At 74.9% G+C, this 113,911-nt stretch carries 103 protein-coding genes, 1 tRNA gene and 5 pseudogenes (2 of these 109 only partly in view); 73 read left to right on the top strand and 36 right to left on the bottom strand.

Annotation, left to right across the window (positions count from 1 at the left end):
• Window positions 1-382, bottom strand: partial view of a cytochrome P450 gene (locus QSK03_RS00845; protein ID WP_285648063.1) — the beginning only. The gene continues 821 nt to the left of window position 1, outside the view; only the first 382 of its 1,203 coding nucleotides appear in the window; it begins with the start codon at window positions 380-382; its stop codon lies beyond the left edge, outside the window.
• Window positions 383-549: 167 nt separating this feature from the next.
• Here QSK03_RS00845 and QSK03_RS00840 point away from each other — a divergent pair, with 167 nt between their 5' ends.
• The 8 genes and pseudogenes from QSK03_RS00840 (at window position 550) to QSK03_RS00805 (ending at window position 8,558) form a co-directional block, all read left to right on the top strand.
• The gene (locus QSK03_RS00840) at window positions 550-2,007 is read left to right on the top strand and encodes an FAD-dependent oxidoreductase (RefSeq protein ID WP_285648062.1); all 1,458 of its coding nucleotides are present in this window, start codon (window positions 550-552) and stop codon (window positions 2,005-2,007) included.
• 28 nt (window positions 2,008-2,035) lie between these two features.
• Window positions 2,036-3,061, top strand: a complete 1,026-nt coding sequence (locus tag QSK03_RS00835) for an LLM class flavin-dependent oxidoreductase (protein ID WP_285648061.1) — start codon at window positions 2,036-2,038, stop codon at window positions 3,059-3,061.
• Entirely contained in the window at window positions 3,058-4,107 is a 1,050-nt protein-coding gene (locus tag QSK03_RS00830; protein ID WP_285648060.1) for a Gfo/Idh/MocA family protein, read from the top strand. Before QSK03_RS00835 ends, QSK03_RS00830 begins: the two co-directional genes overlap by 4 nt.
• A 42-nt stretch (window positions 4,108-4,149) precedes the next feature.
• Window positions 4,150-5,361, top strand: coding sequence for a cytochrome P450 (locus QSK03_RS00825; protein WP_285648059.1), 1,212 nt, complete (start codon window positions 4,150-4,152; stop codon window positions 5,359-5,361).
• A gap of 21 nt (window positions 5,362-5,382) precedes the next feature.
• Window positions 5,383-5,586 (top strand): annotated as a pseudogene (locus tag QSK03_RS00820) (ferredoxin); the annotation flags it as partial.
• A 20-nt stretch (window positions 5,587-5,606) separates the two neighbouring features.
• Window positions 5,607-6,353, top strand: coding sequence for an SDR family oxidoreductase (locus QSK03_RS00815; RefSeq protein WP_285648058.1), 747 nt, complete (start codon window positions 5,607-5,609; stop codon window positions 6,351-6,353).
• Between the two features lie 18 nt (window positions 6,354-6,371).
• Window positions 6,372-7,151 (top strand): metallophosphoesterase family protein, encoded by a 780-nt coding sequence (locus QSK03_RS00810; protein WP_285648057.1) that lies wholly within the window; start codon window positions 6,372-6,374, stop codon window positions 7,149-7,151.
• A 90-nt stretch (window positions 7,152-7,241) separates the two neighbouring features.
• Entirely contained in the window at window positions 7,242-8,558 is a 1,317-nt protein-coding gene (locus QSK03_RS00805) for an MFS transporter (protein WP_285648056.1), read from the top strand.
• Here the strand turns inward: QSK03_RS00805 and QSK03_RS00800 are convergent.
• Together QSK03_RS00800 and QSK03_RS00795 are read right to left on the bottom strand one after the other, a co-directional pair.
• A complete protein-coding gene (locus tag QSK03_RS00800; protein ID WP_285648055.1) occupies window positions 8,527-9,558 on the bottom strand; it encodes an amidohydrolase family protein in 1,032 nt (343 codons plus the stop codon). The two genes, QSK03_RS00805 and QSK03_RS00800, sit on opposite strands and share 32 nt — an antisense overlap.
• Window positions 9,551-10,930, bottom strand: coding sequence for a metal-dependent hydrolase family protein (locus QSK03_RS00795; protein WP_285648054.1), 1,380 nt, complete (start codon window positions 10,928-10,930; stop codon window positions 9,551-9,553). Before QSK03_RS00795 ends, QSK03_RS00800 begins: the two co-directional genes overlap by 8 nt.
• A 121-nt stretch (window positions 10,931-11,051) precedes the next feature.
• Here QSK03_RS00795 and QSK03_RS00790 point away from each other — a divergent pair, with 121 nt between their 5' ends.
• Window positions 11,052-11,840: an SDR family NAD(P)-dependent oxidoreductase gene (locus tag QSK03_RS00790; protein ID WP_285648053.1), complete on the top strand. Its 789-nt coding sequence runs from the start codon at window positions 11,052-11,054 to the stop codon at window positions 11,838-11,840.
• A 17-nt stretch (window positions 11,841-11,857) separates the two neighbouring features.
• Window positions 11,858-12,733 carry a TrmB family transcriptional regulator gene (locus QSK03_RS00785; RefSeq protein ID WP_285648052.1) on the top strand — a complete coding sequence of 292 codons (876 nt, stop codon included), beginning with the start codon at window positions 11,858-11,860 and terminating at the stop codon, window positions 12,731-12,733.
• Between the two features lie 7 nt (window positions 12,734-12,740).
• On the opposite strand, the gene QSK03_RS00780 is transcribed toward QSK03_RS00785, so the two are convergent.
• The 3 genes from QSK03_RS00780 to QSK03_RS00770 are packed head-to-tail and all read right to left on the bottom strand — an operon-like array spanning window position 12,741 to window position 14,990.
• The gene (locus QSK03_RS00780; protein ID WP_285648051.1) at window positions 12,741-13,499 is read right to left on the bottom strand and encodes an SDR family NAD(P)-dependent oxidoreductase; all 759 of its coding nucleotides are present in this window, start codon (window positions 13,497-13,499) and stop codon (window positions 12,741-12,743) included.
• A complete protein-coding gene (locus tag QSK03_RS00775; RefSeq protein ID WP_285648050.1) occupies window positions 13,499-14,299 on the bottom strand; it encodes a sugar phosphate isomerase/epimerase family protein in 801 nt (266 codons plus the stop codon). Before QSK03_RS00775 ends, QSK03_RS00780 begins: the two co-directional genes overlap by 1 nt.
• A complete protein-coding gene (locus QSK03_RS00770; protein ID WP_285648049.1) occupies window positions 14,292-14,990 on the bottom strand; it encodes a ThuA domain-containing protein in 699 nt (232 codons plus the stop codon). Before QSK03_RS00770 ends, QSK03_RS00775 begins: the two co-directional genes overlap by 8 nt.
• 93 nt (window positions 14,991-15,083) lie before the next feature.
• On the opposite strand from QSK03_RS00770, the gene QSK03_RS00765 reads away from it, so the two are divergent.
• Together QSK03_RS00765 and QSK03_RS00760 are read left to right on the top strand one after the other, a co-directional pair.
• Window positions 15,084-16,607 carry an FAD-dependent oxidoreductase gene (locus QSK03_RS00765; protein ID WP_285648048.1) on the top strand — a complete coding sequence of 508 codons (1,524 nt, stop codon included), beginning with the start codon at window positions 15,084-15,086 and terminating at the stop codon, window positions 16,605-16,607.
• 141 nt (window positions 16,608-16,748) lie between these two features.
• Window positions 16,749-17,036 carry a hypothetical protein gene (locus QSK03_RS00760; protein ID WP_285648047.1) on the top strand — a complete coding sequence of 96 codons (288 nt, stop codon included), beginning with the start codon at window positions 16,749-16,751 and terminating at the stop codon, window positions 17,034-17,036.
• 4 nt (window positions 17,037-17,040) lie between these two features.
• On the opposite strand, the gene QSK03_RS00755 is transcribed toward QSK03_RS00760, so the two are convergent.
• Together QSK03_RS00755 and QSK03_RS00750 are read right to left on the bottom strand one after the other, a co-directional pair.
• Window positions 17,041-17,709 (bottom strand): TVP38/TMEM64 family protein, encoded by a 669-nt coding sequence (locus QSK03_RS00755; protein ID WP_285648046.1) that lies wholly within the window; start codon window positions 17,707-17,709, stop codon window positions 17,041-17,043.
• Between the two features lie 13 nt (window positions 17,710-17,722).
• Entirely contained in the window at window positions 17,723-18,313 is a 591-nt protein-coding gene (locus tag QSK03_RS00750; RefSeq protein WP_285648045.1) for a putative glycolipid-binding domain-containing protein, read from the bottom strand.
• Between the two features lie 115 nt (window positions 18,314-18,428).
• Here QSK03_RS00750 and QSK03_RS00745 point away from each other — a divergent pair, with 115 nt between their 5' ends.
• The 5 genes from QSK03_RS00745 to QSK03_RS00725 all read left to right on the top strand — a co-directional run bounded on the left by QSK03_RS00745 (window position 18,429) and on the right by QSK03_RS00725 (window position 24,087).
• Window positions 18,429-19,859 (top strand): DUF7847 domain-containing protein, encoded by a 1,431-nt coding sequence (locus QSK03_RS00745; protein WP_285648044.1) that lies wholly within the window; start codon window positions 18,429-18,431, stop codon window positions 19,857-19,859.
• A gap of 11 nt (window positions 19,860-19,870) precedes the next feature.
• Complete coding sequence (locus tag QSK03_RS00740; RefSeq protein ID WP_285648043.1) at window positions 19,871-20,521, top strand: DUF4129 domain-containing protein; 651 nt, start codon at window positions 19,871-19,873, stop codon at window positions 20,519-20,521.
• Window positions 20,518-21,699 (top strand): DUF4350 domain-containing protein, encoded by a 1,182-nt coding sequence (locus QSK03_RS00735; RefSeq protein ID WP_285648042.1) that lies wholly within the window; start codon window positions 20,518-20,520, stop codon window positions 21,697-21,699. The genes QSK03_RS00740 and QSK03_RS00735 overlap by 4 nt, the downstream gene beginning before the upstream one ends.
• An 80-nt stretch (window positions 21,700-21,779) precedes the next feature.
• Complete coding sequence (locus QSK03_RS00730) at window positions 21,780-22,766, top strand: AAA family ATPase (RefSeq protein ID WP_285648041.1); 987 nt, start codon at window positions 21,780-21,782, stop codon at window positions 22,764-22,766.
• 13 nt (window positions 22,767-22,779) lie between these two features.
• Window positions 22,780-24,087, top strand: a complete 1,308-nt coding sequence (locus QSK03_RS00725; protein WP_285648040.1) for a DUF58 domain-containing protein — start codon at window positions 22,780-22,782, stop codon at window positions 24,085-24,087.
• Here the strand turns inward: QSK03_RS00725 and QSK03_RS00720 are convergent, their stop codons facing one another.
• From QSK03_RS00720 to QSK03_RS00710, 3 genes are read right to left on the bottom strand one after another with little or no spacing between them, the layout of a single operon-like run.
• Window positions 24,088-24,522, bottom strand: a complete 435-nt coding sequence (locus tag QSK03_RS00720) for a VOC family protein (RefSeq protein WP_285648039.1) — start codon at window positions 24,520-24,522, stop codon at window positions 24,088-24,090.
• The gene (locus QSK03_RS00715; RefSeq protein WP_285648038.1) at window positions 24,519-24,974 is read right to left on the bottom strand and encodes a helix-turn-helix domain-containing protein; all 456 of its coding nucleotides are present in this window, start codon (window positions 24,972-24,974) and stop codon (window positions 24,519-24,521) included. Before QSK03_RS00715 ends, QSK03_RS00720 begins: the two co-directional genes overlap by 4 nt.
• Window positions 24,975-24,992: 18 nt before the next feature.
• Window positions 24,993-26,000 carry a stage II sporulation protein M gene (locus tag QSK03_RS00710; RefSeq protein WP_285648037.1) on the bottom strand — a complete coding sequence of 336 codons (1,008 nt, stop codon included), beginning with the start codon at window positions 25,998-26,000 and terminating at the stop codon, window positions 24,993-24,995.
• A 48-nt stretch (window positions 26,001-26,048) separates the two neighbouring features.
• On the opposite strand from QSK03_RS00710, the gene QSK03_RS00705 reads away from it, so the two are divergent.
• The 5 genes from QSK03_RS00705 to QSK03_RS00685 all read left to right on the top strand — a co-directional run bounded on the left by QSK03_RS00705 (window position 26,049) and on the right by QSK03_RS00685 (window position 31,321).
• On the top strand, window positions 26,049-26,981 hold the full coding sequence (locus QSK03_RS00705; protein ID WP_502872105.1) for an RDD family protein: 933 nt from the start codon (window positions 26,049-26,051) through the stop codon (window positions 26,979-26,981).
• 153 nt (window positions 26,982-27,134) lie between these two features.
• On the top strand, window positions 27,135-27,599 hold the full coding sequence (locus QSK03_RS00700; protein WP_285648035.1) for a hypothetical protein: 465 nt from the start codon (window positions 27,135-27,137) through the stop codon (window positions 27,597-27,599).
• On the top strand, window positions 27,596-29,518 hold the full coding sequence (locus tag QSK03_RS00695; RefSeq protein ID WP_285648034.1) for a cytochrome c oxidase assembly protein: 1,923 nt from the start codon (window positions 27,596-27,598) through the stop codon (window positions 29,516-29,518). Before QSK03_RS00700 ends, QSK03_RS00695 begins: the two co-directional genes overlap by 4 nt.
• A gap of 62 nt (window positions 29,519-29,580) precedes the next feature.
• The gene (locus tag QSK03_RS00690; RefSeq protein WP_285648033.1) at window positions 29,581-30,789 is read left to right on the top strand and encodes an MFS transporter; all 1,209 of its coding nucleotides are present in this window, start codon (window positions 29,581-29,583) and stop codon (window positions 30,787-30,789) included.
• A gap of 4 nt (window positions 30,790-30,793) precedes the next feature.
• Window positions 30,794-31,321 (top strand): GNAT family N-acetyltransferase, encoded by a 528-nt coding sequence (locus tag QSK03_RS00685; RefSeq protein ID WP_285648032.1) that lies wholly within the window; start codon window positions 30,794-30,796, stop codon window positions 31,319-31,321.
• Here the strand turns inward: QSK03_RS00685 and ilvA are convergent.
• Window positions 31,318-32,592, bottom strand: a complete 1,275-nt coding sequence (ilvA, locus tag QSK03_RS00680) for a threonine ammonia-lyase IlvA (RefSeq protein ID WP_285648031.1) — start codon at window positions 32,590-32,592, stop codon at window positions 31,318-31,320. The two genes, QSK03_RS00685 and ilvA, sit on opposite strands and share 4 nt — an antisense overlap.
• A 46-nt stretch (window positions 32,593-32,638) precedes the next feature.
• Between ilvA and QSK03_RS00675 the strand changes: the two genes are divergently transcribed.
• The 6 genes from QSK03_RS00675 (at window position 32,639) to QSK03_RS00650 (ending at window position 37,509) form a co-directional block, all read left to right on the top strand.
• Window positions 32,639-32,893, top strand: a complete 255-nt coding sequence (locus tag QSK03_RS00675) for a hypothetical protein (protein WP_285648030.1) — start codon at window positions 32,639-32,641, stop codon at window positions 32,891-32,893.
• Between the two features lie 271 nt (window positions 32,894-33,164).
• Complete coding sequence (locus QSK03_RS00670) at window positions 33,165-33,329, top strand: hypothetical protein (RefSeq protein ID WP_285648029.1); 165 nt, start codon at window positions 33,165-33,167, stop codon at window positions 33,327-33,329.
• A gap of 139 nt (window positions 33,330-33,468) precedes the next feature.
• Window positions 33,469-33,867 (top strand): DUF7715 family protein, encoded by a 399-nt coding sequence (locus QSK03_RS00665; RefSeq protein WP_285648028.1) that lies wholly within the window; start codon window positions 33,469-33,471, stop codon window positions 33,865-33,867.
• 299 nt (window positions 33,868-34,166) lie between these two features.
• Window positions 34,167-36,041 (top strand): molecular chaperone HtpG, encoded by a 1,875-nt coding sequence (htpG, locus tag QSK03_RS00660; protein ID WP_285648027.1) that lies wholly within the window; start codon window positions 34,167-34,169, stop codon window positions 36,039-36,041.
• Window positions 36,038-37,078 carry an Atu2307/SP_0267 family LLM class monooxygenase gene (locus QSK03_RS00655; RefSeq protein WP_285648026.1) on the top strand — a complete coding sequence of 347 codons (1,041 nt, stop codon included), beginning with the start codon at window positions 36,038-36,040 and terminating at the stop codon, window positions 37,076-37,078. The genes htpG and QSK03_RS00655 overlap by 4 nt, the downstream gene beginning before the upstream one ends.
• A complete protein-coding gene (locus QSK03_RS00650; protein ID WP_285648025.1) occupies window positions 37,075-37,509 on the top strand; it encodes an MOSC domain-containing protein in 435 nt (144 codons plus the stop codon). Before QSK03_RS00655 ends, QSK03_RS00650 begins: the two co-directional genes overlap by 4 nt.
• On the opposite strand, the gene QSK03_RS00645 is transcribed toward QSK03_RS00650, so the two are convergent.
• From QSK03_RS00645 to QSK03_RS00635, 3 genes are all read right to left on the bottom strand, one after another.
• On the bottom strand, window positions 37,493-38,461 hold the full coding sequence (locus QSK03_RS00645; RefSeq protein WP_285648024.1) for an endonuclease/exonuclease/phosphatase family protein: 969 nt from the start codon (window positions 38,459-38,461) through the stop codon (window positions 37,493-37,495). The genes QSK03_RS00650 and QSK03_RS00645 overlap by 17 nt on opposite strands.
• Window positions 38,462-38,525: 64 nt before the next feature.
• Window positions 38,526-39,275, bottom strand: coding sequence for a VOC family protein (locus QSK03_RS00640; RefSeq protein WP_285648023.1), 750 nt, complete (start codon window positions 39,273-39,275; stop codon window positions 38,526-38,528).
• A 334-nt stretch (window positions 39,276-39,609) separates the two neighbouring features.
• A tRNA-Leu gene (locus QSK03_RS00635) sits at window positions 39,610-39,693 on the bottom strand.
• 64 nt (window positions 39,694-39,757) lie between these two features.
• Here QSK03_RS00635 and QSK03_RS00630 point away from each other — a divergent pair.
• From QSK03_RS00630 to QSK03_RS00615, 4 genes are all read left to right on the top strand, one after another.
• Window positions 39,758-41,074, top strand: a complete 1,317-nt coding sequence (locus QSK03_RS00630; RefSeq protein ID WP_285648022.1) for a M20/M25/M40 family metallo-hydrolase — start codon at window positions 39,758-39,760, stop codon at window positions 41,072-41,074.
• Window positions 41,071-41,829 carry an SDR family NAD(P)-dependent oxidoreductase gene (locus QSK03_RS00625; protein WP_285648021.1) on the top strand — a complete coding sequence of 253 codons (759 nt, stop codon included), beginning with the start codon at window positions 41,071-41,073 and terminating at the stop codon, window positions 41,827-41,829. Before QSK03_RS00630 ends, QSK03_RS00625 begins: the two co-directional genes overlap by 4 nt.
• Before the next feature lie 2 nt (window positions 41,830-41,831).
• Window positions 41,832-42,779, top strand: a complete 948-nt coding sequence (locus tag QSK03_RS00620) for an NADPH:quinone oxidoreductase family protein (RefSeq protein WP_285648020.1) — start codon at window positions 41,832-41,834, stop codon at window positions 42,777-42,779.
• Window positions 42,780-42,842: 63 nt separating this feature from the next.
• Window positions 42,843-44,876, top strand: coding sequence for an MFS transporter (locus QSK03_RS00615; protein WP_285648019.1), 2,034 nt, complete (start codon window positions 42,843-42,845; stop codon window positions 44,874-44,876).
• An 11-nt stretch (window positions 44,877-44,887) separates the two neighbouring features.
• On the opposite strand, the gene QSK03_RS00610 is transcribed toward QSK03_RS00615, so the two are convergent.
• Together QSK03_RS00610 and QSK03_RS00605 are read right to left on the bottom strand one after the other, a co-directional pair.
• Window positions 44,888-45,136, bottom strand: a complete 249-nt coding sequence (locus tag QSK03_RS00610) for a DUF5703 family protein (RefSeq protein WP_285648018.1) — start codon at window positions 45,134-45,136, stop codon at window positions 44,888-44,890.
• 89 nt (window positions 45,137-45,225) lie between these two features.
• The gene (locus QSK03_RS00605; RefSeq protein WP_285648017.1) at window positions 45,226-46,239 is read right to left on the bottom strand and encodes an aldo/keto reductase; all 1,014 of its coding nucleotides are present in this window, start codon (window positions 46,237-46,239) and stop codon (window positions 45,226-45,228) included.
• Window positions 46,240-46,360: 121 nt separating this feature from the next.
• On the opposite strand from QSK03_RS00605, the gene QSK03_RS00600 reads away from it, so the two are divergent.
• From QSK03_RS00600 to QSK03_RS00575, 6 genes are all read left to right on the top strand, one after another.
• Complete coding sequence (locus tag QSK03_RS00600; RefSeq protein WP_285648569.1) at window positions 46,361-47,209, top strand: undecaprenyl-diphosphate phosphatase; 849 nt, start codon at window positions 46,361-46,363, stop codon at window positions 47,207-47,209.
• 23 nt (window positions 47,210-47,232) lie between these two features.
• A complete protein-coding gene (locus QSK03_RS00595) occupies window positions 47,233-47,964 on the top strand; it encodes a histidine phosphatase family protein (protein ID WP_285648016.1) in 732 nt (243 codons plus the stop codon).
• Window positions 47,965-48,038: 74 nt separating this feature from the next.
• Complete coding sequence (locus tag QSK03_RS00590; protein WP_285648015.1) at window positions 48,039-48,608, top strand: DUF3090 domain-containing protein; 570 nt, start codon at window positions 48,039-48,041, stop codon at window positions 48,606-48,608.
• Window positions 48,609-48,693: 85 nt separating this feature from the next.
• Window positions 48,694-49,452, top strand: a complete 759-nt coding sequence (locus QSK03_RS00585) for an SCO1664 family protein (protein ID WP_285648568.1) — start codon at window positions 48,694-48,696, stop codon at window positions 49,450-49,452.
• Complete coding sequence (locus QSK03_RS00580; protein WP_285648014.1) at window positions 49,437-50,399, top strand: MBL fold metallo-hydrolase; 963 nt, start codon at window positions 49,437-49,439, stop codon at window positions 50,397-50,399. The genes QSK03_RS00585 and QSK03_RS00580 overlap by 16 nt, the downstream gene beginning before the upstream one ends.
• Window positions 50,396-51,700, top strand: coding sequence for an MFS transporter (locus QSK03_RS00575; protein WP_285648013.1), 1,305 nt, complete (start codon window positions 50,396-50,398; stop codon window positions 51,698-51,700). The genes QSK03_RS00580 and QSK03_RS00575 overlap by 4 nt, the downstream gene beginning before the upstream one ends.
• Here the strand turns inward: QSK03_RS00575 and QSK03_RS00570 are convergent.
• The 5 genes from QSK03_RS00570 to QSK03_RS00550 are packed head-to-tail and all read right to left on the bottom strand — an operon-like array spanning window position 51,646 to window position 57,198.
• Entirely contained in the window at window positions 51,646-52,446 is an 801-nt protein-coding gene (locus tag QSK03_RS00570; RefSeq protein ID WP_285648012.1) for an enoyl-CoA hydratase/isomerase family protein, read from the bottom strand. The two genes, QSK03_RS00575 and QSK03_RS00570, sit on opposite strands and share 55 nt — an antisense overlap.
• 11 nt (window positions 52,447-52,457) lie before the next feature.
• A complete protein-coding gene (locus tag QSK03_RS00565) occupies window positions 52,458-54,119 on the bottom strand; it encodes a class I adenylate-forming enzyme family protein (protein ID WP_285648011.1) in 1,662 nt (553 codons plus the stop codon).
• Between the two features lie 17 nt (window positions 54,120-54,136).
• Window positions 54,137-55,288 carry an acyl-CoA dehydrogenase family protein gene (locus QSK03_RS00560; protein WP_285648010.1) on the bottom strand — a complete coding sequence of 384 codons (1,152 nt, stop codon included), beginning with the start codon at window positions 55,286-55,288 and terminating at the stop codon, window positions 54,137-54,139.
• A complete protein-coding gene (locus tag QSK03_RS00555; RefSeq protein WP_502872104.1) occupies window positions 55,288-56,034 on the bottom strand; it encodes an SDR family NAD(P)-dependent oxidoreductase in 747 nt (248 codons plus the stop codon). Before QSK03_RS00555 ends, QSK03_RS00560 begins: the two co-directional genes overlap by 1 nt.
• A gap of 15 nt (window positions 56,035-56,049) precedes the next feature.
• Window positions 56,050-57,198, bottom strand: a complete 1,149-nt coding sequence (locus tag QSK03_RS00550) for an acyl-CoA dehydrogenase family protein (protein ID WP_285648008.1) — start codon at window positions 57,196-57,198, stop codon at window positions 56,050-56,052.
• Window positions 57,199-57,309: 111 nt separating this feature from the next.
• On the opposite strand from QSK03_RS00550, the gene QSK03_RS00545 reads away from it, so the two are divergent.
• Complete coding sequence (locus QSK03_RS00545; protein ID WP_285648007.1) at window positions 57,310-57,930, top strand: TetR/AcrR family transcriptional regulator; 621 nt, start codon at window positions 57,310-57,312, stop codon at window positions 57,928-57,930.
• A gap of 4 nt (window positions 57,931-57,934) precedes the next feature.
• Here QSK03_RS00545 and QSK03_RS00540 read toward each other — a convergent pair whose 3' ends face one another.
• Both QSK03_RS00540 and QSK03_RS00535 read right to left on the bottom strand, forming a co-directional pair.
• A complete protein-coding gene (locus QSK03_RS00540) occupies window positions 57,935-58,603 on the bottom strand; it encodes a sortase domain-containing protein (protein ID WP_285648006.1) in 669 nt (222 codons plus the stop codon).
• On the bottom strand, window positions 58,600-58,821 hold the full coding sequence (locus QSK03_RS00535; RefSeq protein ID WP_285648005.1) for a hypothetical protein: 222 nt from the start codon (window positions 58,819-58,821) through the stop codon (window positions 58,600-58,602). Before QSK03_RS00535 ends, QSK03_RS00540 begins: the two co-directional genes overlap by 4 nt.
• 184 nt (window positions 58,822-59,005) lie before the next feature.
• Between QSK03_RS00535 and QSK03_RS00530 the strand changes: the two genes are divergently transcribed.
• From QSK03_RS00530 to QSK03_RS00505, 6 genes are all read left to right on the top strand, one after another.
• Entirely contained in the window at window positions 59,006-60,433 is a 1,428-nt protein-coding gene (locus QSK03_RS00530; protein ID WP_285648004.1) for an ATP-binding protein, read from the top strand.
• The gene (locus tag QSK03_RS00525; RefSeq protein ID WP_285648003.1) at window positions 60,423-62,405 is read left to right on the top strand and encodes a vWA domain-containing protein; all 1,983 of its coding nucleotides are present in this window, start codon (window positions 60,423-60,425) and stop codon (window positions 62,403-62,405) included. The genes QSK03_RS00530 and QSK03_RS00525 overlap by 11 nt, the downstream gene beginning before the upstream one ends.
• A gap of 285 nt (window positions 62,406-62,690) precedes the next feature.
• On the top strand, window positions 62,691-63,941 hold the full coding sequence (gene mshC, locus QSK03_RS00520) for a cysteine--1-D-myo-inosityl 2-amino-2-deoxy-alpha-D-glucopyranoside ligase (RefSeq protein ID WP_285648002.1): 1,251 nt from the start codon (window positions 62,691-62,693) through the stop codon (window positions 63,939-63,941).
• Between the two features lie 64 nt (window positions 63,942-64,005).
• The gene (locus QSK03_RS00515; RefSeq protein WP_285648001.1) at window positions 64,006-64,362 is read left to right on the top strand and encodes a DUF2237 family protein; all 357 of its coding nucleotides are present in this window, start codon (window positions 64,006-64,008) and stop codon (window positions 64,360-64,362) included.
• A gap of 37 nt (window positions 64,363-64,399) precedes the next feature.
• On the top strand, window positions 64,400-65,809 hold the full coding sequence (gene eccB, locus QSK03_RS00510; RefSeq protein ID WP_285648000.1) for a type VII secretion protein EccB: 1,410 nt from the start codon (window positions 64,400-64,402) through the stop codon (window positions 65,807-65,809).
• 128 nt (window positions 65,810-65,937) lie between these two features.
• Window positions 65,938-67,206: an MFS transporter gene (locus QSK03_RS00505; protein ID WP_285647999.1), complete on the top strand. Its 1,269-nt coding sequence runs from the start codon at window positions 65,938-65,940 to the stop codon at window positions 67,204-67,206.
• A 107-nt stretch (window positions 67,207-67,313) separates the two neighbouring features.
• On the opposite strand, the gene QSK03_RS00500 is transcribed toward QSK03_RS00505, so the two are convergent.
• Window positions 67,314-68,474, bottom strand: coding sequence for an MFS transporter (locus QSK03_RS00500; RefSeq protein WP_285647998.1), 1,161 nt, complete (start codon window positions 68,472-68,474; stop codon window positions 67,314-67,316).
• Window positions 68,471-69,334, bottom strand: a complete 864-nt coding sequence (locus QSK03_RS00495; RefSeq protein ID WP_285648567.1) for a PAC2 family protein — start codon at window positions 69,332-69,334, stop codon at window positions 68,471-68,473. The genes QSK03_RS00500 and QSK03_RS00495 overlap by 4 nt, the downstream gene beginning before the upstream one ends.
• 173 nt (window positions 69,335-69,507) lie before the next feature.
• Here QSK03_RS00495 and metH point away from each other — a divergent pair, with 173 nt between their 5' ends.
• The 4 genes and pseudogenes from metH to hisG all read left to right on the top strand — a co-directional run bounded on the left by metH (window position 69,508) and on the right by hisG (window position 75,065).
• Window positions 69,508-73,053, top strand: coding sequence for a methionine synthase (gene metH / locus QSK03_RS00490; protein ID WP_285647997.1), 3,546 nt, complete (start codon window positions 69,508-69,510; stop codon window positions 73,051-73,053).
• A pseudogene (locus tag QSK03_RS00485) lies at window positions 73,046-73,705 on the top strand (HAD family hydrolase); the annotation flags it as partial. The gene metH and the pseudogene QSK03_RS00485, both read left to right, overlap by 8 nt.
• A 151-nt stretch (window positions 73,706-73,856) precedes the next feature.
• Window positions 73,857-74,120: a phosphoribosyl-ATP diphosphatase gene (locus QSK03_RS00480; RefSeq protein ID WP_285647996.1), complete on the top strand. Its 264-nt coding sequence runs from the start codon at window positions 73,857-73,859 to the stop codon at window positions 74,118-74,120.
• Between the two features lie 33 nt (window positions 74,121-74,153).
• The gene (gene hisG / locus QSK03_RS00475; protein ID WP_285647995.1) at window positions 74,154-75,065 is read left to right on the top strand and encodes an ATP phosphoribosyltransferase; all 912 of its coding nucleotides are present in this window, start codon (window positions 74,154-74,156) and stop codon (window positions 75,063-75,065) included.
• Here hisG and QSK03_RS00470 read toward each other — a convergent pair.
• From QSK03_RS00470 to QSK03_RS00460, 3 genes and pseudogenes are all read right to left on the bottom strand, one after another.
• A pseudogene (locus tag QSK03_RS00470) lies at window positions 75,062-75,421 on the bottom strand (hypothetical protein); the annotation flags it as partial. The gene hisG and the pseudogene QSK03_RS00470 sit on opposite strands and share 4 nt — an antisense overlap.
• A 40-nt stretch (window positions 75,422-75,461) precedes the next feature.
• Window positions 75,462-75,620 (bottom strand): annotated as a pseudogene (locus QSK03_RS33075) (acyl-CoA thioesterase domain-containing protein); the annotation flags it as partial.
• Window positions 75,621-75,754: 134 nt separating this feature from the next.
• A complete protein-coding gene (locus QSK03_RS00460) occupies window positions 75,755-76,615 on the bottom strand; it encodes a RecB family exonuclease (RefSeq protein ID WP_285647994.1) in 861 nt (286 codons plus the stop codon).
• A gap of 210 nt (window positions 76,616-76,825) precedes the next feature.
• On the opposite strand from QSK03_RS00460, the gene QSK03_RS00455 reads away from it, so the two are divergent.
• From QSK03_RS00455 to prcA, 8 genes are all read left to right on the top strand, one after another.
• Window positions 76,826-77,662: a tRNA (adenine-N1)-methyltransferase gene (locus tag QSK03_RS00455; RefSeq protein WP_285648566.1), complete on the top strand. Its 837-nt coding sequence runs from the start codon at window positions 76,826-76,828 to the stop codon at window positions 77,660-77,662.
• A 174-nt stretch (window positions 77,663-77,836) separates the two neighbouring features.
• Complete coding sequence (gene arc, locus QSK03_RS00450; protein ID WP_285647993.1) at window positions 77,837-79,648, top strand: proteasome ATPase; 1,812 nt, start codon at window positions 77,837-77,839, stop codon at window positions 79,646-79,648.
• Window positions 79,649-79,685: 37 nt separating this feature from the next.
• Entirely contained in the window at window positions 79,686-80,927 is a 1,242-nt protein-coding gene (locus QSK03_RS00445; protein WP_285647992.1) for an esterase/lipase family protein, read from the top strand.
• Entirely contained in the window at window positions 80,924-82,195 is a 1,272-nt protein-coding gene (locus QSK03_RS00440) for a multidrug effflux MFS transporter (protein ID WP_285647991.1), read from the top strand. The genes QSK03_RS00445 and QSK03_RS00440 overlap by 4 nt, the downstream gene beginning before the upstream one ends.
• Complete coding sequence (dop, locus tag QSK03_RS00435) at window positions 82,192-83,709, top strand: depupylase/deamidase Dop (RefSeq protein ID WP_285647990.1); 1,518 nt, start codon at window positions 82,192-82,194, stop codon at window positions 83,707-83,709. Before QSK03_RS00440 ends, dop begins: the two co-directional genes overlap by 4 nt.
• A gap of 111 nt (window positions 83,710-83,820) precedes the next feature.
• Window positions 83,821-84,015 (top strand): ubiquitin-like protein Pup, encoded by a 195-nt coding sequence (locus tag QSK03_RS00430; protein WP_274194800.1) that lies wholly within the window; start codon window positions 83,821-83,823, stop codon window positions 84,013-84,015.
• Between the two features lie 153 nt (window positions 84,016-84,168).
• The gene (gene prcB / locus QSK03_RS00425; RefSeq protein WP_285647989.1) at window positions 84,169-85,008 is read left to right on the top strand and encodes a proteasome subunit beta; all 840 of its coding nucleotides are present in this window, start codon (window positions 84,169-84,171) and stop codon (window positions 85,006-85,008) included.
• A gap of 55 nt (window positions 85,009-85,063) precedes the next feature.
• Complete coding sequence (gene prcA / locus QSK03_RS00420; RefSeq protein ID WP_285647988.1) at window positions 85,064-85,897, top strand: proteasome subunit alpha; 834 nt, start codon at window positions 85,064-85,066, stop codon at window positions 85,895-85,897.
• Here prcA and QSK03_RS00415 read toward each other — a convergent pair.
• Window positions 85,894-87,438 carry a diacylglycerol/lipid kinase family protein gene (locus tag QSK03_RS00415; protein WP_285647987.1) on the bottom strand — a complete coding sequence of 515 codons (1,545 nt, stop codon included), beginning with the start codon at window positions 87,436-87,438 and terminating at the stop codon, window positions 85,894-85,896. The two genes, prcA and QSK03_RS00415, sit on opposite strands and share 4 nt — an antisense overlap.
• Window positions 87,411-88,862, bottom strand: a complete 1,452-nt coding sequence (locus QSK03_RS00410) for a bifunctional phosphatase PAP2/diacylglycerol kinase family protein (RefSeq protein WP_502872117.1) — start codon at window positions 88,860-88,862, stop codon at window positions 87,411-87,413. Before QSK03_RS00410 ends, QSK03_RS00415 begins: the two co-directional genes overlap by 28 nt.
• A gap of 254 nt (window positions 88,863-89,116) precedes the next feature.
• On the opposite strand from QSK03_RS00410, the gene pafA reads away from it, so the two are divergent.
• From pafA to QSK03_RS00390, 4 genes are all read left to right on the top strand, one after another.
• The gene (gene pafA / locus QSK03_RS00405; protein ID WP_285647985.1) at window positions 89,117-90,475 is read left to right on the top strand and encodes a Pup--protein ligase; all 1,359 of its coding nucleotides are present in this window, start codon (window positions 89,117-89,119) and stop codon (window positions 90,473-90,475) included.
• 90 nt (window positions 90,476-90,565) lie between these two features.
• Complete coding sequence (locus QSK03_RS00400) at window positions 90,566-92,428, top strand: serine/threonine-protein kinase (RefSeq protein ID WP_285647984.1); 1,863 nt, start codon at window positions 90,566-90,568, stop codon at window positions 92,426-92,428.
• A gap of 54 nt (window positions 92,429-92,482) precedes the next feature.
• A complete protein-coding gene (locus tag QSK03_RS00395; protein WP_285647983.1) occupies window positions 92,483-93,466 on the top strand; it encodes a helix-turn-helix transcriptional regulator in 984 nt (327 codons plus the stop codon).
• The gene (locus QSK03_RS00390; protein ID WP_285647982.1) at window positions 93,463-94,455 is read left to right on the top strand and encodes a helix-turn-helix transcriptional regulator; all 993 of its coding nucleotides are present in this window, start codon (window positions 93,463-93,465) and stop codon (window positions 94,453-94,455) included. The genes QSK03_RS00395 and QSK03_RS00390 overlap by 4 nt, the downstream gene beginning before the upstream one ends.
• Before the next feature lie 138 nt (window positions 94,456-94,593).
• Here the strand turns inward: QSK03_RS00390 and QSK03_RS00385 are convergent.
• Window positions 94,594-96,038: pseudogene (locus QSK03_RS00385) on the bottom strand (IS1380 family transposase).
• A gap of 208 nt (window positions 96,039-96,246) precedes the next feature.
• Here QSK03_RS00385 and QSK03_RS00380 point away from each other — a divergent pair.
• The 7 genes from QSK03_RS00380 to QSK03_RS00350 all read left to right on the top strand — a co-directional run bounded on the left by QSK03_RS00380 (window position 96,247) and on the right by QSK03_RS00350 (window position 104,311).
• On the top strand, window positions 96,247-98,223 hold the full coding sequence (locus tag QSK03_RS00380; protein WP_285647981.1) for an HNH endonuclease signature motif containing protein: 1,977 nt from the start codon (window positions 96,247-96,249) through the stop codon (window positions 98,221-98,223).
• A 96-nt stretch (window positions 98,224-98,319) separates the two neighbouring features.
• Entirely contained in the window at window positions 98,320-98,517 is a 198-nt protein-coding gene (locus QSK03_RS00375) for a hypothetical protein (RefSeq protein ID WP_285647980.1), read from the top strand.
• 31 nt (window positions 98,518-98,548) lie between these two features.
• The gene (tatA, locus tag QSK03_RS00370) at window positions 98,549-98,824 is read left to right on the top strand and encodes a Sec-independent protein translocase subunit TatA (protein ID WP_285647979.1); all 276 of its coding nucleotides are present in this window, start codon (window positions 98,549-98,551) and stop codon (window positions 98,822-98,824) included.
• 46 nt (window positions 98,825-98,870) lie between these two features.
• Window positions 98,871-99,890, top strand: coding sequence for a twin-arginine translocase subunit TatC (gene tatC / locus QSK03_RS00365; protein ID WP_352231925.1), 1,020 nt, complete (start codon window positions 98,871-98,873; stop codon window positions 99,888-99,890).
• Between the two features lie 40 nt (window positions 99,891-99,930).
• A complete protein-coding gene (locus QSK03_RS00360) occupies window positions 99,931-102,810 on the top strand; it encodes a DEAD/DEAH box helicase (protein WP_285647978.1) in 2,880 nt (959 codons plus the stop codon).
• Window positions 102,811-102,869: 59 nt separating this feature from the next.
• Window positions 102,870-103,907 (top strand): DUF4333 domain-containing protein, encoded by a 1,038-nt coding sequence (locus QSK03_RS00355; RefSeq protein ID WP_285647977.1) that lies wholly within the window; start codon window positions 102,870-102,872, stop codon window positions 103,905-103,907.
• Window positions 103,907-104,311 carry an MmcQ/YjbR family DNA-binding protein gene (locus QSK03_RS00350; RefSeq protein ID WP_285647976.1) on the top strand — a complete coding sequence of 135 codons (405 nt, stop codon included), beginning with the start codon at window positions 103,907-103,909 and terminating at the stop codon, window positions 104,309-104,311. Before QSK03_RS00355 ends, QSK03_RS00350 begins: the two co-directional genes overlap by 1 nt.
• A 12-nt stretch (window positions 104,312-104,323) precedes the next feature.
• On the opposite strand, the gene QSK03_RS00345 is transcribed toward QSK03_RS00350, so the two are convergent.
• Window positions 104,324-105,304: a 5'-3' exonuclease gene (locus tag QSK03_RS00345; protein WP_285647975.1), complete on the bottom strand. Its 981-nt coding sequence runs from the start codon at window positions 105,302-105,304 to the stop codon at window positions 104,324-104,326.
• Between the two features lie 176 nt (window positions 105,305-105,480).
• Between QSK03_RS00345 and QSK03_RS00340 the strand changes: the two genes are divergently transcribed.
• The gene (locus tag QSK03_RS00340; protein ID WP_285647974.1) at window positions 105,481-106,857 is read left to right on the top strand and encodes an FAD-dependent oxidoreductase; all 1,377 of its coding nucleotides are present in this window, start codon (window positions 105,481-105,483) and stop codon (window positions 106,855-106,857) included.
• Here QSK03_RS00340 and QSK03_RS00335 read toward each other — a convergent pair.
• Window positions 106,749-108,695, bottom strand: a complete 1,947-nt coding sequence (locus QSK03_RS00335) for a DUF2339 domain-containing protein (RefSeq protein ID WP_285647973.1) — start codon at window positions 108,693-108,695, stop codon at window positions 106,749-106,751. The genes QSK03_RS00340 and QSK03_RS00335 overlap by 109 nt on opposite strands.
• Window positions 108,696-108,776: 81 nt before the next feature.
• Here QSK03_RS00335 and QSK03_RS00330 point away from each other — a divergent pair, with 81 nt between their 5' ends.
• The 3 genes from QSK03_RS00330 to QSK03_RS00320 are packed head-to-tail and all read left to right on the top strand — an operon-like array spanning window position 108,777 to window position 112,221.
• A complete protein-coding gene (locus QSK03_RS00330) occupies window positions 108,777-109,883 on the top strand; it encodes a M24 family metallopeptidase (RefSeq protein WP_285647972.1) in 1,107 nt (368 codons plus the stop codon).
• Complete coding sequence (lnt, locus tag QSK03_RS00325; protein WP_285647971.1) at window positions 109,877-111,457, top strand: apolipoprotein N-acyltransferase; 1,581 nt, start codon at window positions 109,877-109,879, stop codon at window positions 111,455-111,457. Before QSK03_RS00330 ends, lnt begins: the two co-directional genes overlap by 7 nt.
• The gene (locus QSK03_RS00320; protein ID WP_285647970.1) at window positions 111,454-112,221 is read left to right on the top strand and encodes a polyprenol monophosphomannose synthase; all 768 of its coding nucleotides are present in this window, start codon (window positions 111,454-111,456) and stop codon (window positions 112,219-112,221) included. The genes lnt and QSK03_RS00320 overlap by 4 nt, the downstream gene beginning before the upstream one ends.
• 65 nt (window positions 112,222-112,286) lie before the next feature.
• Here the strand turns inward: QSK03_RS00320 and QSK03_RS00315 are convergent, their stop codons facing one another.
• Both QSK03_RS00315 and QSK03_RS00310 read right to left on the bottom strand, forming a co-directional pair.
• Window positions 112,287-112,631, bottom strand: a complete 345-nt coding sequence (locus QSK03_RS00315; protein WP_285647969.1) for an RNA polymerase-binding protein RbpA — start codon at window positions 112,629-112,631, stop codon at window positions 112,287-112,289.
• Between the two features lie 240 nt (window positions 112,632-112,871).
• Window positions 112,872-113,687: a glycerophosphodiester phosphodiesterase family protein gene (locus tag QSK03_RS00310; RefSeq protein ID WP_285647968.1), complete on the bottom strand. Its 816-nt coding sequence runs from the start codon at window positions 113,685-113,687 to the stop codon at window positions 112,872-112,874.
• Between the two features lie 175 nt (window positions 113,688-113,862).
• Between QSK03_RS00310 and QSK03_RS00305 the strand changes: the two genes are divergently transcribed.
• A protein-coding gene (locus QSK03_RS00305) for a hypothetical protein (protein WP_285647967.1) crosses the window boundary here: on the top strand, window positions 113,863-113,911 show its start. It continues 851 nt past the right edge of the window; 49 of the gene's 900 nt are visible here — the first part of the coding sequence; the start codon lies at window positions 113,863-113,865; the stop codon falls past the right edge of the window.

Raw genomic sequence — 113,911 nt, 5'->3', positions numbered from 1 at the left:
CGGAGAACTTCTTGGCGAACCGGTAGAGCGCGTCGGTCTCCGTGACGTCGGTGGTCGAGTGGTCCACCCCGGCCACCATCGCCGTCAGGTTCATGACCGTCCGGTAGCCGAGCTCGAGCAGGTCGGCGTGCCCGGCGGCGACGAAGGGCGCGAGGGTGTCGGTGACGACCTCGCGCAGGAACGTGTGCTCCCAGTGGCGGAACGTCCCGCGCCGGAACAGCCGGTTCTCCACCCGCCGCCGGGTGCGGTGCGCGGACCCGTGCAGCACGAGCAGGCAGTCGGCCATGACGACGCCGCCCGCGTCGTAGAGCGCCTGCTCGAGGTCGTGCTGACGGTAGGCCTCGCGGACGTCGGCGTAGCGGTCCAGGGTGATCGTGGACAAGGAGCGCTCCCTCGCGATCCGGCATCGGCGTGGCGTGACTAACGACGCTAGCAACGCGCCAGGGGCTGGTCGAGTGGCGCGGACGTCGTCAGGTGCTTGACGCCGCCCGGTGATCTGCCCACTCTGTGACCCGCCCCACCGCCGGACCCAACGTAGCGGGAGTCGCCGTGCCCGAGGTCGAGACGCTCGACGCCGACGTCGTCGTGCTCGGTACCGGTCCCGCCGGCATGGCGGCGCTCTCCGCCGCGGCCGACGAGGGCGCGTCGGTCGTCGTGCTCGAGGCCATGGACCACATCGGCGGCAACGCGGTCTGGTCCACCGGCTACCTGGCGTTCGTCGACTCGGCGATGCAGCGCGAGCAGGGCCTCGTCGACGACGAGGAGACCTTCGTCGCGGACGCCCGCGCGATGGTCGACGAGGCCCGCGACCGCTTCGGCGTCGAGTGGGACGAGGACCTGGTCCGGCTGTTCGCCCGCGAGAGCGCCGAGACCTACCGGCTGCTCACCGAGCGCGGCGTGCGCTTCAGCCGCTTCATCCCGCGCCCGCGCCAGCACACCGTCGACCGGATGGCGGCGGTGGAGGACAGCTGGATGCTCGGCCGGGCCTTCGCGCCCGACACGACGCGCCCCGGTGTGACGGTCCGGTACGGCACGGTGGCCGACCGCCTCGTCGTCACCGACGGCCGCGTCACCGGTGTCCGGGCGCACCGCCGCGACGACGACGCGCCCCTGGAGGTCACCGCGCGCCGCGGCGTCGTCCTGGCCACGGGCGGCTACCAGTCGAACCCCGAGCTGCGGCGCCGCTTCCAGCCCGAGGTGGTGGCCCGGGCGCCCTACCTGGGCATCGACACGTGCCGCGGCGACGGCCACCTCCTCGGCCAGGCGGTGGGCGGCGACCTGGTCAACATGACGTTCGTGCCGCCGCTCGTGATCGTCTCGTCGTCGGTCGTCGAGGACGCGATCGCGGTCAACACCGCGGGGGAGCGGTTCCACGACGAGGCCGGGCCGTACGAGGAGCGGGTCGACCGCCTCCACGAGCAGCCCGGGCGCCGGGCCTGGTACGTCGTCGACGACGAGGTCTTCCGGGAGAAGGCCACGCTGATCAGCCAGATGCCCGAGCCGCCGGTCTCCGCCGGGAGCCTGCCCGAGCTGGCCGCGGCCGTCGGCGTCCCGGCGGCGGCGCTCGAGGGCACCGTCGCGCGGTGGAACGACTTCCTCGCGGGCACCACGGACGACCGCGACCCCGACTTCGGCCGCGTGGTGCTCCCGCCCGGTCGCCGGACGTGCACCCGGGCGCCGTTCACCGCCGTGCCGATGGTGGAGGGCATCAACTTCTGCTGCGGCGGCTTCCGCGTCACCACCGACCTGCAGGTCCTCGACGTGTTCGGCGACGCGATCCCGGGGCTGTTCGCCGCGGGCGACTGCGTGGGCGGGCTCAACCCGGTCTCGGACCTCGGCGGGATCCACATCAGCGGCGGCTTCACGCTCGGCCGCGTCGCCGGGCGGGCCGCGGCGCGCGACGTCGCGGGCGGCGGCGGCCACGGATCGGTCCTCCACGCGGGGCTGCCGAGCATGCTCGACACCCGCATCGCGCTCGTGCGGCTCGATCCCGAGCCCACCTCCTGAGCAGTCCCGGACCCCCGAGGAGACGACGATGTCGGTCGGAGTGTTGTTCACGCAGGGCCAGGTCACCGGCGAGCCGCAGACCGTGCTGGCGGAGATCCTCGAGCAGGCCGAGGCCGCGGACCGGCTCGGCTTCTCGGCCGCGCTGACCACGGAGCACAAGGACTCCGACGAGTACTTCGGCGCGCCCCTGCACCTCGCCTTCGCGATCGCCGCCCGGACGCAGCGGGTCCGCGTCGGGACGGCGATCGCCATCGCCCCGCTCTACGCGCCGGTCGTCCTCGCGCAGGACGCCGCGATCCTCGACCAGCTCTCCGGCGGGCGCGCCTGGCTCGGGCTCGGCGCCGGCTACATGCCCGTCGACTACGCCGCCGCCGGCGTGCCCTGGGACGACCGGGCCCAGCGCTTCGACGAGACCGTGCGCATCGTGCGGGCGGCGCACACCCAGGAGCGCTTCTCCTTCGACGACCGGCTGCACCGCTTCGACGACCTCGCCGTGCTGCCGCGCCCGTTGCAGGACGGCGGCGTCCCGCTGCACCTCGCGGCCTGGACGCCCGGTGGCCTGCGCCGCGCCGGGCGCCTCGGCGACGGCTGGATCACCAACGCCCTGATGTCGCTGGACACCATGAAGGCCATGGCCGCCGACTACCGCGCCGCGGCGGAGGCCGCCGGCCGGCGCCCGCACGTGACCTCGATCCGCTTCTGCTGGCCGTACACCTCGCGCGAGGAGGCCCTGGAGCTCTTCGGCGACACCGCGCTCGCGATGGCCCGCACCCTGTTCGACTACGGCGCGATCACCGACCTGCCCGGCGTCACGAGCGCCGACCAGATCACCCTCGAGGAGTTCGTGCGCGACCGGTTCGTCTTCGGCACCCCCGAGGAGTGCGTCGAGACCATCGGGCGCTTCCGCGACGAGGCGGGCGTCGACGACTTCCTCATGATCTTCCGCTACCCGACCGGCCCGGACCACCGGTCGGTCCTGCGGGCCATGGAGCTGTTCGGGACCGAGGTGCTGCCCGCGCTCGACCGGTCGACCGTCCCCTCGGTCCCCGCGTGACGCCGCTGCGCATCGGTGTCGTCGGCCTGAACTACGCGGCCGGCACGCACCTCCCGGTCTACGCCGCGCTGGTCCGCGAGGGCCTGGTCGAGCTCGCCGCCGTCGCGACCGCGCACCGCGACACCGCCGACGAGGCCGCCCGCACGCACGGCGTCCCGCGGGCCCACGTGGGCTTCGAGGCGCTGTGCGCCGACCCGGACGTCGACCTCGTGGACGTGGCGACCCGGCCGAGCCGGCACGCGGCGATGGCAACGGCGGCGTTCGCGGCGGGCAAGCACGTGCTCTGCGAGGCGCCGCTGGCCCGCTCGACGGCGGAGGGGCTCGCGATGGCCGACGCGGCCGCGGTCTCGGGGCGGCTGGCGGTGGTCGACATGCAGTCGCGGTTCTGGCCGGGCCTGGCCGAGCTCCGCCGCCGCGTGTCCGAGGGCTGGATCGGTCGCGTCGACAACGTCGCGGTCCAGGCGTTCTACCCGACGTTCACGATGCCGGCCGCGGTGAGCGGCTCGGGGTGGTGCGCCGACGCCGCGCACGGGGCGAGCTCGCTGCGGGTCCACGGGCTGCACACCGCCGACATCCTGCGGTGGGTGTTCGGCGGGCTCTCCGACGTCCGCGGCGTGGTGGCGCGCCGCGCCCCCTCCTGGCCGGGCCCCGACGGGCCGCTGCCGGCCGACAGCGTCGACTCGGCGGCCTGGGTCGCCCGGCTCGACGGCGAGGGCCTGTGCTCGGTGCACAGCTCGTGGGTCGCGCCCGCCGGCGCGGGGTGGCGGCTCGTCGCGCACGGTTCCGAGGGGGTGCTGCTCGCCGAGGCGGCCGGGCACACGGGGCACTTCCCCGTGCGGCTCTCCGGGGCCCGCGCCGGCGAGGAGGTCACCGAGATCGTCGCCGCCGCCGGCGCCGCCACGGAGCCGTTCACCCGGCTCGTCCGGGCGCTCGTCGCGCGTGTGGCCGGGGACGACGCGGCCGGGGATCTGCCGACCTTCGCCGACGGCGTCGCCGCCCTGCGGGTGGCCGACGCCGTCGACGGCGGGTTGACGTCAGGGGACTGACGACTAGCGTCCGTGAGCCCGTCGGGGTCGAGGGAGGAAGCCGTGACCACAGCCGCCACCGGGGAATCGGTCGTCGTCACCCTGAGCACGTTCGCCGACGCCAAGGACGCCTACCGCAGCCGCGACCTGCGCCAGTCCCTCTACGACGAGGGCGAGGTCGTCATGGCCGACGTGCTGGTGAACCTGCACGGCACCGAGCACCGCGACCGGCGCCGCGTGGAGAACCGGATGTTCCGCCGCGACGTCTTCGAGCGCTACGAGCGCGACCTGTTCCCCGAGGTCACGGCCCAGACGCTCGCCCCGTACGTCGCCGCGGGCCACGTGGACCTCGTGCACCTGGGCCACGAGCTGATGCTCAACCTCGCCGCGCTCACCGCCGGGATCGACCGCCCGGAGGGCACCGCCGCCGAGACCGCCCGGCTGCACGCGCACATGATGCGGTTCATCGAGGGCGCGACGCTGGCGCACGCCACGGGCGACAAGGCCGCGAAGGCCGCGGAGGTGGCCCGGGCGCTCGAGGAGTGGGACGCCGAGTTCCTCGCGCCGTCGATCGCGCGGCGCCGGGAGATCCTGGCGGCCGGGGACGCGGAGGCACCCCGCGACGTCCTGACCACCCTGCTGCGTCACGCCGACGAGCTCGACCTGCCGCACCACGTCGTCCGCCGCGAGGTCGCGTTCTACCTGCTCGCCGGGGCCCACACGAGCGCGACCGCGTTCGTGCGCACCGTCGACCACCTGCTCGGCTGGTTCGCCGACCACCCCGGACGCGCGCACGCGCACACCGACCCGCTGTTCCTGCAGCGCGCCGTGCACGAGACGGTGCGGCTCAACCCGTCGAGCCCGGTCGGCAGGCGCCGGGCGCTCGCCCCGGTCGCGCTGCGCTCGGGTACGACGATCCCCGAGGGCGCCACCGTGGTGATCGACCTGCAGGCGGTGAACCGGGACACCACGCTCTTCGGGCCCGACGCGGCGGCGTTCGACCCGGACCGCACGGTGCCCGCGGGCGTCGCCCCGTTCGGGCTGAGCTTCGCCGCGGGGATGCACGTCTGCATCGGCCAGGACCTCGCGGCCGGCGTCGTGGCCCGCCCCGACACCGATCCCGACACCCACCTGTTCGGTCTCGTCACCGGCGCCGTGGGTCAGTTGTTCGCGGCGGGGGTCCGCCACGACCCCGAGCATTCGCCGGAGCGCGACACCACCACCGCCCGCCCGTACTGGGCGACCTACCCGGTGCTGCTCGGAGGAGGGTCGTGACCTACCGCAGAGGTCGACAAGGACATCTGCCTCAGCTCGGGGCGCTGCGTCGCCGAGCACCCCGACCGGTTCCGGTTCGACGACGACGAGGTCGCCGAGGGGGTGCCCGGCGCTCCGCCGCTGCCCGACGACACGGCGCTGCGCCTCGCCCGCGCCTGTCCGGCGACCGCGCTGCTGGTGTTCGATGCCGGGACTGGCGAGGAGATCGACATCTTCGCCTCGTGAGCACCTGAGCGGGAGGGCACGTGGACCTGGGGATTCGGGGGCGGCGCGCGGCGGTGGCCGCCGGGACGGCCGGGCTGGGGCGGGCGTGCGCGGCGGCGCTCGTCGCCGAGGGCGCCGAGGTCACCCTCTGCGGCTCCGACGCCGGGCGTGCCGAGGCGGCCGCCGCGGAGCTGGGCGCCGACTGGGCCGTCGCCGACCTCACCGACCCGGAGGCGGCCGCGGGGTTCGTCCGCGAGGTCGAGGCGCGCCACGGCGGGCTCGACGTCCTCGTCGTCAACGGCCCGGGGCCGGCCCCGGGACGCGTGGCCGACACCGCGCTGGGCGACTACCAGGCCGCGCTGGACCGCAGCCTGCTCGCGGTGGTCGGCATGTGCCTGGCCGCGGTGCCGGGGATGCGCGAGCGCGGCTGGGGGAGGGTCGTCGCGATCACCTCGCTGGGTGTGCGCCAGCCCTATCCGAACCTCGCGCTGTCGAACACCGCGCGCGCCGGGGCGACGGGCTTCCTGCGCACCCTCGCCCGCGAGGTGGCCGGGGACGGGGTCACCGTGAACTCGGTGCTCCCGGGCCTGCACGACACCGACCGCGTCCGCTCGGTCTACGCCGACCCCGCGGTGCGCGCCGAGGCCCTCGCCGGCGTGCCGGCCGGCCGCCTCGGCGATCCCGCGGAGTGCGCGGCGCTGGTCGCGTTCCTGTGCTCGTCGCCGGCCGCGTTCGTCACCGGGACCGCGATCCCGGTGGACGGCGGGGCGTACCAGGCCCTGCTCTGAGGCACGGGGGACCTGCCCATGATGCTCGCCCAGATCAGCGACACCCATCTCTCGGCGCCCCGCCCCGACGACGATCCGCACGGCCGGCCCGCCCGGGCCCGCACCCAGTGGGTGCTGGTGCGCGACGCGCTCCGGGCCGACCCGCCCGACCTCGTCGTCCACACCGGCGACATGGTGCTGGACGACCCGGACCGCACCGAGGACCACGCGGCCGCCCGCCGGGCGATCGGGGAGCTCCCGGTCCCGGTGCTCCTGGTGCCGGGCAACCACGACCTCGGCGACCACACGTCGATCACCGACGAGCGGCGCGTGGCCTACCTGCGCGTCTGGGGTGGCGACCGGTGGGTCCACCGCCACGCCGGCTGGCGGCTCGTCGGCATCAACTCGCTCCTGCTCGGGAGCGGGCTGTCCGCCGAGCGCGAGCAGGAGGACTGGCTCGACGACCTGCTGGCGAGCGGACCGGCCGAGCCGACCCTGCTGTTCTGCCACCAACCGCTGCTGCTGCCCGTCGTCGGCGAGGCCGAGCGCTGGGCGGTCCCGCCGAGCGGTCCCCGGGAGCGCCTCGTCCGGCGGCTGGCCGACGCCGGCGTCTCCGTCGTCGCCGGCGGGCACGTCCACCGCCACCGCGACGACACGATCGACGGGTTGCGTCAGATCACCGCGCCGAGCGTCGCGTTCGCCGTCCCGGAGCTCCCGTCGCCGCCGGGGGATCCCGACACCGGCTACCTCACCTACCGGCTCGCGGACGGTCCCCGGATCACGGTGGAGCGGCGGGTCGTCCGGCCCTCGTCGGCATGATCCGTCGACGGTGGTCCACCGTTCTTTGACAGGTACGTCGTCAGATACCTAACGTCTAACCTCCCGCCACGACGACGTCCGGGAGCGCGGATGTCCACGGAATCGACCGCCCTCCCGGCACCCGACGACGCGACCACCCGGCGGGCGCTGCGGCGCCTGCTCGCGGGCGGCGTCATCGGGTCGTTCGTGGAGTTCTACGAGTTCTCGGTCTACGCGGTGCTCGCCACCACGCTCGCGGCCGTGTTCTTCCCGTCGGTCGCCCCGACGACGGCGCTGCTCTCGACGCTCGCCGTGTTCGCCGTGGCGTTCTTCGCCCGCCCGCTCGGCGGCTTCGTGTGGGGCGCGGTCGGCGACCGGATCGGGCGCAAGCGCACCCTCGCGCTCACGGTCCTGCTGATGTCCGCGGCCACGGCGCTGATGGGCCTGCTGCCGGGCTACGCGGCGATCGGGCTCGCGGCGCCCGCGCTGCTCGTGCTCCTGCGGTTCGTGCAGGGCGTCTCGGCGGGCGGCGAGATCTCCGGGGCCGTCTCGTTCGTCGCCGAGCACGCGCCCGTCGACCGGCGCGGCTTCTTCGTCGGGATGATCTCCGTCGGCGCGGTCGTCGGGACCCTGCTCGGGAGCCTCCTGCCCGGGGCCCTGCTGCTGATGCTGACGACCGAGCAGATGCAGTCCTGGGGCTGGCGGATCCCGCTGGTGGTCGCCCTGCCGCTGGGTCTCGTCGGTCTCTACATCCGCCGGCGGCTCGACGAGACGCCCTACTTCCTGGCGCTGCGCGAGGAGCGCGCCCGGGCCGCGAACCCGGTGCGCGCCGCCCTGGCGGGCCACCGCCAGCGCCGCCTGCTCGTGATCGCGTTCTTCCTGGTCGCAGCCAACGCCTCGTCGTTCTACATGATCGTCGGCTACCTCCCCAGCTTCGCCACGAAGAGCCTGGCGCTGACCGGCGTGCAGGCCTTCGCGCCCTCGGTGATCGCGCTGGCGGCCTGCCTGGTCGCCGAGGTGGGCGGCGCCCGGCTCTCGGACCGGGTCGGGCGGCGGACCGTGCTGCTGGCGAGCCTCCTGGGCCTGCTCGTGCTCTCGTACCCCAGCTTCCTGCTCATCACCTCGGGGACGTTCGGGCTCATCGCCTGCGGGCTGGTGCTCTTCGGGCTGCTGGCCGGCGCCTACGCCGCCGTGATCAACGCCGCCCTCGTCGAGCTCTTCCCGACCCGGGTCCGGGTCAGCGGCCACGGGATCACGTACAACCTGTCGGTCGCCCTCTTCGGCGGCTCGGCGCCCTACCTGCTGACCTGGCTCGGGGGCGTCACCGGCTCGACGATGGTCGGCGCGTACTACGTCATGGTGCTGGCGGTGGTCTCGCTGCCGGCGGTCCTCGCGCTCAGGGAGACGGCGAGGAAGCCACTGCCGTAGGGATCCGCAGCAGGCGCTCGGCGTTGGCCGTCAGCTCCTGCGCCCACGGTCCGGTCGGGGTGTCGTCGGCGTCCGAGTCCCAGCCGGCGAAGTTGGTGCCGAACACCAGGCGAGCCCGGTCAGCCCGGTCCGCGAGCAGCGCGAGCGAGCCCTCGTCGTGCACGTGGACGTCGAGCCAGAGACGGCGGAAGAAGGGCTCGAAGCCGTGCTCGCGCAGCGCCTCCGAGGCCCAGGGTCGCTTGCGGGCCGCCCGGGCGAAGCGCCCGGCGAGGAACGCCGCGGCGCCGCCGCCGTGGGACAGGCAGACGTCCAGCTCCGGGTGCCGTTCGAGCACGCCGCCGAAGACCAGCGCGGCGACCGCGAGGGTCTCGTCGTAGGCGAAGCCGCACTGCAGGTCGAGGTCGAACCGGCGCAGTCGCGGGTCGGCGGGCGGGCCGTCGGGACCGATCGGCGAGGGGTGCACGAACAGCGGGACGTCGAGGTCCACGACCGCCTCGTACAGCGCGTCGAGCGCCGGGTCGTCGAGGGTCCGCCCGGCCGGGTCGGTGTCGAGGTAGATCGCGCTCATCCCGAGGTCGCGCACCGCGCGGAGGGCCTCGGCGATCGACGCCGCGACGTCCTGGACGGGTAGCTGGGCGGCCGCGAGGAGCCGGTCGGGATGCTTCGTGACGAGGGTGGCGAGCCCGTCGTTGTGGCGGCGCGCGAAGGCGACGGCGTCGTCGACGGGAAGGTCGCCGAAGTAGGTCAGGGGGTTGGGGGAGAGCAGCTGGCGCCCGATCCCCGCCGCGTCCATGGCCGCGAGGCGCACGTCGACGTCCATGAAGGGGCTGCCCTCGTACCGGACGCCGTGCAGGACGTAGTCGCCGACGCGGTAGAACGGCCGGCCGTCGTCGGACGTGCCGAGCTCCGGTCCGGCGGCCCCCGCCGCGCCCTCGGACGAGCGCAGGACGGCGTGGGCGTGCACGTCCAGCACGCCGTCGAGCACGCCCGGCTCAGACATGCGACAGGCGCTCGAGGTCCTCCTCGGTGAGCGCGAGCGAGCGCGTCAGCGGGCAGGCGGCGAGGAAGCGGACCTGGTCGGACGCACGCTGCTTGTGCTCCGGGATCGGCGTGACGAGGTCGGTGCGGCGCCCATCCTTGATCACCTCGACGATCCTCTGCTTGTCCTGGAGGACCTTCACGTCGCGCAACGGGTCGCCGTCGACGACCAGCACGTCGGCGACCTTCCCGGTCTCGAGCGTGCCGACCCCGTCCGGGCCCTCCATCCGCATCGCGAACGCCCCGTTGCGGGTCGCGGCGACGATCGCCTCCATCGGGGTCATCCCCATGTAGTCGACGAACATCTCCAGCTCGCGGGCGTGCCACTCGCCGATCGGCGTCACCGCGAAGCCGGTCTCCGAGCCGGTGAGGAAGCGGACCCCGGCGGCGTGGGCCTTGGTCAGCTGCTTCGCCGTCACCTCGATCTCGGCGCGGAACACGTCCAGCAGCTCCGGCGCGGTGCCGATCTTCTCGCCGTAGTCGGCGAGGTTGCCGAGCAGCGTGAACGTCGGGCACATCGACGCGCCGGCCTCGACGACGGCCTCGATGGCCTCGTCGTCGAGGTAGGAGGCGTGGTAGATCAGGTCGACACCGGCCCGGGCGGCGTCGCGGGTGGAGTCGGAGTTGCGGCAGTGCGCGACGACCTTGGTGTTCAGCTCGTGCGCGGTGTCGCAGACGGTGCGCAGCTCGTCGATGTTCCAGACCTTGACCTCGGGGCCCTTCATCGAGGGGATGAGGCCCGTGACCATGATCTTGATCCAGTCGACGCCGTACTTGATCTGCCGCCGGATCTCGTTGACCATCACGTCCCGGCCGGTGACCACCGTCGCGTAGCCCGTGCGGCCCTCGTCTTTGATCATCCGGCCGGCCGTGCCGCCCAGCATCGTCATCAGCGCCTGGCCGCCCGCGCGCATCCGCGGGCCCTCGACGATCCCGGACTCGATCGCGTCGCGGAGCTCGCAACCGATGTTCCAGAGGCAGTCGGCGTCGAGCACGCTCGTGACGCCGGCACGCAGCACCTTGCGGGCGTTGTAGGCCGAGAGCATCGAGCTGTAGGCCTCGGTGCGGTGGTGGAAGAGCTCGTCGTTGCCGGTGGGCTCGCCGAAGGTGAGGTGGGTGTGGGCGTCGATGATGCCCGGCATGACGGTCTTCCCGGTCGCGTCGACGCGCTCGGTGGCCACGTCGGCGCCGGCGGCGGCTCCGGCGCCGAGGGCGGCGATGCGCCCGTCGCGCAGCAGCACGTCCTCGCCGGGACGCGCCGCGGCGCCGGTGCCGTCGACGACCGTGCCGCCGTGGATCAGGATGCTCGCCATCGCGCCTCCCGGGTCGGGCATGCGCCGTCAGGATGCTGACGACTAGTGGTGCTCCCGCTCGTACCTGGGTCTCAGTGTCCCACACGGACCGCCGATCGCTCGGTGATGGACGCGATCGATCAGCACGATTAGCGTCGTTACCGTGACGACGACGTGGGCAGTGATCACCGGGGCGGGTCGGGGGATCGGCGCCGTCCTGGCCCGGCACGCCGCCAAGGAGGGCTACCGGGTCGCGGCCTGGGACCTCGACGGCGAGGCGGTGCGCGCGGTGTCGGCCGAGATCGGCGAGGCGTGCGTGCCGAACGTCGTCGACGTCGCCGACGAGAGCTCGGTCCGGGCGGCGATGGCCGAGTTGCCCGCCGCGCCGGCGCTGGTGGTGAACAACGCCGGCATCGTCCGCTTCGGCCCCCTGCTCGAGCTCGCCGCCGCCGACTTCCGGGCCGCGCTGGACGTCAACCTCACCGGCTCGTTCCTCGTGGCGCGCACCGCGGCCGCGCGCATGGTCGCCGAGGGCACGGGCGGTGCCGTCGTCAACATCTCCTCGATCAACGGGCTGGCCGCGGCCCCCGGTGCCGGCGCGTACACGTCGTCGAAGGCCGCGGTCGTCAAGCTCACCGAGCACATGGCCCTGGAGTGGGGCGGTCACGGCATCCGCGTGAACGCGGTCGCGCCCGGCCTCATCGACGCCGGGATGTCGGAGCCGATCAACGCCGACCCCGCGGCGCGCCGGGCGCGGTCCGGGCGCGTCCCGCTCGGGCGTCTCGGCACCGCGCAGGACGTCGCCGAGGCCGTGCTCTTCCTCGGCTCCGACAAGGCGGCCTACATCACCGGGCAGACGATCGCCGTCGACGGCGGGATCACCCGCGGCGCCCTCAACGCCATGCCGCGCGGCGCGGCCACCGACCCCGCCACCGCCCCGACCGAGCACTGACCTGGAACGATGGGGCCATGTCGCAGCAGAGCGTCATCGACGAGCTCGGCCGTCTCGGGATGTCGGGCTACGAGGCCAAGGCCTACGTCGCCCTGGTGGCCGCCGGCACGCCGCTGAACGGCTACGAGGTCGCGAAGCGCTCGGGCGTGCCGCGCAGCACGGTCTACGAGACGCTCGGCAAGCTCGTCGGCCGGGGCGCCGCCTACGAGGTGCACGCGGGCGAGGGCAGCGTCGGCTACCTGTCCCTGCCGCCGGCGTCGCTGCTCGAGCGGATGCGCCGCGAGTTCGACGCCTCGATGGACGCGCTGAACACCGAGCTGCCCCGGCTCGCCGCGCCGCCCCAGGTGCGCATCGTCCACAACCTCACCGACCGCGACTCCCTGCTCGCCCGCGCCGGGGACGTCGTGGGCGCGGCCCGCAACGACCTCTTCCTCTCGGGCTGGCCCGCGGAGCTCACGCCGCTCAAGGCGGCGGCCCGCCGCGCGGAGACCGAGGGCGTCGACGTCTCCGTGGTCAGCTTCGGCGAGGACCCCGAGCCGGTCGGGACGACGACCGTGCACCGCTTCTCGTCGCCGGAGGTCGCCCTCGAGAACCTGGGCTGCCGGCTGCTGGTGGTCGCCGCCGACCGCGAGCAGGCCGTCATCGGGGGCGTCGTGGGCGACGACGCGTGGGGCGTGTTCACCGACGATCCCGCCGTCGTCCTCGTCGCGGTCGAGTACGTGCGCCACGACATCGCCATGCACCTCATCGCCGAGAAGCTCGCCCCCGAGGACTTCGAGACGTTCTGGGCGAACGACCCCGCGATCGCGCGCCTGCGCGCCGACCACGGCATCCCCGCGGCGCTGCTCAAGCTCGGCGGGCACGAGGCCCCCGCCCGCCGGCGTCGACGGTAGGTGCGCCTCAGGCGTTCGTCACGCCGAGGCCCAGCCCGCCGTCGACGGTGAGGACGTTCCCGGTCACCCACTCCGCGCCGAGCAGGTACTCGACGGCCTCGGCGACCTCGTCGGTCGTGCCGGGGCGGCCCAGCGCGTGCGCCGGGCCCAGCGCCTCCATGCGCTCGGCGGCGGTGGCGTCGTCGAACAGCCCCGCCCGCTGGTTGATCTCGGTGAGCACGCCGCCGGGACGCACGCAGCTGACGCGGACGCCGCGCGGGCCCAGCTCGGCGGCGAGCACCCCGGTCAGCGTCTCGAGCGCACCCTTCGTCGCGGCGTAGGGGGATGCGCCGGGGAAGGCCCGCTGGGTGTGCACCGACCCGAAGAACACCACGGCCCCGCCCGACGCCTCCAGGTGCGGCAGCGCCAGGCCGGTGAGCAGCATCGGCGCGACGGTGTTGGACGCGAAGACGTCGTGCAGTCCCTGCTCGGTCAGCTCGGCGAGCGCGCCCCGGTACATGTTCGCGGCGCCGTGCACGATCGCGTCCAGCCCGCCCCCGTGCTCGACCGCGGCGTCGACCATCGCGCGCCGGTCGGCGTCGACCGTGACGTCGCCCGCGACGGGCCGCGCGCCCGACCGCTGCGCCACCGCGGCGATCCTCTCGGCCCGCCGCCCCGTCACGGTCACCCGCGCACCCGCCGCGGCCAGGCGCTCCACGACGGTCGCGCCGATGCCCGATCCCCCTCCGGTGACGAGAACGGACATGCCGGCGATCGCTCGGGCCATCAGCGGGCTCCTTCTCGGGCGGTGAGGACGGTCTCGGCGGCCAGCCGCAGCAGGAGGGCGCGCTCGAGGGGCGCGGTGGTCGCCGCCAGCCGGTCGGACTGGACCTCGACCGCGAGCGGGACTCCCGCCGGCAGGCCCGCGACGAAGCCGCCGAGGTCGAGCCCGCCGTGCCCCGGCGGGACGCGGTCGTGACGGGCCTCGCGGACGAGCGCGTCGGGGTCGGACGGGACGGTGGCCGGGTCGGCGAGGTCGGTGAGCTGCGCGTACCCGGTCAGCGCCGGGTCGGCGGGGCGGGTGAGGTCGTCGCCGGCGCGGTGCAGGTGCAGCGGGTCGAGCAGCACGGTGACCCCGTCGCCGACGGCGCGGGCGACGTGCTCGGCCGCGTCCCGGGTCCGGACGCCCGTGAAACGCATCGGCTCCAGCGCGACCCGGGTCCCCGACCCGCGCAGGCGGGCCGCAAGCTCGGCGACCCGGGCGGTCGTCACGTCCTCGTCGGGGGTGTCGGACACGGTCAGCAGGAACCGGGCGCCCAGGTCGGCGGCGACGTCCGCCAGGGCGCGGTCGGCGTCGGCCAGGGGCTCGGTGCCGAGCCGGACGACCTCGACGTCGAGCAGCCCGATCCCGTCGCGCGCGAGCGCCGCGGTGACCGCGGCGCGCTGCCCCCGCGGGTCGGCGAGGCGGACACCGGCGAGGTCGTAGCCGGCCGCGGTCGCGCAGGCGACGACCTCGGCCGGGGCGAGGTCGAGCACGCAGCCGGCGGACAGCGACAGCGCGTGGCCAGGAGGGATGTGATCAGGCACCGAGCGCCCACCGCGCGGCCCGCGTGACGATCTCCGCGTGCTCGGGCACCGTGTACGACGGCGGGTGGTGGCCGAGGGCGTCGTAGACGACGCGGCCGCCGCCGTGCTCGCGGGCCCAGAGCAGGGGCATGACGCGCCCGTCCGGCCCGGGCTGGGGTGCGGTGAGCTGCGGGTCGATGTCGGCGGCGAGCTCCATGTCGCCGTAGACCTCGTCGACGAGGCAGAAGTCGTCCACACCGTGCACGAGGGCGTCGTTACCCGTCACCGACACCGCGATCTCCGGCCCCAGCGGCGGGTGCTGCGAGTGCCCCCACACCCAGCGTGCCCCCAGGGCTGCGTGCCATGCCGGCCAGTCGTCGAAGCACAGCGCCGCGGTGTGCATCGCGAGCACGCCGCCACCGCCGGCGAGGTGGTCCGCGAACGCCGCCCGGGCGGCCGGCGACGGGCTCGCACCCTCGGCGCCGGCCTGCTGCCGGTAGCGGTCGGGCACCCCGGGGCCCGTCATCGTCCAGCGCAGCGCGTTGACCACGAGGAGGTCCGCGCCGGGCAGGGCGAGCAGCGCCGCGTCGACCCCCTCGACGCCCTCGTGGATCTCCGCCGTCACACCGAGCGGGCGCAGCAGCTCGACGAGGCAGGACGTGGTGGCCGGGAAGTCGTGGGTCAACCCGCCGGACAGCACCACCGCGCGCATCGCGACTCCCTCGTCGTCAGCTCTCTCACCACTACGCCGGACCCTACCGCGACATCCGGCCCGCCCCGGCTCCCGCGGCTAGGGTCGGCGTCCGTGTCCGGCCCGTTCCGCCCCCACCACCACGTCGTCGCCCGCCCCGACCTCCCGCAGCGCGTCGGACCCGACGCGACCGCCGTCGTCGTCGGCGGCGGGATCGCGGGCGTGACGGCCGCGCTGGTGCTCGCCGAGCGCGGCGTGCGGGTGGAGCTGCTGGAGGCCGCGCCGCACCTCGGCGGCCGGCTCGGCACGTGGGACCGGCGCCTTCCCGACGGCAGCGAGGTCGTCGTCGAGCACGGCTACCACGGCTTCTTCCGCCAGTACTACACGCTGCGCGACGTCCTGCGCCGGATCGACCCGGCGCTCGGCTTCCTGCGCGACGTCGGCGGCTACCCGATCGCGAGCCGTCCCGCGGTGGGCTGGGAGTCCGAGGACTTCACCGCGCTGCCGCGCACCCCGCTGCTCAACCTCGCGGCGCTCGTCCTGCGCTCACCGAGCTTCAAGCTCCGCGAGCTGCGGCACGTCAACGCGGACGAGGCGCTCGCGATGCTGCGCTACGACCCGGTGCGCACGTACGCCGAGCACGACCACCGCAGCGCGCAGGAGCTCCTCGACTCGCTCGGGTTCTCCGACCGCGGCCGCGCGATGCTCTTCGAGGTGTTCGCGCACTCGTTCTTCAACGTCGAGCAGCGCTACTCCGCGGCCGAGTTCCTCGCGATGTGCCACTTCTACTTCACCGGCAACCCCGAGGGCCTGGGCATGGACGCCCCGACCGAGGACTACCGGACGGCCCTGTGGGAGCCGTTCACGCGGCTGCTCGAGAAGCACGGCGCGACGGTGACGACGCGCGCCCGGGCGGTGTCGCTGCGCCCGGACGGTGCTCGGGGCTGGGCCGTGGAGGTCGACCGCGAGCCCGCCCGCCACGCCCGTCACCTCGTCGTCGCCACCGACGTCCCCGCCACCCGCGACCTCGTCGCCGCCTCGCCCGAGCTCGTCGCCACGGCCCCGGGGCTCGCGCGGCGGATCGCCGGTCTCCCCGGCGGCGAGCCCTACGTCGTGGCCCGCCTGTTCTGTGAGGGCGACGTCGACGCGGGCCGCGCGGTGTTCACGGGGGTCACCCGGGAGCGGGTCCTGGACTCGGTGAGCCTGTTCCACCGCCTCGAGGGCGGCGCGGCGCGGTGGGCGCGGGACCGCGGCGGCTCGGTGGTCGAGCTGCACTCCTACGCCTGCCCCGCGGGGGAGTCCCTCGACGCCCTGGTGGCGGCCATGCGCGAGGAGCTCACGGCGCTGTGGCCCGAGGCGGGGGACCTGCGCGTGCTCGACGTCGACGCCCACCGGTACACCAACGCGCCGGGCTTCGACCCCGGCTACCACCTCGTGCGCCCCGGCGTCCTCACCGACGCCCGCGGCCTGCGGCTGGCAGGCGACTGGGTGGCGAGCGACGTCCCGTCGGCGCTCATGGAGCGCGCCGCGGTCACCGCGGTCACGGCCGCCAACGACGTCCTGCGCGAGGAGGGCGCCGCCCCCGAACCGATGCGCTCGATCCCGCCCCGCGGCGTCCTCGCCCGCCGCCGTACGTGAGCGAACTTCCGGGCTATCACACCAAAGATCGCTCACATGGGGCGAGCAGGGCGGGACGGGCGGGGACGCGATACCGTGCCCGCGCCGGCGACGGGGGTCGCGGCCCCGGGGTGCGCCGGGACGATCTGGAGGGACACCCGAGTGCCGAACCGACGGATGGCCGCCGTGCTGCTCGCCGGAGGCGTGGGCCTCGCCGCCCTGAGCGCCTGCAGCTTCCCCGCCGAGCCCGCTCCGGACTCGCCGGCCAGCCCCTCGGGCTACTCGACCGAGGGCTTCCCGCCGCCCGGCCCGGCACCGCAGCCCGGCGTCATCACGCCGAACCCGGTGGTCGAGCCCGGCCCCTCGCCGAACGAGCCCCAGGCCCCCGCCGGGGCGCCGCAGGGCGCCGAGCCCGCGCCGAGCTCCAGCGCGGCGCCGTCGGGTCCCTGAGCCGTCACTCCGCGGGCTCGGCGCCCGGACGCTCCGGCGCCCGGGCGCAGAGCAGCACGCCCGCCAGCCCGATCGCGCCGCTGACCAGGAACACGATCAGCATCGGCGGGGAGAACGACCCGGTGGCGGCGTCGCCCAGCAGCACGACCGCGGCGGTGCCGGGCACCAGACCGATCGCGGTGCCGAGCAGGTAGGGGCGCCAGCGCACCGTCGTGACCCCGAACGTGTAGTTGAGCGGGGCGAACGGGATCGCCGGCACGAGCCGCGTCGAGGTCACCGCGAGCAGGCCCCGCGAGCTCAGACGCGCCTCGAGCATCCGCACCCGGCCCGGACCGAGGCGCCGCACCGCCCGGCCGCCGAGGCGACGCACGACCGCGACGGCGACCACCGCGGAGATCGTGCTGGCCACGAGGCAGAGGCCGAGCCCCAGCCACGGGCCGAACAGCAGGCCCGCGGCCAGCGAGAACGCCGTCCGCGGCACCGGGGTCACCGTGACCACCGCGTGCAGGGCGAGGAACGCCGCGGGCGCCCACGCCCCGAGCGCGGCCACCCGGTCGCGCAGCTCCAGCGGCGTCGGCAGCGGCACCGTCAGCGCGAGCACGACCAGCGCCAGCAGCACGACCGCGAGCACCACCCAGTGGGCGCGGCCGGGCGGACGCCGCGGGTCGGACACCGATCGAGGGTACTCAGGCGACCCGCGAGAACAGGCCCTGATACGCCACCACGAGGCCCAGGGGGTCGACCGTGAGCGCGAACTCGCCGTAGGTCGGGTCGGCGTAGGTGTAGGTCGCGAGGCCCCGGGCGTCGTCGGGCCCGCGGCGGTAGACCTGGCGCACGCGGTGCACCGCGAGCGACGGCACGTCGAGCCAGGCGACGTCGATCGCCGCCTCCCCGCCCACCGGCAGCCCGAGGCGGCGCACCGGCAGTGCGTTGGTCAGCGGGGTCGCCGAGACGTCGACGTCGGTGCAGCCGCGCAGCTCCGGCCACGGCCGCCCGTCGAGGGTCCACTCACCGAGGGCGTCCACCGACAGGGTGACGCGCTCCAGCCCGTCGTCGCCGAGCACCTCGACGAAGACCGTGCGGGTGAGCCAGGTCCGGTCGGCGACGACGGAGAACCGCAGCGACCACACGCCGGCGCCGTCGCGCATCACGGCCGAGCCGTCGAGCAGGTAGGCGCCGTCGGGGTGCGACGCGTCGGGGACGAAGTCGGAGAGCGCGCCGTGGGCGAGACCGTCGGAGACGTCGAGCCGCCGCCACAGCGCCGCGTTCAGGGCCACGGCGTGATCGTGGCAGACACCCCGGCGGCGACCCGCGCGTGCCACGAGGACACGCGTGGGACGATCGCGACGTCATCTCCTCCGGCGTGGGGGACACCGACGCGGAGAGGGGAGCGTGCCCGAGGTGAGTGGTCCGGCGTCGGGGGACGGGTCCGGGGGAGAGCACGAGGAGAGGACTCCGGACACGGGCTCGGAGAAGGCCGCGGAGACCACCGGGCCGCATGCCCCGGACCAGGCCGTCGAGCGCCCCGCCGGGCAGCAGACCGCGGCCTCGGACGTCCCCGGCGACGAGCCCACGCCACCGCACGGCACCCCCGGCCCCACGACCGTGCCGGCCTGGGACCCGGGCGCGGGCTCCGACGCCGGAACCGGGCAGGCGGCGGGTCAGCAACCCGGAGGCCCGGCCTACGGAGCCCCACCCCACGGAGGTCCCCCGCACGGAGGCCAGCAGCCCGGACCCGCGGGAGCCGGTGGCTTCGGGCACCCCGCGCCCGGCGGTCCGCCCGGTCCCACCTACGGCGGCGCGCCGGGCTACGGGCAGCAGCCGCCGCCCGGGGCCCCGTACGGCGGTGGCGCTCCCGGGGGCTTCCCCGGCGGATTCGGGATGCCGCCGCGCGCCCCGAAGCCCGGCATCGTCCCGCTGCGGCCCCTCGGTCTCGGCGAGATCCTCGACGGCGCACTGGGCTACATCCGCGCGCACCCCCGGGTCGTGCTCGGCACGTCGGCCGTGGTCGCGGTGATCACCCAGGCCCTCGCGACGGTCCTGCAGGTGTTCGTGCTGCGGTCGACGACGCAGGCGGGCACCACGCCGGACCTCGCGCAGCTCACGAGCCTGCTGGCCGGCACCGGCATCACCGGCGTCGTCACCACGATCGTCACGATCATCGCCGTCGCCGTGCTGACGGGCATCCTCATGGTCACGATCAGCCGGTCGGTGCTCGGCTCCCCGGTCGAGGCCGGCGAGGTGTGGCGCGCGGCCCGCCCGCGGATCCCGGGCGTCATCGGCGTGTCCCTGCTCGTCGCCCTCATCGCCGTCGGGCTCGTGGTGATCGGCACCGTGCCGGGCCTGCTCCTTCTCCTCGTCGACGGCACGCTCGGCGGGGTCGTCATCGCCCTCGGCGTCATCGCCGCGATCGTCGTCGCGATCTGGATCTCGGTGTCGCTGTCGCTGGCCACTCCCGCCTACGTCCTCGAGGGGATCGGGGTCACCGAGGCGCTGCGGCGCTCGTGGTTCCTCGTGCGCGGGCGGTTCTGGCCGGTGTTCGGTATCCAGCTGCTCGGCGGCCTCATCGCGTTCGTCATCGCCGGCGTGATCACCGCGCCGTTCCAGCTCGTCGGCACCCTGCTCGCCGGTGGCTCCGCCAACCCGGCCGCCGCGACGACGTCGCTGCCGGTCCTGCTGCTCACGGCCCTCGGGGCAATCATCGGTTACACGCTGACGACGCCGTTCCAGTCCGGGGTCACCGGGCTGCTCTACGTCGACCAGCGCATGCGCCGGGAGGGCTTCGACATCGAGCTGCAGCGCGCCGCCGCGGGCGGGCGCTGACGGTGCAGCCCGTGCCCGCGCCGCCGGACGGGCCCGTCGCCCCGGGCGCGGTCCCGATCGACCTCGGCGCGGACCCGGCCCGCGAGCTCGCCCGCGAAGAGCTCGCGCGGCAGCTCTACCGCGACGCCGCGCCCGATCCCGTGCAGGCGTCGCTGCAGTGGCTGGCCCGCCGGCTCGACGACCTGCTGCGCGCCGCGTCGGGGGTCTCGCCCGGCGGGGCCTGGGGCCTCGTGGTGCTGCTCGTGCTGCTGGTCGTCGTGGTCCTGGTGGTGCGGCGGCGGTTCGGCAGGCTCGAGCGGTCCGCCGCGGTGCCCGGCGCCGTCCTCGGGGACGCCGTGCGCACGGCCGACGAGCACCGCCGCCTCGCCGACGGCCACGCCGCCGCGCGCCGGTGGGACGACGCCGTCCGGGAGCGGATGCGCGCGATCGTGCGGTCGCTGGAGGAGCGCACGATCCTCGAGCCCCGCCGGGGACGGACCGCGGGCGACGCGGCCCGGGAGGGCGGACGGGCCCTGCCGGCCGTCGCCGACACGCTGCGCGACGCCGCCCGGATCTTCGACGAGACCGTCTACGGCGGCCGCCCCGCCGACGAGGACGCCGACGCCCGCCTGCGGGCCGCCGACCGCGAGGTGGCGGCGACGCGGGCCGTGGCCGCCCCGTGACGGCGACCCCGGAGACCCCGGCGACGTCAGCACCGGCGGAGACCCCGGAGACGTCGGCGCCGCGACCGCTCGTCCGCTGGCGGGGCCCGGTGCTGATCGGGGCGCTGGTGCTGCTCGGGGCGCTGCTCGTCGCCGTCCTCGCCACCCCGACCCGCACCGGCGCCATGCGTCCGGACTCCGCCTCGCCCGACGGCGCGATGGCCCTGGCCCGGGTGCTCGAGGGCCAGGGGGTCCGCGTCGAGCCGGTGACCGACCTCGACGCCGCCACCGCGGCCCCCGGCCGCACCGTGCTCGTCGCCGCGCCGGAGCGGATGAGCACCCGGCAGCGCGACGCCCTCGCCGCGTCCGGCGCCGACCTCGTGCTCGTGCGCCCCGACGAGGCCACCCTGGCCGCGCTGGCCCCGGGTGTGCGCGCCGAGCCGATCGAGCTCCCCGAGCCCGTCGACCCGGCCTGCGCGCTGCCCGCCGCCCTGCGCGCCGGGCCCGTCGACCTCGAGGGCGGGGCCTACACGCTGGACCCGACCGTGCCGCCGGGAGCGCAGCGCTGCTACCCGACCGGCAGCCCGACCGGGGCGGCGTCGCTGGTCGAGCTCGGCGTCCACGGCCGGACCGTCACCGTCGTCGGCGACGCCACCCCCTTCACCAACGACGTCCTCGACGAGCGCGGCAACGCGGCGCTCACCCTGGGCCTGCTCGGCGCGCACCCCGACCTGCTCTGGTACCTGCCGGTGCCCCCGCCGGCCGAGCCCGGCCAGGAGCGCGGGGCGTCCGAGCTCCTGCCGCCGGGGTGGGTCTGGGGTCCGGTCCAACTGCTCGTCGCGGGCCTGGCCGTCGCCCTCTGGCGCGGACGCCGGCTCGGCCCCGTGGTCACCGAGGACCTGCCCGTGGTGGTGCCCGCCGGCGAGACCGTGCGGGGGCGGGCCCGGCTCTACCGCCGGGCGGGCGCCCGCGACCGTGCCGCCGAGGCGCTGCGCTCCGACGTCCGGCGCGACCTCGCCACCCGGCTCGGCGTCCCGCGCGGCGCCGGTGTCGGCCCCCTGGTCGACGCCGCCGCGGGCCGGACGGGGTGGCCGCCGGCCGCCGTCGGCGCGCTCCTGGCCGGACCGCCGCCCCCGGACGACCCCTCGCTCGTCGCGCTCGCGGGCGACCTCGACCGCCTGGGCGACGCGGTGCGGTAGGCCCCGGGCGGGTGAGGTCCTCCGGGGAACACCGGGACCGCGCGACGGGCACGACACGGAGCGTGTGATCGGATGGCGCGGTGACCGACAGCGGCGACGTCGACGGCGAGGTCGGGCCCGACGAGGCGCGCGAGGCCCTGCTGGCGCTGCGCCGCGAGGTGGCCAAGGCCGTGGTCGGCCACGACTCCGCGGTGACGGGCCTGGTGATCGCGCTGCTGTGCCGCCGGCACGTGCTGCTCGAGGGCGTGCCGGGCGTGGCGAAGACGCTGCTCGTGCGGTCGGTGGCCGCGGCGCTGTCGCTGGAGGACCGCCGGGTGCAGTTCACCCCGGACCTCATGCCCGGTGACGTCACGGGCTCGCTGGTCTACGACTCGCGCAGCGCCGAGTTCTCGTTCCGCCCCGGGCCGGTGTTCGCCAACCTCCTGCTCGCCGACGAGATCAACCGCACCCCGCCCAAGACCCAGGCCTCGCTGCTGGAGGCCATGGAGGAGTACCAGGTCTCGGTGGACGGGACGCCGCGTCCGCTGCCCGACCCGTTCGTAGTGGCCGCGACCCAGAACCCGGTGGAGTACGAGGGCACCTACCCGCTGCCCGAGGCCCAGCTCGACCGGTTCCTGCTCAAGCTCGTGCTGCCCCTGCCGCCGCGCGACGACGAGATCCGCATGCTCTCCCGCCACGCCGAGGGCTTCGACCCGCGGGACCTCGCGGCGGCCGGTGTGCGTCCGGTCGCCGGGGTGGCGCACCTGCGGGCCGCGCGCGCCGCGGTGGCGCAGGTGACCGCGCGGCCCGACGTCCTCGCCTACGTCGTCGACCTGTGCCGCGCGACCCGGTCGTCGCCGTCCCTGCGCCTCGGGGTCTCCCCGCGCGGGGCGACCGCGCTGCTGCTCGCGGCCCGGAGCTGGGCCTGGCTGTCGGGGCGGACCTACGTGACCCCGGACGACGTGCAGGCCCTCGCCCTGCCCGTCCTGCGGCACCGGGTGGCCGTGCGCGCCGAGGCCGAGCTCGAGGGCGTGACCGCGGACGGGGTCGTGTCCGGCGTGCTCGGCGCGGTCCCGGTCCCGCGCTAGCGGCCCGCCAGCCATGGCCGTCACCGGGCGCTTCGCGCTGCTCGTCGCGCTCGCCGCCCTGTTCGTGGGGCTGCTGTTCCCGTCGGGCCTCGGGGTGCTCGTCGTCTCCGGGGCCCTGGTCGTCCTGGCGCTGGCCGACGCCCTGGCCGCGGTGCCCGTGCGGTCGCTGCGCCTCGACCGCGAGCAGGAGCCCGGCGCCGTCGTGACCGTGCGCCTGGGGGAGTCGCTCGAGGTGCCGCTGCGGGTGGCGAACCCCGGGCGACGGCGGGCGTCGCTCGTGCTGCGCGACGCGTGGGAGCCCTCGGCCGGCGCGGCGCCGCCGCGGCACCGGCTCGTCGTGCCGGCGGGGGAGCGGCGCCGGGTCGTCAGCACGCTGACCCCGACCCGCCGCGGCGACCGGGACGCGGTCCGGGTGACGGTGCGCTCGCTCGGTCCGCTCGGTGTCGCCGCGCGCCAGGGCCGCCACCCGGTGCCCGCCCGCGTCCGGGTGCTGCCGGCCTTCGGCTCCCGGCGCCACCTGCCCTCGCGCCTGGCGCGGATGCGCGAGCTCGACGGGCGGCGCGCCGTCCAGATCCGGGGGCAGGGCACCGAGTTCGACTCGCTGCGCGAGTACGTCGCCGGCGACGACGTCCGCTCGATCGACTGGCGCGCCTCGGCGCGGTCCGCCGAGCTGGTCGTGCGCACCTGGCGTCCCGAGCGCGACCGGCAGGTGCTCGTCGTCATCGACACCGGACGCAGCGCCGCCGGCCGTGTGGGTGACGCCCCCCGCCTCGACGCGGCCCTGGACACGGCGCTGCTGCTCGCCGCGCTCGCGTCCCGCGGCGGCGACCGTGTCGACCTCCTCGCCCTCGACCGCGAGGTCCGGGCGTCGGTGCTCGGGGCCACCGCGGGGGAGCTCCTGCCGTCGCTGGTGACGGCGATGGCCCCGCTCGAGCCGCGGCTCGTGGAGACCGACATGCGCCTGCTCGCCGCCTCGGTGCTCGCCCGGGCCGGGCGGCGCAGCCTCGTGGTGCTGGTGACCGGGCTCGACGAGGCCGCGGTCGTCGAGGGCCTCGAGCCCGTCCTCGGCTCGCTGCTGCGCCGGCACACGGTGATGCTCGCCGCGGTGGCCGACCCGGGGCTCGCCACCATGGCCGCCGGGCGCGGCGACGCCGAGGCGATCTACACCGCGGCCGCCGCCGGCACGGCCCGCGCCGCGCGCCGGGGTGTCGCGGAGCGCCTCGCCGGCCGGGGCGTGGAGGTCGTGGACGCCGCCCCCGAGGACCTGCCGCCGGCCGTCGCCGACCGCTACCTGGCGCTCAAGGCGGCGGGCCGGCTCTAGTCAGGCGTGCGGGAAGTCCTCGCCGGAGTAGGGCTTCGGCTCGACCATGACGAGCCAGTTGCCGGAGTTGTCGCGCAGCACGGCCTCGACACCGTACGGGCGCTCGGCGGGCTCCTGGGTGAACTCGACGCCCCGCTCTACCAGGCGCTCGTGGTCGCCGCGGCAGTCGTCGGTGGTGATCCCGAACCCGCCCATCGACCCGGCCGCGAGCGCACGCCGGACCGCGGCGGCCATCTCCTCGTTCAGCGGCGGGCCCGGCACCATCAGCGTGACCTCGAGCTCGGGGTGGTCGGGGTGGTGCACGGTCACCCAGCGGAAGCCCTCGCCCATCGTGACGTCGGTGCCCTCGACGAAGCCGAGCACGTCGACGTAGAACTTCTTGGCCTCGTCCTGGTCGGTGACGTAGAGGGTGACCAGGGAAACGTTCGTGATCATGCGGAGGATTCTCCCGGGCGGAGGCCCTCCACCGGCTTCTCCGCGATTGCGCGATCGACCAGCCCGTGCATCAGCACGTAGCACCCGGGGATGCGCGGCGGCCCGGTGTGCGCCCAGCGGGCCTGGTACTCCGAGGGACTGCAGCCGACCAGCCGCCGGAACCGTGTGGAGAACGAGCCGAGCGACTCGTACCCCACCAGCCGGCACACCTCGGTGACCGTGAGGTTCGTGGCGCGCAGGAGGTCCTGGGCGCGCTCGACGCGGCGTTCGGCCAGGAACGCGTGCGGGGTCAGCCCGTAGGTCCGGTCGAAGCAGCGCAGGAAGTGGTACTTCGACAGGCCCGCCGTCGCGGCCAGGGCGTCGAGGTCGAGCGGTTCGGCGTAGTGCCGGTCGATCCGGTCGCGGGCCCGACGCAGGCCCACGAGGAGATCCTCGGGCACCGCGGTGCTCATCGGGTGCTCACCAGGTGCTCACCCCGCGCTCGGGAGCACGGCGCCGCGGCGGTCGTCGGCGAGGTCGGCCAGCGCCGGCGCGGTCGGGCCGTGACGGCGGACCAGGTGCACGCCCCACAGGACGTAGGCGGCGAACGCGGCCTCGGCGAGCACGCCGATGCCGACGCGCGCCCAGGTGGGCAGCCCGGACGGCGTCACGAAGGCCTCGATGACCCCGGAGACCATCAGGAGCACCGCGACCCCGAGCGCCATCCCGGCCGTCGTGCGGCCCTGCCGGGCCAGCGACTCGGCGCGGCTCGACGGTCCCGGGTCGATCCACGACCAGCCCAGCCGCAGGCCCGCGCCCGCGGCGACGAACAGGGCGGTGAGCTCCAGCAGACCGTGCGGTGTGATCAGGCCGAAGAACAGCTCGGCGCGCCCGTTGGCGGCGAGGATCCCGCCGGAGAGCCCGACGTTCACGACGTTCTGCAGCAGCACCCACAGCACCGGCAGGATCAGCACCCCGGTGACGAGGCAGACCGCGGCAAGCCACGCGTTGTTGGTCCAGACCTGGGCGGCGAACGACGACGCCGGGTTGGAGCTGTAGTACTGCTCGAAGTCCCGGTCGACGAGCCGGCGCGTCTCCTCCGGCGGCAGCAGGGCGGCCTGGACGTCGGGGGAGCGGGTGACCCACACCCCGACCGCGACCATCACCACCGCCGAGACGGTCAGGGTCGTCAGCCACCACCGCCACGACGCGGCGAGCGCCACGGCGAAGCCGACCGTCGCGAAGCGGGTGAGGTCGCGCCATGACGCCGTCGTCGACCCGGTGATCGCCGTGCGGGCGCGGGCCACCAGCGTCGAGAGCCGCGCGACCAGCGCCGGGTCGGGCGAGGTGGAGCGCACGACGGAGAGGTGGGTCGCCGTGCGCTCGTAGAGCGCGACCGCCTCGTCGACCTCCGCCCCGGTCCACCGGCGACGGTCGAGCAGGTCGGCCAGCCGGTCCCACTCGGGCCGGTGGGCGGCCACGTAGGCGTCGACGTCCACGGTCGCCGATCCTCCCACCGCCCGGTGCACGGCGTCGTCGCTGGCACGATGGCCTGCGTGGACCGCGTGGTGATCGGGGAAGCGGTCGAGCTGGACGTCCGCACGGCCCGCCTGCCCAGCCGCGCGCTGGCGCTGGGCATCGACATCGTGCTGATGGTCGTGCTGCTGGTCGTCCTCCTGCTGCTGATGTCGCTCGTCGGCTCGGAGGTCGACGACGCGCTCGCCGCGGCGGTGGGGCTGGGTCTGCTCGTGGTGACGTTCGTCGGGTATCCGCTGCTGTGGGAGACCCTCACCCGCGGCCGGACCCCCGGCAAGTACGCCATGGGCCTGCGGGTGGTCCGCACCGACGGCGGCCCGATCGTCTTCCGGCACGCCCTGGCCCGGGCGCTCGCCGGGTTCATCGTCGACTTCGGGCTGCTCTCGGCGTTCACGGGGATCATCGCGATCGTCGTGTCCGCCACCTCCGTGCGCGGTCAGCGGGTCGGCGACCTCCTCGCGGGCACCGTCGTGGTCCGCGAGCGTCTCCCGCGCACCGGTCTCGCCGGCCTCCCGCCCGCCGACCCGCGGCTCGCCGCCTGGGCCACCGGGTGCGAGCTCTCGCGTCTGCCCGACGACCTCGCCCTCGCCGCCCGCCAGTTCCTCGTCCGCGCCCCCCAGCTGGCTCCCGCGGTCCGGATGTCGCTCGCCGAGCGCCTCGCCGGCGACGTCGCCGCCCGCGTCGCCCCGCCCCCGCCGTCGGGCGTGCCGGCCGAGCCCTACCTCCTCGCCGTGCTGGGGGAACGCCGCCGCCGCGAGACCGCGCGCCTGGGTGCCGGGTCGCCGTGGGGGAACGGGACGCGCGCCGCCGGACCGCCGTGGGGGAACGGGTCGGGCGCTGCCGGTCCGTCGTGGGGTCCGCCGCCCGCGGCGCCCCCGCCGAGCCTTCCCGGTGACGACGTGGCGCCCGCGCCCTCGACCGGCGGCTTCGCCCCACCCGGCTGACCGCCCGGCCTCTCCCGAGACGCCGACCCTGACCGAGATGCTGCGAAAACCGAAGCATCTCCCCGGGGATCGGCCCTCCTCCCGAGCCCGACCGACCTCCGACCGACCCCCCCCGCGGCGCAGGTCGCCGGACCGACTTGCCACGATCGGTCCGTGCCCTCGGACCCCACGGCGACGCCCGCCTCCGCCGCGGCGGACGGTACGGAGGAGCCCGGCTCCGGGCGTCCGCAGCGCCCCGCGATCGCCGTCGCGGCGCTGGTGCTCGGGGCGATGGCGCTGGTCAGCGCGTGGACGGGCTGGGGCGGGCTCGCGCTCGGGCTGCTCGCGGTGATCCTCGCGCTCGCCGCGCTGGCCCGCCTGCGCGGCCGCACGGACGCCGGCGCGCACCCCCGCCGCGGCCCGCTCGCCGGGCTCGCGCTGGGCGTGGTCGCGATCGGGATCGCCGTGGTCGTGGAGTGGAGCACCCTCGCCGGCGCCGTGACCTACCTCGAGACCGGCGGGGTGCGGACGCTCGACGAGTGCATGCGCCAGGCCCAGAACGAGAAGGAGCAGCACGTCTGCAAGTCCCAGCACCTCGACGAGTACCGCGCCCGGTACCCGAGCGAGATCGACCCGTGAGCCGCGGCGCGGCCCTGGCCGGTGCCGCCGCCGGACTGGGGCTGCTCGTCGCCGCCGTCGCGGTGCTGGTCCGCGGGCCCGTGGGCTACGCCGAGCTGGGCCTCGACGACCCGGGCGCCGCGCTCCGGGTCGCGGTGCCGCTCCTGCGGGCCGTGGTCGACCTCGCGGGAGCGGCGACCGTCGGCGGGCTGCTCGTCGCGCTGGTCGTCGCCACGCCGCCGGCGGACAGCGGGTCCGCGTTCACGCCGACCGGGACGCGGGCCCTGCGCCTCGCGCGGTGGGCGGCGTGGGTCGGCGCGGCCGCGGCGGCCGTCTCGGTGCCCGCGACGCTGGCGGAGTCCGTCGGGGGCCGCCTCCCGCTCGGCCCGGGGCTCGTCACGGTGATCCTCGCCCGCGGGGAGCCGGTCAGCTGGCTGATCGCGGCCGTCCTGGGCGTCGCGACGGCGGTCGCGGCGGGCGAGGTGCGGCGCTGGACCGGCGGCGCCGGCGTGCTCGCCCTCGCGCTGGCCGCCCTCCTCGCCCCGGTGGCGACCGGCCATGCCGCCGACGGTGTGGGCCGCGACCTCGCCCTGCCCGCGACGGCGCTGCACGTCGTCGCCGCGGCCGTCTGGCTCGGGACGCTCGGGGTGCTGGCGCTGACGGGGGACACGGAGCCGCGGTCCTGGTGGCGCGCCGCGCGGATCGGCACCGCCGCGGGGATCGCGACCGTCGCCTCCGGGGCCGTGGCCGCCGGGGTCGCGCTCTCGGCGCCCGGCGGCACCGGGGTCGGGGGTCACCTGGACTACACGGTGCTCGTCCTGCTCGCCGCCGCGCTGGGCGTCGTCGCGGGCGGGGTGGTCTGGCGACGGCGCGCCGGGCGGGTCGTGTGGCCGGTGGAGCTGGGGGTGCTCGCGGTCGTCGTCGGGCTGTCGGCGGTCGCGACCCGTGCGGTGCCCCCGGTCCAGGCGCCGGGGGCGACGAGCGCCCCCACCGCGGTCCTGGGCTACGGCTTCGCGGCGGCGCCGGACCCGTGGGTGCTCGCGACGTCCTGGCGACCCGAGCTGACCTCGCTCACGCTGGCCGCCACGCTCGCCGCCCTCTACGCCGGGGGTCTGCGGCGGCTCGCGCGGGAGGGCGCGCGCTGGCCGGTCGGGCGCTCGGTGGCCTGGTTCGCCGGGTGCGCGCTGCTCGTCGTCGCCACCTCGTCCGGGCTCGGGCGCTACGGCCCGGCGGTGCTGTCGATCCACGTGGCCGGGCACATGCTCGTCGCCACGGCGGTGCCGCTGCTCTGGGCGCTGGGCGCGCCGATCGTGCTGGCGCGCCGGACGTTGCGCGAGGCCCCGCCCGGTGGCCCCGAGGGCCCGGCGGAGTGGCTCGAGCACGTCCTGGCGGCACCCACCCTGCGCGTGGCGTGCCACCCCGTCGTCGCCGTCGTGCTCGTCGTCGGCTCGCCGGCCCTGCTCTACCTGACGCCGGTGTTCTCGCTGACCCAGCCGCTGGGCTGGCTGCAGCCGGTGATGACGCTGTGGTTCCTGCTGGTCGGGGTCCTGTTCCTCGGCCCCCTCGTCGCCGGCCCGCCGAACGGGCCGGGCCTGCCGTACCTGGCCCGGCTGACCTTCCTCCTGGCGACCATGCCCCTGCACGCGCTGGTGGGGCTGGCGCTGCTCGCCGCGGACCACCCGATCTCGCGGACGCCGGTGCTCCCCGCGGACGGGGGGAGCGGCCAGGTCTTCGTCGACGACTTCTTCGTGCGCCTGCGCCTGCCCTGGGCCCCGGATCTCCTGGCCGACCAGCACCTCGCCGGCGTGCTCACGTGGCTGCTGGGCGACCTGCCGCTGCTCGCGGGCGTGGTCGTGGTGCTGGTCGCGTGGTCGCGTCACGCCCGCGTCGAGGACGCCGACCGGCGCGCCGACCTGCTGGTGGGTCTCGGATCACGGTGAACGTCCCACATCGTGGGAGGACTTTCCTGCGGAATGGGCGTCGATAGCGTAGACAAGCACGTGTGCGATCCCGTCGACGCTGGGCCGTCCTCGCCGTGGGCGTCGCGGCGCAGACCGCCGCCTCCGCCGTGGTCTACGGCGTGCCGTTCCTCGTGCCGAGCCTGCGGGACGAGCGCGGGCTCTCCCTCGCGGCGGTGGGGATCGTGGTCGCGGCTCCCACGCTCGGCCTGCTCGTCGCGCTGATCGCCTGGGGCGCGGTCGTCGACCGGGTCGGCGAGCGCCTCCCCATGGCGGCCGGGCTCGGCTTCTGCGGCGTCCTGACCGGCGCGCTCGCCCTCCTCGCGCCGGCGTCGCTCGCCCTCGCCGTCGCGCTGCTGGTGCTGGCCGGGATCGGCGCGGCCTCGGTCAACGCCGCGAGCGGGCGGCTGATCATGGGGTGGTTCGACGTCGAGGAACGCGGCCTCGCCATGGGGATCCGCCAGACAGCGCAGCCGCTCGGCGTCGCCGTCGGCGGGCTCGTGCTGCCGACGCTCGCCCAGCAGGACGGGTCGTTCGAGGCGCTGGTGTGGCCCGCGCTGGCGTGCGTGGTCTGCGCGGTGCTGGTGGTGCTCGTGGCCGCCGATCCGCCGCGCACCCCGCGCGCGCCGGGGGAGGCCCCGCCCGCGTCGCCGTACCGCTCGCCGGTCCTGCCGCGGGTGCACGCGGCGAGCGCCCTGCTGGTGCTCCCGCAGTTCGCGATCTCGGCGTTCTCGCTGGAGTACCTGGTGCGCGAGCAGGGCTGGTCGCCCGGGGTGGCCGGTGTCTTCGTGGCCGCGGCCCAGATCGCCGGCGCCGCCGGACGCATCGGCAGCGGCTGGTGGTCCGACCGCGTCGGCTCGCGCCTGCGCCCGATGCGTCAGCTGGCCGTGGCGAGCGCGGCGGTGCTGCTCGTGTTCTCGGTCGGCGACCTCACCCTCGGGCTGATCGCCGTCGCCGGGATCGCGGCCGGATCGGTCATCACCGTCGCCGACAACGGCCTCGCGTTCGTCGCCACCGCCGAGATCGCCGGGCCCGGCTGGTCCGGGCGCGCGCTCGGGGTGCAGAACACCACCCAGAACATCGTCGCCACCATCGCGCCGCCGGCCCTGGGGGCCCTCATCGGCGTCTCGAGCTACGCGGTCGGGTTCGCCGTGGTCGCCCTCGCGCCGCTCGCGGCGATCGGTGTCACCCCCGTCGCCGACGAGCCGGTCCCCGAACGCGTGGCGGTGCGGACGGCCGCCTCCGGACACTGATCCCGTGGGCTGGAGCATCCGCCGCGCGGTCGAGGCCGACGCCGCGAGGATCGGCGAGATCACCGTCGCCGGCTGGCGGAACGCCTACCGCGGCATCGTCGCCGACGAGCGTCTGGACGCCCTCGACGCCGCGGAGATCGCCGAGGTCCGCCGGTCGGTGATCGCGGCCCCCGAGCCGATGGCGGTGTTCGTCGCCGAGGACGGTGCCGGGGTGCGCGGCTACTGCACCGTCGGCCCGTCGCGGGACCCGGAGCTCGCCGGGGACACCACCGGGACCAGCGCCGTGCTGTACACCCTCTACCTCGACCCCGAGGTCATCGGCACCGGCGCCGGCGGGGCGCTGCACGACGCCGGCGTCGCGCACCTCGCGGCGGCGGGCTTCGCGCGGGCCACGTTGTGGGTGTACACCGCGAACACGAGCGCCCAGGCGTTCTACGCCCACCGCGGCTGGCACGCGGACGGCGAGCCGTACCAGGGGCCCGGGTGGTCGGCACCGGCCACGCGCTGGGCCCTGCAGCTACAGACGAGCTAGACCAGGAAGCGGAACGCGGGCGAGCCCGGCTCCAGCGCCTCGATCTGCAGCGGCGAGCGGGCCATGCGCTCCAGCAGCGGCTCGAGGTCGTCGCGGGACCCGATCTCGACGCCGACCAGCGCCGGGCCGGCCTCGCGGTTGTCGCGCTTGACGTACTCGAAGCGGGTGATGTCGTCGTCCGGGCCGAGGACCTCGTCGAGGAAGCGGCGCAGCGCGCCGGGCTCCTGGGGGAACTCGACGAGGAAGTAGTGCTTGAGGCCCTGGAAGCGCAGCGAGCGCTCGATGACCTCGGCGTACCGGGACACGTCGTTGTTGCCGCCGGAGAGGACGACGACGACCGTCTCGCCCGGCACGAGGTCCAGCCCCGGGCCGTCGGCACGGATCGCGGCGCCGGCCAGCGCACCCGCGGGCTCGGCGATGATGCCGTCGGTCTGGTAGAGCGCGAGCATCTCGGTGCACACCAGGCCCTCGTCCACCGCGACGAGCTCGGCGCCCGAGCGGCGGATCAGCGGGTAGGTCACCGCCCCGGCCTTGCGCACGGCGGCGCCGTCGACGAAGCGGTCGAACCCGTGCTCGTCGAGCACCACCGGGCTGCCGGCGTGCAGCGCGGCGGCGACGTTGCGCGCGCCGGCCGGCTCGACGCCGACCACGCGGGTGCGCGGGTGGGTGGCCTGCAGCCAGGTCGCGGTACCGGCGAGCAGCCCGCCGCCGCCGACCGGGACGACGATCGTGTCCGGGGCCTCGCCGAGCTGCTCGACGATCTCGGCCACCACCGTCGCCTGGCCGGCCACGGTGCGGGTGTCGTCGAACGCCGGGACCAGCGTCGCCCCGGTGTCCTCGGACCAGCGCGTGGCCGCGGCGGACGACTCGTCGTAGGTGTCGCCGTCCACCACGAGGTCGATCATGTCGCCGCCGAGGGCGACGATTCGCTCGCGCTTCTGGCGCGGGGTGGTCGACGGGATGACGACCCGGCCCTTGACGCGGTGCGCGGCGCAGGCGAACGCGAAGCCCTGCGCGTGGTTGCCGGCGCTCGCGCACACGACGCCGGCGGCGCGCGCCTCGTCGTCGAGCTGGCTGATGAGGTTGTAGGCCCCGCGCAGCTTGTAGGAGCGGCCGACCTGCAGGTCCTCGCGCTTGAACCACACCTGGGTGCCCGTGACGGACGACAGGCGCGGGTTGCGCTGCAGCGGGGTGCGCTCGGCAATACCCGCCAGACGCTCCGACGCCTCGAGCACCTGCTTCTCGAAGGTCGTACCGCCGTCGCGCGCCATGGGTGTCCCGCTCCTCGTCTACCAGGGGTTGATCCGTCGATCGTAGGTGCCCCTGGGCACGCGGTCCCGCCGTACCCCGAGAGATGCCCGGGTCGCGTACGTCGGAACGCTGACGACAGGACCCCCGCACTACCCCGACGGCCCGACGTCGCTGATGGTGGTCCTCGCCGTCTACACGGTCGCGAGCCGGCTGACCTGGCACCGCTCGGTCGCGGTCGGCGTCGTGCTGCTCGCGGTGTGGGTCGGGCTGGAGCGGGTGGTCGCGGCCCACGAGGGCGTCGCGACCCCGGGCGCGGCGTAGCGACCCCGAGCGCCCCGAGCGCCCCGAGCGCCCCGAGCGACCGCGAGCGACCGCGAGCGTGTGGCGCTACGGACGCCCGGTGTGCGCGGTGGCCCCCCGCTGACACCTCGGGGTCACCGCCCCCGTCTCGACGCGCCGCCGCGCCTGCTCCTCGGCGCGCCCGGTCGCCGCGGTCTGGAGACGATCACCGCCGACCCGGATCTCGCGGGCACCGCGGTGCTCGTCCTGACGACGTCCCGGGCGTCTGCCGGCGTGGCCGATCGCGGTGTCGGTGGCGCTCGTGGTGGCGGAGACGGCGCAGATCGCTCTCGGCTACACGGGGGTGCTCGCCGTGCACGTCCCGCTCGGTGTCGCGATCGTCGGGACGGCGGTGTGGTTCGCGTGGTGGGCGGTGCGGGCCCGCCCGCCGGCCCGACCGAGGACACCAGCTCCATGATCCGCCCCGGTGCTCCGTCCACCCCATGCCATCGGGTCGGAGGAGCACCCGGAGCGATCATCGGCGCACCGACACCCACCGGCGCTGTCGGTGCTCGGTGCTATCCCCTCGGACGACGGCGCGGACGAGGGAGAGCGACATGAAGGTGCTGGTGGCGACCGCCCGGACCCAGGGCGCACGCGCGAACGACTACCACTGGGCGACGGAGGGCGAGCTCGTCCGCGTCGGCGAGGTCTGTCGCAGGGACCGGGACGACCCGGACGGCGGCTGCGGCTGCGGGCGGGGGTTCGCCGGCTTGAACTCGCACCGGGCGACGACGACCGCGCGGGTCGCCCAGGTGCCGCTGACCCGCCCCGAGTACGTCGAGGCGGTCCGATCCTCGTTGCAGGCGCAGGGCTGGGATCCCTGTGCCTGCTGCTCGACCGACGAAGCCGACGACCTCGCCGAGTACGTGGCCGGCTGGCCGGTGGGCACGATCGTCGAACGTCGGCTCGACCTCCTGCACGTGCGCGCCCTGCCGAACGAGCTCGCGGCGTGAGACTCGCCGGTAAGCTGCCCTCCGTGGCGAGCAGGCGGGTCAGCATCACCCTCGACGAGTTCTCCGTCGAGCTCGTCCGGGGGGCGGCCTCGACCCCGGCGACCTGACCAGCCGCCCGTGCCGGGCGTGGGTGGGGGAGCGGCTGGGTGCCGTGGACACGACCACCCTGTCCCGCATCGACGGCGCGGTCAGCGCCGCTCTCGGCCTCTGAGCCCGGGCGGGCGGTCGGGGCCTCCGGCCCCCACGGACCGGCCGATATCCTGGACCCTGCACGCACGACCCACCGCGGGAGAGGACGCATGAGCGAGACGATCGAGTTCCAGGCCGAAGCCCGTCAGCTGCTCCAGTTGATGATCCACTCGATCTACTCCGACAAGGACGTCTTCCTCCGCGAGCTGATCTCCAACGCGTCGGACGCGCTGGACAAGCTGCGGTTGGAGTCCTACCGCGACAAGGATCTCGAGGCCGACACCTCGGACCTGCGCATCGAGCTGGAGCAGAGCGCCCCCGACGTCGAGCACCGCACGCTGGTGGTGCGCGACAACGGCATCGGGATGAGCCGCGACGAGGTCGTCGAGCTGATCGGCACGATCGCGAAGTCGGGCACCGCGGAGATGCTCGCCCAGATCCGCGAGTCGCAGGACGAGAAGGGCGAGAACGCCGAGGACCTCATCGGCCAGTTCGGCATCGGCTTCTACTCGAGCTTCATGGTCGCCGACCGCGTCGAGATGGTGACGCGCAAGGCCGGGACGAGCGAGGGCGTGCACTGGGAGTCGACCGGTGAGGGCACCTACACCCTGGAGCCGGTCGAGGACGCCCCGCAGGGCACCTCGATCACCCTGCACCTGAAGCCCGAGGACGCGGAGGACAGCCTCCACGACTACGCGAAGCCCGAGACGGTGCGTCGCATCGTGAAGCGCTACTCGGACTTCATCACCTGGCCGATCCGGATGACCCCGCCCGCCACGGACGAGACCCCGGAGCCCGAGCCGGAGACGATCAACTCGCGGCAGGCGCTGTGGGCGCGGGCCCGCTCCGAGGTGACCGACGAGGAGCTCACCGAGTTCTACCGCCACGTCAGCCACGACTGGCAGGAGCCGCTGGAGACCATGCGGCTCTCGGGCGAGGGCACGTTCGAGTACCAGGGCCTGCTGTTCCTGCCGGCGCACGCGCCCATGGACCTGTTCATGCGCGAGGCGCGCCGCGGCGTGCAGCTCTACGTCAAGCGCGTGTTCGTCATGGACGACTGCGAGGCGCTCGTCCCCGAGTACCTGCGCTTCGTCAAGGGCGTGGTCGACGCCGCCGACCTCTCGCTCAACGTCTCCCGTGAGATCCTCCAGCAGGATCGCCAGATCCAGGCGATCCGCAAGCGGCTGGTCCGCAAGGTGCTGCAGACGATCGCGGCGCTGCAGGAGAACGAGCCCGACAAGTACACGACGTTCTGGGGCGAGCTCGGCCGGGCCTTCAAGGAGGGCCTGATCACCGACCCGGACAACCGGGAGGCGATCCTCGCGGCGAGCGCGTTCCCGTCCACCCACTCGGCGGACGAGAACACCACGCTGAAGGCCTACAAGGAGCGCATGCCCGAGGGCCAGGAGGCGATCTACTTCCTCACCGGGGCGACCCGCGGGAGCATCGAGAACTCCCCGCACATCGAGGCGTTCCGCGCCAAGGGCTACGAGGTCCTGCTGCTCACCGACCAGGTCGACGAGGTCTGGACCGACACGGTCACCGAGTTCGACGGCACCCCGATGGCCTCGATCGCCAAGGGCGACGTCGACCTCGGCGACGACGCCGGCTTGCCCGAGGGCTTCGACGACCTCCTGACCTGGATGGGCACCGAGCTGGCCGACGACGTCAAGGAGGTCCGGCTCTCCACGCGCCTGACCAGCTCGCCGGCCTGCCTCGTCGGCGACCCCGGCGACATGTCGCCGATGCTGGAGAAGATGTACCGGGCGATGGGCCAGGAGCCGCCGGTCACGAAGCGGATCCTCGAGCTCAATCCCCAGCACGCCCTGGTGAGCGGTCTGCGCGACAAGCAGGGCGCCGGCGACGCGGACCCCGATGTCGCCCGCCTGCTCTACGGCATGGCGCTGCTGGCCGAGGGCGGCGAGCTCAAGGAGCCGACGGCGTTCGTCAACACCCTGGCCGAGCGCCTGCAGAAGACGCTGTGACGGCACCGGTCCGCCTCGGCGTCGACAGCTTCGTCGCCCGGGTCACCGACCCCCACACCGAGCGGGAGATCGGCCCCGAGGAGCGCTTCGAGCACCTCCTCGAGGAGATCGCGCTCGCCGACCGGGTCGGGCTGCACTCCTACGGCATCGGCGAGCACCACCGCAGCGAGTACTACGACGCCGCGCCGCCGGTGATCCTCGCCGCCGCGGCCGCGCGCACCGAGAACATCCGGCTGCGCAGCGCGGTCACGGTGCTGTCGGCGGCCGACCCGGTGCGGGTGTTCCAGGAGTTCGCGACGATCGACCTCATCTCCCGCGGGCGGGTCGACCTCGTCGTCGGCCGGGGCTCGTTCGTCGAGGCGTTCCCGCTGTTCGGGCTGGCGTTCGAGGACTACGACGAGCTGTTCAGCGAGAGGCTGGACCTGCTCCTGAAGATCAACGAGTCGCCGATCGTCACGTGGTCGGGCAAGCACCGCCCGGCGCTGACCGAGCAGCCGGTCTACCCGCGCCCGTCGCAGGAGCACCTACCGATCTGGGTCGGGGTCGGCGGGACGCCGGAGTCGTTCGTGCGGGCGGGCCTGCTCGGGCTGCCCCTCATGGTCGCGATCATCGGCGGGGAGCCGCGGCGGTTCGCGCCGTTGATCGACCTCTACCGCCGCGCCGGGGAGCACGCCGGGCACCCGCCGGAGGCGATGCGGGTCGGCCTGCACTGCTTCGGGTTCGTGGGCGACGACGTCGCCAAGGCCACCAACGCCTTCTACCCCGGCTGGCAGGAGATGTTCACGACGGTCGCCGCGGAGCGCGGCGGGGCGCCGCCGACCCGCGGCGCGTTCGACGCCATGCGCGGGCCGGACGGCGCGTTCTTCGTCGGCGACCCGAAGACCGTGGCCGCCAAGGTGGTGCGGGTGTCCGAGCAGCTCGGCGGCGTCGAGCGGATCAACCTGCAGATGACCAACCCGCGCCTCGCCCACGACGACCTGCTGCACTCGATCGAGCTGCTCGGCACCGAGGTGATCCCGCGCGTCGAGCAGGCATGACCCGCGTGGCGGCGCTGCACGTCGCCCCGGAGCGCCGCGCGCCCATGACGGCCGTCGACAGGATCGAGGTCGAGGCGGGCTCGGGGGTCGTCGGCGACCGCTACCACGGCACCCGCCACCGCCACGTCTCGGTGCAGAGCCGCGACGAGCTCGCGGCGGCCACCGAGGCCTTCGGGGCCCCGGTGCCCGAGGGGCTGACCCGCCGCACCGTGACCCTCGACCACGGGGCCGTGCCGACCGAGCCCGGCGCGCGGATCGTCGTCGGCGACGTGGTGCTGGAGGTCGTCCGGCGGGCGGCGCCGTGCCGTGTCATGGACACCGAGATCGGCGAGGGTGCCCGGGCGGCGCTCCACGGCCGGGGCGGCGCGATCCTGCGGGCGCTGACCTCCGGGACGATCGCCGTGGGCGACGAGGTCACGCTGCCGGCGTGACCCCGCACGGGCCGACGGTGGCGGTGATGCCGTCGTGGTCCGAGTCCGGGAGCGTGAACTGCCGTGGCGCGTCGCCGCACCAGCCCGGCCCGACCAGCAGGTGGTCGATGCGGAGCAGGAGGGCGCGCCACATCGTCACCGACGTCGGACCGGTGCCCTCGGCGCGCATCGCGTCGGTGAGCCCGGAGCCGACGAGCAGGCGGTAGTCGCGGGCGCGGTCGGTGGAGTTGAGGTCGCCGGCCACCACGACCGGGCCCGGCTCGCGGGCGGCCCGCGCGGCCAGGTCCTCGACGAGCCGGTGGTGTTCGGCCGGGGTGGTCCAGTAGCCGCCGCTGCCCGTCCACCACGGCTTGGGCACGTGCATGGCGTAGAGGACGAACGGCACGGGCGCCGCGACGGCCACGCGCATCCCGGGGAACCCCGGCCCCGGCGCCTGCAGGAGCCGCAGCGGGAAGCGGCTGTAGACCCCGACCGACGGCGAGCCCGGAGCGAACAGGTGGAACGGGTAGCCGGCGGCGACGGCCGCGTCGATCGCGGGGGCGTTCTCGACGACGGCGAGCACGTCGGCGTGCGAAGCGCGCAGGGCCGGCACGGTGGACGGCATCGCGGTGACGTTGGCGCTCGCGACCGTCACGCCCGCGCCGGGGCGCACCGGACCGGCGTCGGCGGGTGTCCAGGGTGCGACGACCGCGACCGTCCCGGCGAGCAGCGCCGACACCGCCACCACGACGCCCCGGCGCCCGAGGAGGGCGACGGCCGCGATCGCGGCGATCACCGCCAGGACGGGCAGCACGATGGCGACGACGTCACCGGCGAGACCCAGCTCGTCCCGCAGCGGGAACCACGCCCACGGCAGCGCGCCCAGGACCGCGACGAGGGCCCAGGGGAGGGCGCGGAGGCCCAGGACGCCACGGCGGTCCGGCGCCGACGACACCGCGGCGCCTCGCTCCACGGTGATCGACCGTACCGATCCAGCCGCACGGTGTCGGTGAGGCGCGGGGGTGGTCCGCCCCACCTCAGCCCGGGATCCGGATCACCCCGAACCGTGCTCCGGCCGGATCGGTGAGCGTGGCCTGCCGGCCGCGCGGGCCCTCGCTCACCGGTGTCACCACCGTTCCGCCGGCATCCCGGGCGGCGGCCAGCGCCGCGTCGGCGTCGGCGACCGCGAAGACCGGGAGCCAGTGGGGGAGCGCGTCGCCGGCGAGACCGAGCCCTGCGAGGGCCCGCCCGTCCTCGCCGCGGCAGACCAGCCGCCCGGCCCCGTCCTCGTCGTCGTCGTCGATCTCCCAGCCGAACAGCGCCCGGTAGAACGTGCGGGTCGTCCCGGGCTCGGCCGACGCCGCCTCGGCCCAGCAGAGTCGCCCGGGCCCCGGCGCGGGCAGCGCGTCGTCGGACTCCCACAGCCCGACCGCCGCCCCGCCCGCGTCGAGCGCGACGAGCAGCCGCCCGCCGGCCAGGTCGTCCTCCGGGCCGTGGAGCACCTGCCCGCCCAGCTCCTCGAGCGCCTCGGCTGCGGCGTCGACGTTGTCCACGGCGAGGTAGAGCGTCCAGGCGGGCGGCGTCGCCGCACCGGGGGAGCCCAGCGCCGCCACGGGCACCCCCCCGGCGTGGACCGCGAGCTGCTGGTGCTCCGCGCTCGGGGACGCGTCCGGGGTCCACCCGAGCACCGCGCCGTAGAACGCGGTGACGGCGTCGAGGTCCGCGCTGTCGCCGGCGTCCAGCTCGGCCCAGCACGCGGCACCGGCCACCCGCGCGGTCACGGTCATGCCACCCACTACCCCCTCGTGCGTCCGCCGAGTCCCACGGGGCCGGGAGCACGAGGCCGGCCGACCGGACGGGCACGACCGGTCAGCACGCGACCGGGTATTCCTGCGTGCTTCGGGACCGTCGTCGTCGCCGCGGCGTCGCCCACACGGAGATGACCCTCGGCGGCGACGCGGGTGACGGCGGCATCGGCGAGGAGCCGATCGCCGTCTGAGGTCGCACGATCATCCGCGCCGGTGGCCCTCGGGCTGCCGGCGCGGACGTGTGTCCGGGGCCGTCCGGGGTGGAGCGGAGAAAGGGTGTGATCCGTGTCGTCCGGACCGGGAGAAACCAGGGTGTCCGAGGGGGGACTTGAACCCCCACGCCCTACTCGGGCACTAGCACCTCAAGCTAGCGCGTCTGCCATTCCGCCACTCGGACCTGCGAGGAGACAGCGTAGACGACGCCGCGCAGCCCGATCACGGTGGGTGGCAGGATGCGGCGCATGGGTCGTGCCGAGGACGAGGTCGTGCAGCTGACCAGCGAGCTCATCCAGATCGACAGCCAGAACACCGGAGAGCTCGAGACCACCACCGGCGAGGTCGAGGCCGCCGCCTACGTCGACGCGAAGCTGCGGGAGGTCGGGTACGAGACCGAGGTCGTCGAGTCCGGGGCCCCCCACCGGCAGAACGTCTTCGCGCGACTGCAGGGCGCGGACCCCTCGCGACCGGCGCTGCTGGTGCACGGGCACCTCGACGTCGTGCCGTTCGACGCCGGCGAGTGGTCGGTCCACCCGCTGTCCGGCGCGGTGCGGGACGGCTACGTCTGGGGCCGCGGCGCGGTCGACATGAAGGACATGGACGCGATGATCCTGGCGCTGGCGCGCCAGTTCGCCGCCGAGGGCACCGTGCCGCCGCGGGACATCGTCTTCGCGTTCCTCGCCGACGAGGAGGCCGGCGGGGCCTACGGGTCCCACTGGCTCGCCGAGCACCGCCCCGACCTCTTCGCCGGCTGCACCGAGGCGCTGGGGGAGGTCGGCGGCTTCTCGGTGACGCTCGGCGAGGACGTCCGCGTCTACCCGGTGATGACCGCCGAGAAGTCGATCGCCTGGATGAAGCTGCGGGTCCGCTCGCGGCCCGGCCACGGCTCGATGGTCCACGACGAGAACGCCGTGACGATCCTCGCCGAGGCCGTCGCCCGCCTCGGGCGCCACCGCTTCCCGCTCGTGCTCACCGAGTCCGTGCAGGGGTTCTTCGACGAGGTCAGCGCGCTGACCGGCATCGAGTTCCCGACCGACTCCGCCGCCGCCCTCGACGGTGCGGTCGCGAAGCTCGGCGGTGTGGCGCGCGTCGTCGGCGCCACCACCCGGGACACCGCGAACCCGACGATGCTGCAGGCGGGCTACAAGGCCAACGTCATCCCCTCCGTGGCCGAGGCGACGATCGACTGCCGCGTGCTGCCCGGACGCCAGGAGGCCTTCGAGCGCGAGCTCGACGAGCTCCTCGGCCCGGACGTCGAGCGGGAGTGGATCCGCAACCTCGAGGCCGTGGAGACGCCGTTCTCCGGCGACCTCGTCGACGTCATCACCCGGGCCGTGCAGGAGGAGGACCCGCAGGCCCGCACGTTGCCCTACATGATGTCGGGCGGCACGGACGCGAAGGCGTTCGTCAAGCTCGGGATGCGCTGCTTCGGGTTCGCCCCGCTGCGGCTGCCCCCGGACCTCGACTTCACCGCGCTCTTCCACGGCATCGACGAGCGGGTGCCCGTGGACGCGCTGCCCTTCGGCACCCGGGTGCTCGAGCGCATCCTGCTGCGCTCGTGAGCCAGGAGACGAAGCGGAGCGGAGCTCGACCCGACGGAGCGGTGCGGCACGGGCACGTCGCGCTGGTCACCGGCGGGGCGTCGGGCATCGGTGCCGCGATCAGCACCCGGCTCGCGGCCGACGGCTACAAGGTGGCGGTCGTCGACCGCGACGCCGAGGCCGCGACGCGCGTGGCGGGGGAATGCGGCGGCGTCGCCGTGGCCTGCGACGTCACCTCCGACACGGCGATCCGGGCCGCGGTGGACGAGGTCGTGGGCTGGGGCCGACGCCTCGACGTCGTCGTGCTGCACGCCGAGACGCCCGGCGCCGGGTCCGGGGTCGACGACCTCGACGTCGAGGCCTACCGCCGGACGACGGCCGTCACCGTCGACCACGTCGTGTTCGGCCTCCACGCCACGCTGCCCGCCCTGCGCCGCGCCGGGGGCGGCACGGTGATCGCGACGTCCTCGCCCGCCGGGCTCGCCGGCGTGCCCGGCGACGCGATCGGCGCGCTCGCCCAGCACGCCGTCGTCGGCTACGTGCGCTCCGCGGCGGCCTCGCTGGCGCCCGAGCGGGTGCGCGTGATGGCGGCCTGCGCGGACGGCACCACGGACGAGGTGGCCGAGGCCGTCGGCGGCATGCTCGCGCGGGGCGCGTCGGGGGAGTGCTGGGTCGTGCGGCCCGGCCGCGAGCCCGAGCCGTTCCGGTTCTCCGACGTTCCGCGTCCCGCCGGGGCGGACGCGCGCCCGCCCCACGGCGGCGAGACGGGACGCTGAGCGTGCGCGCCTGGCGGGTGCCGCGGTACGGGCCGTTCGCCGACGTCCTCGAGGTCGGCGACGTGCCGCGCCCCGAGCCCGGCGCGGGGGAGACGCGGGTCCGCGTCGCCGCGGCGGCGCTGAACTTCGCCGACATCCTGCACACCGCCGGGGAGTACCAGGAGCGCGTGCCGCCGCCGTTCACCCCGGGGCTCGAGGTCGCGGGTGTCACCGACGACGGCCGCCGCGTCTTCGGCCCGGTGGCCCTGCCCCACGGCGGCTTCGCCGAGGAGGCGGTGCTGCGCACCACCTGGCCGTGGCCCGAGGGGATGAGTGCGGCCCAGGCCGCCGGGTTCTTCGTCTCGTACCAGACCGGCTGGTGCGCGCTGCACCACCGCACGACGCTGCGCGCCGGTGAGACGCTGCTCGTCCTGGCCGCGGCGGGCGGGGTGGGTCTCGCCGCGGTCCAGCTGGGCCGGGCGGCCGGCGCGCGGGTGATCGGTGTGGTCGGTGACGGGGCCAAGGCGGCGGTGGTGCGGGACGCGGGGGCGGGCGACGTCCTCGTGGACCCCGACGACCTCGTCGCCGCCGTCCGCGAGATCACCGACGGCCGCGGCGCGGACGTCGTCTACGACCCGGTGGGCGGCGACTCCTTCGACGCCGTGCGCCGCGTCGTCGCGTGGGAGGGCCGGCTGCTGGTGATCGGGTTCGCGGGCGGCCGGATCGCCGACGCGCCCACCAACCACGCGCTGGTGAAGAACTACGGCGTGCTCGGCGTGCACTGGTCGGCGTACCAGCAGCGGGCCCCGGAGCTGGTGGCCGCGTGGCAGCGGGAGATCGAGGCGCTGTGGGACCGGCGCGCGATCGACCCGCTCGTCGGCGCCGAGTACGCGTTCGACGAGCTGCCCGACGCGTTGGCGGAGCTCCAGGCCCGCCGCACCACCGGACGCGTGGTCCTGCTCGCACCCTGACGTGCCGCACCGCCGCCCGGGGCATATTGTTGTCGCGAGCTAACTATCGGTGCGGGAGGCGCGGTGACGGCGGAGAAGCCGGTCGGCGACGGCTACAAGTGGGTGGCGCTGTCCAACACCACGCTGGGCGTCCTGATCGTCACGATCAACATGTCGATCCTGCTCATCGCGCTGCCGGACATCTTCAAGGGCATCGACATCAGCCCGCTGGCACCGGGCAACATCAGCTACCTGCTGTGGCTGATCATGGGCTACCTGGTGGTCACCGCCGTGCTGGTGGTCAGCTTCGGCCGCGTCGGGGACATGTACGGCCGCACCCGCATGTACAACCTCGGGTTCGCGGTCTTCACCGTCTTCTCGATCCTGCTGGCCGTCACGTGGATGCACGGCGACGCCGGCGCGCTGTGGCTGATCTCCATGCGGGTGCTGCAGGGCATCGGCGGCGCGCTGCTGCTCGCCAACTCGACGGCGATCCTCACCGACGCGTTCCCCACCCACCAGCGGGGTCTCGCGCTGGGCATCAACTCGGTCGCCGCGATCGCCGGGTCGTTCATCGGGCTGATCATCGGCGGGGTCCTGGCGCCGGTGAACTGGCACCTCGTGTTCGTCGTGTCGGTGCCGATCGGCGTCTTCGGCACCATCTGGGCCTACCTCAAGCTCCGCGAGGCGGGGGAGCGCCACGTCGCGCGCATCGACTGGTGGGGCAACGTCACCTTCGCCGTCGGCCTCATCGCGGTCCTCATGGGCATCACCTACGGCATCCAGCCCTACGGCGGGCACGTCATGGGCTGGACCAGCCCCATGGTGCTGACGCTGATCATCGGCGGGGTCGTGGTCCTGGCGGTGTTCGCCGTCATCGAGACCCGGGTCCCCGAGCCGATGTTCCACCTCTCGCTCTTCCGGATCCGCGCCTTCACCGCCGGCAACGTCGCGAGCCTGCTCGCCGCCCTCGGGCGCGGCGGCCTGCAGTTCATCCTCATCATCTGGCTGCAGGGGATCTGGCTGCCGCAGCACGGCTACGACTACGAGTCGACGCCGCTGTGGGCCGGCATCTACATGGTCCCGCTGACCATCGGCTTCCTCGTCGCCGGGCCGCTCTCCGGCATCCTGTCCGATCGCTACGGCGCCCGGACCTTCGCGACGGTCGGCATGGTCGTGGCCGCCGCCAGTTTCCTGGCGCTGAAGTTCCTGCCCGTCGACTTCGCCTACGCCGGGTTCGCCGTGATCCTCGCGGTCAACGGCCTCGCGATGGGCCTGTTCTCCTCGCCCAACCGTGCCGCGATCATGAACAGCGTCCCGCCGGACCAGCGCGGTGCCGCCGCCGGGATGACCTCGACGTTCCAGAACTCGGCGACCGTGCTCTCGATCGGCATCTTCTTCTCGATGCTCATCCTCGGGCTCTCGTCGACCCTGCCGGCCTCGCTGTACAACGGGCTGACCCAGCACGGCGTCCCGGGCGACGTCGCCACCGGGATCGCCGGTCTGCCGCCGGTGAGCACGCTGTTCGCCGCGCTGCTGGGCTACAACCCGATCCAGACGCTGCTCGGGCCGCAGGTACTCGCCCAGATCGGCCCCGACCAGGCCGCCTACCTCACGGGCCGCAGCTTCTTCCCGCAGCTGATCAGCGGCCCGTTCGCCGACGGCCTGACCTTCGCGCTCGTCTTCGCCGCGGTGTGCTGCCTGGTCGCGGCGTTCGGCTCGCTGCTGCGCGGCGGGAAATACGCGCACGAGGACTCGGTCGTCGCGACGACGGCGGCCGAGCCGGCCCAGCCGGCCCAGCCGGCCCAGCAGCCGGCCGAGCGACCCGCGGCGACGGGCACGGTGCTCGGGCACGTCCTCGCCCCCGACGGTGCCGGTCTGCACGCCGTCGTGACGCTGGTCGGCCACGACGGCCAGGAAGCTGCGCGCGCCGTGACGGGCGACGACGGCGCCTTCCACCTCGGCCCGCCGCGCTCGGGCGACTACGTCCTCGTGGCGACCCCGCGCGACGGCGCGGCGACCGCGTTCAGCCCGCGGGCCGACCGGGTGTCGGTCAACGGCGGACCGGCGGCGATGGACCTGGTGCTCCGGCCGCGGGTCCCGCTGCGCGGCGTCTGAGCGCCGGGCACCTACGTCGCGAGCCCCGCGACGAGCGAGCGGGAGAGCTTGCGGCGCAGCCAGACCTTCCGCGTGCCGTCGGCGTAGAGCAGCGTCCGCGCGAGTTCCCAGCCCCCGAACTCGGCGCGGATGCCCAGTTGCACCGTCGCCGAGATGCGGGTCACGTCCGGAGGCAGCCGGACGGGCTGGTACTCCCAGTCCCCGTCGACCACCGCCGCACCCACGACCGCCCCGCCATCGCGGGCACCAGCGTCGTTCACGAGCCGACCACCTCCGGGACACCAGAAGGAGCGGAAACCACCGTACGCACAGCGGCACACCCCGCGCACCCGTCCGCGGACGGGACCGATCACTCCCAGGGCGGGAGGTCGGGCTCCCCGGGCTCGTCGTCGGTCCCCGTCGAGGCCCACGCCGCGGATCCGGTGGGGGAGCTGACGTCGTCGAGGGCGCCGCGGATCGCGGGCGGCAGGACGAGCTCCTCGGCGGCCAGCGACCCCAGCAGCTGGGCGCCGTCGCGGGCGCCGACCACCGGGGCCACGACGCCGGGGCGGTCGCGCACCCAGGCCAGCGCGACGGCCAGGGGCGAGGTGCCGAGGCCGTGCGCGGCGGTGACGACGGCCTGCACGATCCGGGCCGTGCGCTCGGTGCGGTGCCGGCCCACGTAGCCCGCGAGGTGCTCCGACGCGCCGCGCGAGTCGGCGGGCACCCCCTCGCGGTACTTCCCGGTCAGGACGCCGCGCCCGAGCGGGCCCCAGGGCAGCAGGCCCAGCCCGTGGTGGTCGGCGGCGGGCAGCACCTCGGTCTCGACGGACCGGTCGAGCAGGGAGTACTCGGACTGCACCGACACGAGCGGCAGCGAGGTCAGGCTCTGGCGCGTCGCGGCGGAGGCGAGCTGCCAGCCGGCGTAGTTCGCGACCCCGGCGTAGCGGGCCCGTCCCGTGGTGAGCGCCACGTCCAGGGCGGCGAGGGTCTCCTCGAGGGGGACGTCGTCGTCCCACGCGTGCAGCTGCCAGAGGTCGACGTAGTCGGTGTTCAGCCGGTCCAGCGAGTCGTCCAGCGCCGCGAGCAGGGCGGCCCGCGAGGCGCCGCCGCCGAAGGGGCCGTCCTCGCGGCGGGCGCCCGCCTTCGTGGCGACCACGACCTCGCTGCGGGGGATGACGTCGTCGAAGAGGCTGCCGAGGATCCGCTCCGCCTCGCCGCCCGAGTAGACGTCGGCGGTGTCGACGAGCGTGCCGCCCGCGTCGAGGAACGCCAGCAACGAGGCGCCCGCCTCGTCGGCGTCGGTGTCCCGGCCCCAGCTCATCGTGCCCAGGGCCAGGCGCGAGACCCGCAGGCCGCTCGTGCCCAGGCGTCGCTGTTCCACGGGGCGCGAGCTTACGAACCGGTCCCGTGACACCACCCGGGGGCACGCCGGGGAGCCCCCCAGGGGGAGGAGTTGACGCGCCCTTGGTGGACTACCGTCCGGCGCCGTGGTGGGCGCTCCGATGGGATGGCTCGAGGCCGTGGTCCTCGGCATCGTGCAGGGACTGACCGAGTTCCTGCCGGTCTCGTCGTCCGCGCACCTGCGGATCACGTCGGCGTTCTTCTTCGGCAACGACGCGGGGGCGGCCTTCACCGCCGTCACCCAGCTGGGCACCGAGACCGCGGTGCTCATCTACTTCTTCTCCGACATCTGGCGGCTGCTCAAAGCCTGGTTCGTCGGCCTGGCCCGGCGCGACGAGCGCGGGTACGACTACAAGCTCGCCTGGTACGTGATCCTCGGCTCGCTCCCGATCGGCATCCTCGGGCTGGCGTTCGAGAGCGCGATCAAGGGCCCGGCGCGCAACCTGTACCTCAACGGCGCCGTGCTCGTGATCTTCGCCCTGGTCCTCGCCGCGGCCGAGCGCTACGGCCCCCAGCGCCGCGGCTCCGACCAGCTGACCCTGCGCGACGGCCTCGTCATGGGCTGCGCGCAGGCGATGGCGCTGATCCCCGGCGTCTCGCGGTCGGGCGGGACGATCTCCGCGGGCCTGTTCCTCGGCCTCGAGCGGTCGGTCGCCGTGCGGTTCTCGTTCCTGCTGGCCCTGCCCGCGGTGTTCGCCTCGGGGCTGACGCAGATCCCCGACATCCTCGATCCCGCCGCCTCCGACGTGCAGGGCGGCGTCGTCGTCCTGCCGAGCGTGGCCCAGATGATCGTCGCCACCCTCATCGCCTTCGTGCTGGGCTACGCCTCGATCGCCTGGCTGCTGCGCTTCGTCGAGAACCACACGATCTACGTCTTCGTCTGGTACCGCGTGCTGCTCGGCCTGATCGTGCTCCTCGCCGTGAGCAACGGCGTCGTCCCGGCAACCTGACCCGCGGACGTAGGGTCGTCCCCGTGACCACGGTGATCCTGCTCCGGCACGGCCGGTCGACGGCCAACGTCTCGGGCGTGCTGGCCGGCCGCAGCCCCGGGGTCGGCCTCGACGACCACGGACGCGCCCAGGCCGAGAAGCTGGTCGACCGTCTGGCCGAACTGCCCCTGGCCGCCGCCGTGACCTCGCCGATGCAGCGCTGCCAGGAGACGCTCGCGCCGCTCTTGGCGGCCCGCGGGCTCGAGGCCGACGTCGACGAGGGGCTCTCGGAGGTCGACTACGGCGACTGGACCGGGCGCAAGCTGGGGGAGCTGGGCAAGGAGGACCTCTGGAAGGTCGTCCAGGCCCACCCGTCGGCCGCGGTGTTCCCGGGCGGCGAGGGTCTCGCCGGCATGCAGGCCCGCGCCGTCGCCGCCATCCGCCGCCACGCGGTGCGGATCGGCGCGGAGCACGGCGAGAAGGCCCTCTGGGTCGCGTGCAGCCACGGCGATGTGATCAAGGCCGCCGTCGCCGACGCGCTCGGGCTGCACCTCGACTCGTTCCAGCGGATCGTCATCGACCCCTGCTCGGTCAGCGTGATCAGCTACACCCCGACGCGGCCGTTCGTGGTGCGGGTGAACGACACCGGCGGCGACCTGTCCTCGCTGGTCCCGAAGCCGGACGAGGAGGCGAAGGAGGGCGAGGACGGGGAGGCCGGAGCGGACGCCGCGGTGCCCGCGGAGGCCACCGTCGGGGGATCGACGGGAGTAGCATGAGTGGGCCGTCGAGCCGAGAGGACTGCTGACCTCCTCCGGCGCCCCGCCGCCCGGAGTCCTACGATCGAGATGTCATGCCCAGGGTGATCCACGTCTTCCGTCAGCCCGACCGGTTCGTCGCCGGGACCGTCGGGCAGCCCGGTGAGCGCTCCTTCTACCTGCAGGCCACCGAGCAGGCCCGGAAGGTGAGCGTGCTGCTCGAGAAGCAGCAGGTCTCGGTGCTCTCGGAGCGCATCGGCACCCTGCTCGAGGAGGTCTCCCGCCGGTTCGGGGCCGAGGTCCCGGTCGCCGTGCCCGAGGACGAGGTCGACACCTCGCCGCTCGAGGTCCCCGTCGAGGAGGAGTTCCGGGTCGGCACCATGGGCCTGGGCTGGGACGCCGAGTCCCGCAACGTGGTGGTCGAGCTGCTCGCGGTCACCGAGGAGGAGGTCGACGAGTCCGTCGTCCTCGACGACACCGACGAGGGCCCCGACGCACTGCGCGTCTTCCTCTCGCCGGCCGGGGCGCGCGCGTTCGCGACCCGTGCGGAGCGCGTCGTCTCCGCCGGTCGCCGCCTGTGCCCGCTGTGCACCCAGCCGCTCGACGCCGCCGGCCACGTGTGCCCGCGGCAGAACGGCTACCGACGCGTCGCCACCCCCGAGTAGGCGCGTGGACCGGGAGACGCACGGCACCGAGCCGCCGACGGACGACAGCACCGACGAGCACGTGGAGCTGCTGCTCCACGGCCGCATGGAGGTGGAGGGGCGCCTCACCGAGGCCTCCAACACCACGCTGTTCTGCTCGATCGCGGTCAACGGCGTCGAGGAGCACTGCGTCTACAAGCCGGTGCGCGGCGAGCGCCCCCTGTGGGACTTCCCCGACGGCACCCTGGCCGGCCGCGAGGTCGCGACGTACCTCGTCAGCGAGGCCGCCGGCTTCGGCGTCGTCCCCGCGACGGTGCTGCGCGACGGGCCGTTCGGTCCGGGCATGGTGCAGCGCTGGATCGAGACCGACGAGGAGCGCGAGCTCGTCGACATCGTCTCGCCGAGGGACGTCGGCCGGGGCTGGCGCACCGTGCTGCGCGCCCGCGGCATGGACGGCGACCCGGCGCTGCTCGTGCACGCCGACGACCCCGCGCTGCGACGGATGGCCGCCCTCGACGTCGTGGTCAACAACGCCGACCGCAAGGGCGGCCACGTGCTCGCGGGCGAGGACGGCGGGGTCTACGGCGTCGACCACGGCATCTGCCTGCACCGCGAGGAGAAGCTGCGCACGGTGCTGTGGGGCTGGGTCGGCGAGCCCCTCACCGACGACGTCGTCGACGGCCTGCGCCGCCTGCGCGCCGCGCTGTCGCCGGGCAACGCCGCCGGCCTGAACGACACGCTGCACGACCACCTGACCCGCGCCGAGGTGTCCGCGCTGCGCTCCCGGGTGTCGAAGCTGCTCGACGCGAACGAGCTCCCCGCCCCCGGCGGGCGGTGGCCGGCGATCCCGTGGCCGGCGTTCTGACCGCCCGACGCGACCCCCGCTGGCCACGCGACTTCCACCACCGCCGCACGGCCGACCTGCTGAACCCGCTCGAGGTGATCGAGCTGTGGCGCACCTTCCCGCGCGGGGCGCGACGGGACGCCTCGGCGATCCCGGTCACCGACGCGCGCCCGCTGCCGCCCGCCGGTCCGGGCGACGTCAGCGTCACCTGGCTCGGCCACGCGTCGGTGCTGCTGCGCGTCGACGGGGTGACCCTGCTGGTCGACCCCGTCCTCCTCGGCGGCATCCCCGGCGCCCGGGAGCGCCTGACGGCGCCCGCGCTGGGCCCCGACGAGCTGCCCCCGCTCGACGGGGTGCTGATCAGCCACGACCACTTCGACCACCTCGACGCCCCGACCCTGCGCCGGCTCGACCGCGCGACGCCGATCCTCGTCGGCGGCGGCAGCGCGCCGTGGTTCGCCCGGCGCGGGTTCACCGACGTCACCGAGCTGGACTGGTGGGAGAGCACCCGGGTCGGCTCCGTGCGTGTCGAGTTCGTCCCCGCCCACCACTGGTCGCGGCGCAGCGTGCTCGACACCTGCCGGCGCCTGTGGGGCGGCTGGGTGGTGACGGCGCCGGACGGGCGCAGCGTGCTGCACGCCGGCGACACCGGCTACGGCCCGTTCCCGGCGCGCATCGCCGCGCGGCAGCGGGAGCTGGGCCACGACCTCGCCGTCGCCGTGCTCCCGGTCGGCGCCTACGCCCCGCGGCGGCTGCTGCGCAGCGTCCACATGGACCCCACCGAGGCCGTCCGGGCCGCCGGCGACCTCGGCGTGCGCCGCGTGGTGCCCGTGCACTGGGGCACGTTCGTGCTCTCCGGGGAGCCCGTGCTCGAGCCCCTCGAGCGGGTGCGGGACGAGTGGGCCCGCGCGGGACGCGACCGCGCCGACCTCTGGGACCTCCCGATCGGCGGTACGCGGCTGCTGTGACCGCACCCGTCCCGCCGCGCCGCTCCGGGCGCGCCCTGCTGGTGTGGGGCGTCGCCGTGCTGGCCTACGCCGCCGCCGTGCTCGGGCGCTCGTCGCTCGCCGCCACCGGCGTCACCGCCGCGGAGCGGTTCGGCGTGTCCTCCGGGGTCCTGTCCCTGCTCGCGGTCCTCCAGCTCGCGGTGTACGCCGCGCTGCAGGTGCCGGCCGGGGTGCTCGTCGACCGCGTCGGCCCGCGGCGGGTGATCGCGGGCGGCGCCGTGCTCGTCGCCGCGGGCCAGGCGGTGCTCGCGCTCGCCGCGCCGTTCTGGCTGGCGGTGGCCGGGCGCATGCTGGTCGGCGCCGGCGACGCGGTGACCTTCGTCAGCGTCCTGCGCCTGATCCCGTCGTGGTTCCCGGCGCGCCGGGTGCCGCTCTACAACCAGCTCGCCGGCATCCTCGGCCAGCTCGGCCAGGTGATCTCGGCGGTGCCGCTCGCCGCGTTCGTCGCGGGCGCGGGCTGGACCCCGGCCTACCTCGCCGCCGGGGGCACCGCGGTGCTCGTCGCCGTCCTCGTCCTCGCCGTGGTGCGCGACGGCCCGGCCGGGGCGGCCGCGCCGGCCGCGACCCGGACCGCCGGCGGTCTCGGGGCGGCGCTGCGCGAACCCGGGGTGCGCCTCGCCTTCTGGTGCCACCTCGCGTCCCCGTTCCCCGGCAACGTGTTCGGGCTGCTCTGGGGCTTCCCGTTCCTCATCGGCGGCGAGGGCGTCACGAGCGGCACCGCCCGCGGTCTGCTGGCGCTCTACGTCGCGGCCGGCATCGCCATCGGCCCGCTGCTCGGCACCCTCGCGGGGCGGTTCCCGCGCCGGCGGGTCCGGCTGATCGTGGCGAGCGTGGTGTCCCAGGCGCTGGCCTGGCTCGTGGTGCTCGCCTGGCCGGGCCCGGCGCCCGTGGCGCTGCTCGTCGCGTTCGTCGTCGTGATCGGCGGGGGCGGGCCGGCGTCGCTCGTCGCCTTCGACATCGCACGCGCCGCCGTCCCGCCCGCCCGCATCGGCCGGGCCTCGGGGATCGTCAACGTCGGCGGGTTCGTCTCCACGATCACCGTCGTGCTGCTCGTCGGCCTGCTGCTCGACGTGCAGGGGGCCGGCGCCCCCGCCGACTACACCCTCGCCGCGTTCCGCGTGGCGATGCTCGTCCAGGTCCCGGTCTGGCTGGTGGCCCTGGCCGGCATCGCCCGCGCCTCCCGGCGGGTGCGCGCTCGACCGGCCGCTCAGTCCGCCGCCGACGGGAACGCCGGCGCCCGCTTCTCCCGCAGCGCCGTGTAGCCCTCGACGACGTCGGGTCCGAGGAACGTGAGCATCTCGTAGGCCGCGGACTGGTCGAAGGTGGGCCCGGCGCTGCGCAGCCAGTTGTTGAGGCTGCGCTTGGTCAGCCGGATGGCCTGCTGCGCGCCGGTGCCGAGGGTGTCGGCGACGCGCAGGGCCTCGTCGAGCACCTGGTCGCGGGGCAGGGCCTTGGCGACCATGCCGAACCGCTCGGCCTCGGCGCCGGTGACCATCTCGCCGGTGAGCAGGTAGTAGCGCGCCCTGGCCATGCCGGCGAGCAGCGGCCAGATGATCGCCGCGTGGTCGCCGGCCGCGACGCCGAGCTTGACGTGCCCGTCGCCGAGCTTCGCGTCCTCGGCGGCGATGGCGACGTCGGCGAGCAGCGCGACGACGACCCCGGCCCCCACCGCGACCCCGTTGATCGCCGAGACGATCGGCTTGTCGCAGTCGATGATGTTGTAGACCAGGTCGGACATCTCGCGCAGCATGTGCTGGACGCCGTCGTAGTTTCCGGCCATGCGCTCCACCATGGCGAGGTCGCCGCCCGCGGAGAACGCCTTCCCGGCGCCGGTGATCACCGCGACGCGGGTCCGCTCGTCGTCGGACACCTCGCGCCACACCCGCGCCAGCTCGCCGTGGAGCTGCTCGTCCGCGGCGTTGTACTTGTCCGGGCGGTTGATCGTGATCAGCAGGACGCCGTGGTCGCGGCGCTCGAAGGTCAGCTGCTGGTAGTCCTCGAAGGACACGGGAAGCACTCCTAGTGATCGACGGGGATGTCGGTACGGCGTTCGTGCGTCACGGATTCGAACAGGCCGGCGGCCTCGTCCTGCGCCGCCTGGGCCGTCGCCCGGTAGTGGACCTTCTTGCCGGTGGCGGTGAGCGGGAGGTCGTCGACGAAGCGGTAGGCGCGCGGGCGCTTGTAGGGCGCGAGCATCGCGTGGCCGCGGCAGTGGGCCTCGCAGTCGGCGGCGGTGAGGGCGGGGTCGGCGCGCACGACGTAGGCGACGACCCGCCGGCCCCAGCGCGCGTCGGGCACGCCGACGACGAGCGAGTCGGCGACGCCGGGGTGCTCGTTGAGGGCCTCCTCGACCTGGATCGGGTGCACGTTCTCGCCGCCGGAGATCAGCATGTCGTCCTTGCGGCCGACGATCGTCACGTACTCGTCGGCGTCCCAGGTGGCGAGGTCACCGACGTGGATCCAGCCGTCGCGGAACTTCTCGGCCTCCTGCTCGGGCGAGTCGACGTAGGCGTAGCCGGCCTTGGGCGAGCGGATGATGACCTCGCCGACCTCCGCGCCGTCCCGCGCCACGGGCTCGTCGGGCCCGGCGCCGACGCCCACCACCATGACGTCGTCGTCGGTGCACGCGCGCCCGGCGGCACCGGCGTGGTCGGGGAGGTCGCTGGGCCGCAGGAACGTGTTCCAGAACGACTCGGTGGTGCCGTAGCCGTTGAAGATCCGCGGGGTGAGCACCTCCTGGTAGCGCAGGCACGCCTCGCGCTCCAGCGCCGAGCCCATCGTGACGATCCCGCGCAGCGTCGAGAGATCCCGCGGCCGGTCGGTCTGCGCCCGGGCGAGCATCGCGAGGTTCGTCGGCGCCCCGATGAGGTAGGTCAGGCCCTGCTCCGCGACGAGGTCCAGCACGCGGTCGGGATCGAAGGCCCGCAGCGGCACGACCTCGGCGCCGACGTAGAACACCGGGTTCGGCCCGCCCGAGTACAGCCCGCCGCGGTGGAACCACGGGGTCATGTTCAGCGTCCGGTCCTCGGGCGAGAGCGGGAAGTGCATGATCACGTCGTGGGCGCTGAACACCTCCACGAGGCTGTTCAGCGGGACGCCCTTGGGCATGCCGGTGGTGCCCGACGTGTAGAGCCGCGTCGTCTCGTCGTAGACGGTGCGCGTCACGGGCGGCGGGGTGCCGCCGGCGACGGCGAGGTCGTCGAGACGGATCGCGTCGGGCAGCGGGTCGCCGTCCCCGACCGCGACGAGCAGGGCCGGCCGGTGTCCGGCCCGCTCGAGGGCCTCGACGACCGTCGCGGTCAGGGCGGTGTCGTAGACGACGACGCGCGGCGCGCTGTCGTCGAGGACGTGCGCGGTCTCGCCGGCCGCGAGGCGGAAGTTGACGGCCGCGCCGACCGCCCCGCACGCCTGCGTCGCGAGGTAGAGCTGGGCGAACTCGGGGGAGTTGAACAGCTGGTGGAGCACGACGTCGCCCGGCGCGACGCCGGCCGCCGCGAGCCCGGCGGCCAGCGCGTCGACCCGGGCGCCGAGCTCGGCGTAGGTCCACGAGGCACCGGACGCCGGGTCGGTCATCGCGGTGCGCCGTGCGTAGCGGTGGGTGTTGCGGCGGAAGCCCGCGAGGTAGGTGAACTCGTGCTCGAAGTACGTCCGGTAGGCGGTCGGGTCGTAGGTGAAGGTCATCGGAACCTCCTCGGGACTCAGCGGAAGGCGGGCACGCCGGTGATCGCGCGGCCCAGGATCAGGGTGTGGATCTCGTCGGTGCCCTCGTAGGTGCGCACGCCCTCGAGGTTCGCGGCGTGGCGCATCGGCGAGTGCTCGAGCGTGAGGCCGTCGCCGCCGAGGATCGTGCGGGCCGAGCGGCAGACGGCGAGGGCCTCGCGGACGTTGTTGAGCTTGCCGAGCGAGATCTGGGCCGGCGGGAGCGTCCCGGCGTCCTTCTGCCGCCCGGTGCGCAGGGCGACGAGGGCGCCCTTCTGGATCTCCAGCACCATGTCGACGAGCTTCTGCTGCGTGAGCTGGAAGCCGGCGATCGGCGTGCCGAACTGCTCGCGGGCCAGCGCGTGGGACAGGGCGTCGGAGTACGCGTCCCGCGCGGCACCCATCGCGCCCCAGAGGATCCCGTAGCGCGCCTCGTCGAGGCAGGTGAACGGCCCCCGGAGCCCGACGACGCCGGGCAGGACGGCGTCGTCCGCCAGCTCGACACCGTCGAGCGTGATCTCGGCCTGCACCGAGGCCCGCATCCCGAGCTTCGGGCCGATCGCGCTCGCCGTGAAGCCGGGGGTGTCGGTGGGGACGACGAACCCGCGCACGCCCTCGTCGGCACGCGCCCAGATCACGGCGACGTCGGCGAGCGTGGCCAGCCCGATCCAGCGTTTGGCGCCGCGGAGCACCCAGCCGCCCGCGGTGCGCTCGGCGCGCGTCGTCATCGATCCCGGGTCGCTGCCCGCGCCCGGCTCGGTGAGCCCGAAGCACCCGATGAGCTCGCCGGCCGCCAGGCCGGGCAGCCAGCGCGCCCGCTGCTCGTCGGAGCCGAAGGCGTGGATCGCGGTCATCGCGAGCGAGCCCTGCACGGACATGAAGGTCCGCAGCCCGGAGTCGCCGGCCTCGACCTCCATCGCGGCGAGGCCGTACTCGACGGCGCTGCGGCCCTGCGTGTGCATCCCGAGGAGGCCGAGCGCGCCCATCTCCGGCGCGATCTCGCGCGGGAAGTGCGCGTGCTCGTACCACCGCGCGACGTGCGGGCGGATCTCGCGGGCGACGAAGTCGCGCACGGTGTCGCGCCAGGCGATCTCGGCGGGGGAGAGGAGGTCGTCGAGGGCGAGGAGGTCCGGGGCGAGGGTCGTGGTCATCAGCTCATCGACAATCCGCCGCTGACCGACAGCGTCTGCCCGGTGATGTAGGCGGCCTCGTCGGAGGCGAGGAACGCGACGGCGTTGGCGAGGTCGGTCGGCTGCGCGAGGCGGCGCAGCGGGATCGCCTTGGTCAGGGCGTCGCGCAGCTTCGGGTTGTCCTCGGTGACCGAGGCGAAGAGCGCGGTGTCGGTCGGGCCGGGGCAGACGCAGTTCACCGCGATCTGGTGGCGGGCCATCTCGCGGGCGGCGGTCTTGGTGAACGCGATGACCCCGCCCTTGGCCGCGGAGTACACGGCCTCGCCGGACGAGCCGACCCGGCCGGCGTCGGACGCGAGGTTCACGACGCGCCCGGCGCCCTGCTCGGCCATGATCGGCAGCACGGCCTTGGCCGTGTGCAGCACGCCGTAGAGGTTGATCCTGATGATCTTGTCCCAATCGGCAGGATCGGAGTCGACGAACGGCCCGACCTTGTCCCAGCCGGCGTTGTTGACGAGCACGTCGATCCGGCCGAAGTGCTCGCGCACGGCGGCCACCATCGCGTCCACCGACTCCCGGTCGGCGACGTCGGCGGCGAGGCCGAGCGCGTCCCCGCCGAGCGGGGCGGCGGTGTCCTTCGCCGTCGTCTCGTCCACGTCAGTGGCTACCACGGTGGCGCCCTCGGCGGCGAGCTTCTCGGCGATGCCGCGCCCGATGCCGCGGCCGGCGCCGGTGACGATCGCGATCCTCTGGTCCATGCGTCCCATGCGGGGGTCCCTCCGTTACGGGGCCAGCTCGCGACCGAGACGGTCGCGGGCGACCACGAGCTTCATGATCTGGGCGGTGCCGTCGCCGATCTGCAGGCCGAGCACGTCGCGCAGGCGCTGCTCGAGCGGCAGCTCGGTGCGGTAGCCGTACTGGCCGTGCAGCAGCAGGCACTGCGTGATGACGTCGTAGGCCGTCTTCGGGGCCCACCACTTGCACATCGCGGCCTGCGCGGTGTGCGGCCGCCCGGTGTCGCCGCGCCACAGGGTCTCCAGGCACAACAGCCGCGCGGCCGCCAGCAGCGTCTCGGCCTCCGCCAGCGGGAAGGCGACGCCCTGGTTGGTCGACAGCGGCCGGTCGAACGCCTCCCGCTCGCTGACGTAGGTCCAGGTCTCGTCGACGCTCTGCTCGGCGGCGCCGAGGCACTGCAGGCCGATCAGCGCCCGGCTGAAGTCGAAGCCCTGCATGACCTGGACGAACCCGCGGCCCTCGTCGCCGAGCAGGTGGTCGGCGGGCACGCGGACGCCGTCGAGGTGCGCGGCGCCGCGCCCGACCGCCGCCGTCCCCATGTCCCGGTAGGGCTCGCGGGTCACGCCGGCGCCGTCGAGGGGGACGAGGAACGCGCTGATGTCGCGGCCCCGCTGCTCCGACGGCCCGGTCCGGGCGAACACCACGACGGCGGCGGCGTCGCCGGCGAACGACAGCGACTTGACGCCGTCGAGCACCCAGTCGGTGCCGTCGCGCCGTGCGGTGAGCCGGGGGACCCCGGCGTCCGAGCCGGCGTGCGGCTCGGTGAGCCCGATGCCGACGATCTCCTCGCCCGAGCAGATGCGCGGCACCCACTCCTTCGCGATCCCCGGCGCGGCGTTGCGGGCGAGCACGGCGCCGACCAGCGAGCCGACCACCTGCAGGTAGCCGACGTTGATGTCGCCGCGGGCGATCTCCTCGGTGACGACGCCCGCGGTGACCCGGTCGTGCCCGCCGCCGCCGAGCTCGGTCGGCAGCTCCGGGGCGATGAGGCCGCGGCGCCCGATCTCGCGGCGCAGCGCGGGCTCGATGCGACCGGCCCGCTCGCGCTCGGCGTAGCCGGGGGCGAGGTGCTCGGTCGCGACGGCGCGCGCCCGGTCGCGCAGCTCGCGCTGGGCGTCGCTGAGCTCGAAGTCCATCGTCGGCCTCCGCGTCTCTCGGGTGCCGACGACGCTCGCAAACTTCGACCCGAGAGTCAATATTTGGAGTAGAAGTTTGACTCCAGGGTTGAACTCGTCCACGCTGGGCCCATGACGGAGGTCGCGCAGGAGTCGCCGGAGCCGGTCGGCCGGGTCGCGCGCAAGCGCGGGCGCCGTATCCAGCAGATCCTGGCCGTCGCCGCCGAGCTGTTCGGCGAGCGTGGCTACGACGCCGTGAACCTCGACGACGTCGCCGAGCGCCTCGACGTCACGAAGGGCTCGCTCTACTACTACTTCGCGAGCAAGGACGAGCTGGCGGCCGCGGCCATCGAGACCCTCGGCAGCGACTGGACCGACCGGCTCGAGCGCCTGCCCGCGGGCGCCGAGGGCCCGCCCACCGCCCGGCTGCGGGCGCTCATCCGCGAGCACGTGGCGATCGCCGTGCGCGAGTACCCCGCCGCCCTGCGCCTGTTCCTCGTGCCGAGCACCTGGCCCGACGCCCTGCGCGTACGGATCACGGAGCTGCGCCGCCGCCACGACCACGTCTTCCGGACGGTGCTCACCGAGGGGATCGACCGCGGTGAGTTCCGGGTCGTCGGCCTGGGCAGCACCCTGCAGGCGATGCACGCCGCGATGAGCCAGGCGCCGCTGTGGTGTGCCGGGCTCGGCGAGGACGAGCAGGAGCGCGCGCTCGACGAGCTCGCCGACACCCTGATGAAGCTCGTCGCCTGAGCGCTCAGCCCCGGCCGACGAGGTGCGCGTAGACGATGACGGCGTCGTCCGCGGTGCGCCCGGCACCGTCGGGCACCTCCCCGGCGGTGACCACCCGCAGCTCGGCCCCGTCGGTGTTGCCGTAGACCGCCCGCGTGGGGAACCTCGCCGTCGAGACCCGGGTCGTGCCGGTGACAGCGAAGACGGCGACCGTGCCGTCGCGGCGCCAGACGGTGAGCCGGTCGCCCGTCCGCGCGTCGGTGACGCCCGCGAGGACGCCGCGGTGCCCGTCACCGGTCATCCGCCCGACGATGACGGCCGCGCCGCGCTCCCCGGGCGTCGGGCCGAGGCGGTACCAGCCCGCCTGCTCCGGGGTGTGCACCGACGGCGCCTCGAGCCGGCGCCGCGCGTCCACGCCGACGGGCGCGAGGGACGAGCAGGCGTCGACGCGGTCGAGGGAGAACGCCACCGGGTCGCCGCGGTCGAGAGGCGTCGGGTCCGCGTGCCAGGAGACCGTCGGCGGTGGGCACGGGTCGGGCGCGTCGCCGGCCCCCGCGACCCCGGCCACGCCCAGCGCGGCGCACGCCGCGCTGAGGACGAAGGCCAGCACCGCCAGCGCCCGCACCGTCGCCGAGGTCTCCAGCGCCGCGATCGCCCGCAGGTGACCGTCGGGTTCCCGGCGGTGCCGGCTCACCGGCGCTGCGTCACGTGCCGGATCCCGGCGACGCCCGCGGCGCCGGCCATGAGGGCGAGCCCGGTGCCGGTCCACCACGCGACCGCGGGCGCGACGAGCGGCGGCTCGTCGTCGACGATCTCGGGTGCGCTCGGGGTGGGCGGCGCCGCGAGGGCGGGACCGACCCCGCCGAGCAGCAGGAGGACCGACACGCCCACCACCACGACGGACCGCTGCATGATCTCCCCGATCGCCTCCGCCACCCGCCCCGTGCGGGAGGAGGACCGCAGTCAACTCCGGTGAGTGTCCAGAGACCACGCAACGTGACCGGTCGGCGAGGGACACGATCGGTGGAACCCGGTTTCGGAACGACGATCCGTCTTTTCGTGGGCCGGATCGGGACCGCGGACGTAGCGTGGAGGAGTGAGCACTCCTTCCGCTCCTGCTGATCTCCCCACCACCGCCGGCGACCTGGCCCGCAGCGGCCACCCGGCGGCGCACGCCCGCAGTGTCCGCACCGAGCTCCGCGACAACCTCCTCGCCCGGCTGCGCGCCGGGGCGGGCCCCTGGCCGGGCATCGTCGGGTTCGACCGCACCGTCCTGCCGCAGTTCGAGCGCGCGGTGCTGGCGGGGCACGACGTGGTGCTGCTCGGCGAGCGGGGCCAGGGCAAGACGCGCCTGCTGCGCAGCCTGGTGAACCTGCTCGACGAGTGGACGCCGGTCATCGACGGCTCCGAGCTGGGGGAGCACCCCGCCGAGCCGATCACCCCCGCCAGCCGGCGCCGGGCCGCCGAGCTCGGCGACGACCTCCCGATCGCGTGGCGGCACCGCTCCGAGCGGTACGCCGAGAAGCTGGCCACGCCCGACACCAGCGTCGCCGACCTGATCGGCGACGTCGACCCGGTCAAGGTCGCGGAGGGGCGCAGCCTCGGCGACCCCGAGACCATCCACTACGGCCTCGTGCCGCGGGCGCACCGCGGCATCGTGACGATCAACGAGCTGCCCGACCTCGCCGAGCGCATCCAGGTCGCGCTGCTCAACGTCATGGAGGAGCGCGACATCCAGGTGCGCGGCTACACGCTGCGCCTGCCGCTGGACATCATGCTCGTGGCCAGCGCGAACCCCGAGGACTACACCAACCGCGGGCGGATCATCACCCCGCTCAAGGACCGGTTCGGCGCCGAGGTCCGCACGCACTACCCGCTCGAGGTCGCCGGCGAGATCGCCCTGGCCCGCCAGGAGGCGCACCTCGTCGCCGACGTGCCCGACCACCTCGTCGAGGTGCTCGCCCGCTTCACCCGCCACCTGCGCTCGTCGGGCGCGATCGACCAGCGCAGCGGCGTGTCCGCGCGCTTCACGATCGCGGCGGCCGAGACCGTCGCGGCCGCCGCGCTGCGCCGGGCCGCGGTCACCGGCGAGGACGCGGCCGTCGCCCGCCCCGTCGACCTCGAGTCGGTGCCACCGGTGCTGCGCGGCAAGCTCGAGTTCGAGTCGGGGGAGGAGGGCCGCGAGGCCGAGCTGCTGACCCACCTGCTGCGGCGCTCGATCTCCGAGACCGCCCGTGCCCGCCTCGCCGGGGTCGACCTCGCCCCGCTGGCCGACGGCGTGTCCGCGCTCGAGGGCTCGCGCCGGGTCGTCACCGGCGACCGTGTGGCCGCCCGCCAGGTGGTCGACGCCCTCCCGTCGATCTCCGTGGTCTACACGGTGGCCGAGCGGCTCGGGGCCGCGGGCACCGAGGCCCCCGGCCCGCTGGCGAGCGCGGTCGAACTGGCGCTCGAGCACCTCTACCTCACGCGCAAGCTGGCCAAGGACGACGACGCCGAGGACGGGACGGTGGCGTATGGCGGCTGACCCGGCCGACCCCGGCAGCGGCGGCCCCACCAGCGGCCGCTACTCCTACGGGCGGTTCTACGACGGTCCCGACCCGCTCGCCCCGCCGTTCGACCTCCGCTCGGCCATGGACGAGCTGGGCCGCGACGTCATGGAGGGCACCTCGCCGCGGCAGGCGATGCGCGAGCTGATGCGGCGCGGCACCGAGGACCAGCGGGGTCTCGACGACCTCATGCGCCGGCTCAACGAGCGGCGCAGCCGGCTGCAGCGCACCCACCGCCTCGACGGCACGCTCCAGGAGGTCCGCGAGCTGCTCGAGCGCGCGCTCGAGGCCGAGCGGAACTCCCTGCAGGCCGAGGACTCCGACGACGCCCGATTCCGCGAGATGCAGCTCGACGCGCTGCCGCCCTCGCCGGCCGGCGCCGTGGCCGAGCTGGAGAACTACGACTGGCGCAACCCCGAGGCACGCCAGGCCTACCAGCAGATCCAGGACCTGCTCGGCCGGGAGGCGCTCGACCAGCGCTTCCAGGGCATGAAGCAGGCCATGGAGAACGCGACGTCCGAGGACGTCGAGCGGGTCAAGGAGATGATCTCCGACCTGAACGACCTGCTCGAGGCGCACAGCCGCGGCGAGGACACCACGGACCAGTTCCGCGAGTTCATGGAGAAGCACGGCCAGTTCTTCCCGGAGAACCCGCAGACCACCGATGAGCTGGTGGACCTGCTCGCGGAACGGTCGGCGGCCGCGCAGCGGATGATGAACTCGCTGTCGGCCGAGCAGCGCGCCGAGCTCGAGGGCCTCATGCAGCAGGCCTTCGGCGACCCCGGTCTGGCCGAGCAGCTCTCGCGGCTCGACCAGCAGCTCCAGGGCATGCGCCCGGGCGAGGACTGGCAGGGGCGGGGCCGCTTCCGCGGCGACGACCCGCTGGGCATGGGCGAGGCCACCCGGGCGATGGAGGAGCTGGGGCAGATGGACGCCCTGGCCGAGCAGCTCTCCCAGTCGTATCCGGGCGCCCGCATGGAGGACATCGACCTCGAGGCTCTCGAGGCCACGCTCGGGGAGCAGGCCCGCGTCGACGCCCAGCGCCTGGCCGAGCTCCAGCGCGAGCTCGAGCGCCAGGGCGTGTTCCAGCGCGCCGCGGACGGGTCGCTGATGCTCTCGCCGAAGGCGCTGCGCCAGCTCGGGCAGTCGTCGTTGCGCGACGTCGTCGGCTCGCTGTCGACCCGGCGCGGGGAACGGGAGACGCAGCGCTCCGGCGCAGCCGGCGAGGCCACCGGGGCGACCCGGCCGTGGTCGTTCGGGGACACCGAGCAGTGGGACGTGCCGCGCACGCTGCTCAACGCCGAGATGCGCCACGCGTCCGGCGACCAGCGGGCCCTCGACGTCACCGACGTGGAGATCGTGGAGACCGAGCAGCGCACCCGTGCGGCGGTGGCGCTCTGCGTCGACACCTCGTGGTCGATGGTGGCCGACGGGCGGTGGGTGCCGATGAAGCGCACCGCGCTGGCGCTGCACCACCTCGTCTCGACGCGCTTCCGCGGGGACGCGCTGCAGCTGATCACCTTCGGCCGGCACGCCAAGGAGGTCGAGCTCGGGGAGCTCACGGCGCTGGAGGGGGCGTGGGAGCAGGGCACCAACCTGCACCACGCGCTGCTGCTGGCCGGACGGCACCTGCGCAAGAACGCGGACGCGGCGCCGGTGGTCCTGGTGGTCACCGACGGCGAGCCGACCGCCCACCTCGAGCCCGACGGGCACGCGGCGTTCGACTACCCGCCGAGCCCGGAGACGCTCCGGGCCACGCTCGGGGAGGTCGACGCGCTGACGCGCCTGAACGCGGCCCTGACCGTGTTCATGCTCGGCGACGACCCGCGTCTCGAGCAGTTCGTCGACCTCGTCGCCCGGCGGGCAGGCGGGCGCGTGGTGAACCCCGACCTCGACGGGCTCGGGGCCGCCGTGGTCAGTGATTATCTCGCGAGTCGCCGACGGCGCTGAGGCATCAGCCGAACAGTCGTTCAGCCGGACGGGGCAACCGCGACCACGTGCCGCCACGGTATATCGGAAGCGGTTACGCTCGATCGTGGCTGGAGCCGATCCCCCCCGCGGCTCCCGGCCACCCCGGCCGGGTCCGTCATCCCGTGCAGGGACACCGGTGCTCGCCCACCGAGGTCCCTGCGACACGACCCGGCCGGGGTTCCATCACGGCGTTCGCGGCCGCTCCGCGAGCGGTTCGCCACGAGTCCCGGCCGACCGGGTCGGGGCGGGCTTAGGCTCGTGGTCATGCGAGCGTGGCCACCCATCGACGTCCCCCGTGTCCCCGGCACCCCGCCCCCGCTGCGGCTGCACGACACGGCCAGCGGCGACGTCCGGCCGGTCACCCCCGGGTCCACCGCGAAGATGTACGTCTGCGGCATCACGCCCTACGACGCGACCCACCTCGGTCACGCGGCCACCTACCTGGCGTTCGACCTCATCCACCGGCTGTGGCTCGACGCGGGCCTGGGCGTGCACTACGTGCAGAACGTGACCGACATCGACGATCCGCTGCTCGAGCGCGCGGACCGCGACTCCGTCGACTGGGTCGTGCTCGGCATGCGCGAGACGGCGCTGTTCCGCGAGGACATGCAGTCGCTGCGGATCCTCCCGCCGCACGACTACATCGGGGCCGTCGAGGCCGTCGACGAGATCAGCGAGCTGGTGGGCAAGCTGCTGGCCAGCGGCGCCGCCTACCGCGCCGACGACGACCGGTACCCGGACGTCTACCACGACCACACCGCCACCCGGGACTTCGGCTACGTCTCGCGCTACAGCGAGGCCGAGATGCTGCGGGTCTTCCCGGAGCGCGGCGGCGACCCGGACCGGCCCGGCAAGCGCCACCCCCTCGACGCGCTGCTGTGGCGCACGGCCCGCGAGGGCGAGCCGGCGTGGAGCTCCGACCTCGGCGACGGCCGCCCCGGCTGGCACGTCGAGTGCGCCGCGATCGCGCTCAACCGCCTGGGCGACCAGTACGACGTCCAGGGCGGCGGCTCGGACCTCGCGTTCCCGCACCACGAGTTCGGCTCCGCGCACGCCGAGGCCCTCACCGGCGCGCACCCCCTGGCCCGCCACTACTGCCACGCCGGGATGATCGGGCTCGACGGCGCGAAGATGTCGAAGTCGAAGGGCAACCTCGTCTTCGTCTCCCGCCTGCGCGGCGACCGCGTCGACCCGATGGCCGTGCGCCTGGCCCTGCTCTCCGGGCACTGGCGCGCCGACCGCTCCTGGACCGCCGAGCTGCTCACCGGCGGCCAGGCGCGCCTGCACCGCTGGCGCGAGGCGGCGGGCGCCCCGTCCGGGCCCGACCCCGAGGACACCATCGCCCGGGTGCGCGCCCACCTCGCCGACGACCTCGACACCGCCGGCGCGCTCGCGGCGATCGACGCCTGGGCCGACGAGGTCCTGGTCCGCCGCGACGGCCAGGGCTGGGCCGCTGACGGCCCGTCCCGCATCGCCGACGCCGCCGACGCCCTCCTCGGCGTCACCCTGCGCTGATCCCCATGTGAGCAGTTGGCGCCCCGGGAGGGGCGCCAACTGCTCACATGGGTACCTCGGGGGTATGGCCCGCAACGTGCTCGGCGGCGAGCTCGCCGACTGCAGTCACGACCCGATCACCGGCTTCTACCGCGACGGCTGCTGCGAGACCGGCGCCGACGACGCGGGCGTGCACACCGTGTGCGCCCGCGTCACCGAGCTGTTCCTGACCTTCAGCGCCGCCCGCGGCAACGACCTCACGGCTCCGAACGTCGGCTTCCCGGGGCTGCAGCCCGGCGACCGCTGGTGCCTGTGCGCGAGCAGGTGGAAGGAGGCCCTCGACGGGGGCGTCGCCCCGCCGGTCGTCCTCGAGGCGACCCACGCCCGCACGCTGGAGTGGGTCGACCTCGCCGACCTGGAGGCGCACCGCATCACCGAGTGACCCACGCCCGCCGCCGCGATGCGGTAGGGATCTGGCCGTGTCGACCGAGCCGCCCACCGCGACCCAGGTGCACGCGCACCGGTTCGCGGTGCGCCGGCTGGAGTCCGCGCTCGTGGGCCGCGACCCGACCCCGCGGCACGACCCCGGGCGGCGTCAGAACCGGGCGCTGCTCGTGGGAGCGGTCCTCGGGGTGCTCGCGCTGGCCGGGTTCGCGGTGGTCGGGCTCGTCCGCGGCGACGAGGGGTGGCGCGACGAGGCGGTGGTGCGGGGGGAGCCCTCCGGCGCGCTCTACGCCGTCGCGCACGGACCCGACCGCCTGGTCCCGGCGCTCAACCTGACCTCGGCGCGCCTGCTCGCGGCGGGCGCCGGCAACCGCGACGTGGGCGGACCGCCCGTCCCGGTACGCGACGACGAGCTCGCGACGGCTCCGCGCACCGCGCCCGCCGGCATCCCCGGGGCGCCGTCGGTGCTCCCGGACCCGGCGGTCGGCGCCGCGGACGCCTGGGCCGTGTGCGACCACGCCGCCCTCGACCCCTCGGTGCCCGACCCGGGCGCCGACCCGGACGTGAGCACGGTGGCGCTGGGCGGCCTGCCCGCCCCGGGCCGCCCGCTCGCCGGGGACCGGGCGCTGCTGCTGCGCGGCCCCGACGGGTTCTGGCTCGTCACCGACGGCCGGCGCGCCCGGATCGACCCGGCCCAGGGCTCCGTCGTGCGGGGGCTGGAGCTCACGGGCGCCCGGGCCCGCGCCGCGAGCCCGGCGCTGCTCGGCACGCTGCCCGAGGGGCCGCCCCTGGTCCCGGTCTCGGTGCCCGACAGCGGCACCAGGCCGACCGACGCCCGCACGGCGGCGCTCGGTGTCCTCGTCGGCGCGGTGGTCAGCCAGGGCGACCGCTTCTTCCTCGTCGCGGCGCGCGGGGTGCAGGAGGTCCCGGCCGTCGTCGCCCAGCTCGCCCGGTTCGCCAACCCCGACCCGGCCGCGGAGCCGGGCATCGCCGCGGTCCCGGCCGGACGGCTGGCCGCGGTGCCGCGCGTCGGGGTGGTCGACGTCGGCGCGTACCCGTCGACCTTCCCCCGCCTGGTCACCTACGACGAGGCCACCACGGCGTGCGTGCGCGCCGACGCCGACGGCGGAGCCGCGGTGTACGCCGCCCCGGCGCTGCCCGGGCCGGTCGAGCCGACCCGGCTCGTCGGCCCGCCGCTCGACGGCGCCTGGGTCGCGGGCGGCGGTGCCTACGTGGTGCCCGTCGGACCGGGAGCGCCCGGCCGACCCGTCGACCCGGCCCGCGGCGTGCTCGTGGACCCCGGCGGGCGCGTCTACGCCGTCCCGGACCCCGCGGCCGCCGCGGCCCTCGGCCTCGGGACGCCGCGCCCGGCCTCCCGCGCGGTGCTCGACCTCCTCCCGCGCGGCCCCACCCTCGACCCGCTCGCGGCGCAGACGGCCCGCTGACCCGGCACGCTCGGGGGGACGCGCGGCTCGGGGGAGCGAGGGACGCCTTCGCTGCGTCGCACGCACCCAGGGACGCCCTCGCTGCGAGACCCTCGCTCCCACCCCCACGCGGCCCGGGGGAGCGAGGGATGCCTTCGCTGCGTCGCACGCACCCAGGGACGCCCTCGCTGCGCCGCCCCCGGGTGGGGCAGGGTGCGGGCATGCGACCGGCGCGGGTCCCGACGGGGCGAGGGGCGCCGTCGGCGACCGCGGCGCTGTGGACCGTGGTCTTCGTCGTCGCCTTCGGCACGAACGTGCCCACGCCGCTGCTGCTGATCTACCGCGAGACGCTCGGGCTCTCGCCGACGACGCTGACGGCGGCGTTCGGGGTCTACGCGGCGGGCCTGATCCCGGCGCTGCTGCTCTCGGGCCCGGCGTCGGACCGCCGCGGCCGCCGCCCGGTCGTCGTGCCGTTCGTGGTGCTCGCCGGGCTGGTCTCCGTGCTCTTCCTCGCCGCGGGCTCATCGGTCGTGGTGCTGTTCGTCGGCCGCTTCCTGCAGGGCGCGGTGTCCGGGGTCGTGTTCAGCGTCGGCACCGCGTGGCTGGGGGAGCTGATCGGTGAGCCGGGTCGCTCGGCACGGCTCACCACGATCGCGCTCGCGGCCGGCTGGGCGGGCGGGCCGCTGGTCGCCGGGCTGCTGGGGCAGTGGGGCCCGCTGCCGACCCTGGTGCCCTACCTCGTGCACGTCGTGCTCATGCTCGGCGCGCTCTCCCTGCTGCCCCTCGTCCCGGAGACGCTCGGCCCGGAGCGCCGGAAGGGCGGCGGCCCCGTCGTCAACCTCGGTGTGCCGGCCGGGACGCGGCGCGCGTTCGTGCTGGTCGTCGTGCCGATCGCGCTCGGGGTGTTCGCGTTCCCGTCGACGGCGGCGACGGTCCTGCCGCTGCTGCTCACCCCGCAGATGCCGGGGATCGCGGTGGCGGTCGCGGGCATCGTCGCCGGGGTCACGCTGTCGACCGGGGCGCTGGTGCCGCCCCTCGAGCGCCGTCTCGGCGCGACGCGCGCGGGCCCGGCGGGCCTCGGGCTCGGCGCGGCCGGTCTCGGGGTGGCGCTGCTGTCGCTCGCGCTCGACGCGTGGCCGCTGCTGCTCCCCGCCGCGCTGCTGCTGGGCGCGGGGTACGGGCTGTGCCTCGCGTCCGGCCTCTCGACGGTGGCCCGTCTGGCGCTGCCCACCGAGCGCGGCGCGCTCACCGGCACGTTCTACGCGTGCGCCTACCTCGGCTTCGGCGTGCCGTTCGTGCTCTCCGCCCTCGCGGGCGACGGCAGCCTGTTCGGACCGCTGGCCGGGCTGGCGGTGCTCGCCGCCGTGGCCGCCGCGGCACTCGGCCTCCCCGCCGCCCGCCGGCTGATCGGGTCTTGAGGCGCGTCACCCGGCGGGGGATCGAGGGACGCCCCGACTGCGTCCCACGCACCCAAGGCGCCCCTCGCTCCCACCGCCACGCCGCCCGAACCCCCGGACCCGGCAGATCAGCGCCGCGGCACCAGCATCGCCGCGCCGAGCAGGACCACGCCCGCGAGACCGAAGCCGGCGACGGGGGAGAGGTGGTACGGCGCGAGGAACACCGCCGGCGAGGCCGCGGCCCCGAGGAAGCGCAGGGCCTGGACCACCGACACGCCACCGGCGGTGCCGCCGCGCAGCACGAGGGTGTTGACGCCGACGAGGACGAGCTGGGCGGTCGCGCCCGCGAGCGCCCAGACCACGGCCACGGCGAGCGGCGAGGGCAGGACGCCGACCGCGGTGACGAGCACGGCGGCCGCGACGGCGCCGACGCGGACGGCCACCCCCGGCCCCACGCGGTCGACCCCGCCCCCGATGAGGCGCGCGGTCAGCAGGCCCACGATCCCGAACCCGGTGAGCAGCGCACCCCGCAGTCCCGCGCCGAGGGCGAAGGCGTCCTCGACGCGCAGCGCCACGAGGAAGGCCAGGCCCCCGAGCGCGCCCCACGCCAGGCCGGCGACGAGGCCCAGCCGCAGCACCGAGGGCCGCCAGGCGTCCCGCAGTCGCGGGCGGTCACCCGCGTCGGTCCCCTCTGGTCCAGCTCCGCTGCGCTCCGTGTCCCGGGCGGGGGCGGCGGGCAGCCCGACGGCGGCGAGCACGGCCGCGACGACCGCTACCCCGACGAAGGCGCCGCGCCAGTCCAGCGCCGCGGCGATCCCGCCGACCAGCGGGGCGAAGGTCATCCCGGCCGCCTGCAGCGAGCCCATCACGCCCAACGAGCGGCCGAGGCGCTCCGGCGGGGACGCGGCCGCGAGCGAGGCCAGGAGCAGCGGGGTGGTGAAGGCGTTCGCCGCCCCCTGCAGCGCCCGGGCGCCGAGGAAGAGCCAGCCCGTCGTGGCGACGGCGCCGAGCAGCGAGAACACGACGTACGCGACGTAGGCGGTCCGCACCGTCCGGCGCGCGCCCCACCGCTGGCCCAGCGTGCCCGACACGAGCATGAGCAGCGCGAACGGCAGCAGGTAGGCCGTCAGCGAGCTGGACGCCGCGGACGGCGACATCCCGAGGTCGGCGCCGAGCTCGGGCAGCATCGACGCCGTGATCCCGCCGCCGAACGGGCCGAGGAACCCACCGGCGTAGAGGCCCGCGACCTGGAGACGGGCGACGGTCGGGCGAGAGGGCGCCTCGGTCACCGCTCCCAGGGACCCTTGCCGGGGCCAGGCGGCCCGCCGGCGGTGTCGCCCGGCCCGCCGGGACCGCGCCGGCGCAGGTAGCGCTCGAAGTCGGCGGCGATCTCCTCGCCGGAGGCCTCCTCGAGGTCGGTCTCGGCGTCGCCGGCCTCCTCGAGGGCCTTGACGTACTCGCGCACCTCGTCGTCCTCGTCGGCCATCTCCGAGACCGTGCGCTCCCACTTCTCGGCCTGCTCGGGCAGCCCGCCGAGGGGGACCTCGACGTCGAGGACCTCCTCGACGCGCTGCAGCAGGGCGATCGTGGCCTTCGGCGCGGGCGGCTGCGACACGTAGTGGGGCACCGCGGCCCAGAACGAGATCGCCGGGATGCCGGCCTGCACGCAGGCGTCCTGGAGGACGCCGACGATCCCGGTGGGGCCCTGGTAGCGGGAGCGCTGCAGCCGGTAGCGGGCCGCCGAGGCCTTGTCGAACGACGTCCCGGTGACCGGCACCGGCCGGGTGTGCGGCGTGTCCGCGAGCAGCGCCCCGAGCGTGATCACCGTGCCCACCCCGAGCTCCCGGGCGCGGTCGATGATCTCGGCGCAGAAGGCCCGCCACCGCATGTTCGGCTCGATGCCGCGCACGAGCACGAGGTCCTGCGCCGAGCCCGGGGGCCGGCAGCGGGTGAGCCGCGTGGTCGGCCAGTCGATGGCGCGGCTGACGCCGTCCACGAGGCGCATGGTCGGGCGCGAGACCTGGAAGTCGTAGTACTCGTCCGGGTCGATCGACGACAGCTCGGTGGCGTCCCAGTGCAACGAGAGGTGCTCCACGGCCGTGCTCGCCGCGTCCCCGGCGTCGTTCCAGCCCTCGAACGCCGCCAGCATGACCGGCGCGTTCGACCCCTCGGAGGCGGTCGCGTCCTCCGGCTCCTCGGTCGGGGTCGTCTCGGTCGTCTCGTCGGAGAGGTCGTCGGGCACGGGCACGCGGACAGCGTACGTGTCGTGACGAGGCTCGCAGTGCGCCCGGGACTGCTCGTCGATCACGTTACGATCGTGTGATGACTACTTCGAGTGAGTCTGCATTCCTGTCCGCACTGCACTCCCGAGTACTCATCGGTGATGGTGCCATGGGTACCGCACTGCAGGACCAGGACCTCTCGCTCGATGATTTCCAGCAGCTCGAGGGCTGCAACGAGATCCTCAACGTGTCGCGTCCGGACGCCGTCCTCGCCGTGCACCAGGGCCACCTCGAGGCCGGCAGCGACATCATCGAGACGAACACCTTCGGCACGAACTGGCCGAACCTCAACGAGTACGACATCCCGGACCGCATCCGGGAGCTCGCCCTCGAGGGCACGAAGATCGCGCGTCAGGCCGCCGACGAGTACTCCACCGCCGAGCGCCCGCGCTTCGTCTTCGGCTCCAACGGTCCGGGCACCAAGCTGCCGACCCTCGGCCACGCCCCGTACGCCCAGCTGCGCGACGCCTACATCGAGTCGGTGCTCGGCCAGCTCGAGGGCGGCGCCGACGCGATCCTCGTCGAGACCTGCCAGGACCTCCTGCAGTCCAAGGCCGCCATCCTCGGCGCCTACCGGGCGATGGACCAGTACGGCAAGCGCGTCCCGGTCATCTGCCACGTCACCGTCGAGCTCACCGGCACGATGCTCGTCGGTTCGGAGATCACCGCCGCGCTCACCGCGCTCGAGCCGCTCGGCATCGACGGCATCGGCCTCAACTGCGCCACCGGCCCCGCCGAGATGAGCGAGCACCTGCGGGCCCTGAGCCGTCAGAGCCGCATCCCTGTGACGGTCATGCCGAACGCCGGCCTGCCCGAGCTGGGTCCGAACGGCCCGGAGTACCCGCTGAGCCCCGACGAGCTCGCCGACTACTGCGCCTCGTTCATCACCGACTACGGCCTCCAGCTCGTCGGCGGCTGCTGCGGCACGACGAACGACCACGTGCGCGCGCTGGCCGAGAAGTGCCGCGACCTCACGCCGGCCACCCGCGACCCGCAGCCCGAGCCGGGCATCTCGTCGATGTACCACTCCGTGCCGTTCCGGCAGGAGACCGGCCTGCTGATGATCGGCGAGCGCTCCAACGCCAACGGCTCCAAGGCCTTCCGCGAGGCGATGGTCGAGGAGGACTACGAGCAGTGCGTGGAGATCGCCAAGGCACAGACCCGCGAGGGCGCGCACTGGATGGACCTCTGCATCGACTACGTCGGGCGTGACGGCGTCGCCGACATGGACCGTCTCTCCCACGACGTCTCGACGGCCTCGACGCTGCCGGTGGTGCTCGACTCCACCGAGCCCGAGGTGCTCGAGGCCGGCCTGGAGCAGCTCGGCGGTCGCTCGGCGATCAACTCGGTGAACTACGAGGACGGCGACGGCCCGGACTCGCGGTTCCAGAAGATCATGCGCCTCGTCCACGAGCACGGCGCCGCCGTCGTGGCACTGTGCATCGACGAGGAGGGCCAGGCCCGGACCGCGGAGTGGAAGACCCGTGTGGCGTTCCGCCTCATCTCCGACCTCACCGAGAACTGGGGCATGCGGGTCGAGGACATCATCATCGACTGCCTGACCTTCCCGATCTCCACCGGCCAGGAGGAGGTCCGCAAGGACGGCATCGAGACGATCAACGCGATCAAGCAGCTGAAGGAGAAGTACCCGCAGGTCCAGACGACGCTGGGCCTGTCGAACATCTCGTTCGGCCTCAACCCCGCCGCGCGCCAGGTCCTGAACTCGGTCTTCCTCAACGAGTGCACCGAGGCCGGCCTCGACACCGCCATCCTCAACTCCGCGAAGATCCTGCCGTTCTCGCAGATCGACGAGGAGCAGCGCGAGGCCGCGCTCGACCTCGTCTACGACCGCCGCGAGAAGCACGACCCGCTGCAGCACTTCATGAACCTCTTCGAGGGCGTGTCGGCGCAGTCGGCCAAGGACGAGCGCGCCGAGAAGCTCGCCGCGATGCCGCTCTTCGAGCGCCTCGCGCAGCGGATCATCGACGGTGACCGCAACGGCCTCGAGGAGGACCTCGACGCCGGCATGGAGGAGAAGGACCCGCTCGACATCATCAACACCGACCTGCTCGGTGGCATGAAGGTCGTCGGCGACCTCTTCGGCGCCGGCAAGATGCAGTTGCCGTTCGTGCTGGCCTCGGCCGAGGTGATGAAGGCCGCGGTGGCCCACCTCGAGCAGTTCATGGAGGCCACCGACAACTCCGGCAAGGGCAAGATCCTGCTGGCGACGGTCAAGGGCGACGTCCACGACATCGGCAAGAACCTCGTCGACATCATCCTGTCGAACAACGGCTACGACGTCGTCAACATCGGCATCAAGCAGCCGATCAACGCCATCCTCGAGGCGGCCGACGACAACAAGGTCGACGCGATCGGCATGTCCGGGCTGCTGGTGAAGTCCACCGTGGTCATGAAGGACAACCTGCAGGAGATGAACGACCGCGGGGTCGCCGACAAGTACCCGGTGCTGCTCGGCGGCGCGGCGCTGACCCGCTCGTACGTCGAGAACGACCTGGGCGAGCTGTACCAGGGCGACGTCCGGTACGCGAAGGACGCCTTCGAGGGCCTCAAGCTCATGGACTCGGTCATGACCGGGGAGGGCCCCTCGGAGGAGGAGCAGCAGAAGGCCGCCGAGCGCAAGGAGCGCCGCGAGCGCTCGAACCGCATCAAGGCCAAGCGCGAGGAGGAGGCCGGCGGCGAGAACCCCGCGTTCGACCCCGACGCGATCTCCGACGTCGCCCGGCGCATCGAGGTCCCGCAGCCGCCGTTCTGGGGCACCCGGGTGGTCCGCGGTCTGCGCCTGCAGGACTTCTCGGCGCTGCTGGACGAGCGCGCCACGTTCTTCGGCCAGTGGGGCCTGCGCGGCCAGAAGGGCGACGAGGGCCCGTCGTACGAGGAGCTCGTCGAGACCGAGGGCCGCCCGCGCCTGCGCTACTGGCTCGACCGCCTGCAGTCCGAGGGCATCACCTCGCACGCGGCCCTGGTCACCGGCTACTTCCCGGTGATCTCCGAGGGCCAGGAGGTCGTGGTCCTCGACGAGGCCAAGCCGGACGCCGGCGAGCTGCACCGCTTCGCCTTCCCGCGCCAGAAGCGCGACCGGCGCCTGTGCCTCGCGGACTTCTTCCGCACGCGCGACGAGGCCCGCGAGCTCGGCGGCGTCGACGTCATGCCGATGAACCTCGTGACGATGGGCCAGCCCATCGCCGACTTCGCCAACAAGCTGTTCGCGGACAACTCCTACCGCGACTACCTCGAGGTCCACGGCCTCGGCGTGCAGCTCACCGAGGCACTGGCGGAGTACTGGCACCGCCGCGTCCGCGAGGAGCTGACCTTCGCCGACGGCTCGACCATGGCCGACCAGGACCCCGCCGACGTCGGAGAGTACTTCAAGCTCGGCTACCGCGGCGCGCGCTTCTCCCTCGGCTACGGGGCCTGCCCGAACGTCGAGGACCGCACGAAGATCGTGGACCTGCTCGACCCGAGCCGCATCGGCGTCGAGCTCTCCGACGAGGACCAGCTGCACCCCGAGCAGTCCACCGACGCGCTCGTCGTGCACCACCCGGAGGCCAAGTACTTCAATGCCTGAGTCCCTGGCGGCCGTCCTGTGGGACATGGACGGCACGCTGGTCGACTCCGAGCGGCTCTGGGACGTGTCCCTGGCCGACCTCGCCGCCCACCTGGGCGGCACGCTGTCGGCGGCGACCCGCGAGGACCTCGTGGGCTCGTCGCTGCGGCGCTCGGTGTCGGCGGTGCGCGCCGAGGTCGGGCTCGACCCCGGTGACCACGCGGGTGTCGAGGCCGACGGCCGCTGGCTGCTCGAGCGCACCAAGGAGCTGTTCGCCCGGGACCTCCCGTGGCGCCCCGGCGCCCGGGAGGCCCTCGCGGCCGTGCGCTCCGGGGGCGTGGCGACGGCGCTGGTCACGAGCACCTACCGGGAGCTGACCGAGGTCGCGCTCGACACCATCGGCCGCGAGTACTTCGACGTCACCGTGTGCGGCGACGAGGTGACCGCGACCAAGCCCGACCCCGCGCCGTACCGGCGCGCGGCGGAGCTGCTCGGCGTCGACCCGGCCGCCTGTGTCGCGGTCGAGGACTCACCGACCGGGACGCGCTCCGCGGTGGCCGCCGGCGCCACGGTCCTCGTCGTCCCGTCCGAGGTCCCCGTACCCGCGGGGGAGCGCCGGATCCTGCGCGAGAGCCTGGTCGGGCTCACCGTCGACGACCTCCGAGCGGCCCTCCCCGTCACCGTCCGGACCCGGACCGACGGTCCGTTCGGCGCGTCGGGACGGCCGGACGGCGCGGCGGCGGGGCGCGGGACGAACGGTTGCGGCGGTGCACGGGAACCCAGGTTGTGCACCCCGCAGTGACCACGTGCAACGATGGCTGTCCGTGAAGACGTTCGAGGAGCTCTTCGACGAGCTCGCCGTCAAGGCCCGTGACCGACCTGCGGGGTCGGGGACCGTGGCCGCTCTGGATGCCGGGGTCCACGCCCAGGGCAAGAAGGTGCTCGAGGAGGCCGGCGAGGTGTGGATCGCTGCCGAGTACGAGACCGACGACAAGCTGGCCGAGGAGATCTCCCAGCTGCTCTATCGCACCCAGGTCATCATGCTCGGCCGCGGGCTCACGCTCGACCAGGTCTACAAGCACCTGTAGTGGACACCGCCGGGTGTCAGGAGGAGAAGGACCATGCTCCGCGTCGCCGTTCCCAACAAGGGATCCCTGGCCGAGGAGGCGTCGACGATGCTGCGCGACGCCGGCTACCGGCAACGGTCGGACAGCCGTGACCTGAGCCTGCACGACGAGGCCAACCACGTCACCTTCTTCTACCTGCGCCCCAAGGACATCGCGACCTACGTGTCCGAGGGCCAGCTGCACCTCGGGATCACCGGCCACGACCTCACCGAGGAGTCGTCCGCCTCGGTCAAGCAGCTGCTCCAGCTCGGCTTCGGGCAGTCGAAGTTCCGCTACGCGGCGCCCCTGCGCAACGAGTGGACCGTCCAGGACCTGGCCGGCAAGCGGATCGCGACGTCCTATCCCCGCCTCGTCCGCGCCAACCTCGCGCAGCAGCGCATCGCGGCCAAGGACGTCATCCGCCTGGACGGCGCCGTGGAGATCTCGATCGAGCTCGGTGTGGCCGACGCGATCGCGGACGTCGTGAGCTCGGGGCGCACCCTGGCCCAGCACGGCCTCGTGACGATCGGCGAGCCGATCACCGAGTCCGAAGCGGTGATCATCGACCGCAACGCCAAGTTCGACCAGGTGCCCGACGCGCCCGACACCGAGCGGGAGAAGTCGCGGTTCGTCGAGCGCCTACGCGGCGTCGTCTACGCCCGCCGCTACGTCATGCTCGACTACGACTGCCCGACCGATCTCCTCGACCGCGCCGTCGAGCTCACCCCGGGCATCGAGTCGCCCACCGTCGCGCCGCTGTCGAACGACAAGTTCGTCGCCGTCCGCTCCATGGTCGAGCGCAAGCGGGTCAACGACATCATGGACGAGCTCGCGGACCTCGGCGCCACGGGCATCGTGACGTCCTCGCTGCAGTCCTGCCGCGCCATCGGTCCCGCCGCGAACGGGGCCGGCGCACTGACCCCCTAGCGAGGCCGCACCGTCAGCGCCTGCGCGGCGCGACCCATCGGGCCGTCGCGGTCGCGCAGCACCGAGGACGCGAGGCCCGCGCCCTCCGGCCCGATGACGCTGTCGGCGTCGAGCCCGATCCACTCGCCCCGCGGGGCGCGGTGGACGTGCAGGGTCAGGTCGGTGTTGACGAACAGCCAGTCGTTGAGGTCGAGGCGGGCCGCCGCGCCGTTGGTCGAGTCGGCCACCGCGGCCGGGCAGCCAGCCCGGCGGGTTCGGGATCGCGCGCCCCTCCTCGGGAGGCGGCAGCGCCGGTCCGGGGTCGGTGGCCGCCGCCGTGGTGTCGGTGACCGCCAGCCGCCACCCGGTCGCGCGGGCGACCGACCGCCCGTCCGCGACCAGCTCGGCGACCACCAGCTCGATGGTGCGCCCGGCGCGCTCGACCCGGCCGGTGATCGTCAGCTCACCCATCGGCACGCGACCCAGGACCTCGACCGTCAGGCGGGTCAGCGCCATCTCGTCCCGCGGCGCGCAGCGTTCCAGGGCGCGCACCAGCAGCGCGCTCGGCGGCCCCATGTGCTGGGCGTCGGGGAACCAGGGCCCGGCCGTGGAGCCGGTGGCGAGGACACGCTGGGCGCCCGGCGGGTCGGTGGTGCCGGGCTCGAGCAGCCGGAAGAACGGCTCGGTCACGACCGGTGTCGCGGAGGAGGTCACAGGGGCGGCTCTCCGGTACGGGGGCGGGGGAGGGGGAGGTCGACGGGCCCGTCGTCGGGCCAGCCCGGGTACGGCAGGGGCTCGCCGCCCCAGGCGGGGCAGCGCCCGCGGTGCTCGCAGTACGAGCAGCCGGGACCGGGGTTCGGGCGGAAGTCGCCGGTGGGCGCCGCCCGCGTGACGGCGGCCCACACCGCGGCCAGGACGCCGGCGAACCGGTCGAGCTCGGCGGTGGTGGGCCGCAGCGTCAGCGACGTCGCGTTCCCGAGGTGCAGCAGCCGCACCGTCGGTGCCACGCCCCGCGTGCGGGCGAGCAGCAGCGCGTAGAAGCGCACGCCGAACAGCGCCCGCATCTCCCCGCGCACCGTGGGCGCGGGGCCCGACTTGTAGTCGACCACCGTGAGCCCGCCGGGCCCGGTGTCGAGGCGGTCGAGGTAGCCACGCAGGGGCGTCCCGTCTCCCAGCTCCGCCTCGACCCGCAGCTCGCGGCCCTCCGACGTGACGGTCCGCGGGTCCTCGAGGTCGAAATAGCCGGCGAGCAGCCCGTCGAGGCCGGGGTCCTCGCCCAGCCGGGCCCGCTCGGCGGGATCCAGCTCGTCGAGCACGGTGCGCGCGAGCTCGCGCGCGGCAGCAGGGTCGCGGTCCGCGGCGTCGAGCCCGTGCAGTCGTTCGAGCACCGCGTGCACCACCGTGCCCCGCAGCGCGCCGGGCGACGGCGTCTCGGGCAGCCGGTCGACCGCCCGGAAGCGGTAGAGCAGCGCGCACCGCCGGAAGTCGACCGCCCGGGACGGCGACAGCGCGGGCGGGCGCGGGGCGTCGGCGGGCGCCGCACCCGCCGTCACCCCGGCCTCCGTGCTCATGCCCGCGAGGCTAGATCACGCCCCCGACACGGCCTGGCGCCTCAGCGCGCAGCCCGCCGGGGGCCCGCGCGCCGCGAGAGGCACGCTGCGCATGATCGACAGGGCCCGGCGCCTGCCGACCGTGCCCCTCGCGGTCGCGTCGCGCCCCGCTCCCTAGGGTGTCCCGTCGTGCAGAGCGCCGAGGACGTCAGCGACACCGAGCGCGGCCCGGTGCGCAGCGGACCGTTCCGTCCGGGCGACCGGGTGCAGCTCACCGACCCGAAGGGCCGCCACTTCAGCCTCGTGCTCGAGCGCGGGCAGAGCTACCACACGCACCGCGGGGCGATCGACCACGACAAGCTGATCGGCGCACCCGAGGGCAGCGTGGTGCTCTCGGCCGCCAACACCCCCTACCTCGCGCTGCGCCCCCTGCTGCCCGACTACGTGCTCGCGATGCCGCGCGGGGCCCAGGTGATCTACCCGAAGGACGCGGCGCAGATCCTGATGTGGGGCGACGTGTTCCCCGGGGCGCGGGTGCTCGAGGCCGGTGCGGGGTCGGGGGCGCTGACGTGCAGCCTGCTGCGCGCGGTCGGGCCGACGGGTCACGTGCGCTCCTACGAGGTCCGTGCCGACCACGCCGAGCACGCCGAGAAGAACGTCGAGCGCTTCTTCGGCGAGCGGCCGGCGACCTGGGACCTGCGCGTGGGCGACCTCGCCGACCACGACCCCGCGGAGCCGGACGGGACCGCGGACCGGATCGTGCTCGACATGGCCGCGCCCTGGGAGACACTGCCGGTCGTGCGGGACACGCTCGTGCCCGGCGGCGTGCTCGTCGGCTACGTCGCGACGACCACGCAGCTCTCGACGCTGACCGAAGCGCTGCGTGAGCAGGCGTGCTGGACGGAGCCGCAGGTGTGGGAGTCGATGGTCCGCCCGTGGCACGCGGTGGGGCTCGCCGTGCGCCCGGAGCACCGGATGATCGCCCATACGGCGTTCCTGCTGACGGCCCGGCGACTGGCGGACGGGGTGACCCCGCCCCGGGTGCAGCGCAGGCCCAGCCGCGGCTGACGCCCGCGAGATCCGATCATCGGTGATCCACGAAGGCCCTCCTGTGATGCGGGAATGACCCACCGTGACGCCGCGCAAGAGCCGCCCGTGAGAAGTCCGTCACCGGCGCGCTACTCCACGGACACCTCGATTCACGGGTACGGTTCTAGCCACGGAGTAGCGGAGGAGGGCGCCGTGACGACTGACGACGACCCCAGGGGCCGATCCGACCAGGGCCGGGACCGCGGCGAACGACACGACCGTGGCTCGGCGGACATGGCAGCACAGGTGCGCTTCCTCGAGGACGAGGTCGCGCTGTTGCGTCGCAAGTTGACCGAATCCCCTCGGCACGCGCGCATCCTGGAACAGCGTCTGGGCGAGGCTCAGCAGCGTGTGGCGCAGCTGACCGAGCGCAACGACAAGCTGACCGACACCCTCAAGGAGGCCCGCGCGCAGCTCGTGAGCCTCCGCGAGGAGGTCGACCGGCTCGCGCAACCGCCGTCGAGCTACGGCGTGTTCCTCGAGGCGCACGAGGACTCGACGGTCGACGTGTTCACGTCCGGCCGCCGCATGCGCGTGGCCGTGTCGCCGGCGGTGGAGACCTCCGAGCTCACCCGCGGGCAGTCCCTGCGGCTGAACGAGGCCCTCACCGTGGTCGAGGCGGGCGCTTACGAGCGCATCGGCGAGGTCTGCGCGCTGCGCGAGATCCTCACCGACGAGGACGGCAGCCGGACCCGCGCGCTGATCATCGGCAATGCCGACGAGGAGCGCGTCATCCACCTGGCCGACTCGCTGCTGTCCGAGGACGGGCCCGAGCTCAAGCCGGGCGACTCGCTGATGGTCGACACCAAGGTGGGCTACGCCTACGAGAAGGTGCCGAAGGCCGAGGTCGAGGAGCTCGTGCTCGAGGAGGTCCCCGACGTCGCCTACACCGACATCGGCGGCCTCGCGCGGCAGATCGACTCCATCCGCGACGCGGTCGAGCTGCCGTTCCTGCACGCCGACCTGTTCCGGACCTACCAGCTGCGTCCGCCCAAGGGCGTGCTGCTCTACGGCCCGCCCGGGTGCGGCAAGACGCTCATCGCGAAGGCCGTGGCCAACTCGCTGGCGAAGAAGGTCGCCGAGACCCGCGGCGAGGACAGCCGCGACGTCAAGGCGCACTTCCTCAACATCAAGGGCCCGGAGCTGCTCAACAAGTTCGTCGGCGAGACCGAGCGGCACATCCGGATGATCTTCCAGCGGGCGCGCGAGAAGGCGTCCGAGGGCACGCCGGTGATCGTGTTCTTCGACGAGATGGACTCGATCTTCCGGACGCGCGGCTCGGGTGTCTCGAGCGACGTCGAGACGACGATCGTGCCCCAGCTCCTCAGCGAGATCGACGGTGTCGAGGGGCTCGAGAACGTCATCGTCATCGGCGCCTCGAACCGCGAGGACATGATCGACCCCGCGATCCTGCGGCCCGGCCGTCTCGACGTGAAGATCAAGATCGAGCGCCCGGACGCGGAGGCCGCGCAGGACATCTTCTCGAAGTACCTGATCGACGGCCTGCCGCTGCACGAGGACGACATCGACGAGTTCGGCGGCAACCGCGCGGCGTGCCTCGACGGCATGATCGAGCGGGTCGTCGAGCGGATGTACGCCGAGACCGACGACAACCGGTTCCTCGAGGTCACCTACGCCAACGGGGACAAGGAGGTCCTGTACTTCAAGGACTTCAACTCCGGCGCGGTCATCGAGAACATCGTCGGCCGGGCGAAGAAGTCGGCCATCAAGTCCGAGCTGGAGAGCTCCCAGCCCGGCCTGCGCGTGCAGCACCTGCTGGACGCCGTGGTCGACGAGTTCGCCGAGTCCGAGGACCTGCCCAACACGACCAACCCGGACGACTGGGCACGCATCTCGGGCAAGAAGGGCGAGCGGATCGTGTACATCCGCACCCTGGTCACCGGCAAGGGCGCGACGCAGGGCAAGGAGATCGACACCGCCTCCAACACGGGCCAGTACCTGTGACGGGCCGGTACCTGTGACAGCGGGTACCGTGTAAGGCATGACCGACGAGCATCACCGGCCGTCCCGCCAGGACCGCAACGAGGTCCGCGGGGCGGCCGGTGTCGCGTCGGAGGCCGTCGACATCGTCTCGCGACCCGTCCAGGGCACCCACGAGGCGATCTCCGGCACCGTCTTCGGGGCGCTGCGCCGGGTCGGGCTCGGGCCGGCGTCGAAGCCCGTCCAGGTGCTGCACGACGGCATCAGCACGGGCGTGTACGCGGCCGTGCGCGGCATCTCGCACCTCGCCGGACAGGGCGTCGGCGCCGCGGCCGCGCTCGCCCGCCCCGGCGACTGGCGCCCGATCACCGGCACGCCCACCGGCGCGGTGCTCACCGGCGCGATCAACGGCCTGGTCGGCGACCACATGGTGGCCCTGGACAACGACCTCGCCGTGCCCATGGCCCTCTACACCGCCACCGTCGACGACGAGCACGGCGAGCTGCCCGGCGACCCCGAGGCGCTGCGCGCCGTCGTCGCCGACCACCCCGACCGCGACCTGACCCGCCTCGTGCTGTTCGTGCACGGGCTCGGGGAGACCGAGCACGCCTGGCGTCTCTACGGCGAGGCGAGCGCGGGGGAGGGCTACGCCGAGCGCGTCGCCTCCGCCACCGGCGCGACGCCGCTGCTGCTGCGCTACAACTCCGGGCTGCGCATCGCCGACAACGGCACGGCGCTCTCGCTGCTGCTCACCGACCTGTTCGCCCGCTGGCCCGAGGCCGTCCGGCGCCTCGACCTCGTCGGGCACTCGATGGGCGGCCTCGTGCTGCGCCACGCCTGCCACCACGCGGTGCAGACGGGGCAGCCGTGGGTCGCGGCGGTCCGGCGCATGGTCTACCTCGGCTCGCCGCACCGCGGGGCGCCGCTGGCCCACCGGGTCGACCAGCTCGCCTCGCAGCTGTCCCGGTGGTCGAACTCGCGCACCTGGGGCGAGTTCCTCGACCGCCGGTCCGCGGGCATCCGCGACCTCGTGACGGGCGTGTCGGACACCGAGGTGCCCCTGCTCGCCCACGCGTCGCACCACGCCGTGGCCGCGTGCCTCACGAGCTCCGCGCACCACCCGCTGGCGAACGCCCTCGGCGACCTGCTGGTGCCCGTCGACTCCGCGGGCGGCGCCGTCACCGACGTGGAGCCCCTGACGTCGTCGCACCACTTCCACCTGCTCAACGACCCCGACGTCCACGACCACCTGATGCGCTGGCTGACGGCCGAGGACGGCGACACGGACGAGACGAGCGCGTGAGCGGGCCCGCTCCGTCCGAGGACTCGGCGAGCGGGCAGCGACAGCAGGGTCACCGCGCGCGCCTGGTCGTGCTCGGCGCCCTGACCGCGGCCGCGCCGCTGTCCCTGGACACCTACCTGCCCGCGCTGCCCTCGCTGACCGCCGACCTGGCCACCACGCCGTCGGTCACGCAGCTCTCGCTGACGTCGTGCCTGGTCGGGCTCGCGCTGGGCCAGCTCGTCGCGGGCCCGCTGTCCGACGTGCTCGGGCGCCGTCGTCCCATGCTGCTGGGGGCCGCGGGCTTCGCGGTGGTCTCGGTGCTGTGCGCGGTGGCGCCCTCGGTCGAGGTGCTCGTCGCGCTGCGCCTGCTCCAGGGCCTGCTCGGGGCCGTGGGGATCGTCGTCGCGCGGGCGGTGGTCCGCGACACCAGCGACGCCACGACGTCGGCGCGTGCGTTCGCGACGCTGATGCTCGTCTCCGGCGTGGCCCCGATCGTCGCGCCGGTGCTCGGCGGGCAGCTGCTGCGGGTCACGAGCTGGCGCGGGGTGTTCGTCGTCCTCGCCGTGTACGGGGCGCTGTCCGGGCTCGCGGTCCTCGTGCTCGTGCGCGAGTCGCTGCCGCGGTCCCGCCGCCGCTCCGGTAGCGCCGCGGCCACCCTCGCGTCGTTCCGCGTGCTGCTCGGCGACCGCCGGGTCGTCGCCTGCGTGCTCGCGGCCGGCCTGCTGTTCTCGGCGATGTTCGCCTACATCTCCGGCTCGACGTTCGTCCTGCAGGACCTCTACGGGCTCTCGCCCCAGGCGTTCTCGGGGGTGTTCGCCGCCAACTCGGTGGGGATCGTGGCGTCGGTGCAGGTCGCGGGGCGTCTGGCCGGCTCGGGCCGGGTCCCGCCCGTGCGGCTGGTCGCGGCGGGCCTGGGCGTCGCCGCCGTCGGGACGGGGGTGCTGCTGGTCTCGACGCTGCTCGACGGCGGGCTCGCCGGGGTCGTGGCGGGGCTCTTCGTCACGGTGGTCGGCGTCGGCCTGGTGCTGCCCAGCGCCACGACGCTGACCCTGGCCGACCACCCGGAGCACGCCGGGAGCGCGTCGGCCCTGCTGGGCACCGCCCAGTTCATCGTGGGCGCCGGCACGGCCCCGCTCGTGGGCCTGGCGGGCAGCCGGTCGGCGGTGCCGATGGCGGCGACGATGGCCGGGGCCGTCGTGCTGGGCGCGGTCGTGTTCGGTGTCCTGTGGCGCACCGCGCCGCCCGGAGCGGGCCGCGAGGCGCGGACGCAATTAGGGTCGGAGGCATGACCGCGCGCCGCATCATGGGCACCGAGATCGAGTACGGCATCTCCGTCCCCGGTGACCCGGCCGCGAACCCGGTGATCACCTCGACGCAGATCGTGCTGGCCTACGCCGCCGCCGCCGAGGTGCCGCGCGCCCGGCGCGCCCGCTGGGACTACGAGGTCGAGTCGCCCCTGCGCGACGCCCGCGGGTTCGACCTCGGCCCGAGCGCAGGCCCGCCGCCGGACGCGGGCGACCTCGACGACCTGGGCGCCGCCAACGTCATCCTCACCAACGGCGCCCGGCTCTACGTCGACCACGCGCACCCCGAGTTCTCCGCGCCCGAGGTCACCACCCCGCGCGACGCGGTGATCTGGGACAAGGCGGGGGAGCGGGTCATGGAGGACGCCGCCGAGAGGGCGGCGACGGTCCCCGGGACCCCGCGGATCCAGCTGTACAAGAACAACATCGACAACAAAGGCGCGAGCTACGGGTCCCACGAGAACTACCTCTGCGCCCGCCAGACCCCGTTCCCCACGATCATCACCGGGCTGACGCCGTTCTTCGCGTCGCGCCAGGTGGTGTGCGGCGCCGGGCGCGTGGGCCTCGGCCCGTCCGGCGACGAGGCGGGGTTCCAGCTCTCCCAGCGCGCCGACTACATCGAGGTCGAGGTCGGGCTGGAGACCACGCTCAAGCGCGGCATCATCAACACCCGCGACGAGCCGCACGCCGACGCCGACAAGTACCGCCGGCTGCACGTCATCATCGGCGACGCGACGCTCGCCGAGTACTCGACCTACCTCAAGCTCGGCACCACGGCCCTGGTGCTCTCGATGATCGAGGGCGGGGTGCGCTTCGACGACCTTCGCCTGCTCGAGCCGGTGCGCTCGGTGCACCGCATCAGCCACGACCCGACGTTGAAGACCACCGTCGACCTCTCCGACGGGCGGAAGATGACCGCCCTGGACCTCCAGCACGCCTACCTCGAGCGCGCCTGGAAGCACGAGGAGACCAGCGCCGACGGCGAGATCGACCCGATGACCCTCGAGGTCCTCGAGACGTGGCAGCAGGTGCTCGACGACCTCGGCACCGACCCGCTGCGCTGCGCCGACCGGCTCGACTGGGTCGCCAAGCTCAACCTGCTGCAGGGCTACCAGCAGCGCGACAACCTGCCCTGGGACTCGCCGAAGCTGCACCTCATCGACCTGCAGTACACCGACGTGCGCCAGGGCAAGGGCCTGTACAACCGCCTGGTCGCCCGCGGCTCGATCAAGCGCCTCGTCGACGAGGAGGCCGTGCGCGCGGCCGTCACCCACCCGCCGGAGGACACCCGCGCCTACTTCCGCGGCCGCTGCCTGGAGCGCTACCCCGACGAGGTGGCCGCGGCGTCGTGGGACTCGGTCATCTTCGACCTGGGCCGCGAGTCGCTCGTGCGGATCCCGACCCTCGAGCCCCTGCGGGGCACGCGCGGGCACGTCGGGGAGCTGATCGACAACTCCGCCGACGCGACCGCGCTGGTGGAGGCGCTCACCCGGGGCTGACGACCCCGCCGCCGCGGGCTCGGGAGCGTTGCGTCACGGCAGATGTCGCCCCGGGTCTGTAGGGTTCGAAAGCGCAGTACCCGCTGCAGGAAAGACCCCGGGAGGCTAGCCATGGCGCAGGAACAGACCCAGCGGCAGGGCGGGGGCGACGACGGCGACGGCGGCGAGGACAGCACCGCCGCCGGCCAGGAGCGCCGCGAGAAGCTCGGTGAGGACGTCGACACGATCCTCGACGAGATCGACGACGTGCTCGAGGAGAACGCCGAGGACTTCGTCCGGGCGTACGTCCAGAAGGGCGGCCAGTAACCTCCCGGCGGAGCCCTCGTACTCCGTTCGGCCTCCAGACACCACGCCGCCCCCGTGACCCCGGTTCGCTGTGACCGGGGCCACGGGGGCGGCGGTCCATTCCCCGAAGTGCTCAGCCCAGCCCCGACACCCACGCACAGGAGCGCCCCACCGATGGAGCCCTCGTCGGCCCTGCCCCCGGCCTACTTCTCCGCCGGGACGGCCTCGTTCGTCGACTTCCTGCGGGAGGTCCGGCCCGACCTGCTGCCCGGCGCGGGCGCCCGTCCGGTGACGGCCGAGCAGGCGGGCGGGCACGTCACCGCCGCCCACGGCACGACCATCGTGGCCGCCACCTTCGGCGGCGGTGTCGCCATCGCCGGCGACCGGCGGGCGACGATGGGGAACCTGATCTCCTCGCGCGACATGCAGAAGGTCTTCGTCACCGACGACTGGTCGGCGGCCGGCATCGCGGGCACGGCGGGCATCGCGGTCGAGGCGGTGCGCCTGTTCACCGTGGAGCTGCAGCACTACGAGAAGATCGAGGGCGTCCCGCTCACCTTCGACGGCAAGGCCAACAAGCTCGCGGGCATGGTGCGGGGCAACCTGGGCGCGGCGATGCAGGGGCTGTCGTTCGTGCCGCTGTTCGTCGGCTTCGACGTCGACGCCGCCGACCCGGCTCGCGCCGGGCGCATCGTCTCCTACGACGTGGTCGGCAGCCGCAGCGAGGAGACCCACTACGCGGGCGTCGGCTCCGGGTCGCTGTTCGCGAAGTCGTCGCTCAAGAAGCGCCACGACCCGGACGGCTCGCGCGAGGACGTCGTGCGCACGCTCGTGGAGGCGCTCTACGACGCCGCCGACGACGACAGCGCCACCGGCGGGCCCGACACCATCCGCGCGATCTACCCGATCGTGGTCACGATCGACGCCGAGGGCGCGGTCACGGTGCCCGAGGACGAGACCGCCGCGGTCGCCGAGGCCGTCGTCGCGGGCCGCCGCGAGCGGCCCGGCGGCTGAGCTCCCCACCCGACCAACCCGCAGACCCCTTCCAGACCCAGGAGCGCTCCCCGCCATGACGATGCCGTTCTACGCGTCGGTCGACCAGCTGATGCGCGACCGCTCGGACCTCGCGCGCAAGGGCATCGCCCGGGGCCGCAGCGTCGTCGTGCTGACCTTCGCCGGCGGCGTGCTGTTCGTGGCGGAGAACCGGTCGAACTCCCTGCGCAAGGTCTCGGAGATCTACGACTCGCTCGGGTTCGCCGCGGTGGGGCGGTACAACGAGTTCGAGAACCTGCGCACCGCCGGCATCCGCTACGCCGACGTGCGCGGCTACTCCTACGACCGCCGCGACGTCTCCGGCCGCTCGCTCGCCAACGCCTACGCCCAGATCCTCGGCGCGAGCTTCATCGAGCAGCAGAAGCCCTTCGAGGTGGAGCTGTGCGTCGCCGAGGTCGGCGAGACGCCCGACCGCGACAAGCTCTTCCGGATCACCTACGACGGCTCGATCTCCGACGAGCCGCGGTTCGTGGTCATGGGCGGCACGACCGAGCCCATCAGCGCGGCCCTGCGCAACTCCTACGAGGCGGACCTCGAGATGCGCGACGCGCTGCGCATCGCCCTCGAGGCGCTGCAGGCGCAGAACGGCAGCTCGTCCGGCTCGGGGTCCTCCGGCTCGACCCCCGAGCCCCTCGGCGTCGACGCCCTCGAGGTGGCCGTCCTCGACCGCAGCCGCCGGCCCCGCCGGGCGTTCCGCCGCGTCACCGGCGCCGCCCTGGCGGCCCTGCTGCCCAGTGGCGACCAGGCCGGGTCCTCGGAGGAGCCGGCGGGCACGGACGAGACCGGCGCGGACGACACCGGTGCCGGTGACGAGGTCTCCGGCGCGGGCGGCGCCGACCCCGAGGCCTAACCCGCGGGCGGTGCCTCCGACAGCCGGTAGACCGGCACCGGCTTGGGGGCGATCCGGAAGACGAACCGGTCGGAGTCGGGCTGCACCTCGCCGTCGGTGGCGAGGCCGACCGGCGGGCCGACCACCCGCACCGAGAGCCGGGTCCGCGACGCCGCCGTGTAGACGCGGCTGCGGGCGAGGGTCCCGGCCATCACCGACACCACGAACCGGGTCCGCGAGAAGCGGCCGTCCGCGCGCAGGTAGCGCACGTCGAGCACGCGGGCGTCGAGGCGCGGCCGGAAGATCGGGGCCATGCCCCGCGGCTCGTAGCCACCCATGCCGACGAACAGCAGCCAGATCGTGCGGCGCCGGCCGTCGAGCTCGACGACGAGCGGGGTGGCCTCGGCCAGCACGCGGACCAGCGCCATGGCGGCGGCGGGCCACTTGCCCCAGCGCCCCTCCCACTGCTCGCGCAGCTTGACCATGTCCGGGTAGCCGCCGAGGCTCGCGGTGTTGACGAAGGCGACGGTGCGTTCCCCGCCCTCGGAGGCGGTGATGTCGACGAGGCCGACGTCGACCGCCACGGCCTCCCCGTCGCGGGCGGCGGCGAGCGCCGTCGCCGAGTCCTCGATGCCGACGTCGCGGGCGAAGTGATTGAGCGTGCCCTCGGGCATCACGACCAGCGGGACGCCACGGCGCTGGGCCAGCCCGGCCAGGGCGGCCACCGAGCCGTCGCCGCCCGCGACGCCGATGGCCCGGGGCGCGCCGCCGTCGGGGGCCGGCCGGTCGAGGGCGGCCTCGACCTCCTCGACGAAGTCCACCCCGGGCTCCGGGACGAGGACCTGGGCCCGCGGGAGCACCGCGTGGATCTCCTCCGGCGGTGCCGGGGGCCCGTCGTCCTCGTCGGCGACCCCGACCACGGGGGCCACGAGCTGGCCCAGGGTCTCCAGGGGGCCGGGCGTCCCCGCCGAGCGGTTGGCCACCATCACGAGCCCGGACCCCTCACCCAGCGCCGGCGCGTCCAGCGCCGGGCGGGCGCGGGCGGGCGCGTGGCGCACGACGGGCCACCAGCGCCGGGTCAGCGCGGCGACGCCGACGCCGAGCCCGGCGCCGGCGAGGACGTCGGCGACCGTGCGTTCGCCCAGGCTGACCCGGGCGCCGGAGACCGCCACCGCCACCGGCGCGAGCGCCGCGCCGAGCACCGGCGACTCCATCGCGGCGGCCGTCACGAAGGCGGACGACGACGCGGCGTGCGCGGACGGGAAGCGCCGGCCCCAGGGACGCATCCGGGGGAGCAGGGGCTTGGCCAGCGTGTGCGCGATCGCCGAGGTCGCCGCGGCCGCCATGACCCCGCGGACCCCGGCGCGCCGGCGCGGTCCCTTCCCGGAGACGAACAGGCCGCCCGCGATGACGGCCCAGAGCAGTCCGCGGTCGGCGGTGCGGTCGACGCGGCGGGCCCAGCGGGAGCCGACGGGGGAGCGGTGGCGGGGGAGCGTCACGGGGATCCCGGTGTCCTCGGCGGTCGGGGCCGGGCTCAGCGGGCCGTGGCCCGGTGCGGCCACAGCGCCTCGTCGCGCCGGTAGACGGGCACGGGGTGGTCGGCCACCCGGTAGCGCAGCCGCCGGCCGCTGCCCACGACCTCCCCGTCGGCGGCGACCTCGACCGGCCCGTCGAGCAGCTCGATGTCCAGTGATCGCATGGCGCTCTCCTGGTAGATCCGGTTGTGCCCCAGCACGCCCGTGGCCAGGGCCACGAACGCCCGTGCGCGGGCGAAGCGCCGATCGGCGCGCAGGTAACGGACCTCCAGCACGCCGGTGTCGAGCCGGGGGCGGTAGGACGGCACCATCCCGGTCGGGACGTAGGGCCCGTTGCCGACGAACAGCATCCACACCGACCGCTCGACCCCGTTCAGGCGGACCCGGATGGGCCGGCTGCGCTTCAGGGTGACGAGCAGAGCGGCGATCGCCGAGGGCCATTTGCCCCACCGGTGCTGCCACTTCTCGCGCAGGCGGACCATCTCGGGGTAGCCGCCGAACGCCGAGGTGTTGACGAAGACGACCCGCTGCGGCTCCTGGTGGCCCTCCACGTCGGCGTGGATCCGGAGCTCACCGAGGTCGACCGCGACGGCCTCGCCCGCGCCCGTGGCGTCGATGGCCTCCTGGGTGTCGTAGACGCCGACGTCGCGGCCGAAGTGGTTGAGCGTGCCCGCCGGCACCACCGCGAGGGGCAGGTCGAGGTCCTCGGCGACCCGGGCCGCGGCCGCGACCGAGCCGTCGCCCCCCGCGATGCCCAGCGCCCGCGTCCCGGGCTCCCGCGCGACCGACACGAGAGTCTCGGCGAGGTCCGCCCCGTCGTCGAGACGCAGGACCCGCGCCCGGGGCAGCGCGCCGACCAGCTCGTCGTACGGGTCGACGCCCGCCTTGCCGGACCGGCTGTTCACCAGCACGACGAGCCCCTCGCCCTCGGGCAGCGTCGGCGCGCCGGCGACGGGGCGGGCCGCGGCCTCGTCGATGTCGCGCACGGGCAGCCAGCGCCGGGTGGCGAGCGCGGCCAGGGTCCCGAGCCCGACCCCGGCCGCGACGTCGGTGGTCCAGTGCACCCCGACGTGGATGCGGCTGTAGGCGACGGTCGCGGCGAGCGGGACCACCCAGGTCGCGGCCTTGGGGCTCTCCATGGCCACGGCGGCGGCGAACGCCGCGGCCGACGCCGCGTGGCCGGACGGGAACGAGGACGACGTCGGCGGGTCGTCGAGCGAGCGGTGCGCCGGGAGGAGCTCCGCGGCGGGCCGGCGGCGGGGGACCAGCGGCTTGAGCACGCCGTTGGCGAACAGGCTCGCCCCGGCGATCGCGAGCACCCCGCGCAGCGCGCCCCGGCGGGTGTGACGGGTGCCCGCGACGAGGACGCCCGCCACGCCGAACCAGAGCTTGCTGTGGTTGGCCGACCGGGTCAGGGCCCCGAGGGCGGGATCGGCGGCCGAGTACGGCATGTGCCCGATGGCGGTGGTGATCCGGCAGTCGGCCTCGTTGACGTCGGCCAGCCGCCGCCGCCCGCCCCGCGCGCCCTGGCGCACCCGGCGGCCCACACCGTGGGAGATGTCCGATGCCAGTTCGCGTCCCGGGAGAGCCACGGGCCCGACCGTAGTGATCCGGCCCCCGCCCGTACCGCACGCCCCGCGACGGAGCGTGAACCCGGCCGCTCGCAGAGCCCTCACAGCCGGGGTTGCTGTCCTAGGGTGGAGGGATGCAGCGGAGGATTTACGGGGTCGAGACCGAGTTCGGTGTCACCTGCACCTTCCACGGCCAGCGGCGCCTGTCGCCCGACGAGGTCGCCCGCTACCTGTTCCGCCGGGTGGTGTCCTGGGGACGGTCGTCCAACGTGTTCCTGCGCAACGGGTCGCGGCTCTACCTCGACGTGGGCAGCCACCCCGAGTACGCCACCGCGGAGTGCGACTCGCTCACGCAGCTCGTCGCGCACGACAAGGCGGGCGAGCGCATCCTCGAGGACCTCCTGCTCGACGCCGAGCGCCGGCTCGCCGACGAGGGCATCGGCGGCGACATCTTCCTGTTCAAGAACAACACCGACTCCGCGGGCAACTCCTACGGCTGCCACGAGAACTACCTGGTCGGCCGCTCGGGCGAGTTCTCCCGCATCGCCGACGTCCTGCTCCCGTTCCTGGTCACGCGCCAGCTGATCGCCGGTGCCGGCAAGGTGCTGCAGACCCCGCGCGGGGCCGTCTACTGCCTCTCGCAGCGCGCCGAGCACATCTGGGAGGGCGTGTCGTCCGCGACGACGCGCAGCCGCCCGATCATCAACACCCGCGACGAGCCGCACGCCGACGCCGAGCGCTACCGCCGGCTGCACGTCATCGTCGGCGACTCGAACATGTCCGAGGTCACCACGCTGCTCAAGGTGGGCACCACCCACCTCGTGCTCGAGATGATCGAGCAGGGCGTGCAGTTCCGGGACTTCACGCTCGACAACCCCATCCGCGCGATCCGTGAGATCAGCCACGATCTCTCGGGCCGACGTCCCGTGCGCCTGGCCGGGGGTCGGGAGGCGAGCGCGCTGGACATCCAGCGCGAGTACCACGCCCGCGCCGTCGAGCACGTCGCGCGCCGGGGCTCGGACCCCGTCACCGACCGCGTGGTCGAGCTCTGGGGCCGCACGCTCGACGCCGTCGAGCGCCAGGACCTCTCCCTCATCGACCGCGAGATCGACTGGGCGATCAAGCACCGCCTCGTCCAGCGCTACCGCAACCGCAACGACCTCGGGCTCTCGAGCCCGCGCGTCGCCCAGCTCGACCTCGCCTACCACGACATCCGGCGCGGCCGCGGCATCTTCGACCTGCTCCAGCGCAAGGACATGGTCGACCGCGTCACCGACGACGGCGAGATCGAGGCGGCCAAGGACACCCCGCCGCAGAGCACCCGCGCCAAGCTGCGCGGCGACTTCATCGCCGCCGCGCAGGCCGCCGGGCGCGATTTCACCGTGGATTGGGTGCACCTCAAACTGAACGACCAGGCCCAGCGAACCGTCCTCTGCAAGGACCCTTTCCGCGCCGTCGACGAACGCGTGGACCGCCTGATCGCCACCTTGTAACGACGGCCACGTCGGCGGCGTGCCTCCGGGGCGCACGAGGTAACCACGACCGCACTTCACCGACGAGCCGAGGACGGCACGAGAGACCTCATGGAGCACCAGCCCCGCACCTCCCGCCTGCACCGGCCGGGCCCGCCCCCCGGCACGCTCCACGACCGCGCGCCCGTGCCGGTCGACGGGGAGGTCGTGGGCACCGTGCTCGGCGGGCGCTACCGCATCGGCGAGTGCATCGGCGCCGGCGCCATGGGCGTGGTCTGGACGGCCTGGGACCGGCGGCTGCGGCGCACCGTCGCGGTCAAGCAGCTCGCCGCCCGGGGCCACCGTGACGCCACCGAGGAGCGCCTCGCCCGTGCCCGGGCGATGCGCGAGGGCCGCATCGCCGCCCGTGTCGCGCACCCGCGGGCGATCGCCGTGCTCGACGTCGTGGTCAACAGTGCCGGGCCGTGGCTCGTCATGGAGTACCTGCCGTCGCGCTCGCTGGCCGCGCTGCTCGCCGCGCACGGCCCGCTCGAGCCGACGGAGGCCGCCTGGGTCGGGGCGCAGGTGGCCGACGCCCTCGGCGCGGTGCACGAGGCCGGGATCGTCCACGGCGACATCAAGCCCGGCAACGTCCTGATCACCGACGACGGCGTCGCCAAGATCACCGACTTCGGCGTCTCCCGCGCCACCTGGGACACCACGGCCACCGGCGGCGGGACGGTCGCGGGCACCCCGGGCTACTTCGCCCCCGAGGTGGCCCGCGGCGAGGAGCCCACGCCCGCGTCCGACGTGTTCTCCCTCGGCGCCACGCTCTACGCCGCGGTCGAGAACGAGCTGGTCTGCGGCCGCCACGACAACACCCTCGCCGTGCTCCACGCGATGGCCGAGGGCCGGCTGCGTCCCGCCACCCGGGCCGGGGTCCTCGGACGCCCGCTCGCCGCGATGCTGCGCCTGGACCCCACGCACCGCCCGGGCACCGGAGCCGTCGAACGGGCCCTGCGCGCCCGCGGCGGCACCACGCCGTTCGTCCCGGCCCCCCGCAGTGGCGGGGGTGACGTCGCCGCGGACGTCCCGGTGCCGCGCCGGCCGGGCACCGCGAACCTGCCCTCCACGGCGTCCGGGCCGGTGGCGGCGCCCACGCCGGGACCGGACACGGGGCCGGGTGAGGGACCGGGGTCGGGTGTCGTGCCGGACCCCGCGCCGGACCCCGTGCCGGACCCCGCCGCTGCGGACCCCGCCGCACCGACCCCCGCCCCACCGACCCCCGCCGCGGCGCCCTCGCCGGCCGCCGAGCCGGTCGCGGGGGACCCGCAGGCTCCGGCCGCCGCCGCGGCGGCGTCGTCCCTGGCCCGGCCCGGTGTCACCGCGGCGCGCCGCACCCCGCGGATCACGCCGGTGGCGCGGACGGGGCGTGACCACCCCGGCCGCCGTCGGCGCACGGCCGTCGTCGCCGCCGCGTCGGGGCTCGTGCTGGCCGCCGGGATCGGCGTCGCGGTCGCGGCGACGGGCGCCGGCGGCACGGTCGCCGCGCCCGCCGCGCCGGTGCCGGGCACCACCGAGCCGGCGCCGGCGGACCCGCTCGGCGGCGCCGGCAGCACGGCCACGCCGACGCCCACCCCGAGCGTCGCGGCACCGGTCGCGCCCCAGGACCCGTCGGCGTCGTCCGACCCGGCCACCGTCGTCGTCAACTACTACGCGTCGCTGCCCGGGGACATCGACGGCGCCTGGGCGGTGCTCTCGGACGAGGCCCGCGACGACTCCGGGGGCTACGAGGGCTACTGCCACTTCTGGTCGGGCATCAGCGCGGTCCGGGCGACCGACGTGAGCGTGCGCGGCAGCACCGTCACCGCCGACATCGAGTTCACCACCACGAGCGGCCGGACCAGCCGGGAGAACTACCGGTTCGAGGTCGACCGCGACGACGACGGCCAGGTGCGCATCGAACGTGCCCAGCGCAGCAGCGACTCGAGTTGACGCGCCGGGACCGGCGTTCGAACACCTGGGCGAGACCTCGGTAGGCTCGTGCCCGTGACGACCAGCCCGTCCGCGCGCGCCGAACGCCTGGTCAACCTGGTGCTCTGCCTGCTCTCGACGCGCCAGTTCCTCAGCGCCGAGCGGATCCGCGCCACGGTCCCGGGCTACGCCGACGTCGCGTCGGACGAGGCCTTCTTCCGGATGTTCGAGCGCGACAAGGCCGAGCTGCGCGAGCTGGGCGTCCCGCTGGAGACCGGTCGGTCGTCGATGGCGGAGCCCGTCGACGGCTATCGCATCGCGCGGGGCGACTACGAGCTGCCCGACATCGACCTCGCGCCCGACGAGGCGACGGCCGTCGCCCTGGCGGCACGGCTGTGGGACTCCCCGGCGCTGGCGGGGGCGGCGCGGTCGGCGCTGCAGAAGCTGCGCGCCGCGGGGATCGCGGTCGACCCGGACGCGGCGTCGGCGGTGCAGCCCCGGCTCCAGGCCGCCGAGCCGGCCTTCGCCCCGCTGCTCGCCGCGAGCCGGGCCGGGCGCGTGGTCACCTTCACCCACCGCTCGCACCCCACCGCCGAGGCGCGCACCCGCACCGTCGAGCCGTGGGGCGTCGTCTCCTGGCGGGGGCGCTGGTACCTCGTCGGGCACGACCGCGACCGCGCCGACGTCCGCTGCTTCCGGCTCTCCCGCATCGGCGACGACGCCCGGGCGATCGGGCCGCGGGGCGCGGTGACGCCGCCGGCGGACGTCGACCTCGTGGCGCTGGTGGCCGCCTCGGCCGGCCCGCCACCGCCGACGGGCCGCGCCCGGGTCCGGCTCACCCCCGGCCGGGCCCAGGGGCTGCGCCGCGGCGCCCACCCGGACCCGGACGGCGACCCGGACGTCGTCGAGATCGACCTGTCCCGCATCGACACCGCCGCGCGGTGGGTGGCGGGCCACGGGCCGGACGCGGTCGTCCTCGAGCCGCCGGAGCTGCGCAAGGCCGTCGTCGCGCTGCTGCGGGGATCGGTGGGGGCCGTGAACGTGGGGAGCGCGCCGTGACCGCGGGGGTGTCCGAGCGGCTGCCGCGCCTGCTCACGCTCGTGCCCTACCTGCTGGCGCGTCCCGGCATCGCGGTGGCCGACGCGGCCGCCGACTTCGGGGTCGGCGAGGCCCAGCTGCGCCGCGACCTCGAGCTGCTCTGGATGTGCGGGCTGCCGGGCTACGGCCCGGGCGACCTCGTGGACCTCTCCTTCGAGGGCGACACCGTGACGGTCACCTTCGACGCCGGCATGCGCCGACCGCTGCGTCTGTCGGGCGCCGAGGCGGCGACGCTGGCCGTCGCGCTGCGGGCGTTGGCCGACGCGCCGGGCATGGTCGACGCCGACGCGGTGCAGCGGGCGCTGGCCAAGATCGAGGACGCCGCGGGCCGCGCGGGCACCGCTGCTCCCGAGGAACCCGAGCCGGGGAGTCCGGGCGCCGTCGCCGTGGGTCTGGGCCGCTCGCCCGGGGGCGCGGAGGACGCGGTGCGCCGCGCCGTCGAGACCGGTCGCGCGGTGCGACTGACCTACTACTCGGCCTCCCGCGACGCCGTCGGGCGCCGCGTGGTCGACCCGATGCGCCTGCTGCTGGTGGACGCCTCGGCGTACCTCGAGGCCTGGTGCCGCAACGCCGAGGGCGTCCGGCTGTTCCGGCTGGACCGGGTCGACGACGCCGAGGTGCTCGACGAGCCCTCCGCCCCGCCGCCCGGCGCCCGGGGCCGCCCGGGAGCGGGGGAGGACCTCCTGCGCCCCGACGACGGCGCCCACGTCGCCGCGCTCGTGCTGCACCCGACCGCGCGCTGGGTCGCGGAGTACTACCCGGTCGAGAGCCTGCACGCGCAGGACGACGGGTCCGCCCGGATCACCATGCGCTACGGCGACCGCGACTGGATGGTGCGGCTGCTGCTGGGGCTCGGCGACACCGTCGACGTCCTCGCTCCGCCCGACCTCGTCGAGGCCCGCCGCGCCCGCGCCCGGGACGCGCTCGCGGCGTACGGCGAGGAGGACTGAGCCTCGATCCACCGAGGGTTCTGCCGTGGCGAGATAGTTGATCTTTGTCGGTGGGTGGCCGGGTGTGGGCGTGGAGGTGCTGCCGGTCTGTCCGGCTCTTCCACGTCGGTCTCCGGTCGGGCCCGGTAGGGCAAGGGGTCAGGCGGTCACGACGGGCTCGGGGTCGTGCAGGGTGGCGCGCAGCAACTGATCGAGGTCGGGCTGCCAGGGCCAGTGCTGGGGCAGGTGCAGTGTGAGGCGCCGCGCGGAGTGGGCCGGTCGGGCAGCGACGTTGATCAGTCTCGTGCGCAGGGTGGCGGTGCGGGCTCGAGCGTGTCGTGGGCCGGCCAGGGCGCCGGTGGCGCGGGCGAGGTTGTGGGCCATGGTCGCGCAGGCCAGCCAGGCGCCGTTGGCGTTGAACCGTCCCGAGGGTAGATGCGCGAGCGCGGAGTTCTTCAGGTCGGCGATGACCTGTTCGATCACGGCGTGGTCGCGGTGGGCGGCTTCGGCCTCGAGCATCGGCAGCGGGCTGTCGGTGAAGATCGCGTGGTAGCGGTAGGCGGTGAACAGCTCGAGCTGGTCGCCGTCGAGCTCGGCGGCGAGGTGACGGGCGCCGGGTCCGTGCTGGTCGGGGTTGAGCCGCCGGACCCGGCGCACGATCAGCCGGGCGGTGACGCGCTGGGTGCGGTGGTGTCCGGTGAACGCGGTGTGGACGATCTCGGCGACCTCGGCGTCGGACACCCACCGGCCGGCCTGCTCGTCCCAGACCGCCTCGCGGTAGTGGATCGGGGTCCAGGCGGCGGGGTCCAGGCGGCGGGGTCGATGCCGGCGATCGCACGACTGATCGCCGGGGTCTGGCGGGCGGTCAGGGAGAACCGCGCCCCACCACGGCGTGCGGCAGACACGATCTGCTCGGCGTAGAACGCGGAGTCCGCGCGCACCACCAGCATCCCGCGAGCCCCGGCCCGGCGCGCCAGTGCCAGCGCGTCGCCCAGCAGCCGGGCCGCGCCACGGATCGAGTTCGCCGGCCCGCGCCGCAGCCGGGCCGCGGCGATCAACGGTGCCGACGCCGCCGAGGTCGGGGTCGAGATGGTTGCGAGCAGCACGTTGAGCCCCGACACCCCGGTGTAGCCACGACCGGCGCCCTGCTTGGCGTAGCCGTGGGTCTGGCGCAGCGTGTCGTCGAGGTCGAGATAAGCCAGACGCTGCGCGTCGGTCAGCAGCGGCGCGCGGCGGGTCAGCGCGACCAGTAGCCGCGCCGCGACCGCGTCGAGCTGGCGGACGTGCCCGAAGGTGAAGCTGCGCAAGAACGTGCCCAGCGTCGAGGGGGCCCGCACCTCGGTGAACACCCGACGCATCCCGCCGTGTCGCAGCACGTCGAGGTCGGTGATCGAGTCGGCACCGGCCACCATGCCCAGCACGATCGCCAGCAGCTTGTTCGCGGCGTGGGCAGTCGGCACCGTGAGCCGACTCAGCAGAGCCGGCAATCCGGCCCGCTCGGCCAGCGCCGACACCGCCGACACCGCCACCAGCCCCGTGCACGACACGAGATTCGGATCGTCGAACCGGACCGAGATCCGCCGAGGACCGTGGGAGAGTTGCATCCAGCGGATGCCCTTCTGCGCAGCGGGACAGGACCTTAGACAAGCCCTATCTCCCTGCGCAGAGGGGCATTCGCGTGTCACGACCCACCCCCACCAGCGACAGCGTCGGTGGATCGAGGCTGAGCCGACGATCGGCACGAGGGGCCCGATCAGGACGCGGCCCGGTCGGACATGACCGCCGTCACTCGACCGTGGTAGACTCGAACACATGTTCGACAGCGGGTGGTACGCCGGAGCGCCGGTGGCCCCCGCTGCGCTGTCCTGGTCGCAGCAGTCGACGGGCCCGGAGCTCGCTGCCGCGCTCGCCGCGACCGAGGCGGTCGACCTGGCCGACGACCAGGGGTTCGACGCCGCCGAGCGCCTCGCCGGCTGGGAGAGACTGGCCGGTTGGGCCACGGCGCACCTGTACCGCGAGACGGCGGAGTACCTGGGTGCGCGCCAGGCCCGCGCCCGGGGCGACGGGCAGCGGGCGTTGGTGTTCGACGAGGTGGCCATGGAGGTCGCCGCCCTCGCGCGGGTCGCGCCACGCACCGGCGGCATCCGGGCGCACCAGGCGAGGATGCTGATCGAGAGGCTGCCCGGGACGCTCGCCGCGCTGGAGGACGGGCGCATCTCGCTCTCCCACGCGCGGGTGGTCGTCGAGCAGACCGAGGAGTGCGACGACGCCACGGCCCGCGCCGTCGACACTGAGCTGTGGTCCCGGCCGCCGCGCGACCGTACGCCCACCCAGCTGCGCGAGACCGTGCGCCGCATCCTCTACCGCCTCGACGCCGATGCGGTGCGACGCCGCCCGGAGCAGGCGCGCCGTCAGCGAGAGCTCCGGTACTGGGCCGAGGACGACGGTGCCACGGGCGTCATCCAGCTGCGCCTGCCCGGCGACCAGGCGCGCGGCGTCTACGCCGTCATCGATGCGATCGCCCGCGGTGCGGGCGATCCCCCCGAGGGCGAGCAGCGCTCGATGGGCCAGAAGCGCGTCGACACGGCCCGCGACCTCATCCTCGACGCCGCCACACGCCGCCGCCCCACCGAGTCGTGCTGCTGTGGGTCCTGCGCGTGTGGGAGCGATGCAGAGGAACCCGCTGCCCACGACCACGCCGGGGACCGCGACTCGACCGCGAACAACGGCCCTGGCGACACCCCCGACGATGCGCCTGCCGACGATGCGCCTGCCGACGATGCGCCTGCCGACGATGCGCCTGCCGACGATGCGCCTGCCGACGATGCGCCTGCCGACGATGCGCCTGCCGACGATGCGCCTGCCGACGATGCAGACGACCACGCGCACGGCAACGGCTCCCGGCGACAGGGCGAGGCGAGCGACGACACCGCGAGCGACGACACCGCGAGCGACGACACCGCGAGCGAGGACCGGACGGGCGAGGGCACCGGCGGCGCCGGGACGGACGAGTCCGGCGCGACCGTCTCGGAGCTCCGCGCTTCCGTGCGTGCCGCGCGGGACCCGGAGCGTGGGTTCGTCGAGGGCGAGCGTGCGCCGGTGCGCGCCGAGGTCCGGGTCACGATTGGGTGGGACGTGCTCGCCGGGCTGTCCGAACGGCCCGCCGAGCTCGAGGGCCACGGTCCGATCCCGGCGGTCCTGGCGCGGCGCCTCGCCGCCGATCCCGACGCGACGTGGCGTCGGCTGCTGACCGACCCGGTCACCGGCGTCGCCGACCATCTCGAGTCCCGGCGCTACCGACCACCGCCCGCGATGCAGGACTTCATCCGGTCACGGGACCTCACCTGTGCCGCTCCCGGCTGCCGCGTGTCGGCCGCGCGCTGCGACCTCGACCATGTCGTGCCCTACGACTTCGGGCACCCGGACGGCCGGGGCGGCGCGGGTGGGACGACACCGATCAACCTCAAGCCGTGCTGCCGCACGCACCACCGGCTGAAGACCTTCACGCGCTGGGAGTCCCACGTCGCCCCCGACCCGGACGGCGGCGCCGACTCCGTGATCGTGTGGACGTCGCCGTCCGGCCATCGGTGGTGGGTCCGCTCGCCGCAGCTCGAGCCTCCGCCGTGGGAGCGGGACCTCTCCGGCGATCCCGCGGATGCCGACGCCGCGCTGACGCGGCTGGTGCAGCGCCGTTCGCCCGGAGGTGCGCCCGGTGACGACGTGTCCGACGTGTCCGACGTGTCCGACGCTGCGCCGGACCCGTACGCGCCGTGGCGCGACGCGAGTTGAGGCCCGGGCGGGAAGGCCGCGGGTTGCGTGAGGCGCGATGCCGGATGCGCACGGGCGTTCACCCTCCGGTCACGACGGACCGATAGGCTCGGACGGGTGCCGTACCTGTGGAGCGTCATCGTGGTGCTCGTGGCACTGGTCGGTCTCGGGCTGGCCGTCGCCGCGCTGCTCGGGCCCGTCAAGCGATTCGGTGTGGTCGCCGGGGTGGCACGCGAGCAGCTCGGCCGGGACGCCGGGTTGATCAACGCCCGCGTGGCCGCGCTGAAGGTCCGCCTCGCCGAGCGTCGCGCGTAGCATCAGCTCCCACCGTGGAAGGAGCCAGACCGTGAGCGAATGGGTCATCGTCGCGATCGTCGGCGTGGTGCTGCTGTTCAGCGCCAAGAAGCTGCCCGACATGGCGCGGGGGCTGGGCCAGTCCATGCGCATCTTCAAGGCCGAGACGCGCGGGCTGCGCGAGGACGAGCAGGCCTCCAAGCCGGGCCAGGCCGCGGCTGAGCCGCAGGCGCCGGGTCGCCAGCTCGACGAGGGCACCAGCAGCGTCAACGGCACCGCGCCCCAGCAGGAGACCCGGTCCACGCAGCCGGGCTCCAGCTCGTCCTGAGCCGGCACCGCGCCGGCCTCCGAGACCTCCGAGATCTGAGCCGCCGATGACGACCTCCGGGGACGCGTCGCGTGCCCGGTGGTGGCGCAGCCTGCGCTGGCCCGGTGCGCGCCGCCGGGCCAACCCCGACGGCACGATGACGCTCGTCGAGCACATCTACGAGCTGCGCCGGCGGCTCGCGATCGCGCTGCTCGCCGTCGCGGTCGGCACGATCCTGGGCTTCGTCTGGTACACCGCACACCCGTTCGGGTTGCCGTCGCTCGGCCAGATCCTCACCGAGCCCTACTGCGAGCTGCCCCCCGAGAACCGCGTCCAGTTCGGTGGCGGGCAGGAGTGCCGCCTGGTCGCGTTCGGGGTGTTCGAGCAGTTCACCCTGCGTCTCAAGGTCGCCGCGACGGCCGGCGCGCTGCTGTCGAGCCCGATCTGGTTCGCCCAGATCTGGGGCTTCATCACGCCGGGGCTCTACGCGAAGGAGAAGCGCTTCGCGTACGTGTTCGTCAGCGCGGCGGTGGTGCTCTTCACCGCCGGCGCCGTGCTCGCCTACTTCGTGGTCACCCAGGCCCTGCAGTTCCTGTTCACCGTCGGCGGCGACATCCAGACGACGGTGCTGCGCGGCTCGGACTACTTCAGCCTGCTGGTCGCCCTGCTGATCATCTTCGGGGTGAGCTTCGAGCTGCCGCTGCTCGTGGTGATGCTCAACCGCGTCGGGGTGGTCTCGTACGCCCAGCTCAAGCGCTGGCGACGGGGCCTGATCTTCGGCCTGTTCGTGTTCGCGGCGATCGCGACGCCGGGGCAGGACCCGATCTCGATGCTCGCCCTCGGGGTCTCGTTGGTCCTGCTGCTCGAGTTCTCGATCCAGGTCGCGCGGGTGCACGACAAGCGGGCCGCCCAGCGCCGCCTCGAGCAGGGGTGGGACGGCCTCGACCCCGACCAGCCCTCGCCGCTGGACGACCGTCTCGGCTCGCCGGGTCCGGCCGCGACGCCCTCGCCCCGCATCGAACCGATCCCGCCGACGGCCACCGACCGGGCGAACGACGGCTCCACCGACCGGTGGGACGTGACCTGAGCCGATCCGAGCCCACCTGAGCCGTAGGTAGGCCCGTCGGATGTGTCAGTGTGGGGATGTGGCCACTCGCTCTCCCGCCGAGGCCTACGAGCAGGCCCGCACGCGCGCCGCACATCCGCAGCTCTCCCTGTTCGCGACCGAGCTGTCCTTCGAGCTCGACGACTTCCAGCGACGCTCCTGCCTGGCCCTCGAGCAGGGCCACGGCGTGCTGGTGTGCGCGCCGACCGGTGCCGGCAAGACGGTCGTCGGCGAGTTCGCGGTGCACCTGGCGCTCGCCCGCGGGCAGAAGTGCTTCTACACGACGCCGATCAAGGCGCTGTCGAACCAGAAGTACGCCGACCTGGTGGAGCGCCACGGCGCCGACGCGGTCGGGCTGCTGACCGGCGACGCCGCCATCAACGGCAACGCCCCGGTGGTGGTCATGACCACCGAGGTCCTGCGGAACATGCTCTACGCCGAGGCGCCGGCGCTCGAGGGCCTCGCCTACGTGGTGATGGACGAGGTGCACTACCTCGCCGACCGCTTCCGCGGCGCGGTGTGGGAGGAGGTCATCCTCCACCTGCCCGAGCACGTGCAGATCGCCTCGCTGTCGGCGACGGTCAGCAACGCCGAGGAGTTCGGCGACTGGCTCGTGACCGTCCGGGGCGACACGACCGTCGTCGTCGACGAGACGCGGCCCGTGCCGCTGTGGCAGCACATGGTCGTCGGCCACCGGATGTTCGACCTGTTCGCCGAGGAACGTCGCGGCGGGACGTCGGCGCTGAAGGTCGACCCCACGCTCGTGCGCGCGGTCGCCGAGGTCGACCGCGGGCACCCCGTGCGCGGGGGCAAGGCGCGCTCGGGGCCGCCGGGGCGCAACGGCCGGGGCGGCGACCGGCGCGGGGGACCGGGGCGGTCCGGGCCGCCGGGACGCGGCGGGTCCTCGGGGTTCCGGCCGCCGTCGCGGGTCGACGTCATCGAGCGTCTGGACGCCGCCGGGCTGCTGCCCGCGATCACCTTCATCTTCAGCCGGGCCGGGTGCGACGCGGCGGTCACCCAGTGCGTCCGCTCCGGGCTGCGGCTCACCGGCCCCGACGACGTGACCGCGATCCGGGAGGTCGTGGAACGGCGCACGTCCGGGCTGCCGGACGCCGACCTCGAGGTCCTGGGCTACTGGGAGTGGCGCGAGGGCCTCGAGCGTGGCGTGGCGGCGCACCACGCCGGGATGCTGCCCGCGTTCAAGGAGACCGTCGAGGAGCTGTTCGTCCGCGGCCTGGTGCGGGCGGTGTTCGCCACCGAGACGCTCGCGCTCGGCATCAACATGCCGGCGCGCACGGTCGTGCTCGAGAAGCTCGTGAAGTACAACGGCGAGGCCCATGTCGAGCTCACGCCAGGGGAGTACACGCAGCTCACCGGCCGGGCGGGGCGGCGCGGCATCGATGTCGAGGGCCACGCGGTGGTGGTGTGGACGCCGGGCGTCGACCCCGAGCAGGTCGCGGGCCTGGCCTCGACCCGCACGTACCCGCTGCGGTCGTCGTTCCGTCCCGGCTACAACATGGCCGTCAACCTGGTCGACCGGCTCGGCGTCGAGGACGCCCGCGAGCTGCTCGAGCAGTCGTTCGCGCAGTTCCAGGCCGACCGCAGCGTCGTCGGTCTGGCCAAGAAGCTCGAGCGCAACCGCGAGGCCCTCGCCGGCTACGCCGAGGCGGCCGGGGGCCACGCAGGCGAGGACGCTCCGGAAGGGACCGCCTTCCGCGACTTCGCCGAGTACATGGACCTGCGCCGGCGGGTGTCCGAGCGCGAGAAGGTGCTCTCGCGCCAGGGGCGCTCGGCGCAGAAGGCCGAGGCCGCCGGGTCGCTGGAGGCCCTGCGGCCCGGGGACGTCATCGCCGTGCCCGGCGGCAAGCGCGCCGGGCTCGCCGTCGTGATCGACCCGGGCATCGACCGCAGCCCGCGGGGGATGGAGCCGCGCCCCCTGGTGCTCACCGAGGACCGCTGGGCGGGCCGGCTCTCGCTCGCCGACTTCCCCGAGCCGGTGACGGCCCTGGGCACGATGAAGCTGCCCCGCAAGGTCGACCACCGCGTGCCCCGCGTGCGCCGCGACATCGCGAACGCGCTGCGCGAGACCGGGATCGAGCCGCCGACCCGCTCCGGCTCCGCGCGCCGTCGGCGCGGCGCGGAGAACGAGGACCCCGAGCTCGCGTCCCTGCGCCGGGCCCTGCGCAGCCACCCGTGCCACGGCCTGGCCGATCGCGACCAGCGGGCCCGGTGGTTCGAGCGCTACCAGCGCCTCGAGCGCGAGACCGAGCAGCTGCAGTCCCGGGTGCGCTCCACGACCCACTCGCTGGCCCGCACCTTCGACCGCATCCGCGGGCTCCTCGGCGAGCGCGGCTACCTCGACGACGCCCCCGACGCCGAGCAGAACGTCACCGACGACGGCCGGCGGCTGTCCCGGCTGTGGGGCGAGTCGGACCTCCTCGTCGCGGAGTGCCTGCGCCACGGCGTCTGGCGGGGCCTCGGACCCGCGGAGATCGCGGCCGTCGCGTCGTCGCTGGTGTACGACAGCCGTCGCGACGACGGCGGCGTCCCGCGCGTCCCCGACGACGCGACCTCGGCCGTCGAGCAGACGGTGCAGCTCTGGCACGACCTCGTCGCCGACGAACGCCGCCACCACCTCGACCGCACCCGCGAGCCCGACCTCGGGTTCGCGTGGCCGGTCCACCGGTGGGTGCGCGGCGACACCCTGGCGACGGTCCTGGCCGGGGCCCGCGCGCACGGCACCGAGCTCTCCGCGGGAGACTTCGTGCGCTGGTGCCGGCAGGTCGTCGACCTGCTCGACCAGATCCGCGCCGTCGCGGGCACCGGGGACACGGTCGGCCGCGCCGCCGCCGACGCGGTCCGCGCCATCCGGCGCGGCGTCGTCGCCGTGGGAGAGGGCTGACAGGTGAGCACCGGGAGACGGAGCACCGGGCAGAGCACGCCATCGGGGGAGCTCGACCGATGACGACGCCCCCGGACGAACCGCAGGGGCGCACGTCGCCCTGGGCCCGCCCCGACGACTCCCGGACGGACCCGGCCGAGCCGGCACCCGGCGAGACGGCAGCGGCGAGCGGGCCGTCCGCGTCCCCGCGGGAGGCGTCCCCGCAGGAACCGACCCCGCCGGAACCGACCCCGCCGGACGGCACGCCGTCCGCCGGCCCGACGGCCTCGCCGGCCGGGGAGTCCGCGTTCGCGCGGCCGGGCGGGGATCCGGCGTTCACGCAGCCCGGTTCCGCACCGACCGGCTGGGGTCAGCCGTCGGGCCAGGGTCAGACCGCCGGCTACGGACAGACCTCCGGCTACGGACAGACCTCCGGCTACGGACAGACCTCCGGCTACGGACAGACGGTGGACTACGGGCAGGCGGCGGGCTCCACGCCACCCACGGGCTACGGCGCCCCACCCGGCCAGCCCGGCCAGCCCGGTCAACCCGGTCAACCCGGCTATCCGCCGACCGGTCCGCTCCCGCCGGGCTACGGCCGGACCGGCCAGTTCTCGACCGGCCAGTTCTCGACCGGCCAGTTCCCGCAGCCCGGCCCCTACCCACCGCCAGGTCAGGGCGGTCACGGCGGCCCGGGCACCAACGTCTGGGCGGCACCCGGCAGTGGACCCCCCGGCTGGGGCGGTCAGGCGGGCCCGGGGTGGGGCGGGCCGTACCCGCCGGCGCCGCGCCGTCCGTTCCCCTGGAAGGTCGTCGGCATCATCGGGGGTGCGCTGCTGCTCGTGGCGCTGATCGTGGTCGGGCTCCTCGCGTTCGTCGTCGGCCCGAGGTTCGCGCGCGTGGACGTCCTCGACGCGGACTCGGTGGCGCAGGGCGTCACGCGCGTCGTCACCGACGACTGGCGGCGCCAGATCACCGACGTGTCGTGCCCGGCGGACCAGGAGGTCCGGGCCGGGGTGCGGTTCACCTGCTCGGCGACGGTCGACGGGCGCCCGGTCCAGATCCCGGTCGCGGTGCTCGACGGCCAGGGGACCTACTCGGTCGGCCAGCCGCGCTGATGGCCACCCTCGACGACGTCCGCCGCCTCGCGCTCGCGCTCCCGCGCACCACGGAGAAGGTGTCCTGGGGATCGGCGCACTGGCGGGTGTCGTCGAGGGGCTTCGTCTGGGAGCGGCCGCTGCGCAGGGCGGACGAGGCCGCGCTCGCCGAGACCGGTGTCCCGCTGCCCGACGGCGACGTGCTCGGGGTCCGCGTGGCCGACGAGGGCGTCAAGCAGGCGCTGCTCGCCGACGACCCCGACGTCTACTTCACGACCCCGCACTTCGACGGCTACCCGGCGGTGCTGGTGCGGCTCGAGCGGATCGGCGCCGACGAGCTGCGTGAGCTCGTCGAGGAGGCCTGGGTCCTGCGGGCCCCGAAGACGGTGGCGAACGCGTGGCTCGCCGAGCAGGGCCGCTCCTAGGCGCGGGAACGACTACGGAGCCTCCTCGCCCTTCAGCGCGGCGACGAGGCGGTCGACCGAGCCCGTGAGGTTCCACCGCTCGGCGAGGTCGGTGAGCTTGTCCGTGTCGACGGGCTCGTGGGGCAGCGCGCGGCGCTCACCGGTCCAGTCGAGCGGGGCGTCCGGGGCGACGCGCACGACCTCCGGCGCCTTGACGAGGTACTCGCCGGCCTTCGCCATCTTGGCGCGCACGGCCGAGGACATCCGCTGATCCGAGCGGTCGAGCACCGCGTTGATCATCTCGTCCCAGGACCCGAACTTCGAGACCACCTGCGCCGCGGTCTTCTCCCCGATCCCGGCGACGCCGGGCAGGCCGTCGGAGGGGTCGCCGCGCAGCATCGCCATCTCGGCGTAGCCGTCACCCGCCCGCGCCACCGGCACGCCGTAGCGGGCGGCGACGTCCTCGGGTCCGTAGAGCTCGTACTTCGACACCCCGCGGGCGATGTAGACGATCCGGACCGGGGCCGGCTCGTCGCGCACGAGCTGGAGCAGGTCGCGGTCGCCGCTGACGACCTCGATCGCGTCGGTGGCCTCGGTGGCGCAGAGGGTGCCGATGACGTCGTCGGCCTCGTAGCCCTCGGCGCCCGCGGTGGGGATCCCGGCCGCCGCGAGCACCTCGAGGATGATCTCCACCTGCGGGCCGAGCTCGGGCGGCGCGGCCTCGGCGTCGGGTGCGCCACCGACGGGCGAGGAGGGGTCGCCCATCGACGGGTCGACCCGGTGCGCCTTGTACGACGGGATCGCCCGCACGCGGAACGCCGGGCGCCAGTCGCGGTCGAGGCAGGCGACCACGGCGCCGGGGCGACGTTCCCGCACCAGGCGGGCGACCATGTCGCAGAAGCCGCGCGCGGCGTTGACCGGCGTCCCGTCCTCGGCGGTGAGCGAGGCGGGCACCCCGTAGAAGGCCCGGAACCACAGGCTGGCCGAGTCGAGCAGCATCACCGGCGCGTCCATGCGCGAGAGCTTCCCACCCCGCCCGCCGGGACGGACGCCGACCGGCCGCACCGCGAGTCGGCGACCGGCGTCGTCCCTGGTCAGGACGCTGCGGGTACGGGCGGGCGCCGAGGGTCACCGTGCTTGACGCACCCCGCGGGACGGGGTGCGCTGGGCGGGAACCCGTGGAGGTCACCATGGACGTCGCCGTGGTCGGCGCGGGCCCGACCGGCCTCGTGAGCGTCGTCGGGCTGGCCCGGCGGGGGCACCGGGTCGCGCTGGTCGACAACGACCGGGGACCTGCGCCGGACGGGCAGTGGGCCCGGCGCGGGGTGATGCAGTTCCACCACCCGCACGCCTTTCGGGGCCAGGCGGTCGACGTGCTGCGCGCCGAGGTGCCCGAGGCCGTCGACGCCCTCCTCGCCCTCGGCGCGGAGCCGATCACCGGAGCGGACGCGTCCGGGGGCGCGGGCGGCGGCGAGCTGCCGGCGGGGGCCGGGCTGCGGTGCCGGCGGATGGTCGTCGAGCGGGAGCTGCGCCGGGTCGCCGAGCGGGAGCCGGGCGTGCGGAGGGTCCGCACCCGGGCCGACGTGGTCCGCCGCGACGGCGGGCGCGCGGTCGGCGTCGGGGCGCGCGACCGGTCGCTCGACGCGGACCTCGTCGTCGTCGCCACGGGCCGCGGCGGCCGCCTGGCCGACGGCCTGCGGGCGCCCGAGGAGTCGTCGGACTGCGGGCTGTCCTACGTCTCGCGCCAGTACCGCCTGCGAGCGGGCGCGGAGCAGGGCCCGATCACCTCGCCGATCGGCGCCGTCGCGGAGCACGACGGCTACGTCGCGATCGTCTTCGTGCACGACGCCGGGGTCTTCTCCACGCTCATCGCCCGGCCGAGCGCCGACCGGCGCCTCGCCCTGCTGCGTCACGACGCCGCCTACGACGCCGCCGTGCGGGCGATCCCGTTGCTCGCGGCGTGGACCGATCCCGACCGGGCCGAGCCGCTGACCCCGGTCCTGCCGGGCGGGCGCCTGCACAACACCTACCGCGGCCAGCTCGACGACGCCGGCCGCCTGCCCCTGCCGGGTCTGGTGTTCCTCGGCGACAGCGTCTGCACCACCAACCCGACCGCGGGACGCGGGGTGTCGACGTCGTTGATGCAGGTGGAGCGGTTCCTCGCCCTGCTCGACGAGCACGGTGACGACCACGTCGCGACGGGCCTGGCGCTCGACGCCTGGTGCGCCGAGCGCATCCGGCCGTGGTTCCTCGACCACGTGGCGAACGATGCCGCCCAGGTGGCGCGGTGGGAGGGCCGGGACGGCGCCGACCTCGACCCCGCCGGCACGCCGACCTCCGACCTCGTCGTCCGCGCCATCGCCGTCGACCCCTCGCTGATGTGCATCGTCGGCCCCTACCTGACGATGCGGGCCCTGCCGGGCTCGCTCACCGCGGCCCACCCGCGCGTCCGGGAGATCTACGCCTCGGGCTGGCGTCCGTCGTACGCCGAGGGGCCCACCCGCGACGAGCTCGCGGCGCTGGTGGCGGGGTCGCTCGCCGAGGTGCCGGCCACGGCCCTGGCGTAGCGGGTCCCCGCGGCCAGCAGGACAAGCCCCGCGCCGAGGAACGCGGCGACGCGGGCGAGCCCGTCGAGCGCGGTCAGGTCGAACAGGACGAGCTTCGCCACGGCCGCGACGACCAGGACGCCGCCGAGCACCCGGGGGAGCGAGGCCTGCAGCCCGCGCGCCAGCAGGACGAGCGCCACCGCGGTCCACGAGACGGTCACGAGGACGTGGCCGACGAGGAACGCGCCGCGGGTCGGCGAGACCAGCAGGGCGCCGGCGATGACGGTGCCCGTCGCCCCGTAGAGGCCGACGACGCCCAGCCCGCCGACCGCGAGCGCGGCGTGGACCCGGTCGCGCAGCGCGCCGAGGCGGGCCAGGGCGACGATCGCGGCCGCCGCGGCGCCGGCGAGCAGCAGGGACGTGACGAGGGCGCCGACGAGCTCACCGGCCACGGCGGCCGTGATCGTCCCGCCCGGGGTGGTGACGACGAACGGCGCGGTGGGGAAGTCCACGACGAGGTCGATCGGCGCGTCCACCACCAGCGCGGCGAGGCCGCCGACCAGTCCCAGCGCGGCCGCGGCCAGCAGCGGACCGCCGCGCCGGGTCACCGCCGCCGCGACCGCGAGCACGGCCGCCTCGGCGAGCAGGGGCGCGGCGCCGGGACCGTCGCCCACGGCGAGCACGGTCGCGACGAGCAGCGCGGCCGTGCCGCCGGTCCCCGCGACGACCGCGAGACCGCGGCGCCCGGCGGGTGCCGGCAGCCGGTCCAGCGTCACGACGAGCACGAGCAGCGCCACCGCGACGCCGCCGGCGACGAGCATGCCGGGGAGGCGGGCGAGGCCGAGCGCGGTGAGCAGGACCGGCAGCACGGGCGCGCCCAGCAGGGACGCGGCCACCGGGCGGCCCGGCGCGCCGACGAGGACCGCGGACACGGCACCGGCGGCGAGGACCGCGAGCACGGCGACGGTGGTGGGCGCCTGGCTGTCCGGGGCGTCGGCGAGCATCCGGATCGCCGCGCCGAGGGCGGCGAGGCTCGAGGCGCCGGCGGCGAGGGCGGCCACCGCGGGCCAGGCACGGCGGCGGGCGACGAGCACCGCCGCCACCTGCGCGCCGAGGAGCAGGGCGACCAGCGTCGGGGTCGGTGCGCCGACGACGAGCGGCGCGGCGAGGGCGGACGCCAGCAGCACGCCGAGTGCGAGCCCGCGGTGACGCCAGTGGTCGGCCAGCAGCAGACCGCCCGCGGCGACGGCCAGCGCGGTGGGGACGGCGAGCGCGAGGGGGATCATCGCGTAGAGCGAGACCGCGGCCGCGACGGCGAGGAAGAGCGTCGACACCCCGGTCGCGGCCAGCGCGACGGCCGCCGGTGGTGTCGATCCGTCCCCGGTGCGGCGGCGCACCCGGACCCCGACGCCGACCAGCGCGAGGCCCAGCAGCGCCCCGCCGGCCACCCGCGCCTCGGGGTGGAACCAGCCGCGGTTGGCGGCCAGCACGAGCAGCATCACGACGCCGAGCACGGTCGTCGCGGCGCCGGTGATCGCCAGCAGGCGCGCCGGGGTCCAGGCGGCGCGGGCCGGGCGGGGCGCCCGGGGTGGACGCGGTGGCCGGGGCGGGATCGCCGGGACGCCGCGGCGGGACGGTCCGCGAGGTGGCCCCCACCCGGCCGGCGGGCTCCACGCCCCCGAGGGCACCGGGGTGCCGAACGCCGACGGCGCCGGCCGGGGCGGGGGAGCGGTCCGGAGCGTCTGCGGCGTCGGCACCGTCTGCAGAGCGGCGCGGATGCGGTCGATCTCGCGGGTCACGCCGGCCAGGTCGTCGCCCAGCCGGGCGAGCAGGGCGTCCTGCGGCACCGGGGTGGTCATGGCGACGACCCTCGCGCGTGGTGTGCCGCCCGCCCAGGGGAGGACTACTCAGAACGGTGCGCTGACCTAGGCTCGGCGACCATGAGCGGCACCGCCCCCGACCACGTCTCCGCCCGGCTCGAGCGCGCGCAGGCCGCGGCCCGCGAGGCCGGGGTGGACGCCCTGGTCGTGACGCCCGGTCCCGACCTGCAGTACCTCACCGGCGTCGTCAAGCACTCCCACGAGCGGCTCTCCGCCCTGCTGCTGCCCGCCGAGGGCGACCCCGCGTTCGTGGTGCCGACGCTGGAGCGCCCCGGCCTCGACGGGTCGGCCGTCGAGTCGATGGACGTGCTCACGTGGACCGACGGGGTCGACCCGCACGCCCTGGCCGCGTCGCGGCTGGGCGACCCGCGCCGCGTGGCCGTCGCCGCGGACATGCCCGCGCTGCACGTCCTGGGCCTGCGCGACGCGCTGCCCGCGGCGACGCTCGAGCTGGCGACGCCGATCCTGCGGCAGCTGCGGATGCGCAAGGACGCCGGCGAGGTGGCTGCGCTGCGCACGGCCGGCGCCGCCATCGACGACGTGCACGCGCAGGTGCCGGACTGGCTGGTCGCCGGCCGGACCGAGGCCGAGGTCGGCGCGGACATCACCCGCGCGATCGTCGAGACCGGCCACGCCGAGGCCGCGTTCGTCATCGTCGGCTCGGGCCCGAACGGCGCGAGCCCGCACCACGAGGTCTCGGAGCGGGTGATCGAACGCGGCGACGTCGTCGTCGTCGACATCGGTGGCCCGCTGCCGGACGGCTACAACTCCGACTCGACGCGGACCTACGTCGTCGGCGAGGCGTCCGACGAGGTCCGCGACGTGTACGCGGTGCTCCAGCGCGCCCAGGCCGCGGCCGTCGACGCGGTGCGCCCGGGCGCCACCGCGGAGAGCATCGACGAGGTCGCCCGGGCGATCATCCGCGACGCCGGCTACGGCGAGTTCTTCGTGCACCGCACCGGCCACGGCATCGGCCTCGAGGTGCACGAGGAGCCCTACATCGTCGACGGCAACGACCTCGTCCTCGAGCCCGGGATGGCGTTCAGCATCGAGCCGGGCATCTACTTCCCGGGCCGCTGGGGCGCGCGGATCGAGGACATCGTGGTCGTCACGGACACGGGCTGCGAGCCGGTCAACCGGCGCCCGCACGACCTGCTCTCGTGCTGACGAGCGACCGGAAGGCCCCGTCGTTCGAGGGCTTCGAACGGCGAGGCCCCTCGCGCGGCACGTGGATGCGCCTCGCCGCCGCCGTCGCCGGGGGGCTCGCGCTCTACGTCGCGTTCCCCCCGCTCGGGGCGTGGTGGGCGGCGCCGGTGGGGATCGCGCTGGTCCTCGCCGCGGTCGACGGGCGTCGGCTGCGGTCGGCGTTCGGGCTCGGGCTGCTGGTGGGCGTCGCCTACCAGTGGCCGCTGCTGCACTGGACCGGCGAGTACGTGGGCGCCGTGTGGCTGCTGCTGCTCGTCGCGCTCACGCTCGTCGTGGCGGTGCCCGTCGCGCTGATGCCCCTGGTCGCGCGCCTGCCGGGCGGGCCGTTCTGGGTCGCGGGCGTCTGGGTGGCCGGGGAGGCGGTCATCGAGCGCTGGCCGTTCGCGGGCTTCCCGTGGGCGAAGGTGGCGTTCGGCCAGCCGGGCGGGCCGTTCGCGTCGCTGGCCTCGCTCGGCGGTGCGCCGCTGGTGAGCTTCGCGGTCGTGCTCTGCGGCGCGGGTCTCTGGGCGCTCGTCGGGGCGCTCCGGCCGCCGCGGCAGGGGCGGGTCGCGGCGGTGGCGCTGGTCGCCGTGCTGCTGGGTCCCGTCGCCGGGCTCGCCACGTGGCCCTCGGTGACGGCGAGCCCGCCCGGCCCGACGATCACGGTGGCCGCGGTGCAGGGCAACGTCCCGCGGGCGGGCCTGGACTTCAACGCCCAGCGCCGCGCGGTGCTCGACAACCACGTCGCGCAGACCCGCCGGCTCGCCGACGACGTCCGGGCCGGCCGCACGCCGCCTCCGAATCTGGTGATCTGGCCGGAGAACTCCTCGGACATCGACCCGATCCGCAACGCCGACGCCGGCGCGGAGATCCAGGCGGTCACCGACGAGATCGGGGTGCCCGTGGTCGTCGGTGCGGTCCTGTCAGGCACCCGCGCCGCCGACGGGACGATCGTGCAGGGGCCCCGCAACACCGCGATCGTCTGGATGCCGCGCACCGGCCCGGCGGCGACCTACACGAAGCGGCACATCCTCCCGTTCGGCGAGTACATCCCGCTGCGCGGCGTCGCCGAGCTGGTCTCGCCGCTGGTCGACCGGGTCACCGACTTCGAGCCGGGCACCGGCTCCGGGGTCCTGCCGGCCGGACCCGCGCGGCTCGGCGTCGTGACCTGCTACGAGGTCGTCTTCGACGACGCCGTCCGCGACGCCGTCCGCGGCGGCGCCGACCTGCTCACCGTGCCCACGAACAACGCGACCTTCGGGTACAGCGACATGACCTACCAGCAGCAGGGGATGTCGCGCCTGCGCGCGATCGAGCACGACCGCGCGGTCGTCATCGCCGCCACCAGCGGACAGAGCGCGGTGGTGGCGCCGGACGGGTCGCTCGTCGCCAGGACCGGCGCGCTGTTCACGCCGGGCCTGCTCGTCGAGACCGTGCCGCTGCGCACCACGACGACCCTCGCGACCCGGCTCGGTCCGGCGCCGGAGTGGGTGCTGGCCGGCCTCGGCGTCGCGGCGGTCGTCGCCGGGGCCGTCGTCCGGAGGAAGCGGGCGTGAGCGGGCCGTCCCCGGACGGGTCCGACGTGCTCGTCACCGTCCCGACCTACAACGAGCGCGACAGCCTGCCCGGGTTGGTCACGCGCCTGCTCGCCACCCTGCCGGGTGCGCGGATCCTCGTCGTCGACGACGGCAGCCCCGACGGCACCGGCGCGCTCGCGGAGACGATCGCCGCGACCGACCCCCGGGTGCGGGTGCACCACCACGCGCCCCGCGCCGGGCTGGGCGCGGCGTACGTGGACGCGTTCACCGGGCTGCTCGACGGGCGGAGCGAGCTCGGCGACGTCGGGTGGATCGTGCAGATGGACGCCGACGGCTCCCACGCCCCCGAGGAGCTCCCGCGCCTGCTCGCGGCCGCGGGCGACGCCGACGTCGTCCTCGGCTCCCGCTACGTGCCCGGTGGCGGTACCGAGGGCTGGGCCTGGCACCGGCGGATGCTGTCGAGGGCGGGTAACGTCTACTCGCGGCGGGTGCTGCGGATGAGCCTGCACGACGTCACCGGCGGCTTTCGCTGCTTCCGCCGGGCCGCGCTCGCCGAGCTCGGGATGGCGACGGTGGCCTCCGAGGGCTACTGCTTCCAGGTCGACGTCGCGTTCCGGGTCGAACGGGCGGGCCTGCGGGTGCGCGAGGTCCCGATCACGTTCGTGGAGCGTGCCCAGGGGGAGTCGAAGATGAGCGGCGCGGTGGTGCGCGAGGCCCTGTGGCGGATCACGTCGTGGGGCCTGCGCGACCGCGTGCGCCGGCGCCGGGCGCGACCCCGCTAGCGCACACGGAAGAGCCGCCCCGGCGGTGCCGGGACGGCTCTGGTGGTGCTCGTCCTACAGCGGGCTCAGGCGCTCTCGGAGCGGCGCTCCTTGAGCAGCCCCAGGCGCTCGTCGAGCAGCTCCTCCAGCTCGGGGACCGAGCGGCGCTCGAGCAGCATGTCCCAGTGGGTGCGCGGCGGCTTCGCCTTCTTCTGCTCGGGCTCGGTGCCGTCGATGCGCTTGCCCTCGTCGCCGTGCAGGCGGCACTCCCAGGTCACCGGCGCCTCGGCCTCGTCGGAGAACGGGACCTCGAAGTCGTGACCCTTGGGGCAGCGGTAGGCGAAGGAACGGCGGGGGGCGAGGTCGTGGTCGCGGTCGGTCTCGTAGCTCACGGCTCCGAGACGGCTGCCACGGAGGACGCGGTCGGCCATGATGGTGTCCTTTCCTCGACTGCGAGTGCACCCGGGGACGCACGGTCATCGGGCACGGAGGGGTCAACGCCGGACCATCGCGGTTCGTTCCCGCGGCACCGCGTGTTCACACCGTCCGTGACCGGACTCACGAGCCCGAGCACACAGGGGTGGGATACCCCGTGGAACAGCGTCCACACGAGTCCCGTCGTTACCAACCGACCGGGAGCAGCGGAGATTCCCCCGTCCGGCTCATCCGGCTCATCCGCCGTCGTCGGCCGGGGCCGTCCACGCCCCGCGCGTCACGAGCACGTCGCGCAGCAGGTCGGGGCGGTCGGTCATCAGCCCGTCGACCCCGAGGTCGAGGAGCCGGTGCATCTCCGAGGTGCGGTCGACGGTCCAGACGTGGACCTCGACGCCCATCGCGTGCGCGGCCGCGATGAGGGCGGGGTCCACGACCGGCAGCGAGCCGAGGCGGACCGGCAGCTGCGCGAGATCCCCCCGGACCGGCAGGACGCGCTCGACACCCCGGCGCACGACCGCCGGCGCGGCGGAGCGCGCCCGCAGGCGGAGGGCCGACCGTGAGGCGATACCGGTGACGACGCGGTCGCCGAACCGGGCGCGCACGGCCTGCAGCCGGCGCTCGTCCATGCTCGCCACGGCCACCCGCTCGGCGACGTCGTCGCGCTCGAGCAGGCGCAGCATCGGGGCGAGCGTCCCCGGCGCCTTGAGGTCGACGTTGAACCGCGTCGCGGGCAGCGCCTCCAGCACCTCCTCGAGACGGGGGAGGGGCTCGCGCCCGCGCAGGCGCACGCCGGCGAGGTCGGCCCACGGCGTCGTCCGCAGCACCCCGGGGTGCCCGGCGACGCGGCGCAGGGTCGCGTCGTGGTGGACGACGAGGACACCGTCGGAGGTCGCGTGGACGTCGGTCTCGAGGTGGGTGTAACCCTCGTCGACCGCGCGGCGGAACGCCGCGAGGGAGTTCTCCAGGCCGTCGAGGTCGTCGATGTGCCAGCCGCGGTGGGCGAAGGCACGGGGTGTCCGTCCGGCCAGGTACGGGTGGTGGGCCCGGGTCACGTCCGACGAGTGTGCCGCGTCTTCGCGACACGCGCGCGGGACATCCGTCTCGGGGACCTGGTTGATGCACACAGCCGTCGGGGATGGCACGTTTCGGGGAATCGGCGGGCCACCTTGGGGGCCGGCGTGCACGTGCAGTAGCCTTGACGATCACACTGGGCTGAGGGGAGCGCAGATGGGCAAGCGGCCGGGGGGTGAGCGCTCCTGGTGGTCCTCGGGCTCGG

Origin of the sequence: Actinomycetospora sp. NBRC 106375 (assembly GCF_030269665.1) — a bacterium.
GTDB lineage: Bacteria > Actinomycetota > Actinomycetes > Mycobacteriales > Pseudonocardiaceae > Actinomycetospora.
This window is presented reverse-complemented; position numbering and strand designations above follow the sequence as displayed.

Coding starts and splice junctions, on each gene's coding strand:
- QSK03_RS00835 (WP_285648061.1), top strand. CDS start 2,036: ATGTCGGTCGGAGTGTTGTTCACGCAGGGCCAGGTCACCGGCGAGCCG.
- QSK03_RS00810 (WP_285648057.1), top strand. CDS start 6,372: ATGATGCTCGCCCAGATCAGCGACACCCATCTCTCGGCGCCCCGCCCC.
- QSK03_RS00805 (WP_285648056.1), top strand. CDS start 7,242: ATGTCCACGGAATCGACCGCCCTCCCGGCACCCGACGACGCGACCACC.
- QSK03_RS00800 (WP_285648055.1), bottom strand. CDS start 9,558: ATGTCTGAGCCGGGCGTGCTCGACGGCGTGCTGGACGTGCACGCCCAC.
- QSK03_RS00795 (WP_285648054.1), bottom strand. CDS start 10,930: ATGCCCGACCCGGGAGGCGCGATGGCGAGCATCCTGATCCACGGCGGC.
- QSK03_RS00785 (WP_285648052.1), top strand. CDS start 11,858: ATGTCGCAGCAGAGCGTCATCGACGAGCTCGGCCGTCTCGGGATGTCG.
- QSK03_RS00780 (WP_285648051.1), bottom strand. CDS start 13,499: ATGGCCCGAGCGATCGCCGGCATGTCCGTTCTCGTCACCGGAGGGGGA.
- QSK03_RS00770 (WP_285648049.1), bottom strand. CDS start 14,990: ATGCGCGCGGTGGTGCTGTCCGGCGGGTTGACCCACGACTTCCCGGCC.
- QSK03_RS00725 (WP_285648040.1), top strand. CDS start 22,780: ATGGCCGTCACCGGGCGCTTCGCGCTGCTCGTCGCGCTCGCCGCCCTG.
- QSK03_RS00720 (WP_285648039.1), bottom strand. CDS start 24,522: ATGATCACGAACGTTTCCCTGGTCACCCTCTACGTCACCGACCAGGAC.
- QSK03_RS00715 (WP_285648038.1), bottom strand. CDS start 24,974: ATGAGCACCGCGGTGCCCGAGGATCTCCTCGTGGGCCTGCGTCGGGCC.
- QSK03_RS00705 (WP_502872105.1), top strand. CDS start 26,049: ATGGCCTGCGTGGACCGCGTGGTGATCGGGGAAGCGGTCGAGCTGGAC.
- ilvA (WP_285648031.1), bottom strand. CDS start 32,592: ATGGCGCGCGACGGCGGTACGACCTTCGAGAAGCAGGTGCTCGAGGCG.
- QSK03_RS00665 (WP_285648028.1), top strand. CDS start 33,469: ATGAAGGTGCTGGTGGCGACCGCCCGGACCCAGGGCGCACGCGCGAAC.
- htpG (WP_285648027.1), top strand. CDS start 34,167: ATGAGCGAGACGATCGAGTTCCAGGCCGAAGCCCGTCAGCTGCTCCAG.
- QSK03_RS00650 (WP_285648025.1), top strand. CDS start 37,075: ATGACCCGCGTGGCGGCGCTGCACGTCGCCCCGGAGCGCCGCGCGCCC.
- QSK03_RS00640 (WP_285648023.1), bottom strand. CDS start 39,275: ATGACCGTGACCGCGCGGGTGGCCGGTGCCGCGTGCTGGGCCGAGCTG.
- QSK03_RS00630 (WP_285648022.1), top strand. CDS start 39,758: ATGGGTCGTGCCGAGGACGAGGTCGTGCAGCTGACCAGCGAGCTCATC.
- QSK03_RS00600 (WP_285648569.1), top strand. CDS start 46,361: ATGGGATGGCTCGAGGCCGTGGTCCTCGGCATCGTGCAGGGACTGACC.
- QSK03_RS00590 (WP_285648015.1), top strand. CDS start 48,039: ATGCCCAGGGTGATCCACGTCTTCCGTCAGCCCGACCGGTTCGTCGCC.
- QSK03_RS00585 (WP_285648568.1), top strand. CDS start 48,694: ATGGAGGTGGAGGGGCGCCTCACCGAGGCCTCCAACACCACGCTGTTC.
- QSK03_RS00565 (WP_285648011.1), bottom strand. CDS start 54,119: ATGACCTTCACCTACGACCCGACCGCCTACCGGACGTACTTCGAGCAC.
- QSK03_RS00560 (WP_285648010.1), bottom strand. CDS start 55,288: ATGACCACGACCCTCGCCCCGGACCTCCTCGCCCTCGACGACCTCCTC.
- QSK03_RS00555 (WP_502872104.1), bottom strand. CDS start 56,034: ATGGGACGCATGGACCAGAGGATCGCGATCGTCACCGGCGCCGGCCGC.
- QSK03_RS00550 (WP_285648008.1), bottom strand. CDS start 57,198: ATGGACTTCGAGCTCAGCGACGCCCAGCGCGAGCTGCGCGACCGGGCG.
- QSK03_RS00545 (WP_285648007.1), top strand. CDS start 57,310: ATGACGGAGGTCGCGCAGGAGTCGCCGGAGCCGGTCGGCCGGGTCGCG.
- QSK03_RS00535 (WP_285648005.1), bottom strand. CDS start 58,821: ATGCAGCGGTCCGTCGTGGTGGTGGGCGTGTCGGTCCTCCTGCTGCTC.
- QSK03_RS00525 (WP_285648003.1), top strand. CDS start 60,423: ATGGCGGCTGACCCGGCCGACCCCGGCAGCGGCGGCCCCACCAGCGGC.
- mshC (WP_285648002.1), top strand. CDS start 62,691: ATGCGAGCGTGGCCACCCATCGACGTCCCCCGTGTCCCCGGCACCCCG.
- QSK03_RS00515 (WP_285648001.1), top strand. CDS start 64,006: ATGGCCCGCAACGTGCTCGGCGGCGAGCTCGCCGACTGCAGTCACGAC.
- QSK03_RS00505 (WP_285647999.1), top strand. CDS start 65,938: ATGCCTTCGCTGCGTCGCACGCACCCAGGGACGCCCTCGCTGCGCCGC.
- QSK03_RS00495 (WP_285648567.1), bottom strand. CDS start 69,334: ATGCTGGCGGCGTTCGAGGGCTGGAACGACGCCGGGGACGCGGCGAGC.
- metH (WP_285647997.1), top strand. CDS start 69,508: ATGACTACTTCGAGTGAGTCTGCATTCCTGTCCGCACTGCACTCCCGA.
- hisG (WP_285647995.1), top strand. CDS start 74,154: ATGCTCCGCGTCGCCGTTCCCAACAAGGGATCCCTGGCCGAGGAGGCG.
- QSK03_RS00460 (WP_285647994.1), bottom strand. CDS start 76,615: ATGAGCACGGAGGCCGGGGTGACGGCGGGTGCGGCGCCCGCCGACGCC.
- QSK03_RS00445 (WP_285647992.1), top strand. CDS start 79,686: ATGACCGACGAGCATCACCGGCCGTCCCGCCAGGACCGCAACGAGGTC.
- dop (WP_285647990.1), top strand. CDS start 82,192: ATGACCGCGCGCCGCATCATGGGCACCGAGATCGAGTACGGCATCTCC.
- QSK03_RS00430 (WP_274194800.1), top strand. CDS start 83,821: ATGGCGCAGGAACAGACCCAGCGGCAGGGCGGGGGCGACGACGGCGAC.
- prcB (WP_285647989.1), top strand. CDS start 84,169: ATGGAGCCCTCGTCGGCCCTGCCCCCGGCCTACTTCTCCGCCGGGACG.
- prcA (WP_285647988.1), top strand. CDS start 85,064: ATGACGATGCCGTTCTACGCGTCGGTCGACCAGCTGATGCGCGACCGC.
- QSK03_RS00410 (WP_502872117.1), bottom strand. CDS start 88,862: ATGCCGTACTCGGCCGCCGATCCCGCCCTCGGGGCCCTGACCCGGTCG.
- pafA (WP_285647985.1), top strand. CDS start 89,117: ATGCAGCGGAGGATTTACGGGGTCGAGACCGAGTTCGGTGTCACCTGC.
- QSK03_RS00400 (WP_285647984.1), top strand. CDS start 90,566: ATGGAGCACCAGCCCCGCACCTCCCGCCTGCACCGGCCGGGCCCGCCC.
- QSK03_RS00380 (WP_285647981.1), top strand. CDS start 96,247: ATGTTCGACAGCGGGTGGTACGCCGGAGCGCCGGTGGCCCCCGCTGCG.
- tatC (WP_352231925.1), top strand. CDS start 98,871: ATGACGACCTCCGGGGACGCGTCGCGTGCCCGGTGGTGGCGCAGCCTG.
- QSK03_RS00360 (WP_285647978.1), top strand. CDS start 99,931: ATGTGTCAGTGTGGGGATGTGGCCACTCGCTCTCCCGCCGAGGCCTAC.
- QSK03_RS00355 (WP_285647977.1), top strand. CDS start 102,870: ATGACGACGCCCCCGGACGAACCGCAGGGGCGCACGTCGCCCTGGGCC.
- QSK03_RS00350 (WP_285647976.1), top strand. CDS start 103,907: ATGGCCACCCTCGACGACGTCCGCCGCCTCGCGCTCGCGCTCCCGCGC.
- QSK03_RS00345 (WP_285647975.1), bottom strand. CDS start 105,304: ATGGACGCGCCGGTGATGCTGCTCGACTCGGCCAGCCTGTGGTTCCGG.
- QSK03_RS00340 (WP_285647974.1), top strand. CDS start 105,481: ATGGACGTCGCCGTGGTCGGCGCGGGCCCGACCGGCCTCGTGAGCGTC.
- QSK03_RS00335 (WP_285647973.1), bottom strand. CDS start 108,695: ATGACCACCCCGGTGCCGCAGGACGCCCTGCTCGCCCGGCTGGGCGAC.
- QSK03_RS00330 (WP_285647972.1), top strand. CDS start 108,777: ATGAGCGGCACCGCCCCCGACCACGTCTCCGCCCGGCTCGAGCGCGCG.
- QSK03_RS00315 (WP_285647969.1), bottom strand. CDS start 112,631: ATGGCCGACCGCGTCCTCCGTGGCAGCCGTCTCGGAGCCGTGAGCTAC.